97 protein-coding genes and 1 other RNA gene (2 of these 98 running past the window's edge) are annotated in these 114,168 nt (G+C 66.4%); 44 read left to right on the top strand and 54 right to left on the bottom strand.

The features are described 5' to 3' along the window. The 15 genes from murD to lepB form a co-directional block, all read right to left on the bottom strand. Positions 1 to 1,619, bottom strand: partial view of a UDP-N-acetylmuramoyl-L-alanine--D-glutamate ligase gene (gene murD / locus AC07VS_RS18565; RefSeq protein ID WP_494751679.1) — the 5' portion only. It extends 16 nt beyond the left edge of the window; only the first 1,619 of its 1,635 coding nucleotides appear in the window; its start codon is at positions 1,617 to 1,619; the stop codon falls past the left edge of the window. 3 nt (positions 1,620 to 1,622) lie between these two features. Beyond that, positions 1,623 to 2,801, bottom strand: coding sequence for a phospho-N-acetylmuramoyl-pentapeptide-transferase (gene mraY / locus AC07VS_RS18560; protein WP_492348197.1), 1,179 nt, complete (start codon positions 2,799 to 2,801; stop codon positions 1,623 to 1,625). Positions 2,802 to 2,831: 30 nt separating this feature from the next. Then, positions 2,832 to 4,250, bottom strand: a complete 1,419-nt coding sequence (locus AC07VS_RS18555) for a UDP-N-acetylmuramoyl-tripeptide--D-alanyl-D-alanine ligase (RefSeq protein WP_492348196.1) — start codon at positions 4,248 to 4,250, stop codon at positions 2,832 to 2,834. An 8-nt stretch (positions 4,251 to 4,258) separates the two neighbouring features. Then, entirely contained in the window at positions 4,259 to 5,782 is a 1,524-nt protein-coding gene (locus AC07VS_RS18550; RefSeq protein WP_494751678.1) for a UDP-N-acetylmuramoyl-L-alanyl-D-glutamate--2,6-diaminopimelate ligase, read from the bottom strand. After that, entirely contained in the window at positions 5,782 to 7,515 is a 1,734-nt protein-coding gene (locus tag AC07VS_RS18545; protein ID WP_492348194.1) for a peptidoglycan D,D-transpeptidase FtsI family protein, read from the bottom strand. The genes AC07VS_RS18550 and AC07VS_RS18545 overlap by 1 nt, the downstream gene beginning before the upstream one ends. Continuing rightward, positions 7,512 to 7,823: a cell division protein FtsL gene (ftsL, locus tag AC07VS_RS18540; RefSeq protein ID WP_492348193.1), complete on the bottom strand. Its 312-nt coding sequence runs from the start codon at positions 7,821 to 7,823 to the stop codon at positions 7,512 to 7,514. Before ftsL ends, AC07VS_RS18545 begins: the two co-directional genes overlap by 4 nt. A gap of 61 nt (positions 7,824 to 7,884) precedes the next feature. Beyond that, positions 7,885 to 8,811 (bottom strand): 16S rRNA (cytosine(1402)-N(4))-methyltransferase RsmH, encoded by a 927-nt coding sequence (gene rsmH / locus AC07VS_RS18535; RefSeq protein WP_492348192.1) that lies wholly within the window; start codon positions 8,809 to 8,811, stop codon positions 7,885 to 7,887. A gap of 9 nt (positions 8,812 to 8,820) precedes the next feature. Then, positions 8,821 to 9,249 carry a division/cell wall cluster transcriptional repressor MraZ gene (mraZ, locus tag AC07VS_RS18530; RefSeq protein ID WP_492348191.1) on the bottom strand — a complete coding sequence of 143 codons (429 nt, stop codon included), beginning with the start codon at positions 9,247 to 9,249 and terminating at the stop codon, positions 8,821 to 8,823. 305 nt (positions 9,250 to 9,554) lie between these two features. Next, entirely contained in the window at positions 9,555 to 10,889 is a 1,335-nt protein-coding gene (gene hslU, locus AC07VS_RS18525; protein ID WP_492348190.1) for an ATP-dependent protease ATPase subunit HslU, read from the bottom strand. Between the two features lie 56 nt (positions 10,890 to 10,945). After that, the gene (gene hslV / locus AC07VS_RS18520) at positions 10,946 to 11,494 is read right to left on the bottom strand and encodes an ATP-dependent protease subunit HslV (RefSeq protein ID WP_492348189.1); all 549 of its coding nucleotides are present in this window, start codon (positions 11,492 to 11,494) and stop codon (positions 10,946 to 10,948) included. A 101-nt stretch (positions 11,495 to 11,595) separates the two neighbouring features. Then, positions 11,596 to 13,452, bottom strand: a complete 1,857-nt coding sequence (locus AC07VS_RS18515) for an STAS domain-containing protein (RefSeq protein WP_494751677.1) — start codon at positions 13,450 to 13,452, stop codon at positions 11,596 to 11,598. A 36-nt stretch (positions 13,453 to 13,488) separates the two neighbouring features. Then, complete coding sequence (gene dksA, locus AC07VS_RS18510; protein WP_492348187.1) at positions 13,489 to 14,286, bottom strand: RNA polymerase-binding protein DksA; 798 nt, start codon at positions 14,284 to 14,286, stop codon at positions 13,489 to 13,491. Positions 14,287 to 14,537: 251 nt separating this feature from the next. Further along, positions 14,538 to 15,596, bottom strand: coding sequence for a CobW family GTP-binding protein (locus AC07VS_RS18505; RefSeq protein WP_492348186.1), 1,059 nt, complete (start codon positions 15,594 to 15,596; stop codon positions 14,538 to 14,540). A 162-nt stretch (positions 15,597 to 15,758) separates the two neighbouring features. Next, positions 15,759 to 16,961 (bottom strand): class I SAM-dependent rRNA methyltransferase, encoded by a 1,203-nt coding sequence (locus AC07VS_RS18500; RefSeq protein WP_494751676.1) that lies wholly within the window; start codon positions 16,959 to 16,961, stop codon positions 15,759 to 15,761. Between the two features lie 58 nt (positions 16,962 to 17,019). Continuing rightward, a complete protein-coding gene (gene lepB / locus AC07VS_RS18495) occupies positions 17,020 to 17,685 on the bottom strand; it encodes a signal peptidase I (protein ID WP_492348184.1) in 666 nt (221 codons plus the stop codon). A gap of 187 nt (positions 17,686 to 17,872) precedes the next feature. On the opposite strand from lepB, the gene AC07VS_RS18490 reads away from it, so the two are divergent. Genes AC07VS_RS18490 through AC07VS_RS18480 form a run of 3 tightly spaced genes read left to right on the top strand, consistent with a single transcriptional unit; the run spans position 17,873 to position 21,017 of the window. Further along, positions 17,873 to 18,892: an HlyD family secretion protein gene (locus tag AC07VS_RS18490; protein WP_494751675.1), complete on the top strand. Its 1,020-nt coding sequence runs from the start codon at positions 17,873 to 17,875 to the stop codon at positions 18,890 to 18,892. Further along, a complete protein-coding gene (locus AC07VS_RS18485) occupies positions 18,889 to 19,875 on the top strand; it encodes an ABC transporter ATP-binding protein (RefSeq protein ID WP_494751674.1) in 987 nt (328 codons plus the stop codon). Before AC07VS_RS18490 ends, AC07VS_RS18485 begins: the two co-directional genes overlap by 4 nt. Then, entirely contained in the window at positions 19,872 to 21,017 is a 1,146-nt protein-coding gene (locus AC07VS_RS18480; RefSeq protein WP_494751673.1) for an ABC transporter permease, read from the top strand. Before AC07VS_RS18485 ends, AC07VS_RS18480 begins: the two co-directional genes overlap by 4 nt. Before the next feature lie 30 nt (positions 21,018 to 21,047). Here the strand turns inward: AC07VS_RS18480 and bufB are convergent, their stop codons facing one another. From bufB to AC07VS_RS18450, 6 genes are all read right to left on the bottom strand, one after another. After that, positions 21,048 to 22,715 (bottom strand): MNIO family bufferin maturase, encoded by a 1,668-nt coding sequence (gene bufB, locus AC07VS_RS18475; protein ID WP_494751672.1) that lies wholly within the window; start codon positions 22,713 to 22,715, stop codon positions 21,048 to 21,050. Positions 22,716 to 22,792: 77 nt separating this feature from the next. Beyond that, positions 22,793 to 23,080, bottom strand: a complete 288-nt coding sequence (bufA2, locus tag AC07VS_RS18470; RefSeq protein WP_492348179.1) for a BufA2 family periplasmic bufferin-type metallophore — start codon at positions 23,078 to 23,080, stop codon at positions 22,793 to 22,795. A gap of 159 nt (positions 23,081 to 23,239) precedes the next feature. After that, entirely contained in the window at positions 23,240 to 24,178 is a 939-nt protein-coding gene (locus AC07VS_RS18465) for a tyrosine recombinase XerC (protein WP_494751671.1), read from the bottom strand. 62 nt (positions 24,179 to 24,240) lie between these two features. Beyond that, positions 24,241 to 24,939 carry a DUF484 family protein gene (locus AC07VS_RS18460; RefSeq protein ID WP_492348177.1) on the bottom strand — a complete coding sequence of 233 codons (699 nt, stop codon included), beginning with the start codon at positions 24,937 to 24,939 and terminating at the stop codon, positions 24,241 to 24,243. A 36-nt stretch (positions 24,940 to 24,975) separates the two neighbouring features. Next, positions 24,976 to 25,851 (bottom strand): diaminopimelate epimerase, encoded by an 876-nt coding sequence (gene dapF, locus AC07VS_RS18455; protein ID WP_492348176.1) that lies wholly within the window; start codon positions 25,849 to 25,851, stop codon positions 24,976 to 24,978. 57 nt (positions 25,852 to 25,908) lie between these two features. Further along, complete coding sequence (locus AC07VS_RS18450) at positions 25,909 to 26,916, bottom strand: Bug family tripartite tricarboxylate transporter substrate binding protein (protein WP_492348175.1); 1,008 nt, start codon at positions 26,914 to 26,916, stop codon at positions 25,909 to 25,911. Between the two features lie 202 nt (positions 26,917 to 27,118). Between AC07VS_RS18450 and AC07VS_RS18445 the strand changes: the two genes are divergently transcribed. Together AC07VS_RS18445 and AC07VS_RS18440 are read left to right on the top strand one after the other, a co-directional pair. Further along, entirely contained in the window at positions 27,119 to 28,792 is a 1,674-nt protein-coding gene (locus AC07VS_RS18445) for an MBL fold metallo-hydrolase (protein ID WP_494751670.1), read from the top strand. Positions 28,793 to 28,909: 117 nt separating this feature from the next. Continuing rightward, complete coding sequence (locus tag AC07VS_RS18440) at positions 28,910 to 29,638, top strand: S4 domain-containing protein (protein WP_494751669.1); 729 nt, start codon at positions 28,910 to 28,912, stop codon at positions 29,636 to 29,638. Between the two features lie 27 nt (positions 29,639 to 29,665). Here the strand turns inward: AC07VS_RS18440 and AC07VS_RS18435 are convergent, their stop codons facing one another. Both AC07VS_RS18435 and rnpB read right to left on the bottom strand, forming a co-directional pair. Then, on the bottom strand, positions 29,666 to 31,192 hold the full coding sequence (locus AC07VS_RS18435) for a catalase (RefSeq protein WP_494751668.1): 1,527 nt from the start codon (positions 31,190 to 31,192) through the stop codon (positions 29,666 to 29,668). A gap of 242 nt (positions 31,193 to 31,434) precedes the next feature. Further along, positions 31,435 to 31,895, bottom strand: an RNA gene (gene rnpB / locus AC07VS_RS18430) — RNase P RNA component class A. A 130-nt stretch (positions 31,896 to 32,025) separates the two neighbouring features. On the opposite strand from rnpB, the gene cysK reads away from it, so the two are divergent. Then, entirely contained in the window at positions 32,026 to 32,943 is a 918-nt protein-coding gene (gene cysK, locus AC07VS_RS18425) for a cysteine synthase A (protein ID WP_492348171.1), read from the top strand. Positions 32,944 to 33,077: 134 nt separating this feature from the next. Further along, complete coding sequence (locus AC07VS_RS18420; RefSeq protein WP_494751667.1) at positions 33,078 to 34,826, top strand: NAD(P)/FAD-dependent oxidoreductase; 1,749 nt, start codon at positions 33,078 to 33,080, stop codon at positions 34,824 to 34,826. Between the two features lie 9 nt (positions 34,827 to 34,835). Here the strand turns inward: AC07VS_RS18420 and AC07VS_RS18415 are convergent, their stop codons facing one another. Together AC07VS_RS18415 and AC07VS_RS18410 are read right to left on the bottom strand one after the other, a co-directional pair. Continuing rightward, a complete protein-coding gene (locus AC07VS_RS18415) occupies positions 34,836 to 36,431 on the bottom strand; it encodes a methyl-accepting chemotaxis protein (RefSeq protein WP_494751666.1) in 1,596 nt (531 codons plus the stop codon). A 93-nt stretch (positions 36,432 to 36,524) separates the two neighbouring features. Continuing rightward, positions 36,525 to 37,877, bottom strand: coding sequence for an amidohydrolase (locus AC07VS_RS18410; protein ID WP_492348168.1), 1,353 nt, complete (start codon positions 37,875 to 37,877; stop codon positions 36,525 to 36,527). A gap of 143 nt (positions 37,878 to 38,020) precedes the next feature. Here AC07VS_RS18410 and AC07VS_RS18405 point away from each other — a divergent pair, with 143 nt between their 5' ends. Beyond that, on the top strand, positions 38,021 to 39,172 hold the full coding sequence (locus AC07VS_RS18405; RefSeq protein WP_494751665.1) for a GlxA family transcriptional regulator: 1,152 nt from the start codon (positions 38,021 to 38,023) through the stop codon (positions 39,170 to 39,172). A 25-nt stretch (positions 39,173 to 39,197) separates the two neighbouring features. Here AC07VS_RS18405 and htpX read toward each other — a convergent pair whose 3' ends face one another. The 4 genes from htpX to rnk all read right to left on the bottom strand — a co-directional run bounded on the left by htpX (position 39,198) and on the right by rnk (position 42,589). Then, on the bottom strand, positions 39,198 to 40,067 hold the full coding sequence (gene htpX, locus AC07VS_RS18400) for a protease HtpX (RefSeq protein ID WP_031254624.1): 870 nt from the start codon (positions 40,065 to 40,067) through the stop codon (positions 39,198 to 39,200). Between the two features lie 203 nt (positions 40,068 to 40,270). Further along, a complete protein-coding gene (locus AC07VS_RS18395) occupies positions 40,271 to 41,071 on the bottom strand; it encodes a DUF3025 domain-containing protein (protein WP_492348166.1) in 801 nt (266 codons plus the stop codon). Further along, the gene (pyrC, locus tag AC07VS_RS18390; RefSeq protein WP_494751664.1) at positions 41,056 to 42,087 is read right to left on the bottom strand and encodes a dihydroorotase; all 1,032 of its coding nucleotides are present in this window, start codon (positions 42,085 to 42,087) and stop codon (positions 41,056 to 41,058) included. The genes AC07VS_RS18395 and pyrC overlap by 16 nt, the downstream gene beginning before the upstream one ends. A 61-nt stretch (positions 42,088 to 42,148) precedes the next feature. After that, the gene (gene rnk, locus AC07VS_RS18385; RefSeq protein WP_494751663.1) at positions 42,149 to 42,589 is read right to left on the bottom strand and encodes a nucleoside diphosphate kinase regulator; all 441 of its coding nucleotides are present in this window, start codon (positions 42,587 to 42,589) and stop codon (positions 42,149 to 42,151) included. A 466-nt stretch (positions 42,590 to 43,055) separates the two neighbouring features. Between rnk and AC07VS_RS18380 the strand changes: the two genes are divergently transcribed. The 3 genes from AC07VS_RS18380 (at position 43,056) to AC07VS_RS18370 (ending at position 46,023) form a co-directional block, all read left to right on the top strand. Beyond that, the gene (locus AC07VS_RS18380) at positions 43,056 to 43,610 is read left to right on the top strand and encodes a TRAP transporter small permease (RefSeq protein WP_494656732.1); all 555 of its coding nucleotides are present in this window, start codon (positions 43,056 to 43,058) and stop codon (positions 43,608 to 43,610) included. Continuing rightward, positions 43,607 to 44,905, top strand: coding sequence for a TRAP transporter large permease (locus AC07VS_RS18375; RefSeq protein ID WP_492348162.1), 1,299 nt, complete (start codon positions 43,607 to 43,609; stop codon positions 44,903 to 44,905). The genes AC07VS_RS18380 and AC07VS_RS18375 overlap by 4 nt, the downstream gene beginning before the upstream one ends. A 68-nt stretch (positions 44,906 to 44,973) precedes the next feature. Further along, positions 44,974 to 46,023: a DctP family TRAP transporter solute-binding subunit gene (locus AC07VS_RS18370; RefSeq protein ID WP_492348161.1), complete on the top strand. Its 1,050-nt coding sequence runs from the start codon at positions 44,974 to 44,976 to the stop codon at positions 46,021 to 46,023. 100 nt (positions 46,024 to 46,123) lie between these two features. Here AC07VS_RS18370 and AC07VS_RS18365 read toward each other — a convergent pair whose 3' ends face one another. The 7 genes from AC07VS_RS18365 to AC07VS_RS18335 all read right to left on the bottom strand — a co-directional run bounded on the left by AC07VS_RS18365 (position 46,124) and on the right by AC07VS_RS18335 (position 53,647). Then, entirely contained in the window at positions 46,124 to 46,861 is a 738-nt protein-coding gene (locus tag AC07VS_RS18365; protein ID WP_492348160.1) for an amino acid ABC transporter ATP-binding protein, read from the bottom strand. Between the two features lie 26 nt (positions 46,862 to 46,887). Beyond that, positions 46,888 to 47,553 carry an amino acid ABC transporter permease gene (locus tag AC07VS_RS18360; RefSeq protein WP_492348159.1) on the bottom strand — a complete coding sequence of 222 codons (666 nt, stop codon included), beginning with the start codon at positions 47,551 to 47,553 and terminating at the stop codon, positions 46,888 to 46,890. Continuing rightward, the gene (locus AC07VS_RS18355) at positions 47,553 to 48,278 is read right to left on the bottom strand and encodes an amino acid ABC transporter permease (RefSeq protein ID WP_492348158.1); all 726 of its coding nucleotides are present in this window, start codon (positions 48,276 to 48,278) and stop codon (positions 47,553 to 47,555) included. Before AC07VS_RS18355 ends, AC07VS_RS18360 begins: the two co-directional genes overlap by 1 nt. Positions 48,279 to 48,427: 149 nt before the next feature. Then, entirely contained in the window at positions 48,428 to 49,327 is a 900-nt protein-coding gene (locus AC07VS_RS18350) for a transporter substrate-binding domain-containing protein (protein ID WP_492348157.1), read from the bottom strand. Between the two features lie 505 nt (positions 49,328 to 49,832). Further along, a complete protein-coding gene (locus tag AC07VS_RS18345; RefSeq protein ID WP_492348156.1) occupies positions 49,833 to 50,795 on the bottom strand; it encodes a LysR substrate-binding domain-containing protein in 963 nt (320 codons plus the stop codon). Positions 50,796 to 50,830: 35 nt separating this feature from the next. Continuing rightward, positions 50,831 to 51,772 (bottom strand): 2-hydroxyacid dehydrogenase, encoded by a 942-nt coding sequence (locus AC07VS_RS18340; protein WP_494751662.1) that lies wholly within the window; start codon positions 51,770 to 51,772, stop codon positions 50,831 to 50,833. Between the two features lie 54 nt (positions 51,773 to 51,826). After that, on the bottom strand, positions 51,827 to 53,647 hold the full coding sequence (locus AC07VS_RS18335) for an ABCB family ABC transporter ATP-binding protein/permease (protein ID WP_494656886.1): 1,821 nt from the start codon (positions 53,645 to 53,647) through the stop codon (positions 51,827 to 51,829). A gap of 41 nt (positions 53,648 to 53,688) precedes the next feature. Here AC07VS_RS18335 and AC07VS_RS18330 point away from each other — a divergent pair, with 41 nt between their 5' ends. From AC07VS_RS18330 to AC07VS_RS18305, 6 genes are all read left to right on the top strand, one after another. Beyond that, positions 53,689 to 54,108: an acyl-CoA thioesterase gene (locus tag AC07VS_RS18330; protein WP_492348153.1), complete on the top strand. Its 420-nt coding sequence runs from the start codon at positions 53,689 to 53,691 to the stop codon at positions 54,106 to 54,108. A gap of 234 nt (positions 54,109 to 54,342) precedes the next feature. After that, positions 54,343 to 55,218: a branched-chain amino acid ABC transporter permease gene (locus AC07VS_RS18325; protein ID WP_492348152.1), complete on the top strand. Its 876-nt coding sequence runs from the start codon at positions 54,343 to 54,345 to the stop codon at positions 55,216 to 55,218. Between the two features lie 6 nt (positions 55,219 to 55,224). Next, the gene (locus AC07VS_RS18320) at positions 55,225 to 56,301 is read left to right on the top strand and encodes a branched-chain amino acid ABC transporter permease (RefSeq protein ID WP_492348151.1); all 1,077 of its coding nucleotides are present in this window, start codon (positions 55,225 to 55,227) and stop codon (positions 56,299 to 56,301) included. A gap of 246 nt (positions 56,302 to 56,547) precedes the next feature. Beyond that, complete coding sequence (locus AC07VS_RS18315) at positions 56,548 to 57,393, top strand: ABC transporter ATP-binding protein (RefSeq protein ID WP_494751661.1); 846 nt, start codon at positions 56,548 to 56,550, stop codon at positions 57,391 to 57,393. After that, positions 57,390 to 58,226, top strand: a complete 837-nt coding sequence (locus AC07VS_RS18310; RefSeq protein ID WP_492348149.1) for an ABC transporter ATP-binding protein — start codon at positions 57,390 to 57,392, stop codon at positions 58,224 to 58,226. Before AC07VS_RS18315 ends, AC07VS_RS18310 begins: the two co-directional genes overlap by 4 nt. Positions 58,227 to 58,229: 3 nt before the next feature. After that, positions 58,230 to 60,086, top strand: coding sequence for an AMP-dependent synthetase/ligase (locus tag AC07VS_RS18305; RefSeq protein WP_494751660.1), 1,857 nt, complete (start codon positions 58,230 to 58,232; stop codon positions 60,084 to 60,086). Between the two features lie 41 nt (positions 60,087 to 60,127). Here the strand turns inward: AC07VS_RS18305 and AC07VS_RS18300 are convergent, their stop codons facing one another. Beyond that, positions 60,128 to 61,621 (bottom strand): hypothetical protein, encoded by a 1,494-nt coding sequence (locus AC07VS_RS18300; protein WP_494751659.1) that lies wholly within the window; start codon positions 61,619 to 61,621, stop codon positions 60,128 to 60,130. A 375-nt stretch (positions 61,622 to 61,996) separates the two neighbouring features. Between AC07VS_RS18300 and AC07VS_RS18295 the strand changes: the two genes are divergently transcribed. Then, complete coding sequence (locus tag AC07VS_RS18295) at positions 61,997 to 63,682, top strand: hypothetical protein (RefSeq protein ID WP_494751658.1); 1,686 nt, start codon at positions 61,997 to 61,999, stop codon at positions 63,680 to 63,682. Positions 63,683 to 63,700: 18 nt separating this feature from the next. On the opposite strand, the gene AC07VS_RS18290 is transcribed toward AC07VS_RS18295, so the two are convergent. Further along, complete coding sequence (locus tag AC07VS_RS18290; protein ID WP_494751657.1) at positions 63,701 to 67,459, bottom strand: glycosyltransferase; 3,759 nt, start codon at positions 67,457 to 67,459, stop codon at positions 63,701 to 63,703. Positions 67,460 to 67,617: 158 nt separating this feature from the next. Continuing rightward, positions 67,618 to 69,984 (bottom strand): penicillin-binding protein 1A, encoded by a 2,367-nt coding sequence (locus AC07VS_RS18285; RefSeq protein WP_494751656.1) that lies wholly within the window; start codon positions 69,982 to 69,984, stop codon positions 67,618 to 67,620. Between the two features lie 128 nt (positions 69,985 to 70,112). Between AC07VS_RS18285 and AC07VS_RS18280 the strand changes: the two genes are divergently transcribed. Then, the gene (locus AC07VS_RS18280) at positions 70,113 to 71,276 is read left to right on the top strand and encodes an ABC transporter substrate-binding protein (protein ID WP_492348145.1); all 1,164 of its coding nucleotides are present in this window, start codon (positions 70,113 to 70,115) and stop codon (positions 71,274 to 71,276) included. Positions 71,277 to 71,342: 66 nt separating this feature from the next. On the opposite strand, the gene AC07VS_RS18275 is transcribed toward AC07VS_RS18280, so the two are convergent. Further along, entirely contained in the window at positions 71,343 to 71,942 is a 600-nt protein-coding gene (locus AC07VS_RS18275; protein ID WP_494751655.1) for a lipocalin family protein, read from the bottom strand. Positions 71,943 to 72,206: 264 nt separating this feature from the next. On the opposite strand from AC07VS_RS18275, the gene scpC reads away from it, so the two are divergent. From scpC to AC07VS_RS18200, 15 genes are all read left to right on the top strand, one after another. After that, entirely contained in the window at positions 72,207 to 73,721 is a 1,515-nt protein-coding gene (gene scpC, locus AC07VS_RS18270) for a succinyl-CoA:acetate CoA-transferase ScpC (RefSeq protein WP_492348143.1), read from the top strand. Between the two features lie 64 nt (positions 73,722 to 73,785). Continuing rightward, entirely contained in the window at positions 73,786 to 74,712 is a 927-nt protein-coding gene (locus AC07VS_RS18265; RefSeq protein WP_492348142.1) for a bestrophin family protein, read from the top strand. Between the two features lie 100 nt (positions 74,713 to 74,812). Then, on the top strand, positions 74,813 to 76,231 hold the full coding sequence (locus AC07VS_RS18260) for a phospholipase D-like domain-containing protein (RefSeq protein ID WP_492348141.1): 1,419 nt from the start codon (positions 74,813 to 74,815) through the stop codon (positions 76,229 to 76,231). A 100-nt stretch (positions 76,232 to 76,331) separates the two neighbouring features. After that, the gene (locus AC07VS_RS18255; protein ID WP_494751654.1) at positions 76,332 to 77,324 is read left to right on the top strand and encodes a tripartite tricarboxylate transporter substrate-binding protein; all 993 of its coding nucleotides are present in this window, start codon (positions 76,332 to 76,334) and stop codon (positions 77,322 to 77,324) included. Between the two features lie 129 nt (positions 77,325 to 77,453). Beyond that, entirely contained in the window at positions 77,454 to 77,978 is a 525-nt protein-coding gene (locus AC07VS_RS18250; protein ID WP_492348139.1) for a 3'-5' exonuclease, read from the top strand. A gap of 62 nt (positions 77,979 to 78,040) precedes the next feature. Next, entirely contained in the window at positions 78,041 to 78,769 is a 729-nt protein-coding gene (locus AC07VS_RS18245) for a TetR/AcrR family transcriptional regulator (RefSeq protein ID WP_494751653.1), read from the top strand. Beyond that, complete coding sequence (locus AC07VS_RS18240; protein ID WP_494751652.1) at positions 78,766 to 79,734, top strand: SDR family oxidoreductase; 969 nt, start codon at positions 78,766 to 78,768, stop codon at positions 79,732 to 79,734. The genes AC07VS_RS18245 and AC07VS_RS18240 overlap by 4 nt, the downstream gene beginning before the upstream one ends. Continuing rightward, positions 79,731 to 81,344 (top strand): acyl-CoA carboxylase subunit beta, encoded by a 1,614-nt coding sequence (locus AC07VS_RS18235; RefSeq protein WP_494751651.1) that lies wholly within the window; start codon positions 79,731 to 79,733, stop codon positions 81,342 to 81,344. The genes AC07VS_RS18240 and AC07VS_RS18235 overlap by 4 nt, the downstream gene beginning before the upstream one ends. A 69-nt stretch (positions 81,345 to 81,413) precedes the next feature. Then, complete coding sequence (locus AC07VS_RS18230) at positions 81,414 to 82,592, top strand: acyl-CoA dehydrogenase family protein (protein WP_492348135.1); 1,179 nt, start codon at positions 81,414 to 81,416, stop codon at positions 82,590 to 82,592. A 10-nt stretch (positions 82,593 to 82,602) separates the two neighbouring features. Then, on the top strand, positions 82,603 to 83,418 hold the full coding sequence (locus AC07VS_RS18225) for an enoyl-CoA hydratase/isomerase family protein (RefSeq protein ID WP_492348134.1): 816 nt from the start codon (positions 82,603 to 82,605) through the stop codon (positions 83,416 to 83,418). Continuing rightward, a complete protein-coding gene (locus tag AC07VS_RS18220; RefSeq protein WP_494751650.1) occupies positions 83,418 to 85,415 on the top strand; it encodes an acetyl/propionyl/methylcrotonyl-CoA carboxylase subunit alpha in 1,998 nt (665 codons plus the stop codon). Before AC07VS_RS18225 ends, AC07VS_RS18220 begins: the two co-directional genes overlap by 1 nt. Continuing rightward, a complete protein-coding gene (locus AC07VS_RS18215; protein ID WP_494751649.1) occupies positions 85,412 to 86,578 on the top strand; it encodes an acyl-CoA dehydrogenase family protein in 1,167 nt (388 codons plus the stop codon). The genes AC07VS_RS18220 and AC07VS_RS18215 overlap by 4 nt, the downstream gene beginning before the upstream one ends. After that, positions 86,575 to 87,060, top strand: a complete 486-nt coding sequence (locus AC07VS_RS18210; protein ID WP_494751648.1) for a thioesterase family protein — start codon at positions 86,575 to 86,577, stop codon at positions 87,058 to 87,060. The genes AC07VS_RS18215 and AC07VS_RS18210 overlap by 4 nt, the downstream gene beginning before the upstream one ends. A gap of 47 nt (positions 87,061 to 87,107) precedes the next feature. After that, positions 87,108 to 88,004 carry a beta-keto acid cleavage family enzyme gene (locus tag AC07VS_RS18205; RefSeq protein ID WP_494751647.1) on the top strand — a complete coding sequence of 299 codons (897 nt, stop codon included), beginning with the start codon at positions 87,108 to 87,110 and terminating at the stop codon, positions 88,002 to 88,004. Positions 88,005 to 88,136: 132 nt separating this feature from the next. Next, positions 88,137 to 89,087 (top strand): tetratricopeptide repeat protein, encoded by a 951-nt coding sequence (locus tag AC07VS_RS18200; protein ID WP_492348129.1) that lies wholly within the window; start codon positions 88,137 to 88,139, stop codon positions 89,085 to 89,087. Positions 89,088 to 90,041: 954 nt separating this feature from the next. Here the strand turns inward: AC07VS_RS18200 and AC07VS_RS18195 are convergent. From AC07VS_RS18195 to AC07VS_RS18150, 10 genes are all read right to left on the bottom strand, one after another. Continuing rightward, positions 90,042 to 90,809 carry an enoyl-CoA hydratase gene (locus AC07VS_RS18195; protein WP_494751646.1) on the bottom strand — a complete coding sequence of 256 codons (768 nt, stop codon included), beginning with the start codon at positions 90,807 to 90,809 and terminating at the stop codon, positions 90,042 to 90,044. A 60-nt stretch (positions 90,810 to 90,869) separates the two neighbouring features. Then, the gene (locus AC07VS_RS18190; RefSeq protein ID WP_492348998.1) at positions 90,870 to 91,727 is read right to left on the bottom strand and encodes an acyl-CoA thioesterase; all 858 of its coding nucleotides are present in this window, start codon (positions 91,725 to 91,727) and stop codon (positions 90,870 to 90,872) included. A gap of 20 nt (positions 91,728 to 91,747) precedes the next feature. Further along, positions 91,748 to 92,656, bottom strand: a complete 909-nt coding sequence (locus tag AC07VS_RS18185) for an alpha/beta hydrolase family protein (protein ID WP_492348997.1) — start codon at positions 92,654 to 92,656, stop codon at positions 91,748 to 91,750. A gap of 100 nt (positions 92,657 to 92,756) precedes the next feature. Then, positions 92,757 to 93,956, bottom strand: coding sequence for an acetyl-CoA C-acyltransferase (locus AC07VS_RS18180; RefSeq protein WP_492348996.1), 1,200 nt, complete (start codon positions 93,954 to 93,956; stop codon positions 92,757 to 92,759). 12 nt (positions 93,957 to 93,968) lie between these two features. Continuing rightward, positions 93,969 to 94,475 (bottom strand): DUF4442 domain-containing protein, encoded by a 507-nt coding sequence (locus AC07VS_RS18175; protein ID WP_492349009.1) that lies wholly within the window; start codon positions 94,473 to 94,475, stop codon positions 93,969 to 93,971. Between the two features lie 44 nt (positions 94,476 to 94,519). Further along, positions 94,520 to 96,919 carry a 3-hydroxyacyl-CoA dehydrogenase/enoyl-CoA hydratase family protein gene (locus AC07VS_RS18170; protein ID WP_492348995.1) on the bottom strand — a complete coding sequence of 800 codons (2,400 nt, stop codon included), beginning with the start codon at positions 96,917 to 96,919 and terminating at the stop codon, positions 94,520 to 94,522. A 45-nt stretch (positions 96,920 to 96,964) separates the two neighbouring features. Beyond that, on the bottom strand, positions 96,965 to 97,399 hold the full coding sequence (locus tag AC07VS_RS18165) for a DUF2147 domain-containing protein (RefSeq protein ID WP_492348994.1): 435 nt from the start codon (positions 97,397 to 97,399) through the stop codon (positions 96,965 to 96,967). A gap of 31 nt (positions 97,400 to 97,430) precedes the next feature. After that, on the bottom strand, positions 97,431 to 99,227 hold the full coding sequence (locus tag AC07VS_RS18160) for an acyl-CoA dehydrogenase C-terminal domain-containing protein (protein WP_492348993.1): 1,797 nt from the start codon (positions 99,225 to 99,227) through the stop codon (positions 97,431 to 97,433). A 4-nt stretch (positions 99,228 to 99,231) separates the two neighbouring features. Further along, positions 99,232 to 99,957 carry a TetR/AcrR family transcriptional regulator gene (locus tag AC07VS_RS18155; RefSeq protein WP_492348992.1) on the bottom strand — a complete coding sequence of 242 codons (726 nt, stop codon included), beginning with the start codon at positions 99,955 to 99,957 and terminating at the stop codon, positions 99,232 to 99,234. A gap of 512 nt (positions 99,958 to 100,469) precedes the next feature. Further along, complete coding sequence (locus AC07VS_RS18150) at positions 100,470 to 101,288, bottom strand: siderophore-interacting protein (RefSeq protein WP_494751645.1); 819 nt, start codon at positions 101,286 to 101,288, stop codon at positions 100,470 to 100,472. Between the two features lie 61 nt (positions 101,289 to 101,349). Here AC07VS_RS18150 and AC07VS_RS18145 point away from each other — a divergent pair, with 61 nt between their 5' ends. Further along, complete coding sequence (locus tag AC07VS_RS18145) at positions 101,350 to 101,829, top strand: MarR family winged helix-turn-helix transcriptional regulator (RefSeq protein WP_494658246.1); 480 nt, start codon at positions 101,350 to 101,352, stop codon at positions 101,827 to 101,829. Positions 101,830 to 101,873: 44 nt separating this feature from the next. Here AC07VS_RS18145 and AC07VS_RS18140 read toward each other — a convergent pair whose 3' ends face one another. Beyond that, entirely contained in the window at positions 101,874 to 102,692 is an 819-nt protein-coding gene (locus tag AC07VS_RS18140; protein WP_494751644.1) for an SDR family NAD(P)-dependent oxidoreductase, read from the bottom strand. Positions 102,693 to 102,821: 129 nt separating this feature from the next. On the opposite strand from AC07VS_RS18140, the gene AC07VS_RS18135 reads away from it, so the two are divergent. Then, on the top strand, positions 102,822 to 103,823 hold the full coding sequence (locus AC07VS_RS18135; RefSeq protein ID WP_494751643.1) for a LysR family transcriptional regulator: 1,002 nt from the start codon (positions 102,822 to 102,824) through the stop codon (positions 103,821 to 103,823). On the opposite strand, the gene AC07VS_RS18130 is transcribed toward AC07VS_RS18135, so the two are convergent. Then, a complete protein-coding gene (locus AC07VS_RS18130; RefSeq protein ID WP_494751642.1) occupies positions 103,712 to 104,470 on the bottom strand; it encodes a Crp/Fnr family transcriptional regulator in 759 nt (252 codons plus the stop codon). The two genes, AC07VS_RS18135 and AC07VS_RS18130, sit on opposite strands and share 112 nt — an antisense overlap. Before the next feature lie 145 nt (positions 104,471 to 104,615). Here AC07VS_RS18130 and AC07VS_RS18125 point away from each other — a divergent pair, with 145 nt between their 5' ends. Further along, a complete protein-coding gene (locus AC07VS_RS18125) occupies positions 104,616 to 105,140 on the top strand; it encodes an Mpo1 family 2-hydroxy fatty acid dioxygenase (protein WP_492348987.1) in 525 nt (174 codons plus the stop codon). A gap of 39 nt (positions 105,141 to 105,179) precedes the next feature. On the opposite strand, the gene gntR is transcribed toward AC07VS_RS18125, so the two are convergent. Then, the gene (gene gntR, locus AC07VS_RS18120; protein ID WP_492348986.1) at positions 105,180 to 106,205 is read right to left on the bottom strand and encodes an HTH-type transcriptional regulator GntR; all 1,026 of its coding nucleotides are present in this window, start codon (positions 106,203 to 106,205) and stop codon (positions 105,180 to 105,182) included. A gap of 168 nt (positions 106,206 to 106,373) precedes the next feature. Here gntR and AC07VS_RS18115 point away from each other — a divergent pair, with 168 nt between their 5' ends. The 6 genes from AC07VS_RS18115 to AC07VS_RS18090 all read left to right on the top strand — a co-directional run bounded on the left by AC07VS_RS18115 (position 106,374) and on the right by AC07VS_RS18090 (position 113,091). Beyond that, entirely contained in the window at positions 106,374 to 106,904 is a 531-nt protein-coding gene (locus tag AC07VS_RS18115; protein WP_492348985.1) for a gluconokinase, read from the top strand. Next, positions 106,901 to 107,410 (top strand): TRAP transporter small permease, encoded by a 510-nt coding sequence (locus AC07VS_RS18110; RefSeq protein WP_494658250.1) that lies wholly within the window; start codon positions 106,901 to 106,903, stop codon positions 107,408 to 107,410. The genes AC07VS_RS18115 and AC07VS_RS18110 overlap by 4 nt, the downstream gene beginning before the upstream one ends. 5 nt (positions 107,411 to 107,415) lie before the next feature. Next, positions 107,416 to 108,708, top strand: coding sequence for a TRAP transporter large permease (locus AC07VS_RS18105; protein ID WP_494751641.1), 1,293 nt, complete (start codon positions 107,416 to 107,418; stop codon positions 108,706 to 108,708). Between the two features lie 58 nt (positions 108,709 to 108,766). Then, positions 108,767 to 109,789: a TRAP transporter substrate-binding protein gene (locus AC07VS_RS18100; protein WP_494658252.1), complete on the top strand. Its 1,023-nt coding sequence runs from the start codon at positions 108,767 to 108,769 to the stop codon at positions 109,787 to 109,789. Positions 109,790 to 109,894: 105 nt separating this feature from the next. After that, positions 109,895 to 110,770: a phosphate/phosphite/phosphonate ABC transporter substrate-binding protein gene (locus AC07VS_RS18095; protein ID WP_494751640.1), complete on the top strand. Its 876-nt coding sequence runs from the start codon at positions 109,895 to 109,897 to the stop codon at positions 110,768 to 110,770. Between the two features lie 8 nt (positions 110,771 to 110,778). After that, positions 110,779 to 113,091, top strand: a complete 2,313-nt coding sequence (locus tag AC07VS_RS18090) for a PAS domain-containing sensor histidine kinase (protein ID WP_494751639.1) — start codon at positions 110,779 to 110,781, stop codon at positions 113,089 to 113,091. Between the two features lie 27 nt (positions 113,092 to 113,118). Here AC07VS_RS18090 and AC07VS_RS18085 read toward each other — a convergent pair whose 3' ends face one another. Further along, positions 113,119 to 113,697, bottom strand: a complete 579-nt coding sequence (locus tag AC07VS_RS18085; RefSeq protein WP_494751638.1) for a DUF7482 domain-containing protein — start codon at positions 113,695 to 113,697, stop codon at positions 113,119 to 113,121. A 97-nt stretch (positions 113,698 to 113,794) separates the two neighbouring features. On the opposite strand from AC07VS_RS18085, the gene AC07VS_RS18080 reads away from it, so the two are divergent. Continuing rightward, positions 113,795 to 114,168, top strand: partial view of a DUF2252 domain-containing protein gene (locus AC07VS_RS18080; RefSeq protein WP_494751637.1) — the 5' end (the start) only. The gene runs 862 nt beyond the window's last position; only the first 374 of its 1,236 coding nucleotides appear in the window; its start codon is at positions 113,795 to 113,797; its stop codon lies off the right edge, out of view.

The raw sequence follows: 114,168 nt of genomic DNA, 5'->3' as shown, positions 1-114,168 counted from the left end.
TCCAGGGTCTGGCCCGCCTCTTCGGCCAGCAGTTGAACCGTGTCGCAGAACACGCGGGCCCGGTGGGCGTAGTTGTCAAACATGTCGAGGCTGGCGCAGGCCGGCGACATCAGCACGGCATCGCCGGGCTGAGCCAGTTCGGCTGCGAGGCGCACGGCCTCGGGCAAGGTGGCGCAAGTGTCGCAACGCACGCCGCTGTCTTGCAGGGCAGCGCCGATCTGCGGGCCATCACGGCCGATCAACACCACCGCGCGGGCAAAGCGGCTGACAGGTTCGGCCAGAGGCGAGAAGTCTTGCCCCTTGCCGTCGCCCCCCAGGATGACCACCAGGCGCCGGTCGGCGCCCAGGCCCTGCAGGGCCGCCACGGTGGCGCCCACGTTGGTGCCCTTGCTGTCGTCAAAGTACTCGACCTCGCGCACCAGGGCCACCGACTCGACCCGGTGCGGCTCGCCCAGGTATTCGCGCAGGCCATAGAGCATCGGGGCCATCGCACACCCTGCCGCGCAGGCCAGGGCCAATGCGGCCAGCGCGTTGGTGGCGTTGTGGCGGCCACGGATGCGCAAGGCATCGGCGGGCATCAGGCGCTGGATGTGCAATTCTTCGGCTTCGTCCTTGCGGCGCTTGCGGGTCTCATCGGCCTCCAGGGCGCGCACCAGCCAGGCCATGCCATTGACCACCTCGATGCCGAAATCGCCCGGGCGCTGCGGCATGCCGGCGCCGAAGGTCACGTGGGCCCGGACCTGGGGCTTTTGCAACTTCACCCGCAGCGGGGCCGGCAACATGGCCATCACCATCGCGTCGTCGCGGTTGAGCACCATCAGCGAGCGCTCGCCGAACACCCGGGCCTTGGCCTGGGCATAGGCCTGCAGGCTGCCATGCCAGTCAAGGTGGTCTTGTGTGACGTTGAGCACGGTGGCGGCCGTCGGCTCGAAGCCTGAAATGCCGTCGAGTTGGAAGCTGGACAGCTCCAGCACCCACACCTGGGGCAAGGTGCCGGCCTCCAGGTGCTGCTGCAGCGTATCGAGCAGGGTGGGCCCGATGTTGCCAGCCACCGCGACGGTCTTGCCCGCCCGCTCGACCAGCTGGCCGGTCAGCGAGGTGACGGTGGTCTTGCCATTGGTGCCCGTGATGGCCAGCACGGCCGGAGCGTAGCCCTGGGCCGCACGGACCGGTGGCTCGGGCTCGGCGGCGGCCTCGGGCAGGGCTTCAGAAGCAGGCTCGGTGTCGGTGTCGGTGTCGGAAGGCACGTCGGCCGGGGCTTCGTCCACCTTGGCCAGTTGGGCCAGTGCGTGGTTGAACAGGCTCAGTTCGCCCCCCACCCACAGGCCCGCAGCACGCGCCGGATCACACACCACCGCCACCGCAGCAGGCGACAGGCCGGGCGAGCGGAACACGGCACGCACATCGCTGCCCTCGACCAGGGCGGCACTGAAGGGGCCACCGACAAAGCGGACCTGGGGCCATTCGGCCTGCAGCGCGGCCAGTTGCGGCGGCTGCTCACGGCTGTCGGCCACCGTCACCCGGGCGCCCTGGCGCGCGCACCAGCGCGCCATCGCCAGGCCGGAAGCCCCCAGGCCCAGGATGAGGACAGGCTGATCTTGCAGGGAGGACGGGCTCACGGCTTACCTCAGCTTCAGGGTGGTCAGGCCCAGCAGGCACAACAGCATGGTGATGATCCAGAAGCGGACCACGACCTGGGTCTCTTTCCAGCCGCTTTTCTCGAAATGGTGGTGCAGCGGCGCCATCTTGAGCAGGCGCCGACCCTCACCGTACTTGCGCTTGGTGTACTTGAACCAGCTCACCTGCAGCATCACCGACAAGGCCTCGACCACGAAGATGCCGCCCATGATGGCCAGCACCACTTCCTGGCGCACGATGATGGCGATGGTGCCCAGGGCACCGCCCAGGGCCAGGGCCCCGACGTCGCCCATGAAGACCTGGGCCGGGTGGGTGTTGAACCACAGAAAGGCCAGGCCGGCGCCGGCCATGGCCGAGCAGAAAATCAGCAATTCGCCCGAACCCGGGATGTGCGGGAACAGCAGGTACTTGCTGTAGACAGCGCTGCCGGTGACATAGGCAAACACGCCGAGCGACGAGCCCACCATCACCACCGGCATGATGGCCAGGCCATCCAGGCCATCGGTCAGGTTGACCGCGTTGCTCGATCCCACGATCACCAGGTAGGTCAGGATCACGAAGCCGAACACCCCCAGCGGGTAGCTGACCTCTTTGAAGAAGGGCAGCAGCAGACCGGCCTTGGGCGGCAGGTTGACGTCAAAGCCAGAACGCACCCAGGTGATGAACAGCTCGAACACGCGCAGGTTGGACACCTCGGAGATGCTGAACACCAGGTAAAGCGCCGCCAGCAGGCCGATCACGGATTGCCAGAAATACTTTTCACGCGAGCGCATGCCCTCGGGGTCTTTGTTGACCACCTTGCGCCAGTCGTCCACCCAGCCGATGGCGCCGAAGCCCAGGGTGACCAGCAGCACGATCCAGACGAAACGGTTGCTCAGGTCCGACCACAGCAGCGTGGAGATGGCGATCGACAGCAGGATCAGCACACCGCCCATGGTGGGGGTGCCGCTTTTGCTGAGGTGGCTTTCCATGGCGTAACCGCGGATCGGCTGGCCGATCTTGAGGGCGCGCAGGCGGCGGATCACGGCCGGGCCGGCCAGCAGGCCGATCAGCAAGGCCGTGGTGGCGCCCATGACGGCGCGAAAGGTCAGGTACTGGAACACCCGGAAAAATCCGAACTCGGGCGACAGCGTCTGCAACCATTGGGCAAGACTCAGCAGCATGGTTGCTTCTCCTCAAATACAAACACAGTCTCAGGGCAGCGGTGCATGGGACACCTCCTGAGCGGGGCGGGTGGCGGCTTCGATCGCCGCAATCACGCGCTCCATCTTCATGAAACGAGACCCCTTCACCAGCACCGAGGCACAGGTCGGCAAGGCCGCCAGCACCTCGTCGCGCAAGGCGTCGAAATCGGTGAAATGCCGGCCACCCGCATAGGCACGGGTGGTTTCGGCGGTCAGTTCGCCCAAGGTCAGCACCTGATCGATGCCGCGCTCACGGGCATAGGCGCCCACCTCGGCATGGAAGGCCGGGCCCTGCTCGCCCACCTCGCCGAAGTCGCCCAGCACCAGCAGGCGCGGCGCAGGCAGGCTGATCAGCACATCGATGGCCGCGCGCACCGAATCGGGGTTGGCGTTGTAGGTGTCGTCCACCACCGTCAGCGGGTGGGCGGAAGCGCCCTCACCCAACAAGGCCTGCCAGGCGCGCGAGCGCCCCTTCACCGGGGTGAAGGCGGCAATGCCTTGTTCGATGGCCGCCACCGGCACGCCGGCGCCCAGGGCACAGGCCACGGTGGCCAGCGAGTTGCGCACGTTGTGCAGGCCGGCCAGGGCCAGGGTGTAGTTGAGTTCGCCCGCCGGGCTGTGCACCTGCACGGCCCAGGCCGCGCCGGTCCAGCGGGCCGCGCGCAGCGTGACTTCGGCGGCCACGCCCTCGGTGGCCGAGAAGCGCAGCAGCCGGGCTGTCGGCCCGGCCAGATCGGCCCACAAGCCGGCATAGGGCTCGTCCGCCGGGAACACCGCCACGCCGCCGGGCATCAACTGGGTCAGCACCTGACCATTTTCGAGGGCCACGGCTTCGACCGTGCCCATGAACTCCTGGTGCTCGCGTTGGGCGTTGTTGACCAACGCCACGGTGGGCGCGGCCAGCGGGGCCAGGTAGGCGATCTCGCCGGGGTGGTTCATGCCCAGCTCGACCACGGCCGCCCGGTGTTCGGGGCGCAGGCGCAACAGGGTCAGCGGCACGCCGATGTCGTTGTTGAAATTGCCGGCCGTGGCCAGCGCGGCCTCGCCCCAATGGGCGCGCAGCACCGAAGCCAGCATCTGGGTGGTGGTGGTCTTGCCATTGCTGCCGGTGACCGCGATCAGCGGGCCCGTGAAGCGCCGGCGCCAGGCTGCGGCCAGGGTACCCAGGGCCAGTCGGCTGTCTGCCACTTCGACGCCGCTCAGGCCGGCCTCGCTCAGGCCGCGTTCAGCCAGGATCGCGCGGGCGCCGGCCGCGGCGGCCTGGGGCATGAAGTCGTGGGCGTCGAAACGCTCGCCGCGCAGGGCCACGAACAGATCGCCAGCCTGCAGGCTGCGGGTATCGGTGTGCACCCGCAGCAAAGGGGTGTCGGGCTGGCCCAGCAGGCGCGCGCCAGGCAAGGCGGCGGCCACTTCAGCCAGGGTGAGCATGCAGGTCGTCAAAGGCCTTCTCCGTTGTGGCGCAGGGCCTCTTCAATGATCTTCTGGTCGGAGAACGGCTGGCGCACGCCTTCGATCTCCTGGTAAGCCTCGTGGCCCTTGCCGGCCACCAGCACGACATCGGCTGGGGCGGCCTGGGCCAACACCTCGCGGATGGCGGCCGCCCGGTCCACCTGCACCTCCACGCAGTGGCGATGGCTCAGGCCCAGCAGGATCTGGCTGATGATGAGCTCTGGCTTTTCGAAGCGCGGGTTGTCGCTGGTCACCATGACCATGTCGGCCTCTTTCTCGGCCACCGCCGCCATCATCGGGCGCTTGATCGGGTCACGGTCACCCCCGCAACCAAACACGCACCAGAGGCGCCCACCGCGTTCGGTGGCTGCCGGGCGCAGGGCCTGCAAGGCTTTTTCGAGCGCATCGGGGGTGTGTGCGTAGTCGACCACCACCAGGGCTTGGCCATCGCCACCCCGGCAGTCCATGCGGCCAGGCACCGGCAGCAGGGTCTGGCAGACCGCCACGGCGGCGTCCAGCGGCACGCCCAGGGCCCGTTGGGCAGCGATGACGCCGAGCAGATTGCTGACGTTGTAGGCACCGATCAGCGCGGTGTGCAGGGTGTGCGTGTGCTCGCCCTCATGGATCTCGAAGCTGAGCCCGCGTGCGCCAAGGCGCAGGCCGCTGGCGCTCAGGCGGGCCGCCCCTTGCAGGGAAACGGTCCAGAGTTCGAGGTGGCCGGCCTTCAGGCGCTCAGCCAGGGCGGCGCCCTGGGGATCGTCCACGTTGACCACGGCGGCCCGCAATCCCGGCCAGTTGAACAACGCCGCTTTGGCCTGCCAGTAGGCCGCCATACTGCCGTGGTAGTCGAGGTGGTCCTGGGTGAAGTTGGTGAACAAGGCCACACTCACGCGGCAGCCATCGAGTCGGTGCTCGGCCAGGCCGATGGACGAGGCCTCGATCGCGCAGGCCTTCAAGCCCTGGCTCACGAAGCTGCGCAACTGACGCTGCAGCAACACCGGGTCAGGGGTGGTCATGCCGGTGCCGCTGATGTGTGCCAGCGGATCGGCCGCGCCGGGGACCGGCACCCGGCCGGTCCCCAGCGTGCCAACCATGGCGCAGGGTCGGGCCAGGCCGGCGGGCAGGTTGGACAGGGCCTGGGCCAGCCACCAGGCGGTGGAGGTCTTGCCGTTGGTGCCGGTGATGGCCAGCAAATCGAGTTGTTCGCTGGGGTGCTCAAACCACTGGGCGGCGAGGGGGCCGGTGGCCGCCTTGAGGCCTTCGAAACGAGCCACGGGCGCGTCAAGCGGCCAGTCGGCCAGGGCCTCCAGACCGCTGTCTTCAACCACGCAGGCCACCGCACCCTGGGCCAGGGCCGCACGCACATAACGGCGCCCGTCGGTGGCCGCACCGGGCCAGGCGATGAAGGCTGCCCCCGGGGCGAGTTGACGGCTGTCGGGCACGATATCGGTCGCGCCCTTGGCTCGCAGCCAGGCCACCAGCTCGGCAGGGCTTTGGAGAGGCTTCAGCATCAGAAGGACTCCTCGACTTCCTGCGCCACCACCTGGGGCTTGACCGACAGGTCGGGCTGCACGCCCATCATGCGCAAGGTCTGCTGGACCACCTCGCTGAACACCGGGGCGGCCACGGTGCCACCGTAGTATTGGCCGGCACTGGGCTCGTCGACCATCACACCCACGATGATGCGGGGCTTGTCGATGGGTGCCATGCCCGTGAACCACGAACGGTATTTGTTGCTGGCGTAACCCTTGCCGACCTGCTTGTGTGCCGTGCCCGACTTGCCCCCAACCGAGTAGCCCACGGTCTGGGCCTTCATGCCGGTGCCGCCCGGGCCGGCCGCCATCTGCAGCATCTTGCGCACGGCGGTGGCGGTCTGGGGCGAGAACACCTTGACGCCGCTGGCGCGGCTGTCGCTCTTGAGGATGGTGGCCGGAATGATCTCGCCGTCATGCGCAAACGCGGTGTAGGAACGCACCATCTGGAACAGCGAAGCCGACAGGCCGTAGCCGTAGGACATGGTGGCCTGTTCGATCGGGCGCCAGCTCTTGTAGGGACGCACCCGGCCCGACACGGCGCCGGGGAAGGAAATCTGAGGCTTCTGGCCGAAGCCGAGTGCCGAGTAGGTGTCCCACATCTCGTGCGGGCTCATGCGCTGGGCGATCTTGGTGGCGCCCACGTTGCTCGACTTCTGGATCACCCCCTCGACCGTGAGCACGCCGTAATTGTGGGTGTCGGTGATGGTCGAGCCGGTGATGGTGAGGCGGCCCGGGGTGGTGTCGATGATGGTCTGGGGCGTGATGCGACCTGCCTCCAGGGCCATGCCCACGGTGATGGGCTTCATGGTCGAGCCAGGCTCGAAGGTGTCGGTCAGGGCGCGGTTGCGCAGTTGCTCGCCGCTCAGGTTCTGGCGCTTGTCGGGTTGGTAGCTGGGGTAGTTGGCCAGGGCCAGCACTTCACCGGTGCTGGAGTCGATGACGACAACACTGCCTGCCCTGGCCTTGTTCGCGATCACGGCCTCGCGCAGGCGTTGGTAGGCAAAGAATTGCACCTTGCTGTCGATGCTGAGTTCGATGTCACGGCCATCCATCGGGGGGATCTGCTCGCCCACGTCTTCCACCACGCGGCCGAGGCGGTCCTTGATCACGCGGCGTGAACCGGGCTTGCCGCCCAGGTCTTTGTTGAAGGCCAGCTCGATGCCTTCCTGACCCTGGTCTTCGACATTGGTGAAGCCGACCACGTGGGCGGCGCTTTCGCCCTCGGGGTACTGGCGCTTGTATTCCTTGCGCTGGTAGATGCCCTTGATGCCGAGTTCGGCCACCTTGCGCGCCACGGGTTCATCGACCTGGCGCTTGATCCAGACAAAAGACTTGTCTTCGTTTTCGAGTTTCTTGTTGAGCTCGGCCAGAGGCATCTCGATCAGGCGGGCCAGTTCACGCAGCTTGACCGGGTCGCGGTCCACGTCTTCAGGAATGGCCCACAGGCTGGGCGCCGGCACGCTGGAGGCCAGGATCAGGCCATTGCGGTCCAGGATGCGACCACGGCTGGCCGGCAGTTCGAGCGTGCGCGCAAAGCGAACCTCGCCTTGACGTTGGAAGAAGGCGTTGGCCACCACCTGGATGTAGGCGGCGCGGGCCGCCAGACCCAGAAAACCGAGCGCCACCACGGCCACGATGAACTTGCTGCGCCAGACCGGGGTCTTGCTGGCCAGCAAGGGGCTGGAGGTATAGAGCACGCTGCGGCTCATGGCTTGCCCTTGGCAGCGTCGCCCTGGGCGTCGGCCTGGGGGCCGCCACTGTACTGGACGTATTGGGTGATTGACGGCGTGGCATTGCGCATCTGCAGCTGCGTGCGGGCCAGTCGCTCGATGCGCGAGGGCGTGGCCTGGGCACGCTTCTCGACTTGCAGGCGGTCGTTCTCGAGTTCGATCTTGCGCGCCTCGGCCTGGGCCCGGTCCAGCGCCATGAACAGGCGACGCGACTCATACTGGTTGTGCACCAGGTACAGCGCGCTGAGCACGATGGCCACCAGCAGGACCAGGTTGAGACGGGTCACGCGCGCAGCCCCCCACAGCCAAGGGCTGCAGCCAAGGTGACGACGGGCTGGCGCCAAGCGCTCATGCCACCTCCGTGCGTTGGGCCACCCGCATGATGGCGCTGCGTGCGCGCGGGTTGCGGGCCACTTCGGCCTCACCAGGCTTGATGCGGTCCAGCGCCTCGAACTTCATGGGCTGCGGCGCGGCAAAGGGGGCACGACGGTCGTACACCTCTTTGGAATGCTTGGCCACGAACTGCTTGACGATGCGGTCTTCCAGCGAGTGGAAGCTGATCACGGCCAGTCGTCCGCCGGGTGCCAGCACCGACAGCGAGGCCTCTAGCGCTTGTTGCAGCTCTTCAAGCTCGGCGTTGATGAAAATCCGAAGAGCCTGAAATGTGCGCGTTGCAGGGTTCTGGCCCGGCTCGCGGGTTTTGACCGTGCCAGCCACGAGCTCGGCCAGCTCGGCGGTGGTTGAAATTGGGCCCCGTTCCTGTCGGCGAGCCACAATCGCCTTTGCAATCGGAAAAGCAAACCGTTCTTCGCCGTAGTCACGTATCACCTCCGAAATCTGTTGAACTTCCGCCGTGGCCAGCCACTCGGCCACGCTCTCGCCGCGCGTGGTGTCCATGCGCATGTCCAGCGGGCCATCGAAGCGGAAACTGAATCCACGCTGCGGGTTGTCGATCTGGGGTGAGCTCACGCCCAGATCCATGAGGACACCCTGGACGCTGCCGGCCGGCAGCTCGCCCAGGTGGCAGAAACCCTCGTGCCTGATGGAAAAACGCGCATCGGAGATGCGCGCGGCTTCCTGGATGGCATCGGGGTCTTTGTCGAATGCGATCAGCCGGTCATGCGGTCGCAAGCGCGAAAGCAGAAGACGCGAGTGACCGCCGCGCCCGAACGTGGCGTCCACATAGGTGGCCGGGCTGTCGGGCGGGGGGTTGCCCAGCAAGGCGTCGACCGCCTCGTCGAGCAGGACCGTGGTGTGTTGAAAAGGGTTGTCCACCGAGGGGCCTCAAAAAGAAAAGTCCTTGAAGACCTCGGGCATGTCGCCCTGCATGGCCTTGGCTTCCTGCTCGTCGTAGGTCGCCTTGTCCCAGAGCTCGAAGTGATTGCCCATGCCCAGCAGCATGGTGTCTTTGGCGATGCCGGCAGCCTGACGCAGCTCAGGCGAAACCAGCACACGGCCGGTTCCATCCATCTCGACGTCCATGGCGTTGCCCAGAAAGATGCGCTTCCACCACTGGGCGGACATCGGCAACTCGGCCACACGCTCGCGGAATTTCTCCCATTCAGGGCGCGGAAAAATCATCAGGCAGCCATGAGGGTGCTTGGTGATGGTCAGTTGGCCAGCAGCGGTCGCGCTCAGGACGTCACGATGCCGGGTCGGCACAGAAAGCCGGCCCTTCGCATCCAGACTCAGAGACGAAGCCCCTTGAAACACGACAGCACACCCCAGGTTGATTTCCGGTGCAGAAGTGGCGAAAACAGCTTTTGAAGGCACTTTTCACCACTTAATTGCACTTTTTTCCACTGTAGCAGGAAATGCTCACGCCGCAAGAGGACTTGCCACAATTTTTTGTAATGAAATCAAGGACTTAGAGACCAAACCGAAAGTCACGCTCAGTCAAAAATCCTTCCAGGTGAAGCACTTAGCTCAGGCTCTGAAAGTGAACTGTGAAGCTCCAGTGAAGCGCAAACGCGCCCAGGCGGCCCTGGTTGGGCCGCCTGGGCAGGGGGCTCAGATTGTCAGAGGATGTAACGCGACAAATCCTCGTCCTGGCTCAATTCAGCCAGGCGCGCATCGACAAAATCGGCATCGATGCGCACGGTCTGGCCCTGCAGCCGGGCAGCGTCGAAGCTCACTTCGTCGAGCAGGCGCTCCATGACGGTGGACAGGCGGCGGGCGCCGATGTTTTCGGTGCGTTCATTGACCTGGAAGGCCGTGTGAGCCAGGCGGGTGATGCCTTCGGGGGTGAACTCCAGGGTGACGCCTTCGGTGGCCAGCAGGGCCTGGTACTGCTTGACCAGGGAGGCATGGGTCTGAACCAGGATGGCCTCGAAGTCTTCGACCGACAGCGACTGCAGCTCGACCCGGATCGGAAAACGCCCCTGCAATTCGGGGATCAGGTCGCTGGGCTTGCTCAGGTGGAAAGCGCCCGAGGCAATGAACAGGATGTGGTCGGTCTTGATGATGCCGTATTTGGTGGACACGGCCGTGCCCTCCACCAGCGGCAGCAGGTCGCGCTGAACGCCCTGGCGCGACACCTCGGCGCCACTGCCTTCGCTGCGCGAGGTGACCTTGTCGATTTCATCGATGAAGACGATGCCGCTTTGCTCGGCATGGCTGAGTGCCTGGGCCCGGATTTCCTCTTCGTTGACCAGCTTGGCCGCCTCTTCGTCAACCAACTGGCGCAGTGCATCGGCGATGCGCAGTTTGCGCGTCTTGCGCTTGCCCTGCCCCATCTGACTGAACATGCCGCGCAGTTGCTCGGTCATTTCCTCCATGCCGGCGGGGCCCATGATCTCCAGGGGCTGTTTGTTGTCGGCCAGATCGATCTCGATCTCGCGGTCGTCGAGTTGGCCTTCACGCAGCTTTTTGCGAAAGGCCTGGCGGGCGGCACCGTCCGGTGCGGGCTCGGTCGCTTCGCTGCCAAAGACTGGGCGGGCCGGCGGAATGAGGATGTCGAGGATGCGGTCTTCGGCCGCGTCTTCGGCCCGGGTACGCACCTGGCGCTTGGCCGTTTCGCGGGCCTGCTTGACCGCCACCTCGGCCAGGTCGCGGATGATGGAGTCGACATCCTTGCCCACATAACCCACCTCGGTGAACTTGGTGGCTTCGACCTTGATGAAGGGGGCATCGGCCAGGCGGGCCAGGCGGCGTGCGATCTCGGTCTTGCCCACGCCGGTGGGGCCGATCATGAGGATGTTCTTGGGGGTGATCTCGGGGCGCAGCTTGGCATCCACCTGCTGACGACGCCAGCGGTTGCGCAGTGCAATGGCAACCGCACGCTTGGCACTGGCCTGACCGACGATGTGATTGTCCAGCTCGGACACGATTTCCTGGGGGGTCATGGAAGACATGGGCAGATCCTGGGGAGCCTGCCAGCGCCTGGGGCTGGCCGGCTGAAACGGGCAAATCAGTCGAGGGTCTCGAGGGTGTGGTGCATGTTGGTGTAGATGCACAACTCGCCAGCAATCGCCAGCGACTTGCGCACCACCTGCTCGGGTGGCAGATCGGTGTTCTCGATCAGGGCCTTCGCAGCCGAGTGCGCATAAGAGCCCCCCGACCCGATGGCCACGATGCCCTGCTCGGGCTCCAGCACATCGCCATTGCCGGTGATGATGAGCGAGGCCTCCCGGTCAGCCACGGCCAGCATGGCCTCCAGGCGGCGCAGCACACGGTCGGTGCGCCACTCCTTGGTCAGTTCGATGGCCGAACGCACCAGATGGCCCTGGTGCTTTTCCAGCTTGGCCTCGAAGCGCTCGAACAAGGTGAAGGCGTCCGCGGTGGCGCCCGCAAATCCGGCCAGCACCCGGCCATGGTGCAGCTTGCGCACTTTGCGTGCCGTGCCTTTGACAACGATGTTGCCCAGGGTCACCTGGCCGTCGCCACCAATCGCCACCAGCACGCCGGAGGGGGTTTGCCGACGCACGCTGAGGATGGTCGTTCCGTGAAATTGTTCCATAGTGTCTTGAGATAAGGGCGCAGCGCCGATTTGCAACGGGTCATCAACCACTCATCGCGCCGCTGGTCAGCCCGAGCGCCCAGGGCGCCGGGACGGGGGGGTCAATCCTGCCGGGGAATCACCCTGGCATGCTCATTGATGCCGATCACATTGAAAAACACGGCCACAAGCCGGTTCAGGTGCAGGAACTGGACCTGGGTTCCCTCTGCCTGCCGGGCCGCGGCCCAATTGAGCACCGAGCCTGCCGCCAGAAAGTCGATGCGCACCAGACGGGCGCAATCGACCACCAGCACGCGGGGAATCTGGTAGCCCGGCAAGGGCACGGGCAAAGTCCCCTCGATGTCGGTGGTCACCTCACCCGACAGTGCCACCGAGATCGGCGAAGACACCCCCATGCTGGTGTCCATCTGAGACATTTCGCCCACCAGGGCGGTCGAGGCAAATTCGGTCTGGTAGCGCGAAGCCTGGGCGGGCATGACATCCGGCGACGGTGGCTGAACCAGCACGGCAGAACCGTCACCAGAAAGCACCAGACACTCGCAATACGGCGCCTGCCACGACGGTGGCGACAACTCGTAGGTCACGCAGTAATCCAGCGCCACCAGCTCGAACTCTTCGGCCCGGCCCAGCAATCGCAGCGACTCCATGCGCAGGCGCCACCAGGACTGAGGGGTGTCAGCGTGTCCAGAAGGGGTTTGTGTGCGCAGCAGATCGTCCAGCGCGGCCAGGCCTTGCCAGCGCAGGCGCACCCGCGAGCTGGCCCAGTCGGCCACCAGATCCGCCAGGGGCTCGACCGCCGAGGGCTCGATGCGGCTCAGGCGCGACCAATCCAGCAGCCAGGGCGATGCCGCCCGCTCCAGGGCCACCTTGAGGGCCCGCACAACGTCGGATGTCAGCACCGGTGGAGCGATCCACTGGTAGCCTGGCCCTTGATCAGCCACGTCAAAGCTGTGCAGCCGCTGCCCTGGCTCCTCGGACCATTGGCCCCACACAGGACCGGACTTGCCGAAGATGCCAGCGAAATCGATGGCCGCGCTGTCAAAGCGGTCTTGCTGGCCGGTGGAGCGGTACAGATCGAACAAGGCCATCCACAAGGGCTCGCGCCGGATCAGGCTGGGCTGGCGCAGCAGCTCCAGCACCGCCGATTCGGCCGCCTCGACATCGCCGTTGGCGTAGCGTATCGCGGCTTCTTCGAGCTCGGGCAGGTGCACAAAAACCTGCGAATCGGGCACGAAGGTCTGCGTAGCGCCAAAGTCGATGGGCGAGGAGGAGGACTGCGGCTGCACCGCCGTGGGTGCGAAGGCCGGGAAATGGGTGGCGGGCTGGGTGGCATCCCAGCGCGTGCCGGCAGGAACGGTGCTGGGCATCAGGCTGCCCGGCTGAGTGGTGAGGTTGCGCAACATCGACGGACTGACCGTCGAACTCGGCATGCTCAAGGGCATGGCATCGGAGGGCAGCACCGGCGGCTTGCCTGCAGCGGCAGCGGCCGCTGCAGGTGCGGCTTGCGCCGCCAACGGAGCGGCCGCGGAATCCATCCCCAGCGGGCGGGTGGGGGCAAACGCATTCGGCGACACCGCAGGCGTGCCGGGCGGTGGTTGCCCTTGCTTGGCGCGCCACCACTGCATCGACATCTGGGCCTCGATCTCGTCGATCTTCTTGAGGGTGCCGGCACGGTCTTCGATGCGCGAAGCCAGGCTGCTCTGGAAAAACGAAGGCCGGGCCGGGTCGACCGGGGGATTGAGGGCTTCACGCTTGCGCAGCTTGCGCAATTGATCAAACTCGCGGCGGCGCACAAAATCGTTGCGTCGCTTGCGCTCAATCATTTCCTTGAGCGCCTGCTTGTTGTATTGGCTGTCGCGATCTTCCTCCGGCTGGTTCAGATCGCCCCAATTGGTGGTGGGGCTTGTGACAAAGCGCACCACCTTGGACAAGAGGCCGGAAGGATCTTCTTTGGTCATGGAGACGCCAGCTGCAGAGCCAGGGCGAACGCAGGATCAGTCGCCGAACATCTTCTGCTTGAGCTCGCGGCGCTGTTGCGCCTCAAGCGACAGGGTGGCGGTAGGACGGGCCAGCAGGCGGCCCACGCCAATCGGCTCACCGGTTTCATCGCAGTAACCATAGTCGCCAGCGTCGATGCGGACAATCGACTGCTCGATCTTCTTGAGCAGCTTGCGTTCACGATCGCGGGTGCGCAACTCCAGCGCATGCTCTTCTTCGATGGTGGCGCGGTCAGCAGGATCGGGCACCACCACGGTGTCTTCGCGCAGATGCTCGGTGGTTTCACCGGCGTTGTTCAGCATGTCCTGCTTGAGGCGGGTCAGCTTGAGGCGGAAGAAAGCCGTCTGCTTTTCGTTCATGTACTCGGTGTCGGGCATGGCGAGCACTTCTTCGTCCGTCAGCTGTTCAACAGACTTGGTCTTCCAGTTGTTGGCCAGCTTGGGGTCTTTCTTGATCGCCGAAAGGGAGGGCGAAGCGTTCATTGTCGTAGGCATGGTGTTGAGAAAGCTGGCTTTGGCGGCGGTGGACGCCACGGCTGAAGCCGTGGCCATGGATGGTACGGTTAATTGGGTCAGTCTGGAAGATGGGCGCGCACTGCGTTGCGGAGACCCATCTTCGGCAGGGGCAGGAACTTCGTTCCCGGCACGCACGGCTGACGCTGGATCGGCCGGCTTGCGAGTCACCGTCTTGGCCGAATCCGGTGTTGCCGGAGAGGCCGCTGCCTTCATCACTGCGCTGGCCGTCTTGGCCACCACCGGTGCTGCCGCCTTGGTTTTGCTGGCGGGGGCTTTCAAAGACTGTCTCCTCGCAAGGCCGGCGCCATCGCCTCAAGCCAGCGTGCCGGCTTGAAAGAGCCGGTGCGCAGGACCGCTCTTTGACCGGGGCGCGATTGTATAGGGATGCGCCCGCGTGCCGTCAACCGTTGCAGAATCGAGACATTCATGACCCACCGCCCCCGCAAAAAGACGCAAGTCTAGGGCTTTTGCCTGCTCAGGCAAGCCCATTTGCTGCATTTTTGATACGGAATGACGATCGAGTCACTCGATCAGACCAGACACTGCTCCAGCCCCTGCAAAAAGATGTCGCGCGGCAGGTCGATGCCGATGAACACCATCTTGCTGACGCGGGCTTCGTCGGGTCCCCACTGGGGGCCCAGGTCGCTGCCCATCAGCTGGTGCACGCCCTGGAAAATCACCTTGCGCTCGGTGCCCTGCATGTTGAGCACACCCTTGTAACGCAGCATGCGCGGGCCATAGATGTTGACGATCGCGCCCAGGAAGTCCTCCAGCTTGGCCGGGTCGAAAGGACGCTCGGCCTTGTAGGCAAAACTTTTCACATCGTCATCATGGTGGTGGTGATGACCGTGTCCGCCGTGCTGGTGCGAGGGGTGGTTGCAGGCCTCGCCCGGCGCATGGTCATGGTGATCATGGTGGTGATCGTGATCGTCTTCCTTCAGGAAATCCGGATCAATGTCGAGCTTGGCGTTCAGGTTGAAGCCACGCAGGTCGAACACCTCGCTGAGCGCCACCTCACCAAAATGCACGGCTTTCTGAGCGGCGCGCGGGTTCATGTGGGACAGGCGATGCTTCAGGGCCTCAACCTCTTCGGGCGCCACCAGATCGGTCTTGCTGATGAAGATCTGGTCGGCAAAGCCCACCTGACGACGGGCTTCCTGGCGATCGTTGAGTTGCTGGGCCGCGTGCTTGGCGTCCACCAGGGTCAGGATGGAGTCGAGCAGGTAGGTTTCAGCGATCTCTTCGTCCATGAAGAAAGTCTGGGCCACCGGGCCCGGGTCGGCCAGGCCGGTGGTCTCGATGACGATGCGCTCGAAATCGAGCATGCCTTTGCGGCGCTTGGCCGCCAGCAGTTGCAGGGTCTCGCGCAGGTCTTCACGGATGGTGCAGCAGATGCAGCCATTGCTCATCTGGATGATCTGCTCTTCGGTGTTGCTGACCAGGATGTCGTTGTCGATGTTCTCTTCACCAAACTCGTTCTCGATCACGGCGATCTTCTGGCCATGGGCCTCGGTGAGCACGCGCTTGAGCAAGGTGGTTTTACCGGAACCCAGAAAACCGGTGAGGATGGTGACGGGAATGAGGGCCATGACAAGACTTTCAGCAAATGAGAGACGGCAGAAGTGGGGCGGCAGCAGCGGCGGGCGGGGTGCCTTGGGGTGGACGCGGCGGGCGCATGCAACACCCGGGCCAAACCCCTGATCTGAGGAGTTTAGCCCCGGTTTTCAAGCCCTGCCGGGCAAGGGCTTGGCTCAGCGCCGCACCACCACCAGGCCCTTGAGGTACTCGCCCTCGGGGAAGGCAATCGTCATCGGGTGGTCCGGGGCACCGCCCAGGCGTTCGGTGATGTAGCCGTCCACCCCGGCATCGCTGCCGGCCGAGGCCACGATCTTGTGGAACAGATCGGCACTGATGCCACCCGAGCACGAGTAGGTGAACAGCACGCCCCCGGGCGCCAGCAGCTTGAACGCCAGCCGGTTGATGTCCTTGTAGGCGCGAGCAGCCCGGTCGGCATGGGCCGCGGTCGGAGCAAACTTGGGCGGATCCAGGATGATCGCGTCAAAGGTGCGCCCCTCGGCCCCGAAACGGCGCAGCGAAGCATTGACATCGGCATCGAGAAATTCGGCACGCTCGGCCGCAAAGCCGTTCAAGGCCACGTGGGCCCGGGCCCGCTCCAGGGCCGGCGCCGAAGAATCGATCGAGGTGACATGGGCCGCGCCGCCGGCCAACGCCGCCACGGTGAAGCCACCGGTGTAGCAGTAGCAGTTCAGCACGCTGCCGAACTGACGCTGGCGGGTGACTTCGGCAAAGCGTTGGCGGCTGTCGCGCTGGTCCAGGTAGAAGCCGGTCTTGTGGCCCTCGGCCACATCCAGCGTCAATTGCCAGTCGTGCTCACGCAGCGTGATGCCGGTGGGGGCTGGCTGGCCATCGGCCAAGGTGCCGCCGCGCAGCCAGCCGGTGGCCTCGGGCAGGCCCTCCAGCGCACGCGAACTGGCATCCGAGCGCTCATACAGCTTGCTCAGGCCGGTTTCGCGCAACAGGGCGTCGGCCAACACGTCTTTCCAGCGCTCCATGCCGGCGGTGCCGAACTGGGCCACCAGGGTGTCGTCGTAGCGGTCCACCACCAGGCCCGGCAAGCCATCCGATTCGCCATGCACCAGGCGGATGCCGTTGCTCTGCACATCGAACCAGGCGCGCGCCGCGATGGAGCGCTTCACCGCTGCGCCCATGAAGGCCGCATCGACGCGCTGGGCCTCGTCAAAACTCCAGACCCGCGCCTTGATCTTCGAGGCCGGGCTGAAGGCGGCCCAGGCCAGAAAGCGCCCGTCGGCGGCCTCGACGCGCACGGTCTCTCCGGCATCGCCACCGCCCTTGGCAATGGCCGAGTCAAAAATCCAGGGGTGGCGGCGCAGCAGCGAGCGCTCCTTGCCTTCGCGCAGTCGAATCGTTTTCATGGGGCGGAATTGTCCTTCCTTTTACCGCCCAACCTAAAAAGACGACCTTTCACCCACCTCAAAGGCGTTGCCCAAAGCGCTCGAAGCGCGGCATCCAATGCCCCAGGATGTCGGCCGACACCAGCACGCCCCGGGCCTGGCCGATCAGCAAGGCCCTCGGCACGAAGCCGATGTAGCGCGAATCGGCACTGTTGTCGCGGTTGTCACCCAGCATCAGGTACTGCCCCTGGGGCACGGTGACCGGGCCGAAGCTGGAGCGGGCCGACACCCCCTGCAGCCATTGCACGCGGCGCTGGTGTCCCTGGATGGACTCGGTCAGCCGGGTGGCTGGCCGCTGCATTCCGTCTTGCAAGGGCTCCTTCAAAACCTCGGCCTGCTCGTAGCGGGCCTGTTCGCCGTTGATCCACAGCACTTCATCGCGCATCTCGACCACGTCGCCGGGCAGGGCCACCAGGCGCTTGATGAGTCGGGTGCCGTCCTGCGGCGACGAAAAGGTGACCACGTCGCCGCGCCGCGGCTCGCCCAGGTGGGCCAGCACGACATCGGTCAGGGGCAGCTTGAGGTCATAGGCCAGCCGGTTGACCAACACCACATCGCCCTCCAGCAGGCTGGGGCGCATGGAACCCGAAGGGATGGGGTTCCAGTCGGCCACGGCCGTGCGGAACAGGCCAAAGCCGATCAGCAGCAACAGAAAGGAACGGTTGGAACGGAGCCAGTACCACATGGCGTTTTTGCCTTTCACAGCAGACCGTCCCCAGGAAGAGACCGCTCGTCTGCCCAGCCGCAGTATGGGGCCCGCGCGGCCGGCCCGCATGCCTGCCGCGGCGCGCTTAAGTTTGGGCTAAGCCAGCGCCCCAGCAGCCCTTGACATGAATCAAGTCAACACAGGGGGCAGGCGACCAGAATGCCCCATGCCCTCCCTCGCCCGCCCCCTCCAACTGACCGCCTGGCGCCGCCCCTCGCCACCGGCACTGGCTCTTCCACTGAGCTTGCTGCTGCTCCTCAGCGCCTGTCAGCCCGCGACCGAACCGGCCTGGTCGGGCTATGTCGAGGGCGACTATGTGTACCTCTCGGCCCCCGTGGCGGGCACCCTGCGCACGCTCCCGGTGCAAAAAGGCCAGACGGTGTCGGCTCAGGCCCTGTTGTTCAGCCTGGACGACCAGCCCGCCCAGGCCGCACGAGCCGAAGCCGATGCTCGGCTGGACACGGCACGCCACCAGGCCGACGACAGTGCCAAGGGCCGGCGACTCGACGAAATCGCCGTCACCGAGGCCCAACTGTCGCAGGCCCGCGCCCAGGCCGACCGGGCCCAGACCGAATGGCGACGCAACCAGCAGTTGGTGGACCAGTCCTTTGTCTCTCGCTCTCGCCTGGACGACGCGGCCACGGCCGCCCGGCAGGCCCAGGACCGGGTGGAGGAACTGCAGGCCGCCCTGCGGGTGGCCCGGTTGCCCGCGCGCAGCGACGCGCAGGCGGCGGCCCAGGCCAGCAGCCGCGCCGCGGCACAGGCCCGGGAGCAGGCCCTGTGGCGCGAGCAGCAGACACGCCAGTACGCCCCGGCCGCCGGCCTGGTGGCCGACACCTTTTTCCGGGTGGGCGAGTACGTGAACGCGGGCCAACCCGTGGTGGCCCTGCTGCCGCCCGAACGGCGCAAGGCCCGCTTCTACGTGCCCGAAGACCAGCGCGGCGCGCTCAGCCCGGGGCAGGTGGTGAGCCTGAGCTGCGATGGTTGCGGCTCCCCCATACCCGCCCGCATCACCGCCCTCTCGCCCCAGGCCGAATACACCCCACCGGTGATCTACTCCAACAGCCAGCGCGCCCGCCTGGTGTTCCTGGTCGAGGCCCTGCCCTCACCTGCCGATGCGCTGCGCCTGCCACCGGGCCAGCCCCTGGATGTTCGCTTGGACGTGCGCGCCGGGGCCAGGCCATGAACCCGGCTCAGGACGGGCCGAGCCCACCAGGCTGGGCCATCGATGTGCGTGGCCTGACCAAGCGCTACAACGGTCGCGAGGTGGTGCGCCAAGTCGATCTTCAGGTGGCACCCGGTCGCATCTGCGGCTTTCTGGGGCCGAACGGCAGCGGCAAGACCACCACCATCCGCATGCTGTGCGGTCTGCTGACACCCGACGCCGGCGAAGGCCGGTGCCTGGGCCTGGACATCCGGCTCCAGGCCGCGGCCATCAAGCGGCAGGTCGGCTACATGACGCAGAAGTTCGGGCTGTACGAGGATCTGTCGATCCGCGAGAACCTGGATTTCGTGGCCCGCCTGTTCGAACTGGACCGGCGTCGCTACAGAGTCGATCAGGCCCTGGAACGCCTGGGCCTGGCCAGCCGGCAGACCCAATTGGCAGGCGCCCTCTCCGGGGGCTGGAAACAGCGCCTGGCGCTGGCAGCCTGCCTGCTGCACGAACCCCGCCTGCTGTTGCTGGACGAACCCACGGCCGGCGTCGACCCCAAGGCGCGACGCGAGTTCTGGGACGAGATCCACCGCCTGGCCGCCGAGGGCATCACCGTGCTGGTGTCCACCCACTACATGGACGAAGCCGAACGCTGCCACGAACTGGTCTACATCGCCTACGGTGAAGTGCTGGCACGCGGTACGGCCGAGCGGATCGTGGCCGAGTCCGGCCTGTGCGTCTGGTCGGTCCAGGGCCTGGGCGCGGGCACCGACCTGACCGCCTTGGTGGCCCCCTTGAAGGTCGCCCCCGGCGTGCTCAGTGTCGCGGCCTTTGGCCAGTCGGTGCACGTGGCCGGACGCGACCCGGCCCGCCTTCAAACCGCCATCGAGCCCTGGCGGCAACGTGCCGACCTGCATTGGGAGCCTGCCGCACCGGACTTGGAGGATGTGTTCATCAGCCTGATCGGACAGGCAGCCGACAACTTCGGCCCAGGCACCCCACGGGAGTCCGCATGAGCCTGAGCCTCCACCGCTTCAGCCTGGCCCGCATGCTGGCCATCTTCATCAAGGAATGCCAGCAAATGCTGCGCGACCGGCCCACCTTTGCCATGGCCGTGGGCGTACCCATCCTGCAACTGGTGCTGTTCGGCTACGCCATCAACACCGACCCCAAGGGCCTGCCCACCGCCCTGGTGAGCACCGATGCCAGCCCCATCGCCCGCAGCCTGGTGGCCGCGATGCAGAACACCGGCTACTTCAACATCACCCGCCAGCCGGCCAGCGAGGCCGAGGGCGATCGCCTGATCGAAGATGGCGAGGTGCAGTTCCTGATCGTGATCCCGCCTGATTTCTCGCGCCGGCTGGTGCGCGGCGAACACCCGGCGCTGCTGGTCAGCGTGGACGCCACCGACCCCAGTGCGGCCAGCAACGCGATGGCGGCACTGGGCCAGTTGACCCCCACGGCCCTGCAGCATGACCTGGTCGGGCCGCTGCAGGCCCTGCGCCCGGGGCTGGCCCCCTTCGAGCTGCGCATCCACCGGCGCTACAACCCCGAGGGCCTGTCGCGCTACAACATCGTGCCGGGCCTGATCGGCACCATCCTGACCATGACCATGGTGATGCTGACCGGCTTGGCCATGACCCGCGAGCGCGAGCGTGGCACGATGGAAAACCTGCTGGCCACCCCGGTGCGCCCCCTGGAGGTGATGGTGGGCAAGATCCTGCCCTACGTGGTGCTGGGCTACGTGCAGCTGGGCGTGATCCTGGCAGCCGCCTGGGCCTTGTTCGAAGTGCCCATGGTGGGCAGTCTGGGCTTGCTGATGGGCATGATCGGCCTGTTCATGCTGGCCAACCTGGCGGTGGGCTTCACCTTTTCGACCTTGGCGCGCAACCAGTTGCAGGCCCTGCAGGCCACCTTCTTTTTCTTTCTGCCCTCGATGCTGCTGTCGGGCTTCATGTTCCCGTTCCGCGGCATGCCAGTGTGGGCCCAGCGCGTCGGCGAGGTGCTGCCGCTGACGCACTTTCTGCGCATCGTGCGCGGCATCCTGCTCAAGGGAAACGGGCTGGCCCAGCTCTGGCCCGATGTGTGGCCGCTGCTGGCGTTTCTCGGTGTGGCAGGCGCGCTGGCGTTGTGGCGATACCGCCAGACCCTGGACTGATGCGCCGGGCCGCGGCGGTTTCAGCCAAGCTCAATGTCCGTCCAGCCACCCTTCAGCCCACCAGCGTTGCAACCAGCCGGCCAGCACGGCCGGTTCAGGCAGCACAGGCCCGCCATTGAAGCGCTCGATCACCAAAGCCAAGTGGCCGCCGGGCTCCTGCAAGGCCCGCAAGAAGATCGCCTCGCCCACGTCAAGCGTGCGGAAGTGGGGCTGATGGCCCTGGCGCCACACACCCAGGCAGCGACTCTGCGGCAGGGACTCGGGCGCAGGCACCGCATCGTCAGCCTCCAATGCCTGCCACAAGGCCACCACATTGGTGCTCACTTCGCGCAAGACCAGGCCCGGGTGGCAAGCCGGGCTGCGCTGCAACCAGCGCCCTTCAGTGTCCGCCTGGACGGCCTCGGCGCTCAAAGCCGGCCTGTCGGGCCCGTCAAAGCAAGCGCGCAGATCCCAGTCCAGCCGCGCCAGCTCATACAGCTCAAGGTTGCGCGGGTAGCGGGCCCGCAGAAAATCAGCCAGGCCAGCACCATATCGGCCCAGCCCTTCGCCCGCAGGCGGGTGGGTGACCGCAAACAAACGAGCCTCGGCCTCGAAGGTGTCGCCCCCCATGTAGCGCAGCAAGCGCGGGTGGGCATCGGCCAGCACCTCGGCCAGGCGGGCGCGGTAGGCGTTGCGGTAGATGGCCAGGCCGCGCTCGCCACTCAAGCCCTGTGTGCCGGCCAACGGGGCCGTGTCGAGCAAGGCCAGCGCCTGTTCGGCAGGCACCTGGTCGAGCAGGCAGGCGCTGAGGCTGTGTTGCAGTTCAATCAGCGGGGTGGCGGCAACAGCCGGCCAACGCAAGGCGGCTGACGAGCCAGCAGGGGCGGCCCCCGCCAGTGGCCCGCGGGCGATGTCGCGGGCCTGCCCCAACTCGGCCAGCAGCACCGACAAGGGGGGAATGTGGTCATCGCGTTCGATCATGGTGGCCACGGCACCGAAGCGCTGGCAGGCACTCGCGTAAAGCGCCCAGACCTCGGGTGCCACGGGGTGGTCATGGGTGTCGATGATGTGGGTGCCATCGCGCGAATGACCAGCCAGGTGGATTTGCCGCACCCGGGCCGCCGGCAAGGCGTGCAGATAGTCTTGCGGGTCAAAGCCATGGTTCACGCTGCTGACGTAGAGGTTGTTCACGTCCAGCAGCAGATCGCAGTCGGCCGCTTCGACCACGTGCGTCAAAAACTCCCATTCGGCACTCGCCGAATCGCGAAAGCGCAAGTAGCTCGACACGTTCTCCAGCACCAGACGACGCTGCAGCACGTCCTGCGCCTGGCGGATGTGGGCGATCACCCGTCGCGCCGCCTCTTCGGTGTAGGGCAGCGGGTACAGGTCGTGCAGACAGCGCCCCGGTGTGCCGGTCCAGCACAGGTGATCGGACACCCACATCGGCTGCACGCGGTCGGCCAGGGCCTTGACGCGGGCCAGGTACGCCAGATCAAGGCCCTGGGCTGACCCGATGGACATGGCCACGCCGTGCATGGCCATCGGGTAGTCACGGCGGAAGCGATCCAGCATGGCCAGCGGCTTGCCACCTTCGACCAGAAAATTGTCGGTGATGATTTCAAGCCAATCCAGGGGCTGCGGACCCGCCAGAAAATCACCGTAGTGGGGCGTGCGCAAGCCCAGGCCGAAACCGGGCGACTCAGAGGAGGTAGGGCTCATACCAGCGGGCGGCAACCGTGAAAACAGTGAACAAAGGGCACGCTGCCGTGCCCCTGAAAGATCGGCAGATCAGGCCATCAAAGATCGCTGATGGTGCCGCCCTTGCTCAGGCACTGACCGGCGCCGAGGGCCTTGAAGCCATGGCCCTTGCACTCGTTTTGCCCTTTGCAGGCGTGTTCAGCCGTCTTGCAATCGCTCATGCCTTTGCAATCGTTGACGTTGTAGCAATGCACGGTGTCCTTGGCGCCCACCGACTTGCCCATGCCACCCATGGGGGTGTCGGCAGCCATGGCGGCCGAAGCGAAGGCCAGCGCCGATGCGGCCAGGGCGAAAGAAGCGGCAGACTTGAGAGTGGTAGCGTTCATGAGGTGACTCCTGATTCAATGAAAGTGAATGAATGGCTGAAAGACACGGGCGGGGCCTGCGTCCTACCGGAACAGCGCTGAAGCTGCCTCCGATGCACGTCAGTCGGTCTCGGCACTCACTTCTTACAAGAGCAACTCAAAAAAACTGAAATATCAGGCTCATGAAGGCCCGGGCTTCTTGCGGGCCCTGGGATGGGCCGCGTCGTAGGCCTTGGCCAGGTGCTGAAAATCGAGCCGGGTATAGACCTGGGTGGTGCTGATGTTGGCGTGCCCCAGCAGCTCCTGCACGGCGCGCAGGTCGCCGCTGGACTGCAGCACATGGCTGGCAAACGAGTGGCGCAGCATGTGGGGGTGCACGGCGGCCGGCAGACCGGCCTGCAGGCTGCGACGGCGCAGCCGCTGCCACACCGACTGCGGAGTCAGCCGGGTGCCATGGCGCCCCATGAACAGGGCCGGCTGGGTGCTGGCCGCGCCCGCCAGCTCGCCGCCGCGCAGCGTCAGCCAGCGTTGCAGGGCCGCCAGGGCCGCCCGGCCCAGCGGCACGCTGCGTCGCTTGCTGCCTTTGCCCATCACATGCACCTCGGCCTCGTGCAGGTCAACCCAGCCTCGCCCTTGCTGGTGCGCCTCGGCGCTGGCCTGCAGGTCCAGCCCCACCAGCTCGCTCACACGCAGGCCACAGCCGTACAGCAGCTCGACCATGGCGGCGTCACGCGCCTCCAGCCAGGGGTCGTCGTCGGGGTTGTCGTGCTCGGCCAGTTGCACCGCCGCGTCCACCCCCAGGGCCTTGGGCAAGGGTTGGGGCGACCTGGGGGCGCGCACGTCGGCCACGGGGTTGCTGGCGATCAGGCCCTCGCGCCCAAGCCAGGCATAAAAGCCTCGCCACGAGGACAGCACCAGCGCAATGCTGCGACCGCCCAGGCCGGCGCCGTGCAACTGGGCGGCCCAGCGGCGCACCTGGGCCGGGGGCACGGCCGGCAGGGCCAGGCCGGCCGTGTCGGCCAGGCTTTGCAGGCGCGTCAGGTGTTCGGTGTAAAGGGCCAGGGTGCGCGCCGCCAGGCGCTTTTCGTAGCGCGCATGGTCCAGGTAGCGCTGAATCAAGGGCTGACTCAGTGACTGGCCCTGGGGCTGGAAAGCGCGATCCCCGGCGTCCACAGGCCCGCTCAGTCGCGCAGGCGCGTCAGGGCCGCGCTGGCCAGCTCGGCCATGCGTTCCAGGAAGTCGGTGCCCATGCCGCTGTGGAAGCGCTGCGGGTCGGGCGAGGCCAGCACCAGCATGCCAAAGGCCGGCGAGGCACTGCCGATGGCGCCCACGCGCAGCGGCAGCAGAGCCAGCGAAACCACGGCGGCCGGATCGGCCAGCCACTGCACCGCTTCAAAGCCTGGGTTGGCGCCGCAGAAGGGCGCCGTCAGTGACGAGGCAAAGGTCTTGGCGTCATCGCTCACGCCCAGGGCAAAGGACTGCTCTGCGTGCGCGGCCGACACGCCCCAGACCTTGATGGCCACCTGGGGCACCTGAAACTGGCCGCGCACATCGGCCGCGATGCGCTCGGGCAGCTCCAGCGGGCTTTCGGTGCGCAACAGGCCCAGGGCCCAGCGCTGCAGCTTGTCGGCAATGATGGCGTTCTCGTTGCTGTGCCGGATCATGTCCATGATGCGGCCTTCGAGCGTCTTGATCTTGTCGCGCAGCATCTCAGCCTGGCGCTCCTGCAGGCTCACGGCGCGGTTGCCATGCGGGCTGGTCATCTGCACGCTGGCCAGCACCTCGGCGTGGCGCTCGAAGAAATCAGGCGAATTGGCCAGGTAGTTGGCAATGTCGTCTTCGGTGATCGGGTTCATGCCAGGGGTTTGGATTGCGGTCATGGGGAGGGCGGGCTCAAGAAGACGGTCAGAAGGAAATCAGAGGTTGTCGGGCACATCGATCTGGCCCTCGAACACGGTCACGGCAGGGCCGGTCATGCGCACGGGCTGGCCCAGGCCGGCCCATTCGATGGTGAGTTGCCCGCCGCGGGTCTGCACGTCGACACGGGCGTCAAGCAGGCCCAGGCGAATGCCTGCCACCACCGCTGCGCAGGCCCCGGTGCCGCAGGCCAGGGTTTCGCCCGTGCCGCGCTCGAACACGCGCAGGCGCACCTGGCTGCGCGACACCACCTGCAGAAAGCCCACGTTGACCCGGCGCGGAAAGCGCGGATGGCTTTCCACCAGGGGCCCCACGCTGGCCACCGGGGCGGTGTCCACGTCGTCCACCAGGGTCACGGCGTGGGGGTTGCCCATGGAGACCACGGCCGCCGCCACCGCATCGAGCGCGGGTTGGCCGGCCAGGGCCAACGGCCACAGCTGCCAAGAACCGTGCGGCCGGGCCTGCAGATCGGTGGCATCAAAGGGGATGTCGGCCAGCTCGAACACCGGCGCCCCCATGTCGACGGTGACACGGCCATCGGGATTGAGCACCGGCTCGATGATGCCGGCGCGGGTGTGCACGCGGATCGCATCCTTGGTGGTCAGGCCCTTGTCGCGCACGTAGCGGGCAAAGCAGCGCGAGCCGTTGCCGCACTGCTCCACCTCGCCGCCGTCGGCGTTGTGGATGATGTATTCGAAATCGATGCCGGGTGCGGGGCCGGGGCGCACAGTCAGGATCTGGTCGGCGCCCACGCCGAAGTGGCGGTCGGCCAGGTAGCGGTAGTGCGCCGGGCTCAGGGGCAGGCGGGCGGCGGTCTCGTCGAGCACGACGAAATCATTGCCGGCGCCCTGCATCTTGGTGAAGCGGATCTGCATGCCCCGATTATCGGGGCTTCCGGCGCCGCGGCGAAAGCCGGGGCGCCGGGCCTGGGCTCACTCCAGGGTGATGTTGGCGGCTTTCACCACCTCGGCCCACTTGTGCCGATTGGCCTTGACGGTGGCCTTGAACTGTTCTGGGTTCTCCAGGCGCACGCTGTTGCCCGCGCTTTCGAGCTTGGCCTTGACCTCTGGGTTCTCCAACACCGCCTGCACCGCACTGTTGAGGCGCTGCACGATGCGGGCATCGGTCCCCTTGGGGGCAAAAAGGCCAAACCAGATCGAGCTGTCAAAGCCCTTGGTGCCCGGCAGCCCGCTTTCGGCGATGGTGGGCACCTCGGACACCGCACCCACGCGCTTGGCCGTGGTCACCCCCAGCAGGCGCACCTTGCCAGCCTTGTACTGGTTCAACACCGTCTGCACCTGGTTCATGATGCAGCAGGTCTCGCCCCGCAGCACGGCCGTCATGGCCTCGGGGCCGCCCTTGTAGGGCACGTGGATCATGTCCAGCCCGACCCGGGCATTGAACTCGGCAAAGGCCATGTGGGTGCCGGTGCCATTGCCGGTCGAGGCAAAGTTGTACTTGCCGGGGTTGGCCTTGACCAGGTCGACGAACTCCTTGAGCGTCTTCACGTTGATCACGTCGGGGTTGATGGTGAGCACGTTGGACACATCGAGCACCGGGGCCACCGGCACGAAGTCGCTCTCGACGTCGAAGGACAGCTTCTTGTACAGCGCGGCATTGCTGCCATGGGTGGCCGCGGTGCCGAACACCAGGGTGTAGCCATCCGGCTTGGCCCGCGCCACGAACTCGCTGGCAATGTTGCCTGCCGCACCGGGCTTGTAGTCGATCACCACCGGCTGGCCCAGCTGCTTGCCCAGGGGCTCCTGGATGTGGCGCGCCACCACGTCGACGCCCGAACCGGCCGGAAAGGTCATGACCACGGTCAACGCGTGCTGCGGCCAATCGCCCTGGGCCAGCACCGGCCCGGCCACGCCGATCAGGCCGGCAGCCAGCCAGTTGAAGCCATGGCGCCACAGCGCGCGGCGAAGGGGTTTTGTCATCAAGGCTCTCCCGAAAAATCGACAAGGGGTGAAACGGAATCGAAAGGAATCGCAGCATTGTGACCAGATGCACATGCCTGGAACGTCTTTGCTTATGCCCTGCCGCGTCGCGAGCAAACACCGTGCCGACCTGATGGTCCTGGGGGAAACCCCAGTCCTGAAGGTGTCAACGCCTCCGACACCGCTGCCGATAATGGCCCGCATGACCCGTTCAAGCCAGCTTTTGCACCCTTCACGCGAACCCGCCCCCCTGCGCCCCGCCGCCACCGTGCTGCTGCTGCGCGATGCCACCAGCCCCCAGGGGCAGCCCGGCATCGAGGTGCTGATGACCCGGCGTTCGATGAGCGCCAGCTTTGCCCCGGGCGCCTATGTGTTCCCAGGGGGGGGCATCGATGCGCTGGACGCGGCCTCTCACGCCCAGGCGCGCCGCCGCCCGGGCCAGAGCGACCTGAACCTGACGCGGGCCATCGCGGCCATCCGCGAGAGCTTCGAGGAGTTGGGCGTGCTGCTGGCCTGGCAGGCCGACGGCCGGCTTGCCGATGCCAGCACCATCGCCCAACTGGACCGCAGCCAAGCCTTTGCCGCCCAATGTCAGGCCCTGGGCCTGCGGATGGCGGCCGACCAGGTGTTTGTGCTGGCGCACTGGATCACCGACCGCGACCTGCCCAGGCGCTTTGACGTGCCCTTTCTGGTGGCCCGCATGCCGGCCGACCAGACGCCCGTGGCCGACGAGGCCGAACAGTTCGAACCGGTGTGGGTCAGCCCGGCCGAGGCGTTGGCCCGCCATGCGGCCGGCCAGTTCTTCATCATCTTCCCGACCATCCGCACCCTGGAGCGGCTGCAGGCCTACACCACGGTCGACGCCGTGCTGGCGGATTGCGCCAGCGAGCAGCCGCTGTGGACCAGTTGCCCACGCGCTGGCCTGCTCAATGGGCACGAAGCCCGCTACATGGAGCACGAACAGCCCTACGGCGAACTGGCCCTGGTCTGCCCCGACGGCCAGATCGTGCACGAACTGGCCTGGCAGACCGATCGCCCGGTGGCCCTGCTGAAGAACGTGCAACGCCTGACCGCCCCCAACCCGGGCGTGATGACCGGCCCGGGCACCAACAGTTACCTGGTGGGCGACCCCGACACCGGTTACATCGCGATCGACCCTGGCCCGGCCGATACCGAGCACCTGGAAAAGCTGTGGCGCGCTGCCGGCGGTGACATCCGCCACATCGTTTGCACCCATTCACACCCCGACCACTCACCCGGCGCCGCCCCGCTGCAAGCCCTGTGCCGGCGCCATGGGCGCCCGGTGCCCGATATCCTGGGCCTGGCCTCGGCCCCCACCGCCCGCGCGGCCAGCGAATTCAGCCCCGAACGAGCCCTGGCCCATGGCGAACGCCTGCTGCTGCAAGCCCCTGGCGAGGCCGCGCCCCGCCACACCCTGGAGGTGCTGCACACCCCCGGGCACGCGGCCAATCACCTGTGCCTGCTGTTGCTGGAGGACGGCCTGCTGTTCTCGGGCGACCACATCCTCAATGGCAGCACCACGGTGGTCGATCCTCCTGACGGCAACATGGCCGACTACATCAACTCGCTGGATCTGCTGGACCAAGCCTGCGAACGCGCGGGCGTGGACTTCATCCTGCCGGCCCATGGCTATGTGCTGGACCAGGCGCGGGCCGCCATCGCCCAGCTCAAGGCGCACCGCCTGCAACGCGAGGCCAAGGTGCTGGCCGCCATGCGCGAACGCCCCGAGGGCACCCCTGAACAATGGGTGGAACTGGCCTACGCCGACGTGCCTACCCGCCTGTGGCCGGTGGCCAAACGCTCACTGCTGGCCCATGTGGAGCGCCTGCGCAGCCTGGATGCGACATTGGGCTGAGGCCCGGAATTGCGACTTTTTTGCAGCCCATTGGAAGAAAGTCGCGACTTTCTTCCAACAATCAAGTCAGCATGGGCGCGTAAACTCGGCGCCCCGCCCCAGCCCAGCCCCACCCCCATGACCGACCCCATCCGACTCTCCAAACACGTGGCCGACCAGGCCGCCTGCTCACGCCGCGAAGCCGAATTGCTGATCGAGGGAGGTTGGGTGAAGGTCAACGGGCAGATCGTGGAAGAGCCCCAGCACCGGGTCACGCCCGGTGCCGACGAGGTGCTGGTCGACCCGCAGGCCCGTCCCGAGACCGTGCCGCCCGCCACCCTGCTGTGGTACCGGCCCGACCCGGAGACCCCTTGCGATGCGCTGGCCTTGCAGGCAAGCGCCCCGATCAGCCGGTTTCCGGTGCGGGTGCTGAAGCGGCATTTCAACCAGCAGCAGGCCATTGCCGGCCTGGGGGGGCTGGCCACCGGCCTGGTGGTGTTCACGCAGGATGGCCGCATGCGGCGACGCCTGCTGGAAGACGAAGCCGAGATCGAGCAGGAATTCATGCTGGAATTGCCGGGCCAGTTGACCAACGAGGCCATCGACCAGTTGGCCGCCCGCCTGCAACAGGCCCGGCTCTGGCCCCAGGTGCCTGTGGTGGGCAAGCTGAGCCTGAACGCGCGCGGGCCGCAAGGCACCCGGCTGCGTTTTGCCCTGAAGGCCAGCAGTGCCCAAGGGGTGCTGGATTTGTGTGCCAGGGCCGGCCTGCGGCCGCTGGCGCTGCGCCGTACCCGACTGGGCCGGGTGGGTCTGGCCGGGCTGGAGCCCGGCCAGTGGCGCTTCATGGGCCCGCACGAGAAGTTCTGAGCCGGCCCCTCGTTCGCGCCAGTCGCTTTACTCGCTGAGGCGGGCCGCCCGGCGCTGGATCATGGCCGGATCGACCGACAAAGCCTGGGCAATGGCCCGGCCGTAGTCGGCATCGGCCTTGTAGAAGAAAGCCAGCACCGTGTCGCGGGTTTCTGCACTCTTCACCTGCCCCAGATCGCCAGCCAGGTTGGACACCAGGTTCTTGCGCTCGGCCGGGCTCAGGCTGCGGTAAAACTCGCCGGCCTGGCGGAAGTTCAGGGTCTTGCCGATGGCCGCCTGCTGCGTGCTGCCGGCCAGGGGCAAGGCGCTGGACTTGAATTGCGGGTCTTCCTTCACCGCCACCTGACGGCTGGGTTCGTAGTTGACCGAGCCACTGCGCTGGCCACCGTTCATGGCACCGTCCTGGTTGTTCGAGACCACCTCGGCGCGCGGGCGGTTCACCGGCAGTTGCAGCGCATTCACGCCCACGCGGTGCATCTGGGTGTCGGCGTACGAGAACACGCGGCCCTGCAGCAAACGGTCTTCCGAAGCCTCAATGCCCGGCACCAGATTGGACGGCGCGAACGCGGCCTGCTCGGTCTCCTGGAACACATTGGCCGGATTGCGGTTCAGCGTCATGGTGCCCAGCTTGCGCTCCGGCACACCGGTCCAGATCTTGGTCGGATCCAGCGGATTGAACTCAAAGCTGTTGAGTTGCTCAGGGCGCAGCACCTGCACGTACAGGTCCCACTGCGGGTATCGGCCGCTTTCGATCACCTGCATCAGGGCCCGCGTGGCGTGGTTGAAATCCTGGGCCTGCAGGGCACTGGCCTCGCCGGCAGTCAGGTTGTGCTGCCCCTGCACCGATGCCCAATGGAACTTGACATACACATATTGGCCCTGTGCATTGACCATTTTATAGGCATGCACGCTGTTGCCATCCATCAAATGGTAGCCCTTGGGGGTTCCATAATCAGAATATAGCCGCGTCAGCATGTGGGTAGCCTCGGGCACATGCGAGAAGAAATCAAAGAACCGATTCGGATCCTGCAGATTGGTGTCGGGGGCCGGCTTCAGTGAATGCACCATGTCCGGGAATTTGATGGCATCGCGAATGAAGAACACCGGCAGGTTATTGCCCACCAGATCCCAGTTACCTTCAGGGGTATAGAACTTGGTGGCAAATCCGCGTGGATCACGCAGGGTTTCGGGCGAATGCTGACCATGCACCACCGTCGAGAAGCGCACGAACACCGGCGTTTCCTGGCCGGGCATGAACACCTTGGCGCGGGTCAGTTCAGAGGCATCTGCCGTAGCCTTGAACACCCCGTAGGCACCAGCACCGCGCGCATGCACCACGCGCTCTGGCACCCGCTCACGGTCAAAGCGCTGCAGCTTCTGAATCAGGTGGACGTCTTGCAGCAAAGTAGGCCCTGCAGCGCCAGCCGTTTGGGAGTTTTGATTATCCCCCACTGGCGCGCCATTATCACGTGTCAAAACATCCGCCGAAACCGAGCCCGCCACCAAAGCAGAAACAATTACAGCACTTACAGATCGAAGCACAAAAAATCTCATGAAATCAAAATCCAATCAAATGAAGGGAAAATGATTTTAAAAGCTGGATATTCAACACCAAATCATGAGACAGACATCACCGAGATAATCAAAATCAATCCAGCCATCCGGCCACAGACCTTCGCCACGGACAGCGCACAAAGATGGCAAAAGCAGAATCCAAAAAGAAGAAAACCGGCGAAACCAAGGTCTCGCCGGTGGCATTCGGAATCATCTCGCAAGGTGGAAATGAATGAAATAAAGTGTGAAGTCAGCCGATAAGCCGGATTCTGTGCACCGTGCTTGCGCACGGTGTGACCGCCATTACTCTTGGCCGGGGGTCACCCACCCGGCTCGATGCTACCTACCCGCCAACTCTGCGGAACCACATCAACGTTGGCCTACTTGGTATTGCTGCGCGTAGAGATTGCCCGTTTCACCCTGATCGGTTCCCGATCAGGGTGGCTGGGGGGATCACGCTTGCGCGTGACCGGGTCGGTTGACACCGACCCCACTGTGGCTTGCGCCACAGCCCCCAGAACACCTTGGTCTGGAGTGGCCGAACAGACTCGTCTCTGTTGCTCTGATCCTCACCTCGCGGTGGAGAGCCGTTAGCTCCTACGCTGTCCTGTGCAGTCCGGACGTTCCTCCAGTGCGGTGTTTCCACACGGCGACTTGCGTCGCCGCCCTTTCGGCTAGCACCAGCGGCGGTCTGGCTGACTTCACGGGCGCCATTATGACGGCAAGACATGAGCTTAGACCGACAAGTCGACATCAAGCACGGCAGAATGCGCAGGTGACGGGCCGGCTTCGGCCCCTATCCGCCAACTCATCCCAACCACCGTGGAGACCGCATGAAAGCCGACAACATCCTCCAGACCATTGGCAACACACCCCATGTGCGCATCAACCGCCTGTTCGGCCCTTCGGCTCAGGTGTGGATCAAGTCCGAACGCGGCAATCCTGGGGGCTCGATCAAGGACCGCATTGCGCTGGCGATGGTCGAAGACGCCGAGAATTCGGGCCGCCTGCAGCCCGGGGGCACCATCATCGAACCCACCTCGGGCAACACCGGCGTGGGCCTGGCCATGGTGGCCGCCGTCAAGGGCTACAAGCTGATCCTGGTGATGCCCGACAGCATGTCGATCGAGCGCCGCCGCCTGATGCTGGCCTACGGTGCCAGCTTCGACCTGACCCCGCGCGAAAAAGGCATGAAGGGCGCCATTGCCCGGGCCGAAGAACTGGCCGCCCAGACCCCGGGGGCCTGGATTCCGCAGCAGTTCGAGAACGCGGCCAACATCGCGGTGCACGTGCGCACGACTGCGCAGGAGATCCTGGCCGATTTCCCGGATGGCCTGGACGTGCTGATCACCGGCGTGGGCACCGGCGGCCATATCACGGGCACGGCGCAGGTGCTGAAGGCGAAGTTTCCCCAGCTCAAGGTGTATGCGGTCGAACCCACAGCCTCACCCGTGATCTCGGGGGGCGCACCGGCCCCGCACCCGATCCAGGGCATTGGCGCAGGCTTCATTCCCAAGAACCTCGACACCAGCTTGCTGGACGGTGTGATCCTGGTCGAAGCCGAGGCGGCCCGCGAATACGCTCGCCGCTCGGCGCGTGAAGAAGGCATTCTGGTGGGGATCTCCTCAGGCGCCACGCTGGCCGCCATCGCCCAGAAACTGCCCGAACTGCCGGCCGGCGCCAAGGTGCTGGGCTTCAACTACGACACGGGTGAACGCTATCTGTCGGTGGACGGTTTCCTGCCCTCGTGAGTCCCCACGATCGAATCCTGAACCAGGAGCGCCGTGGCCTTGAGGCCCGGCGCTTTTTGGCGGCCGGCGGGACGGCCCCTTAAAATCCGGGCCCCGCATTGCCTTTTGCTTGATCAACACAAGCCGGCCCGACCATGATCCGAATTTCCGAACTCAAGCTGCCCCTGTCCACCCTGCCCGAGGACAGCAGCACCCAGCCCGAGCAGGCGCTGCGCGACCAGGCGGCCCAGATCCTGGGCATTGCCCCCAGCGACATTGCCACGCTGCACGTGCACAAGCGCAGCTTCGACGCGCGCAAGCCCGAACTGCTGACGGTGTACATCGTCGACCTGAACCTGCAGGACCCCGGCGCCGAGGCCGCCCTGCTGGCCCGCCATGCCCAGCACCCACACATCCTGCCCACGCCCGACATGGTCTGGCATCCGCCAGGCCACGCGCCTGAGGGTTTCCCCAGCCAGGCCAACGAGCGCCCGGTGGTGGTGGGCTTTGGGCCGTGCGGCATTTTTGCGGCCCTGGTGCTGGCCCAAATGGGTTTCAAGCCCATCGTGCTGGAGCGCGGCAAGACGGTGCGTGAACGCACCAAGGACACCTGGGGCCTGTGGCGCAAGAAGGTGCTCAACCCCGAGTCGAACGTGCAGTTCGGCGAAGGCGGTGCCGGCACGTTCTCGGATGGCAAGCTGTACAGCCAGATCAAGGACCCGCGCCACCTGGGCCGCAAGGTGATGGAAGAATTCGTGCAGGCCGGCGCGCCCGAAGAGATCCTGTACGTGGCGCGCCCCCACATCGGCACCTTCAAGCTGGTGAAGGTGGTCGAGACCTTGCGCGAGCAGATCGTTGCCCTGGGTGGCGAGATCCGATTTGAACAACGTGTGGTCGATGTGACGGTGGACGAAGGGCCTCAGGGCCGCCGCCTGCAGGCCCTCAAGGTGCTGGACGTGGCCAGCGGCCAGACCTACGAGCTGCCCACCCGGCACGCGGTGCTGGCCCTGGGTCACAGCTCGCGCGACACCTTTGCCATGTTGCACCAGCGTGGCGTCTACATGGAGGCCAAGCCCTTCTCGATCGGCTTCCGGGTCGAGCACCCGCAAAGTCTGATCGACCGGGCCCGTTGGGGTCGCCACGCCGGCCACCCGCTGCTGGGCGCGGCCGACTACAAACTGGTGCACCACGCCAGCAATGGGCGGGCGGTTTACAGCTTCTGCATGTGCCCGGGCGGCACCGTGGTGGCGGCGACCTCCGAGCCGGGGCGCGTGGTCACCAACGGCATGAGCCAGTACTCGCGCAATGAGCGCAACGCCAACGCCGGCATCGTGGTCGGGATCGACCCGGTCGATTACCCCAGCGATGCCGCGGCCTTTGAATGGGCGCTGGGCGATCAACAACGCTGGCAGGCGCCTGCCGACGGCAGCGTGCACCCTCTGGCCGGCGTGGTGTTGCAGCGGCAACTGGAATCGCGCGCCTATGAGCTGGGCGGCAGCAATTACGAAGCCCCCGGACAGCTGGTGGGCGACCTGGTGGCGGGGCGCTCGTCCACGGCACTGGGTTCGGTGGAGCCCTCGTACAAGCCCGGCGTGAAGATGGGCGACCTGTCGCTGGCCCTGCCTGAATACGCCATCACGGCCATGCGCGAGGCTTTTCCGGCTTTTGGTCGCAAGATCAAGGGCTTTGACCTGCACGACGCGGTGCTGACCGGCGTCGAGACGCGCACCTCATCGCCGCTCAAGATGACACGCGACGAGCATTACCAGAGCCTGAACACGCGCGGCCTGTTCCCTGCCGGTGAAGGCGCCAGCTACGCCGGTGGCATCCTGTCGGCCGGGGTGGACGGCATCAAGGTGGGCGAGGCGGTGGCCAAAAGCCTGCTGGGCGTGCCCCCACGCTGAAGCGACACCTCAGCCCAGCCGAAGCTGAGCCGTCGCCCCGGCCGAGGCCGGCAGGCGGAAGGTTTCCACCAGTTCTGCGAGTTGCTGGGCCTGGCTGCGCAAACCCTGCGCGGCCGCAGCCGACTCCTCGACCAAGGCGGCATTCTGCTGCGTGATCTGATCCAGGCGCACCACCGCTTCGTTGACTTGGCCCAGCCCGGTGCTTTGCTCACGGGCCGAGTGGCTCAGTTCGGCCACGATGGTGCCCACCCGGGCCACCGAATCGACGATGTCGCCCATGGTCGTGCCGGCCTGCTGCACCAGTTGCGCCCCCGTGCCCACCTCATTCACGCTGCTGGCGATCAGGTCGCGGATCTCCTTGGCGGCAGTGGCGGCACGCTGGGCCAGCACACGCACCTCGCCGGCCACCACGGCAAAGCCCCGCCCTTGCTCGCCGGCCCGCGCCGCCTCGACGGCCGCGTTGAGAGCCAGGATATTGGTCTGAAAGGCAATGCCATCGATCACGCTGGTGATGTCGGCGATGCGGCGCGACGAGCCCGATATCGCATCCATGGTGGCCACCACGCGCTGCACCACCTCCCGGCCCTGAACAGCCACCTGGCTGGCAGACGCCGCCAGGCCTTCGGCCTGCTGGGCCGAGGCGGCACTGTGCTGCACGGTGCTGAGCAACTCCTCCATGCTGGCCGCCACCTCTTCAAGGTTGGAGGCAGTCTGCTCGGTGCGGGCCGAGAAATCGTTGTTGCCCGCCGCAATCTCCTGGCTGGCATTGGCCACCTGGGCACTGGCGCTGCGCATGCCGGCCACCAGCTCGACCAGACGCGCCTGCATGTGGCCCAGGCGGGCCAGCAGGGCCAGCACCTCGTCGCGCTGGCCGGCCTGCTCGGCCGGCACGGGCTGGGTCAGGTCGCCCTGGGCGATGTGCGCCGCCAAGCCCGAGGCCTGGTCCACCGGGCGCAGGATCGAGCGGGCCAGCCACAGGGCGCTGACCACGCTCAGCAGCAAGCCCACCACCGAGCCCGTCACCAGCAAGCTGATGCCCTGGCGCTGGCTGCTGAGCGCTGCGGCCCGGGCCTCGGCCACGCGCTGGCGCTGGTGTTCGGCCAATTGATCGACAGCGGCGGCGTAGCGATCGGCCGCCGGGCGCAGCAACCCGCGAATCGAATCCTCTGAAACAGCCTCCCCCGCGGCCTTCTGCTTGACGAGTTTGTCGCGGGCCTCGCGAAAAGCGTTGCCGGCCTGGTCAATGGCGGTGAACAGATCGCGCGAGGCGGCATCGGTGGCCAGCGCATCGAGGCGCTTGCGCACCTCGGCTGAGCGCGCCGAGGTGGCCTTGCGGTCGGCATCGATGCGGGCGGCAAAGGCGGGGTTGTCAATCAACAACAGGGTCTCGGCCCGGCTGGAGCTGATGACCACGATGGCGTGCAACTCGCGCGCCAGCAAGGCGCGCTCGGAAGAGTCCCCACCCAGGTCATCGGCAATGCCTTGCAGCTGGACCAGGCGCCACACCCCGATGGCCGCCGCCAGTGACATCACCAGGCACACCACACCAAAAGCCAGGGCCAGGCGGGGGGCCAGGCGAATCCGGGACGAAGCCAGCAATGCCATACCGATGCTCCAGGGTAAATCACCAACGGAGCACCAGAATAGTTCAGCGGTATATCGATGCCAAGCGGAATTTCCGCGCAGCATCAGCCCGCCTCAACTCCGGTTGAGGAAATCCAGTGCCAGGACGCTCAGTGAGCGCACGCCCATGGGCAGCGCCTCTTCGTTGAAGTCGAAGCGCGGCGAATGGTTGGACGGCGCCGTGGCGGCCTGCTGGCCCTTGGGGGTGGCGCCCAGGAAAAAGAAGAAGCCGGGCACCACTTTCTGGAATTCAGAGAAGTCTTCCGAGCCGCTGATCTTGGGCACAACGACCGCCTGACCATTCATGGCCTGCTTCAGGGCGGGTACCGACGCCTGGGTGAGCGCAGGCGAGTTCACCGTGACCGGGTAGGCCACCGGGCCAAAGCGCACCTCGGCCTTGGCTCCGCTGCTCTCGGCGATCAACTGGGCCGTGGTGCGGATGCGCTTTTGAGCATCACTGCGCATGGCCTCGTCAAAGGTGCGCAGGGTGCCCTGCATCTCAACCTTGTCGGGGATGATGTTGAAGCGAGTGCCGCCATGGATGGCGCCGATCGTGAGCACAGCCGGTTCTTCTGTGATGTTGAGCTGGCGACTCACCACGGTCTGCAGCCCCAGCACCACCTGGCTGGCGGCGACGATGGGGTCGACCCCGGCCCAGGGTGCCGAGCCATGCGCCCCCCGGCCCAGCACATTGATGTAGATGTCGTCGGCACTGGCCATCAATGGGCCACTGCGGTAGCCGGCCACACCGAAAGGAATATTGGCGGTGAGGTGCAGCCCATAGATCGCCTGCACATCCTTGAGCACACCCTGTTCGATCATGGCCTTGGCGCCAAAACTGGGTGACACGCCCTTGGCATCCGGCTCGCTCGGAGCGCCTTCTTCGGCGGGCTGGAAGATGAAACGCACCGAGCCGTGGATCTGGTCTTTCATGCCCGCCAGGGCCTGGGCCACGCCCATCAGGATGGCGGTGTGCCCATCGTGCCCGCAGGCGTGCATCACCGGCACCTCCTTGCCCAGGTACTGGGCCTTGACCTTGGAGGCGAATGGCAGGCCCGTGCCTTCGGGCACGGGCAGCGCGTCCATGTCGGCACGCAAGGCCACCAGCTTGCCCGGGTGGGCGCCCTGCAGGGTGGCCACCACACCCGTACCACCGACGCCCGTCTGCACGCTCAACCCCAGACCGCGCAGGTGCTCAGCCACCAGGGCTGCAGTGCGCTGCTCCTGTCCCGACAGCTCAGGGTGGGCATGGATGTCGCGCCGCCAGCTCACCAGTTGAGGCGACACCTTGGCGATCTGTGCATCGAGCGCCTGCAGCGTGGGGGCATCCACCCCCTGGGCCTGCGCGGCCGAGGCCAGGACCAGCAGGGCACTGGAGACAGCCGCCAGAGCGGCACGATGGGACGAGGACGGTGAACGCAGTTTCATGGGGGTTTCGCCTTGGACTGTTGGAAAACATCCATGCTAGGGCGGCTTGTGTCACACAGAGGGCGCTGGAATCGCCATTGCTACAGCCAAAATAGCCACCGGCCAAGCTGCTAACGCAGCGCCCACCGGCCCTTCGCCAAACCATGCCGCCCACCCTCACCCGCCCGCCTGCACCGACCACCGCCCTGTCGCCTCGCCAAGGCCTGCATGTGGACATCCCGCTGCTGCCCCAGGTCACGCTGGGCAGCGCCCTGACGTTGATCGATCTGCTGCGCACGGCGCGCATGCTGGCCCAGCTTCGCCTGGGGGTGCTGGCGCCCCCCATCAGTTGGCGCCTGCTCACGGCCGAAGGCGGCGCCTGGCCGCCAGCGGCCTCGCAGGCCACAACACACCCGGTGCCCGTCACCCTGGCCTCTCGCTTTGAAGACTACCTGGGCAGCGCCCCACCCACCGGACAAGGCGTGGTTCAACACGCCGTGTTCCTGCCCCCCATGCTCGCGGCCGACATCCCCAGCGTGCGCGCTCTGGTGCAGGACCAAGGCGTTCTGGTGACGGCACTGCGCCAGGCCTTGGATGCCGGTGGCCTGCTGGCCTGTCAAGGCAACAGTGCCTGGCTGGCCGCCGCCACCGGGCGGGCTGGGGGCCGCGCGCTCGTGTTGCCCTGGTTCTACGCATCAGCGTTTCGGGACGACCATCCGGAGGTGCGGCTGGTAGCCGATCAGGCCTGCGTGGTCGAGGCGCCCTGGTTCAGCGCGGCCGGGGCTGAGCAGTTGGGTGGGCTGGCCTGCGCCCTGCTGGAACACAGCACCGGGCCCGGTCTGGCCCAGCTGTGCCGCCAGGCCTTCGAGTTCGACCCCGAACGCAGCCGGGCCGCGGCCCAGGCCAGCGCCCAGATTCGCAAGACCCGCGACAGCACCCTGGCGCGGGCCATTGCGTGGCTGGAACAGCACCTGGAGGCGCCCTACGACCTGGCCACCGTGGCCGCCGCAGCGGCGGTGAGCCCACGCACCCTGCTGCGGCATTTCCGCCAGGAACTGGGCCGCAGCCCGCTGGACCAGCTGCACCGGATGCGCTGCGCCCGGGCCCGGGTGATGCTGGAGATCACCCTGGAGAGCGTGCCCACCATCGCGTTGGCCTGCGGCTACAGCGACCCCCATGCCTTCCGACGGGTGTTTGCCCGCCACAGCGGGTGCACGCCTTCGGCCTACCGCGAAGCCCATGCACTGCGGGCCCCGAGAGCCCGTTGGCGGCTGGACCCGGCGCAATGGGACAAGGCCAGCGCCCAGGCCCTGTGATGAGCCGGCAGATGATCCAGAAGGATCAACTGGCCTGCAGGCGCGCAATGCGCTCTTCGATCGGCGGGTGGGTGGAAAACAGCTTGCCCAGGCTACCGGTGATGCCCATGGCGGCCACGCTCTTGGGCAGCTCGCCGGGCACCATGCCACCCAGGCGCGCCAGCGCATGCACCATGGGCTGCTTGCGACCCATCAACTGGGCTGCGCCGGCATCGGCACGGAACTCGCGCTGGCGCGAGAACCAGGCCACGATCATCGAGGCCAGGAAGCCCAGCAGGATGTCGAGCACGATCGTGGTGATCATGTAGCCGATGCCCGGGCCCGATCGTTCGTCGTCGCCCTTGCGCAAAAAGCTGTCGACGGCGTAGCCGATGACGCGCGACAGGAACACCACAAAGGTGTTCATCACGCCCTGGATCAGGGTCATGGTGACCATGTCGCCATTGGCCACGTGGGCAATCTCGTGGCCGATCACGGCCTCGACCTCTTCACGCGTCATGCCTTGCAACAACCCGGTGGACACGGCCACCAGCGCCGAATTCTTGAAGGCACCGGTGGCAAAGGCGTTCGCCTCGCCTTCGTAGATGCCCACCTCGGGCATGGCGATACCGGCCTTGTCGGCAAAGCGGCGCACGGTGTCGACGATCCAGGCCTCGTCAGGCGACTGGGGCTGGTTGATCACGCGCACACCCGACGTCCATTTGGCCATGGGCTTGCTGATCAGCAGCGAGATGAAGGCGCCGCCAAAGCCCATGATCAGGGCAAAGCCCAGCAGCGCACCCAGGTTGAGGCCATTGGCCGTGAGGTAGCGGTTCACGCCCAGCAGGCTGGCCACGATGCCCAGCACCACGACCACGGCCACGTTGGTGAGCACCAGCAAAAGAATACGTTTCATCAAAGCTCCATCTAGGGTTGTCGGTCAGGTCTTGAGGTGGGGGCGACTCGATGGCCGCCAACCCCCAGGCCCATGCGCAATGTGCTTTGTTATCGAATGCTTTTGCAGGCCTGCGCAGGCCTTGTTCCGAAGGGGGATCTTAGTGGGAAAAGTTCCGGACAGCCGGGAAGGGCCGCATCCGGCCGGGGGCACCGTCGCCCGGGTCAGGCCGCGGCGACGGGCAGGCGCCGCTCGACCGTCGGGCGCAAGGGCCTGAAAACCTGGCTGTCGAGGTAGAAGTCGGGGCTTTGGTTTGCCGCCCACCAGCCCGGCACGCCCAGCACCGGCAAGGGCACAAAGGGCTTGGTGGCCAGCTTGGCAGGTGTCAGATCGGTCGCCAGCCAGGCGTCCAGGGCGGCAGCCTGTCCGTCACAGTCGCCCGGCACGTGCCAGACATGGGCCGTGACGGCCTTGTAGGGTCGCACCAGTTGCTCCAACAGGGCGTGGCCGAACAACAACAGGCGGGCCTGCCCCCAGAGGGGTCGCAAGGGGCCGAACAGATCGACCCAGCGGCGCTCCTGCAGGGCCTGCCACAGGGGATCGGGGGCCTGCAAGAGCGCGCCGTTCTCATCCAGCAACGTCAGGGCGTCTCGCACCGGCCCGCGCAGGGAGCGGCTGTCGGCCGGGCCCCGGGTCGGTTGGACCAGCTCACGGACATGCAGGTCGTTGAGCCGCTGTTTGGCCTGGGGCCAATGCAACCAGCCCAGGCCGTTGAAAAAGTCGTGAAGGTTGTCGCGGGTCGGCACCAGGCCTTGATCGTGGATGCCCTGCTCATAGGCGGCGGCACCGGCGGCCTGGGTCTGCGGCTGGAAGCGGCACGCCAGCCCGGCCGCCAGGGCGGCCTGGTTGAGCGCACCGGCCACCGAAGCCCCGGCCAGCACTGAGGCGGCCAGCGGCTCGCCCACAGCGCGCCAGGGGGCCAGCCAGGGGGCGGCCCAGTCGATGTCGATCAGACCAGGCGCCAAGGCAGGGCTTCGCCAGCGCGCAGCGGTTTGAGTTCGGCCTGGCCGAAAGTGAAGCTTTCGGGCGGGATCCAGCTTTCGCGCTTCAAGGTGATGTGGCCGGTGTTGCGCGGCAGGCCGTAAAAGTCGGCCCCATTGAAGCTGGCGAAGGCCTCCAGCTGATCCAGCCGGCCCACGCGGTCAAAAGCCTCGGCGTACAGCTCGATGGCGGCGTGCGCCGTGTAGCAGCCGGCACAGCCTGTGGCGTGCTCCTTCAGGTGGGCCGGATGCGGTGCGCTGTCGGTGCCCAGGAAGAAGCGGGGGTTGCCACCGGTGGCCACGTCCACCAGGGCCTGGCGGTGGGTTTCACGCTTGAGCACGGGCAGGCAGTAGTAGTGCGGGCGGATGCCGCCCGTGAAGATGGCGTTGCGGTTGTACAGCAGGTGGTGGGCGGTGATGGTGGCGCCGGTGAAACGGTCCGCCTCCTGCACATACTGAGCGGCTTCGCGGGTGGTGATGTGCTCGAACACGATCTTGAGCTCGGGGAAGTCGCGGCGCAGCGGGATCAGCTGGGTCTCGATGAACACGGCTTCGCGGTCGAACAGGTCAATGTCGGACGAGGTGACCTCGCCATGCACCAGCAACAGCAGACCCTCGCGCTGCATGGCCTCCAGCGTGGGGTAGATCTTGCGCAGGTCGGTCACGCCCGCGTCGCTGTTGGTGGTCGCCCCGGCGGGGTAGAGCTTGCAGGCCACGACACCGGCGGCCTTGGCACGCACGATCTCCTCGGGCGGCAGATTGTCGGTGAGGTACAGCGTCATCAGCGGCTCGAAGTTCAAGCCGGCCGGCACGGCGGCGCGGATGCGGTCACGGTAGGCCAGCGCCTGCTCGGCCGTGGTCACCGGGGGCTTGAGGTTGGGCATGATGATGGCGCGCCCGAACTGGGCGGCCGTGTGTGGCACCACGGTGTTCAGCGCGTCGCCATCGCGCACATGAAGGTGCCAGTCGTCGGGGCGGGTGATCTTGAGGAGGTCGGTCATGGGCGGGGATTTTCGCACTCCTGGGCCAGGGGCGCCCCGCACCAGAGCCCTGCCTGGGCTCTTAGACCGTGAAATGCCCGGCCGCCTCGGGCTGGTATTCGATCGACACGATGACCCAGCAGGCCTCGCGCCCATCGGGGGTCTGCCACTGCACCTGCTGGCCCACCGGCCAGCCCAGCAGGGCCAGCCCCACGGGCGACAGCACTGACAACTGCCCTTTTTCAGGCCGGGCCTCGGCGGGGTAGGCCAGCGTGATGTGGCGCAGCGGCCCCCCGTCGACAGGTTTCACCGTGACACGCGACTGCATGGTCACGACACCGCGCGGGATGTCGCGCGATGGCACGACGTCTGACTCGTCAAGCACGGTGGCCAGGGCGCTGGCCAGGGGTTCAGGCAGGGGTTGGCGCTCACGCAGGCGACGCAGGCGCACCTCGTCGAGTTCGGTCAACACGCGGTGTTCGGCCGCTGGCGAGGGTTGGGGGGCAAAAGGTTTGGAATCCATGGTCAGTTCGCTCAGGCAAGAATTCAGACAGAGAGTCACCGGCGTGGACCGGCCGGCTCGGTGGCTGGCGGCTGGGCTTCAAGGCCAGGCCGCACTGAGGGCCCGGCGATTCAGCCAAAACGAACGAACGAATCACCGGGCTCGGGGGTCTGCGGCGAGGACGCCGCGGCGCAAGGGGTGAAGTCGGATTGGATTCATGAACAAGCATCTTAGAAGCGGAAGGCCGCTCCAGTGTTTCAACCTGTAAATGGCGTGGAATGAACCCGGGGTCACCGGGGTGCCAACGGGCACAAGACGCTACAAATGGTAAGACGATAATACCGATGCGCGCCTGGTGGATTCACCGCTACCATGGCCCGCGGTCGTCGCCGAGGCTGTTATCCGGGCCCTGCAGCGAACCGGCCCTCTGCTGTGCGCCATCCGCGTGCCGCGTTCCTGCGTTCTTTTGCCAACCCTGTTGCCCAACATGTCCTCTTCTCCAGCCAAGCCGCCCGTGCTTGACCCCGCCAACCTGCCTGAACCAGAAGCCGACGAACCCACGCGCGTGCCCCTGGCCATCGAAGACTGGCTGACCGTGCTGATCATGGCGGCCCTGGCCCTGATCACCTTTGCCAATGTGCTGGTGCGCTATTTCACCAACTCCTCGTTTGCCTGGACCGAGGAGTTCTCGGTTTTCCTGATGATTGTGTTGGCCCTGGTGGCCGGCTCGGCTGCGGTGGCGCGCGACCGCCACATCCGCATCGAGTATTTCTCGGACAGCGGCTCGATGGCGCGCCGGCGCGGCCTGGCCTGCTTTGGAGCCCTGATGGTGGCCCTGCTGTTCGGCGCGATCGCCGTGTTGAGCGTGCGCGTGGTGTGGGACGACTACCGCTTCGGCGAAACCTCACCCGGCATCGGGGTGCCGCAATGGTGGTATTCGATCTGGATGCCGATCATCTCGGCGGCCATCAGCCTGCGGGCCTTCGGCCTGTTCCTGCGCCGCCTGCGCGGTGCCGTGGCCGAGGTGGAGGCCCAACCATGATTGCCACCCTGTTGTTCATCGCCTTCCTGGCCATGATGCTGGCCGGCGTGCCCATCGGGGCCTCGCTGGGCCTGGCCGGTACGGCCGCCATCGCTGCCGCCAACCTAGACGCCCAATGGTTTGGCCTGCTGGCCGTGCCGCAGAACTTCTATGCCGGCCTGGGCAAGTACCCGCTGCTGGCGATCCCCATGTTTGTGCTGGTGGGCTCGATCTTCGACCGCTCGGGCGTGGCCCTGCGGCTGGTCAATTTCGCCGTGGCCATCGTGGGGCGCGGCCCCGGCATGCTGCCCCTGGTGGCGATTGCCGTGGCCATGTTCCTGGGTGGCATCTCGGGCTCGGGCCCGGCCAATGCCGCCGCCGTGGGCGGCGTGATGATCGCGGCCATGTCGCGCGCCGGCTACCCTGCCAGCTTCTCGGCCAGCGTGGTGGGTGCCGCGGCGGCCACCGACATCCTGATCCCGCCCTCCGTTGCTTTCATCGTGTATTCGGTGCTGGTGCCCGGGGCCTCGGTGCCGGCCCTGTTCGCCGCCGGCATGGTGCCCGGTGTGCTGGCCGGCCTGGCGCTGATCGTGCCCGCCGTGTGGATGGCACGCAAACACAAGATGGGCGCCCTCGAATCGAGCCTGCCCCGCCCCGCTTTCTGGAAGAGCCTGCGCGAAGCGGTGTGGGGTCTGGCGGCCCCGGTGCTGATCCTGGGCGGCATGCGCGCCGGCTGGTTCACGCCGACCGAGGCCGCCGTGGTGGCCGTGTTCTACGGCTTGTTCGTGGGCATGTTCATCCACCGCACGATCCGCTTCCGCGACCTGTTCGTGATCCTGCGCGAGTCGGGCGAGCTGTCGGCGGTGATCCTGATCGTGGTGTCGCTGGCCGGCATCTTTGCCTACTCGCTGTCCACCCTGGGCATCATCGACCCCGTGACCCGGGCCATCGTGAACTCGGGCCTGGGCGAATATGGCGTGCTGGCGCTGCTGATTCTGCTGCTGATCACGGTGGGCATGTTCCTGGACGGGGTGTCGATCTTCCTGATCTTCGTGCCCCTGCTCCTGCCCATCGTGCAGTACTACAAATGGGACCCGGTGTGGTTTGGCGTCATCCTGACGCTGAAGGTGGCACTGGGTCAGTTCACCCCGCCGCTGGCGGTCAACCTGATGGTGTCCTGCCGCATTGCCAAGGTGCGCATGGAAGAGACCGTGCAATGGGTGGGCTGGATGCTGTTCTCGATGTTCCTCATCATGGTGCTGGTGATTGCCTTCCCCGAGCTGGCCCTGTGGCTGCCGAGGCAGATGGGCTATTGAGAGCCGCCCACCCGCTCGTTCATACCGACTCAGATCTGTCCCATTCGATTCGACCCAAGGAGACCTTCATGACGAAAAACACTTTCCAGACTTTCAAGCGCACTTTGCTGGCGCTGGCCGTGGGCAGCGTGGCCCTGGCGGCGCTGCCGGGCACGGCCTCGGCGCAGAACTACAAGTCCGAGTACCGGATGTCCCTGGTGCTGGGCCCGGCCTTCCCCTGGGGCAAGGGCGGCGAGATCTGGGCCAACAAGGTGCGTGAGCGCACCCAGGGTCGCATCAACATCAAGCTGTACCCGGGTGTGTCGCTGATCCAGGGCGATCAGACACGTGAATTCAGCGCCCTGCGCCAGGGCGTGATCGACATGGCCGTGGGCTCGACCATCAACTGGTCGCCCCAGGTCAAGCAGCTCAACCTGTTTTCGCTGCCCTTCCTGATGCCCGACTACGCTGCCGTGGACTCGCTGACCCAGGGCGATGTCGGCAAGAACCTGTTCAAGGTGCTGGATCAGGCTGGCGTGATGCCCCTGGCCTGGGGCGAGAACGGCTACCGCGAGATCTCGACCTCCAAGCTGCCGATCAAGAAGCCCGAAGACCTCAAGGGCCTGAAGATCCGCGTGGTGGGCTCGCCCCTGTTCCTGGACACCTTCAGCGCCCTGGGCGCCAACCCCACCCAGATGAGCTGGGCCGATGCCCAGCCCGCACTCGCCAGCGGTGCAGTGGATGGTCAGGAAAACCCGATCTCGATCTTCACGGCCGCGAAGCTGCACACCGTGGGCCAGAAGTACGTGACGATGTGGGGCTACATTTGCGACCCGCTGGTGTTCGTGGTCAACAAGGACATCTGGAACTCCTGGACCCCGGCTGACCGTGAGATCGTTCGCCAGGCCGCGCTGGATGCCGGCAAAGAAGAAACCGCCCTGGCCCGCAAGGGCCTGGTCGAGGCCGACAAGCCGCTGCTCAAGGAAATCGCGGGCCACGGCGTGAACGTGGTGCAACTCAGCGCGGCCGAGCGCGAGGCTTTTGTGAAGGCCACCCGCCCGGTGTACGACAAATGGAAGAACACCGTCGGCGCCGATCTGGTGACCCAGGCCGAGAAGGCCATCGCGGCGCGGAAGTGATCTCAGGCCTGCGGCCTGCAAGGCCGCGGGCCCATACAAAAAGCCCCGCCCGGAATCCCGGCGGGGCTTTCTTTTTGGAGCGCTCGCAGCGCAGCCGGCCTCAGTGCTGCAGGATCTTGTTGAGGAAGTCCTTGGTGCGGGGCTGGCGTTCGTCGGGCTTGTTGAAGAAGTCGTCCTTGGAGCAGTCCTCAAGGATCTTGCCACCCACGTCCATGAAGATCACGCGGTTGCTGACCTTGCGCGCAAAGCCCATTTCGTGCGTGACCACCATCATGGTCATGCCTTCCTTGGCCAGGCCCACCATCACATCGAGCACCTCACCGACCATCTCAGGGTCGAGCGCCGAGGTGGGTTCGTCAAACAGCATCACGATCGGGTCCATCGACAGCGCGCGCGCAATCGCCACACGCTGCTGCTGGCCGCCCGAGAGCTGACCGGGGAACTTGTCCTTGTGGGCGATCAGGCCCACGCGCTCCAGGTACTTCAGGCCCTGCTTCTTGGCCTCGTCAGGGCTGCGGCCCAGCACCTTGACCTGGGCGATGGTCAGGTTCTCGGTCACCGACAGGTGCGGGAACAGCTCGAAATGCTGGAACACCATGCCCACCTTGCTGCGCAGCTTGGGCAAGTCGGTCTTGGGGTCATGCACCGCCGTGCCATTGACGTAGATCTCGCCCTTCTGGAAGGGTTCGAGCGCGTTGATGGTCTTGATCAAGGTGGACTTGCCCGAGCCCGAGGGCCCGCACACCACCACCACTTCGCCTTTGTTGATGCTGGTGGAGCAGTCGTTCAGCACCTGAAAGCTGCCATACCACTTGGAAACGTTCTTGAGTTCAATCATGGAAATTTCTCACTCTCAATGCCGCGTCAGCGGATGATGGCAATCTTCTTGTGCAGGTGCTTGACCAGCGTGGACAGGGCAAAGCAGATCACGAAATAGACCACGGCGGCGAGCACGTAGGCCTCGATCGGACGGCCGTAGTTCTTGCCCGCGGTCTCGAAGCCCTTGAGCATGTCGTAGGCGCCGATGGCATACACCAGCGAGGTGTCCTGGAACAGGATGATGGTCTGGGTCAGCAGCACCGGCAGCATGTTGCGGAAGGCCTGCGGCAGGATCACCAGCTTCATGTTCTGGCCATAGGTCATGCCCAGAGCCTGCCCGGCGAAGACCTGGCCGCGCGGGATCGACTGGATGCCGGCGCGCATGATCTCGCTGAAGTAGGCTGCCTCGAAGGCGATGAAGGTGATGGTGGCCGACACCTCGGCCCCGATGGGGCGCCCGATGGCAAACGGCGCCAGCAGGAACACCCACAGGATCACCATGACCAGCGGAATGCTGCGCATGCCGTTGACATAGATGGTGGCCGGTACATCCAGCACCTTCTTGCCTGACAGGCGCATCAGCGCCAGCACCGTGCCAAAGATCACGCCGCCAATGGTGGACACCACGGTCAGCAGGATGCTGAAGTAGAAGCCCTTGGCGACGAACTTGCTGATGAGGTCCCAACTGTAGAACGAGAGATCGAAATTCATCAGTGTCCCCCTCCGGTGCCGCCCTGGACAATGAAGCCGGGGACTCGCGAACGCTTTTCGATGAAGGCCATGAGCCGGTTGATCACAAAGGCCGAGATCACGTACAGGCCGGTCACGGCGATGTAGACCTCGATGCCGCGCGAGGTCTCTTCCTGCGCCTGCATGGCGAACATGGTCAGCTCAGACACCGAGACGGCAAAGGCCACCGACGAGTTCTTGAAGATGTTCATGGTCTCGCTGGTGAGCGGCGGGATGATGATGCGAAACGCCATCGGCAAGATCACATAGCGGTAGTACTGCGGCGTGGTGAAGCCCAAGGCCATGCCGGCATAGCGCTGACCGCGCGGCAGGGCCTGGATGCCGGCACGCACCTGCTCGGCGATCCGCGCCGAGGTGAAGATGCCCAGGGCCAGCACCACCAGGATGAAGCTCGGCACCTCTTTGAGGGCCGGCACAAATGCAGGGATCACGTGGTACCAGAGGAAGATCTGGACCAGCAGCGGAATATTGCGAAACAGCTCAACCCAGGCATTGCCGAGTCGGGTGAGCCAGGGGCTGTCCGGCAGGGTGCGGATGGTGCCGATCACCGACCCCAGGATCAGGGCCACTGCCAGGGCCAGCAAAGCCACAGACACGGTCCAGCCCCAGGCCGACAGCATCCATTGCCAGTAGGTCGGGTAAGCCCCGCCGGGGTCTTGCAGGAAGACTTCCCATTGCCAGTTCATGGCCATACAGGCTTCTCCAGTTTGAAAATTGAAAACAGGGAACCGGCCAGGCCCACATCGGCCATGGCAGCCACCAGGCTGCCAGGCAGAGGCCCAGCCGGGGCGGGCGTCAGCTCACCCAGGGGGCAGGCGGACGCCGCAAAACGCCATCACTTCTTGGCGTAGTCTTCGGCGGGCTTGTCGTTGGGGTTGGCCCAGGCGGCCTTGGTGGCCTCGCTGGCCGGCAGGCCCACGCGGGTGTTCTTCGGCGGGATGGGTTGCACGAACCACTTGTCGTACAGCTTGGCCAGCTCACCCGACTTGGCCAGATCCTTGATGGTGTCGTCGCCGATCTTCTTGAAGGCCGGGTCGTCCTTGCGCACCATGATGCCGATGGGCTCGACGTTCAGCACTTCGCCCACGATCTTGTAGTCGGCCGGGCTCTTGGAGGTGGCGATGTTGCCCGCCAGGATCTGCGCATCCATCACGAAGGCATCGGCGCGGCCCGATTCGAGCAGCAGGAAGCTGTCGGCGTGGTCCTTGCCGAAGACTTCCTTGAAGTCGACGCCGGTGGCGCGCTCATGCTTGCGCAGCAATTGCACGGAAGTGGTGCCTGTGGTGGTCGCCACGTTCTTGCCATTGAGCTGGGCGATGCCGGTGATGCCCGAAGCCGCCTTGACCGCGATGCGCACTTCTTCGACGTAGGCGGTGTCCAGGAACGACACGTCCTTCTGGCGGGCCACGTTGTTGGTGGTCGAGCCGCACTCGATGTCCACGGTGCCGTTCTGCACCAGCGGGATGCGGTTTTGCGAAGTGACCGAGACGTACTTCACTTCGAGCTTCTTGCCCACGGCCTTTTCGACGTTGCCGACGATGCGCTGGCACAGCTCGACGTGGTAGCCCACGTACTTGCCATCGCCCAGCGTGTAGGACAGTGCACCCGAGGAATCGCGCACACCCATGGTGATGGCGCCCGACGCCTTGACCTTGGCCAACGTGTCATTGGCTTGGGCCAGGACGCTGCCCGTCGCCAGGGCGGCGACTGCAAAAGCGAGCAAATGTTTCTTCATGGAATCTCCTAGGAATGGGAACGATGAGATTAAGGGAAGGGTAAATTTTAGGGAACCAGCACCCAGGGAATACCCGGCGTCCCAGCATGCAAAAAATGCACTGAAGGAATCATTTCCTGGCCACTCCGGGTTGCGCTACCCATCCCGCCATGCAAGCCCGCCAACTCAATGACAGGACTGGGCATGGGGATGATCCAGGCAAGCAGCCTTTGTGCCAGGGCAGACGCCCAATGCGAGGGATCAGGACAAATCAGGGGAAAAGTAGACCATTCAGGCCATCGCAGCGCGGGCCGCACCGGTATCCAGATGAATGGTTTGCATGAAAGAAGAAGTGGCTTGTCTCGGCACCGTGACGCATGGTGATGGTCCTGTTGTTCTAAGAACCTGTCACGCCTGTGTCTTGGACAGGCGGCAGGTTGGTGGGCCCAGACTGTAGAGAAGCGCCAGACCCAAGGCCAATGCCGGATTAAATGGCCCTCATGCAAAAAAAGCATGAGGCGCCCGATCATCTTGCGGCCGATTCATCTGGACGCACCGTGTTGGCCACCAGATAGCGCCAAAGGGCTTCGGCACGGTCCTTGGGCGCCTCGCGTCCGGCCGCCTGGGCGGAGGGCCGTTCGCGGTAGGCACGCAACTCCATGGTGATCTGCAGCGGCGGGGCGTCGGGCGGCAAGGCACTGACCAGGCGCCGCGCCCGCAGGTCCTTGCGCACCGCGCTGTAGGGCAGAAACGCCACGCCATGACCTTCCAGCGCCATGGCCTTGAGGCCTTCGGCCATGTCGGTCTCGTACACGCGGTCCAGGTGGATGGCGGTGCCCGACTGTTTGAGCATCAGCTCGACCATGCGCCCCAGGTAGGCGTCGGGGGCATACCCCAGGTAGGGCAAGAGCTGGCCAGGGCGGCCCGGCAGCAGGTACATGGGGCGGCCATCGGCATCGGGCTTCACGTAGGGGGCCAACACCTCCTCGCCCAGGCTCACCATGTCGTAGCGATCGGGATCGATCTGAAAGGGCTGCGAGGGATGGTAGTAGGCGATCAGCAGATCGCAACTGCCCTCGACCAGCCGCAGCACCGCGTCGTGCACGTTGAGGGCAATCAGGCGGCTCTTGAGTGGCCCGAATTTCTCACGCAGGGTGGTCACCCAGGTCGGGAAGAAGGTGAAGGCCAACGTGTGCGGCACCGCAAACTCGACCACGTCCTTGCCCGCGCTGGTGTGGCCGCGCAGCATGGCGCGGGTGGTCTGCAGCGACTGCAGCATCTCCAGCGACTGCGCATACAGCGTTTCGCCGGCCGGTGTCAGGCGCGTGGGATAGGAGCTGCGATCCACCAGATCTGCCCCGGCCCAGGCCTCCAGCGCCTGGATGCGGCGCGAGAACGCCGGCTGGGTCACGTGCCGCAATTGGGCCGACCGGCTGAAACTGCGGGTCTCGGCCAGGCTGACAAAGTCTTCAAGCCATTTGGTTTCCATGGGGGGCGATTATGAGCCGCCCCAGAGCACCGTGATCAGACCGGCGCCACCACGCCTTGCCCGGAATAATGCCCCTTGACGTTGGCCAGGAATTGGTTCACCGAGCGCTGCACGGCTTCGGGCGACCAGCCGGCCACATGGGGCGTGAGCACCACATTGGGCAGGTCGATCAGTTCGGCCGGGGGCTGGGGCTCGCTTTCGTACACATCCAGGCCGGCCGCGCCCAGGCGGCCCTCCCGCAGGGCCTGCGCCAGCGCAGCGGTGTCGACCACACTGCCGCGCGCGATGTTGACCAGCACGCCGCGGGGGCCCAGCGCGTCCAGCACAGGCCCGTTCACCAGGTGCCGGGTGGCAGGGCCGCCCGGGGTGGCCACCACCAGGAAGTCGGCCCAGTCGGCCAAGGCCTGCAACTGGTCGAAGTAACGGTAGCTCACACCCTCGCGCGGGCTGCGGTTGTGGTAGCCCACCTCGATGTCAAAACCCTCGGCCCGGCGTGCGATCTTGCGCCCGATGGTGCCCAGGCCCAGCAGGCCCAGGCGACGCCCCGACACATTGGGCGGCAGGGGGATGGCCTCGCGCCAGACCCCTTGGCGGGTCAGCGCATCCAGGCGCGGGATGCCGCGCACGGCGGCCAGCAGCAGGCCCAGGGCGTGGTCGGCCACGCAGTCGTCATTGGTGCCGGCGCCATTGGCCACCACCACCCCACGCTGACGCGCATGGGCGACGTCGACCATCTCGTAGCCCGCGCCGAGGGCACAGATCAGTTGCAACTGCGGCATGCGGTCCATCTCGGCGGCGGTCAGACCGACCGCGCCCACGGTCAGCACCACCTGCACCTGCGCACCGTGCTCAGCCACGGCGGCGGCGCGCTCGGCCGGGCTGGGGGCGTAGATCACCTGCAGCAGCTCGCCCATCTGGGTTCGGTGCTCTTCAGACAAGAAGTGAAGGGCCAACAACAAGGGCTTGGTCGGATTCATGGCAGGAACTCACAAAACAAAGGAATGAAAACTCAAATCGGCGCCGGGTGCGGATCACTCACCGCTTTGCTGCAGCGCCCACATGCGGGCGTAGCGGCCCTGCTGGGCCAGCAAATCTGCATGGGCTCCGCGCTCGATGATGCGGCCGCCCTCCATCACCAGGATCTCGTGCGCATCGACCACCGTGGAGAGCCGGTGTGCGATCACCAGCGAGGTCTTGTTGCGGGCCACCGAGCTCAACTCGGCCTGGATGGCGCGCTCATTGGCCGAATCCAGGGCCGAGGTGGCCTCGTCAAAGATCAGGATGGGCGGGTTTTTCAACAGCGTGCGCGCAATCGCCACCCGCTGCTTCTCGCCGCCCGAAAGCTTCAGGCCACGCTCGCCCACCAGGGTCTGGTAGCCCGCTGGCGATGCGGCAATGAAGTCGTGGATGCGGGCCGCGCGGGCGGCCGCCTCCACCTCGGCCTGGCTGCTGCCGGGGCGGCCATAGGCGATGTTGTAGGCCACGGTGTCGTTGAACAGCACGGTGTCCTGCGGCACGATGCCGATGGCCTGACGCACGCTGGCCTGGGTCACGGCGCGGACATCGAGCCCACCAATCGTGATGCGGCCCTGCTGCACGTCATAAAAGCGATACAGCAGCCGCGCCAGAGTCGACTTGCCCGAGCCCGAAGGGCCCACCACCGCCACGGTCTTGCCAGCCGGCACGACAAAGCTCACGCCCTGGAGGATGGGGCGCCCGCCCTGGGGGTCGTAGGCGAAGTGAACGTTCTCAAAACGCAGCTCGGGCGCCTCGCCAGGCTGCAGCGGCGTGGCGCCCGGCGCATCAGCCACCTCGCGCTCGCGCTCCATCAGGGTGAACATCTTGTCGAGATCGGTCAGGCTCTGTTTGATCTCACGGTAGATCACGCCCAGAAAATTCAAGGGCACATAGAGCTGGATCATGAAGGCGTTGACCATCACCAGGTCGCCCAGCGTCATGCGGCCATCGACCACGCCCTGGGTGGCCCGCCACAGCATGGCCACGAGGCCGACCGCAATGATCAGCTGCTGCCCGGTGTTGAGCATGGACAGCGTGGTCTGAGCCTTCAGCCGGGCACGGCGCAGGCGCTCCAGGCTTTCGTCGTAGCGCCGGGCCTCGAAGGTCTCGTTGTTGAAGTACTTGACGGTCTCGTAATTGAGCAGCGAATCCACGGCCCGGGTGTGGGCCGCCGAATCGAACTCGTTGGCCTGGCGCCGGTACTGGGTGCGCCACTCGGTGACCTTGACCGTGAACACAATGTAGAAGGCCAGCGCAGCCAGGGTGATCCAGGCAAACCAGACGTCAAACTTGACGGCCAGGATGGACAGCACCAGGGTCACCTCGATCAGCGTGGGCACGATGCTGTAGAGCGAGTACGAGATCAGCGACTCGATGCCGCGCACGCCGCGCTCGATGTCGCGCGTCATGCCGCCGGTCTGGCGCTCCAGGTGAAAACGAAGGCTCAGCGCATGCAGGTGTTCGAAGGTCTGCAGCGCGATGCTGCGCGCCGCCCCTTGGGTGGCCTTGGCAAACACCAGCTCGCGCAGCTCGGTGAACAGCGAGGTCGAAAGCCGCAAGCCCCCGTAGGCCAGCAGCAAGGCGGCCGGCACCACCAGCACAGCCTGCGGATCGCCCGGCTTGAACGACATCGCGTCCACCAGCGACTTGAGCAGCACCGGCACACCCACATTGGCCAGCTTCGCCCCCACCATGAAGCCCAGTGCGGCCAGCACACGCCATTTGTACTGCCACAGGTAGGGGAAAAGCCGTGCCAGCGTCTGCCAGTCGCGGGAGGGTGAACGGTCACCTTGAGGGATGGACGCAGGGGGTGAGGATTCGCCAGAGCGGCGCATAGGGGACAATTCCAAGCTTGTGAAACCAAGAGATTGTGCCCATGTCCGACCAACCCAGTGCCCAGCGGGCCTTTGAAGAACCCCTGCCGCAAGACAAGGAGCTGGTGCTCAAGGTCATTCCGATGCCAGCCGACTGCAATGCCAACGGCGACATCTTCGGCGGCTGGGTCATGGCCCAGGTCGACCTGGCCGGCTCGGTGCTGCCGGCGCGCTACGCCCAGGGCCGCATGGCCACCGTGGCGGTGAATGAGTTCATCTTCAAGCAACCCGTTCGGGTGGGCGACATCCTGTCGTTCTACGCCTCGATGGAGCGCATCGGCCGCACCTCGATGACGGTGCGGGTCGAAGTGTTTGCCGAGCGCTTCCGGTCACAGGGCCAGTACATCAAGGTGACCCATGCCACGCTGACCTATGTGGCCATCGATGAGCAGGGCCGCCCGCGCGAGATTCCGCGCAGTTGAAGCCGCCTCCTCTACCTCAGGCGCGCTCACTGCGATAGCGCCTTTTCCCCGATAGGCAGAGCCCGGCTGCGGGCCTCAACATGCGCCTGCAGGCCGACGCTGGCAAATGCATGGCACATGCATGGCACATGCATGGCACATGCTCAGGGTTAGCCCCGAGTGTGTGGCCTCGGCCCGCACCGCTACATTATTTATGCCAAGCAATCGCTTGGCATAAATCATTGGGGAGCCGATGTGCAATTCGTGCAACTGCTGATCAGCGGGGTCTCTCAGGGCTGCATCTACGGCCTGATCGCGCTGGGCTTTGTGCTCATCTACAAGGCCACTGAAACCGTGAGCTTTGCCCAGGGTGAGTTGATGATGCTGGGCGCCTTCTGCGGCCTGGGCCTGATGACGGTGCTGGGCTTCCCCTTCTGGCTCGCAGTGCCGGCCACCCTGGTGGCGATGGGCCTGTTCGGCATCGTGCTGGAGCGCGCCGTGGTGCGCCCCATCCTGGGGCAGCCCGCGTTTTCAGTGGTGATGCTCACCATCGGGATCGGCTACGTGCTGCGCGGCCTGGTCACGATGATCCCGAACATCGGCACAGAAACCCACACCCTGCCCGTGCCCTACAAGGACCTGAGCCTGAGCCTGGGCGGACTGGTGCTGAACGCCGAGCAGGCCGTGGTGATCGCCGCCACCGCCGTGCTGTGCACCGGCTTGTTTGCCATGTTCCGCTACAGCAAGCTGGGCATCGCCATGCAGGCGGCCTCGCAGAACCAGCTGGCGGCCTACTACATGGGCATTCCGGTGAAACGACTCAATGGCCTGGTATGGGGGCTGGCCGCGGCCGTGGCCTCGGTGGCAGGCCTGCTGCTGGCACCCATCACCTTCGTGCACGCCAACATGGGGTTCATCGGCCTGAAAGCCTTCCCGGCGGCCGTGGTCGGGGGTTTCGGCAGCCTGCCCGGGGCGATTGTCGGCGGGCTGGTGATCGGCATCGTCGAATCACTGTCGGGCTTCTACCTGCCCGAAGGCTTCAAGGACATCGCGGCCTACATCGTGGTGTTGCTGATGCTGATGTTGAAGCCCAACGGCCTATTCGGCGACAAGCTGCGTAAGAAAGTCTGACCCACCATGCGCTTTCTGTTCAAGACCGATTACGACCAGGACATCCGCCTGGCCAAACATGGCGGCCACCGCTTCTGGTACGGGCTCTTGCTGCTGGCCTTGCTGGCGGCGCCCTGGCTGGTGCCCGAGTACTGGCTGGCCCAACTCACCTTTGTGCTGATCTACGGCATCGTGGGCCTGGGACTGATGCTGCTGGCAGGCTTCACGGGCCTGTTCTCCATGGGGCATGCCGCTTTCCTGGGGGTGGGGGCGTATACGCAGGCCGCACTGTGCGGCCTGGGCTGGCCGTTTCCGCTGGCCCTGGCCTGCGCCGCCGCACTGTCGGCCGCCGCGGGCCTGCTGGTGGGCCTGCCGGCCTTGCGGGTCAAGGGCATCTACCTGGGCATGGCCACGCTGTCCTTCGGCTTCATCGTCGAGGAGGTGTTCGCCCGCTGGGAGAGCGTGACCGGGGGCAATGCCGGCAAGCATGTGCAGGCCCCCGACTTCTTCGGCTGGAAGGCCGACAGCGCCGAATCGTTCTACTTTGTCTGCCTGGTGATCGCCGTGGCCAGCACACTGGGCATCCTGAACCTGCTGCGCTCACCCACCGGACGGGCCTTCGTGGCCATCCGCGATTCGGAAATTTCAGCCCAGAGCATGGGCATCCACCTGGCCCGCTACAAAAGCCTGTCGTTTGCACTGTCGGCCGCCCTGGCAGGCATGGGCGGGGCGCTGTATGCGCACAAACTGCAATTCATCTCGCCCGACCAGTTCGACATCCTGCAGTCGATCGACCTGCTGCTGATGATCGTGATCGGCGGCCTGGGTTCGGTGCATGGTGCGTTTCTGGGGGCCCTGTTCCTGATCTCGATGCCACAGGTGATCGCCCTGTCCAAAGATTCGCTGCCGGATGCCATCGCCCAGGCCCCCGGCCTGCAAGGCCTGGTCTACGGTGTGGTGCTGATCGCCTTCGTGCTGTTCGAGCCCCTGGGCCTGTATGGGCGCTGGCTCAAGGTGCGCACCTGGCTGCAGATGTTCCCGTTCTATCGCAAGGGCATGTTCAAGCGCCAGAAGTCCTTCCAGAAGTCCGACCGTTTGAAATGATCCCCCCTGAGTCGCTTCGCGCCTACGTGCGGCCGCGAGACGCGGACGCTCTTCGCACTGTCCGGACCTGCGCAGGCAGGCCCGGAGCCGCAGTGCTCAGCCCCCAAGGGGGACGACACCCGTGGCCTGGCAAAGCCAGCTCCACGGTGTCTGCTGGCGTGGCCTGCTCCGCGGCCTTTCGATCGATAAGGGCTTGCCGTGTTCACGCACCGTGTTTCACTGAATCAAAAAGTTGAGGTTTGCCCTATGGACCCATCCATCCTTCTATCGGCCCGAGATCTCAGCGTGCGTTTCGGCGGTGTGCTGGCGGTCAACAAGGTCAGCTTCGAGGTGCGCCAGGGCGAGGTCTTCACCCTGATCGGGCCCAATGGCGCGGGCAAGACCACGGTGTTCAACCTGATCAGCCGCATCTACACCCCCACCAGCGGCGAGATCGACTACGCCGGCCCCGAGGGCCCGTTGCGCCTGACCGATCGCCCACCACACCAGATCGCCCGACTGGGCATTGCGCGCACCTTCCAGAACATTGAGTTGTTCGAGCACGCCACCGTGTTGCACAACTTGCTGATCGGGCGGCACACCCACCGCGACAGCGGACTGTGGAGCGATCTGTTTTTCACCCGCCGCACCCGCGAGGCCGAACTGCGGGCCCGGCGAAAGGCCGAAGAGGTGATCGACCTGCTGGACTTGCAACACCACCGCGATGCCCTGGTGGCCGGCCTGCCCTACGGGGTGCGCAAGGTGGTCGAGCTGGCACGCGCCCTGTGCACCGAGCCACGCCTGCTGCTGCTCGATGAGCCGTCGTCCGGCCTCAACGTCGAAGAAACCGAAGACATGGCCTACTGGATCCAGGACATCCAGAAAGAGCTGGGCATCACGGTGCTGATGGTTGAACACGACATGACCCTGGTCTCACGCGTGTCCGACCGGGTGCTGGCCATGAACCAGGGCGAGGTGCTGGCCCTGGGCAGCCCGCGCGACGTGCAGACCCACCCGGGCGTGGTCGAGGCCTACCTGGGCACCATCGATGACGTGAGCAACTTGCGCCGGCCCACCGGTACCGGGGCCCGGTTTGAAAGGAAAGCCGCATGAGCGCCACCCTGGCCCAGCCAGACACCGCCCGCTCCGCCCTGCCCAGCCCGACCGCAGACGCGGCACCGGCGCTGCTGCAACTGCTCAATGTGGAAAGCGCCTACGGCCCGATCAAGGCCATCCGGGGCGTCAGCCTGCAGGTGCGCGAAGGCGAGATCGCCACCGTGCTGGGCTCCAATGGCGCGGGCAAGAGCACCATTCTGAAAACCATCTCCGGCATCATCGACCCGCGCAAGGGCTCGATCAGCTTCCGCGGCCAGGACATCACGGCCCGCGACCCCTCGGCCATCGTGCGCCTGGGCCTGTCCCATGTGCCCGAAGGACGCGAGGTGTTCCCGCTGCTTTCGGTGCGCGACAACCTGCTGATGGGCGCCTACACCCGGCACGACCGCGATGCGGTGGCGCGCGACATCGAGGCAGTGTATGGCTACTTTCCCATCCTGCGCGAGCGAGCCACCCAGGAGGCGGGGCTGCTCTCGGGCGGCCAGCAGCAGATGCTGGCCATCTCGCGCGCCCTCATGGCCCAGCCCTCGCTGATCCTGCTCGATGAACCCAGCCTGGGCCTGAGCCCCAAGCTGACCAAGGAGATCTTCGAGATCGTGGTGCGCATCAACCGCGAACGCGGCACCACCATCTTGCTGGTCGAGCAGAACGCCAACATGGCGCTGAACGCCGCCGACCATGGCTATGTGCTGGAAAGCGGGCGCATCGTGATGGAAGACAGCTGCGAACGCCTGCGCGAGAAGGACGATATCAAGGAGTTCTACCTCGGCCTCAAAGACGAAGGCGTGCGCGGCGAGCGACGCTGGAAAAAGAAAAAGAACTGGAGGTAAGCCATGACCGGACTCTGGAAACCCGACCGCCTGCAAGCCAGCACCGACATCGTGGTGCCGGGCGACACCATCCCGGCCCTGTTCTGGAACGCGGTCGAGCGCCGTGGCCCGCAGGTGTGGATGCGACAGAAAGAGCTGGGCATCTGGCGCAGCTGGACCTGGGCCCAGACGGCCGAGGCGGTGCGCGAGATCGCAGGCGGGCTGATGAGCCTGGGCTTCGCCCCCGGCGACACCGCCTCCATCCTGTCCAACACGGTGATCGAATGGGTGCTGGCCGATCTCGCCGTGCTCAGCGCGGGCGGCGTGGCCAATGGCATCTACCCCACGGACGCCGCCCCCCAGGTGCACTACCTGTGCGAAGACTCGCGCACCACCGTGCTGTTCGTGGAAGACGACGAACAGCTCGACAAGGCACTGGAGGTGCGCGAGCGTTTGCCCCTGTTGCGCCAGATCGTGGTTTTTGACATGAAGGGCCTGCGCGAACTGGCAGACCCCGGCGTGATCAGCCTGGACGCGCTGCGCGAGCGCGGCCGCGCCCACCTGCAGCAGCACGCGGGCGAGCTGGAGCGCCGCGTTCAGGCCTGCCGCCCCGAGGACCTGGCCATCCTGGTCTACACCTCGGGCACCACCGGCAAGCCCAAAGGGGCCATGCACACCCACGCCGGCCTGGTCTACACCGTGCGTGGCTACAACACCCTGATCGCGCGTGACGAGCACGACGAGGCGATGTGCTTTCTGCCCCTGTGCCACATCGCAGAGCGCCTGGGCGGCGAGTACTTTTCGCTGTACACCGGCACCCGGCTCAACTTTGTCGAAAACCCCGAGACCGTGCCCGAAAACGTGCGCGAAATCGCGCCGACCGTGTTCACCGCCGTACCCCGGGTATGGGAGAAGTTCTATTCAGGCGTGATGATCGCGTTGAAGGAATCCAGCGCCTTGCAGCAGGCCGTGTATGCCTGGGCCATCGACGTCGGCACGCGCATCGCCGACCGGGTGCTGGCCGGCCAGCCCGTGAGCACGGCCCTCAAAGCCCAGTTCACACTGGCGCGCTGGCTGGCGCTGGACAACGTGCGCAAGCTGATCGGTATCCATCGCGCGCGTTTCCTGGTGACCGGGGCCGCCCCCATCTCACCTGAACTGGTCAAGTGGTACCTGGCCCTCGGCGTCCCCATGCTGGAGGTCTGGGGCATGACCGAGACCTGTGGCGCCGCCACGGGCGTGCCGGCCACGCGCATCAAACCTGGCTCGATCGGCCCGGCTGCCGGCTACAACGAAGTGCGGCTGGACCCCGCCACCGGCGAAATCCTGGTGCGGGGCCCCAACGTCTTCAAGGGCTACCTGAACCTGCCCGAAAAGACCGCCGAGACCATCACCCCCGACGGCTGGCTGCACACCGGCGACGTGGGTCAGGTTGATGCCGACGGCTACTACCGCATCACCGACCGCATGAAGGACATCATCATCACCGCCGGTGGCAAGAACATCACCCCGAGCGAACTCGAGAATGAACTCAAGTTCTCGCCCTACATCACCGACGCGGTGGTGATCGGCGACCGCCGCCCCTACCTGACCGTGATCATCATGATCGACCAGGAGAACGTCGAGAAGTACGCCCAGGACCACGACGTGCCCTTCAGCAACTACGCCAGCCTGACCCGAGCCGCCGAAGTGCAGCAGCTGATCCAGGGCGTGATCGACCAGGTGAACACCCGCTTCGCCCGCGTCGAACAGATCAAGAAGTTCTTCCTGCTCGACACCCAGCTCAGCGCCGAGGACGAAGAGCTGACCCCCACCATGAAGCTCAAGCGCCAACTGGTGCAGAAGAAGTACGCCGAGCGGATTGAGGCGATGTACCGTTGAAAGCCGAGGTCGGTTCAGTGCGCAGGATTCAGATTCAACCGTCAGACTGCGCGCAAGGCCTGGTTCAACGATTGCATGGCTTGCAAATGAGGACCAGGTTGCCCCAACTCATCTCGCACACCTAGACGTTGGACAAAGCCATATAAATACAGGCTCTTGACTTGAAGTGCCTGCTTGCCAGCGTGGCTCAAAATGAAGGTGCAGGCCTGCCAGTCCAACGCAGAATTCGGAAGATCAAAACGCCAGCGACCACCACCCAATGATCTAGCCTCCCCCGCGTATGACCCGAGGCATAGCCTCAGACGGCTTGCATCAGCCTCGCTGCCCACCTCAACATCACACTTGAAGTCGCCGTAATGGTCCTGTGGGGCCTGTGCCCTCAAGCAGGGTCTCAGGGCTTGCGTCAGTTCTGTGCCCGGCTTCAGCCACGCTGTCTTCGTCCAGGTGTCGAATCGTGCACTGCCTCCCCATGCCAAGCTGCCTTGTTGAAAGCTGGAGTTGACCAGCCAGTTCTCTCGATAGTCTCGATAGGCCCAGAGCCAGCACCCCGCCGATTGCTCACGCAACAAGGATGCGCTTTCCAAGATGAAGGGATTCACCTGATCAGCACGCAGGCGCGCATTTTGGCTGGCAAACAACAAGGTTTCGTCTGTGAAGTTGAATTGATCAATCACGGGACGACGGGCCCCACCGAATCGCTGCATCAAACGACTCAAACCCTGCAGTGCTGCGGTGGCGTCAAGTTGCTCGCCCTGGTTGACCATGCCATGGAATGGGCCCCAATACAGGTAGCGTGGGCCATGCCAATCATCGAACAGATCGAAATGTAGCCACTCAGTCTGACCATTCGGAGTGGGCACGGGATAGGCGTCGATTCGCACCTCCACACCCAAATCCGGGAATGCAGACAGGCAAGCCGCCATCACGCGGTGACGCAGCAGGTGATCAAAAAACTTCACCCACAACTGCATGCCAGGGCTGCGGTGCGTCGGCACGATCCAGACCTGGCCGTTAGCGGGCAACTCCAACTGCCGTGCCAACGATGCAAGGCCCTGCTGATCGACCCAGTCAGAAAAGCCCGAGCGCATGGCCAATTCATGGCGTTGTGATTCCGGCCAGTGGGGAGGCGTTTCAAAACAAGGCCAGAAGTCTTCCCAGGTGACAAAGCCCCCGCCCCAGGCCTTGTGCCGATTCACCCAACGCGCCAAACAATCAGCCTGTGCTTTCATCCGCGCCACAGACCTGGCTGGGCACATCAAAAAAGCCAGTTGTCGCTCATGATGAGACACTTCTGGCGTGACATCCGAGCTGTATGCATAGAACAGACGCCCGTGCACACGCAGGCCTGCCCGGCCAGCCTCTGAAAGCAGGCGGTCCAGGCGCCGGGCATGCCAAGGGTCCAACTCAGGACTGGCAGCATCCGGAAACAGGGCGTGCCAGGGCAGCAAGACACACACGGTGTCAAATCCATCGCGGCGGATGGCCTGGAAATCTGCCCGTAGATCTTCTGGCCTGAAGGCATCCAGAAAACTCACGGGGTCATGGCTGCCGAAATAATGCACACCCCGGCTGAAGGAACCGGAATCTTTGGCCTTGGAACGGCCCCCCAGCATCCTGCGGAGATGCCCTGACACCCAGGCTAGACGGTGGGGCCTCGAATCGGAGAGCGTGTGATCAATCAAAAGAACTCAATGGTAAGAAAAGGAGTCAAGACAAAGCAGGCTTGGGGAACGAAAATGCTGACTTAGATCGGTCTGGCAGCAGCGGCCTGCACAAGCTGTAAATGACAAAATTGTGACATACCCCGTCGACGGCACACGACGCCAGGGCTCCGAGAAAGTGCCACTCGGCCGGGCGAGCGCCAATATCCGAGAGCACCGATTCCATGGCTGACCAGCACTTGAAGCAACTTGAAACTCGACCCAACCAACCGTCCTAACTTGAAAGCAACACTCCAAGCACTGAAGCACCTCCTGTGGCCTGCGTTGGGCGTGCCTGGACCGGGCCTGCAGACCACGGACGGTCTTTCACCCGCGACGCCCCCGACCCGGGGAGTTCACTACTTTGGCGCCCATGATCCAATCTCTTTCCTGGACGCCTTTCGGCCCGAGGATCTGCGAACGGAGTTTCAAGGCATCCGCGACGATGGCTTCGACACCGTTTGCCTGCTCCTGCCCTGGCATGCACTGTTCGAACATCCTGACCAGTTCGAATTGCACCCCTGGTACCTTGGACGGCTGCTGACACTGATGGACCACGCAGGGCATGCAGGCCTGAAAGTCAAAGGACGGCTGTTCTATGGTCACAGCCCGGTGGCTACCCTGGAGGCCATCCGGCATGATCGCCAATACGCCTTGCTGCACCAGCCAGAGCAAGGCGTGACACGCCTAGGCGAACAGGCCCAGGCGCTGGCCAAGGCGGTCCTGGGCCATCCGGCCTGGAGCGGTGCCCTGCTGACCTGGGAAGACTTCTGGCCTTGCTTTCAGGGCCCCCCCAGTTGGGACGACGACGCCCGGATGCGTGTGGGGCGTGATTCTGGATTTTCCGATTGGATCCACCGACAGCAGTACAACCAACTGGCCAGTGAACTGAACCTGCCCTGCGATGGCGGCGTTTGGGGTGTGCCCCCGCACCACAGCCCCGGTATGCGGCTGTGGATCGCGTTCTTCGACCACGTGTTGCGCGAGCGCGTACTCGGTGCCTGCGCACCACACTTCCCTGAACTGGGAATCGAAGTGCGCGTTGATGCCTACCCCGTTCCTGGCCCCTCGGGGACGACAGAGTGGGTCCACTTCGACCTGTTCGATGACTGGCCAGGTCCCCGTTATCTTTATTGGGGCCCCTTCTATGGCATGGCCAATCAGGGCGAGCGCATCAGTGCCCAGACCGCGCAGGATGGGCTGCGCCATCTGTTACGGCGATTCAAAGGCCCGCAGAGGCCCATCATCGACCAGTTCAACTTCACTGACGAAACCCTGGATTTCGCGGATCACAACGCCCGCATCCGTGACGATGAGATGCCCTCTTTCATTTCCGGCAGCGCCGACCTGATCCGACAGGAAACGTGCGGCTACTGGCTGTGGGCTTATCGGGACTACCGGGAGAATTGGCTCGTGAATCCCAGCTTCCAGCGCCAAGGTGCGGCCTGGGCTCTTGATTCCCTTGACGACGTCACATTCACCACCGGCCCCGCGATGGCTGTGCTGCGCCCAGGCGCCCGTCTCAGCCAGACCTTCCAACCCGAAATGAGGGCCCAGGCTGTTCAAGGTGCCTACCGAGATTTCACATGCGACGTGGTGCTGGACGACCCCAACCAAGCCAGCGCACTGCAGGCCCTGTTCGATGATCAACCGTTGACCGGCACAAGGCTTGCCTCAGCAGAACTGCGCTTCACGGTCCCTGGACAACTGGTGAACTGGCGACAGGCCCGAATCACCTTGATCAACCATGGCCCACAGCCCATCGCACTTCGTTGCGTCTACTTCCACGGCTTCGTACAACGCTTGCGGGTCCGTGATGAATTCGGTGCACCCGGGCCCTACTTGCAGGCGGTGAGGACATTGAACCAAGCCTTGGCCTCCCCTCCTGCAGTCTGAACCTGGGATAACCCAGGTTCAATGGGGCGTGCGCGGCGCCACCAGCCCGGCCAAAGTCTTGGCGGCATTGGCCCTTGAGAAATGACGCTGGATGTTGGCCCGCCCATTGGCCGCCAGGCTGTTCCACAGGGCCTCGTCCCCGTACAGGCGGACGATCTCATCGGCGTAGGCTTGAGGGTCGTCAGCCACCAGCAGGTCCACCCCCGGGCGCAGGCCCATGCCTTCGGAGGCCACGCCGGTGGCCACCACGGGCAGGCCATGGGCCATGGCCTGGTTGACCTTGCCCTTGACGCCCGCACCGTAACGCAGCGGCGCCACCGAGATGCGGGCCTGGGCGATCAGCGGATTCACGTCTTCCACATAGCCCACGATGTTCACGCCCGGGCCCGTCAGGGCTTGGATGCGCGCGGGCATGTGGCTGCCCACCACGGTGAAAATCAGCTCGGGCAGGCGGGCATGCACCCGGGGCCAGACCTCGGCCAGGAACCACTCCACCGCGTCGATGTTGGGTGGGTGCCGGAAGCCACCGATGAAGAGCAGGCCCTCGCGCTCGGCATAGCTCGGCCCGGCGGGCTCGACCTCATGGATGTTCGACAGGATGCGCACATCCGCGCCCGGCACCTCCTGGCCCAGCACACCGAGTTCGACCGGGCTCACCACCAGGGTGACGTCGCAGGCCCGGATCACGCCCAACTCCTGTTCACGGGTCTTGAGCGCCGTGCCCATCAGGGCCGAGGAGTTCTCCAACTCGGCCAGGCGCTGCTCGCGCAGGTAGTGCAGGTCGACCGTGTCGAACACGATGCGGGCCTGCGGTGCCCATTCGCGAATGCGCGCCATGTAGGGCGCCGCGATGTAGTGACGGCAGAACAGAATGGTGTCGTACAGCTTGCCGCGCTGCTCCAGCAACTGGGTCACCGAGTTGATGTAGGGCGCAAACCAGACTTCGACTCCGGCCCGCTGCAGTTGGGCCACGTAAGGCTGGCGACATTCGAGGTTGTCGGCCACAAAGCTGACCTTGCAACCCTGCTCGACCAGCAGCTCCAGCATGGCCAGCATGCGCACCGACCCCGAATCCTGATCGGGGGTGATCATGCAGGCCTCGACCACCAGCACCCGGGCCCGGGCCTCGCGGTCCACCTCGCGCTGGGGTTCCACACCGTTGAGGCGGTGGTGCTTGAGCACACCCTCCCAACGCTTGAAGAACACCTCTTTGTTGATCACCTGGTGCCGCTTCACCCCCTGGGTCTCATCGGTGCCTGAACTGATGCCCTCGTAATGCACGATGGTGCACTGAGGCTGGTAGTACACGCGCTGGCCTGCGGCCCGCACACGGAAAGCCAGGTCGGTGTCTTCGTAATAGGCCGGTGTGTAGGCCCGGTCGAAGCCGCCCAGCGCCACCCAGTCGTTGCGCATGATGGCCAGGCAGGCGCCAGAGCAATAGTCGGCCTCGCGCAGGTAGTTGTAGGGGGGGCGCTCGGGGTCGTCGCCGCGGCCCCAGTTCCAGGCCGAACCGTCCTGCCAAAGAATGCCGCCGGCCTCTTGCAAAGTGCCATTGGGATAGACCAGGCGCGCGCCCACCAGGCCGGCGTCCGAGCGGGTGTCAAACACCCACTGGAGCGCGGCCAGCCAGCCCGGCGTGACCTGGGTGTCGTTGTTCAGCATGACCAGCATGTCGCCGCGGGCCAGGTCGGCACCATGGTGGCAACTGCCGATGAAGCCCAGGTTCTGCGGGTTGCGCACCAGGCGAACGCCTTGCAGGTCGGGCAGCGCCTGGGCAGCCGGGTTGGGCGAGGCGTCATCCACGACGATGATTTCGACATCCGACAGGTCGGTGTGCTCGCCCAGGCTCTTCAGGCAGTTGAAGGTGTAGAGGTGCTGCTCGTAGACCGGGATCACGATCGAGTAGCGGGGCACCTTGTCTGCCGGGCAAGTGGCCAGGCTCAGCGGCACGATCTCGGCCTGCGCTGGCGCCGGGCGCTGGGGCGCCTGGTAGGCCGGGGCATTGAGCTTGTCATTGATGCGCCGCACCAGGGCCGCCGGCCCCTCGGTGCGCAGGATGCGCAGCAGCATGGGCAGGCGCTCGACGGCGCGCCGGCCTTGACGACGGGCAGTACCCGCCCGCGAACGCAAGGCTTTGAACACCCGACTCGCGAAGCGCAGTGGCCGAGTGGCGCGCCAGGAGGTGCTTTGCTCCAATTCCGCAATGCGGGCCTGGCTGCGCATCAGATCCTGACCAAGCGACTCGAATAAGCGCTCGACTCGGCGGGCTTCTTCCTGCTGAGCACACAGTTGTCGATGGGCGTCCTGCGCCTGCTGCTGAGCCTGCTGTTGATATCGAGCGAACTCATCGCGGACAAATCCCAGCTCATTGCGCAGGGCACCCAGATCGTCCAGATAACTGCTGAATACCTCTTGCCATGGCCTGCCAGCCGCTTCACTCGCACGGGCCAGCAAGGCCTGCTGCTCGACCACCTCGGCGAGCCGCTGTTGCAGCACTTCGCGCGCCTGGCGATGCCCACAGCGCACCCCGTAGTCATACAAGGCCTGCAAGGGCAGGTCCACACCGGCAGGCACCGTGGCCCGCAATGGCGACAGGTCAGGCAGCGGATGCTGCGGCACCCCGGGCATCACGCCCGCCAGTGGCTGCATCAGCTTGTCGGCATAGGCCTGGCGCAGGCGGGCCTGGGCCGGCAGGTCAAGCCAGGGCTCGGCCTCGCCCGGGGCCGGCTGGTGCGTTCGCACGGCTTGCAGCAAGGCCTGGTTCCAGGCCTCGGCGGAACTGTCGGCCGGTAGCAGGTGAGCGCCGGGGTGTTGCGCCAGGCGCTCGATCAAGGCGCCGCGCGCACTGGCCACGATGGGTAGGCCGGAGGCCAGGGCCACATCCAGGGTATAGGAGTAGGTCTCGGGGCAAGGCCCTGGAAACCAAAGCACATCGGCACGTTCCAGTGCCAATCGGTGCGGCAGGTCCGCATCGTCGTAGGGGCCATGCAGCTGGATCGGCAACACCGGGGTCTCGTCGATGGGGGCTTCGGGGGTGCCCAGCAAAGTGAACTCGAGCGGTAGCATCTGCTGGCGAGCCGCCTCAGCGCAATGGCGCAGCACGTCCAGCCCTTTGAAACGCGTCAAGCCACCGATCAACAGCACCCGGGCGCTGCGCACCGGGGCAGCCAGCCATTCAGCACGGGGCGGGTGGGCGAGCACGGTGAGGCGCAGATCGGGGAAATGACTCTGCACCCGCTCGGCCACAAAGTTCGAGGGGGCCAACACCCGGTCGGCGTCGGCCAGCAGGCGGTGCATCAGGGCGCGCCAAGTGGCCACCGGCAGGCCCCAGGCATGAGGGCGCGCCTTCTGACAGCGCTGGCAACCGGCCAGATCTGGCTCGCCACAATACCCCCCCTCGGCCGTGGACAGGTTGTACAGGGGGCAATAGGTCAGGTAGTCGTGCAAGGTGACGTCGTAAGGCAGGGCCAGCAGCCCCGGCAAGTCAAGCACTTCGGCCTCGAAGCCGTCGACATGGTGGATGTGCAGCCGGCTGTAGCCCTGCCCACCCAGCACCGCGGCCAGCCGGGGCCAGGACGCCGCGCTCAAGACCTCTTCACCGCCTTCGGCACGCTCCAGGCGCACCAGGCCGGCACCGGCCGGTCGAAGCACATCGACCCGGGCGCGCCCTGCCAGCAGCGCGCGCAGATCGGCCACATGGCGCTCCACCCCGCCGCCCAGGGCATGGGTGATCCAGAGAAAGCGGTGCTGCGCTTGGGGCGCCAGGCTGGGCGCCATTTGTTTTTCTGTCGTCGACAAGACTGAGAACCCTTCAACATCAGTGACGTCGGCACCACCCGCCCAGGCTCCGGGCTTCAGAGTCTTCCCAGCGTTGGCACCGTCGGCCAGGGCGAACCGGGCCGCGAGATTGTAAAACGGTGGTGTGCAGGCCCCGCTCAGCGGGCCGCGGTGGCCGGCACTTCCACGGGCACCACGGGCCCGGGGCCGACCACAGGCACCAGCGGCACTGGCGGGCTGAGCGCCAGGGCCGGGCTGACGATCTGATCCTCCAGCCCCAGCGAGCGGATGAAACCGCCCTCGGCCCATTCGCTGTAACGCCAGTCGCCATTGACCCGCACCACGCCCTCGGGGGCTTGCAGCTCCTGCACCGGCACGTTCTTGAGCGCGGTGCTCATGAAGTCGATCCAGGCCGGCAAGGCCAACGCCGACCCCGAAGACCGGCTGCCCAGGCTGCGCGGGCTGTCGTAGCCCACCCAGGCCACGGCGGCGATGCGCGGCTGGAAGCCAGCGAACCAGGCATCCACCACATCGTTGGTGGTCCCCGTCTTGCCATACAGATCGGGGCGCTTGAGCGCCGCCTGGGCGCGGGCCCCGGTGCCCACCCGGGCCACGTCCTGCAGCAGACTGGCAATCATGAAGGTGTTGCGCTGCGGCACCACGCGGTCGGCCTCGGTGAGTGTGATCTCGGGCGCCTCGAACACCGCCTTGCCTGTCGCATCGCTGATGCGGCGGATGAACTGGGGCTTGACCTTCAGGCCGCCATTGGCGATCACGGCGTAGGCACCGGCCAGTTGCATCGGGTTGGTTGAACCCGAGCCCAGGGCCTGGGTCAGGTTGTCGGGCTGGCGCTCGGGGTCAAAGCCGAAGCGGCTGGTCCAGTCGCGTGCGGCCTGGGGGCCCAGCAGTTGCAGCAGGCGGATCGAGACCAGGTTCTTGGAGCGGATCAGCGCCTGGCGCACCGTGATGGGGCCGTCGGTGCTGCCATCGTCGTTCTCGGGGGACCAATCCCCCACATGGCTCAGCGGTGCGTCATTGACCAGGGTTTCGGGCTGCACGCCACGCTCCATGGCACCGGCGTAAATGAAAGGCTTGTAGCTGGAGCCCGGTTGGCGCCAGCCCTGGGTCACGTGGTTGAACTGGTTGCGGTGAAAGTCAAAGCCTCCCACCAGGGCCCGCACATCACCATTGGCCGGATCCAGCGCCACCAGCCCCCCCTCGGCCTCGGGCCACTGGGTCAGTACCCAGCCCTTGCCCTGCTGCAGCACCCGCAGCACGGCGCCGCGGCGCACACGCAACTTGTTGCTGGCATTGGGTGCCAGGCCAGGCTGGATCTGACGCAGGGCGGCGCCCTCCAGGTGCAACACCTCACCCGAGGCCAGCACCACGGTGGCCGCCTTCGGCGCCGCCTGGGTCACGATGGCCACGCGCAGTTCATCGTCGTCGTCGTAGTCAGACAGGCTCTGGGCCACGGCCGGGTCGGTGTCGGACAGCCCGGTCGCCAAGGTCTCTTCACCCTCGGGGCCACGCCAGGACTGGCGCAGTTCGCGCTCGATCAAGGTGCGGCGCAGGGCCTTGTAGGCGGCCTCCTGCTCATCGGCACGCAGCGTGGTTTCAACCTTCAGGCCGGTGGTGTAACTGAGCTCGCCAAACTGGGCATACACCTGCTGGCGCGCCATCTCGGCCACGTACTCGGCGTGCACATCCACCTCGTTGAGCTTGCGGATGACCAGCTTCTGAGCCTTGGCCTGTTCGTACTGTGCATCATTGATCACCCCCTGGGAATGCATGCGCGACAGCGCCACCAGTTGCCGCGCCCGGGCCCGCTCGGGATTGCGGATCGGGTTCACAAAATAGGGGTTCTGCGGCAGGCCGGCCAGCATGGCGCATTCGGCCGGCGTCAGCGCGGCCAGCGTCTTGCCAAAGTAGGTCTGTGCGGCCGCCTCGAATCCGTAGGCGCGTGAGCCCAGGTAGATCTGGTTCATGTACAGCTCCAGCACCTGGTCCTTGCTGAGCTGGGATTCGATCTTCAGCGACAGCAAGGCTTCCTTGAACTTGCGCCCCAGGCTGCGTGATCGGTTCAGAAAAAAGGTGCGCGCCACCTGCTGGGTGATGGTGGAGGCCCCCTGCAGCCGCCCGCCGGTGACGATGGAGGTCAGCGCCCGAGCGATGCCGATGGGGTCGATGCCGTGGTGCTGGTAAAAGCGCGAATCCTCCACCGCCAGCAGGCTGTCGCGCATCAGCTGGGGAATCTGGTCGATGCGCTGATACACCCGGCGCTCGCTGCCGAAGCCGCCGATCTCCACCCCGTCGGCGGTGTACACGCGCAGCGGCTGCTTGGGCTGGTAGTTGGACAGGGCGCTGGTGTCCGGCAGGTTCGGGTACATCAGCACGCCGACCACCACGGTCAGCACCGACAACAGGACCAGCGCCAGCGCCCCCCAGGCCAGCACCCGGCGCCAATGCACTCGCAAGGCGCTGCCCAGGCGGACCGGTCGGAGGGAGTCAGGGAATGAAAACCGCATGCGTGGAGAGCTCAGACAAAACGCCCATTATCGACAAGCGCCCCACACCCCCATCCGTCCTAGGGAAAGTGCCGGTGGCGCAGGCAGGGGCGAGCCGTATAACGGAAGCACCCAAAAAGGAGACCCGCATGAAGAGACGTTTCGCCCCGGCCTTCGCCGTGCTCACCCTCAGCGCCACCGCCGCCCTGGCCCAAAGCCAGGGGGTGAGCAAGGACACCATCGTGCTTGGATCGATTCAAGACCTGTCCGGTCCGCTGGCGGGTTTCGGCAAGCAAGACCGCCTGGGCATGATGCTGCGGGTGGACGAAATCAACGAGCAAGGCGGCGTGAACGGCCGCAAGATCAAGCTGCTGGTCGAAGACTCGGGCTACGACCCCAAGAAGGCGGTGCTGGCGGCCCAGAAACTCGTCAACCAGGACAAGATCTTTGCCATGGTGGCGCACATCGGCACGGCCCAGAACCTGGCGGCCATGCCGGTGCAGTTTGACAAGAACGTGATCAACTTCTTTCCGGTCACCGCCGCGCGAGAGATGTACGAGCCCTTCCATCGGCTCAAGTACTCATTCGCCGCCACTTATTACGACCAGATCCGGCTGGCCGCACCGCAGTTGATCAAGGAAAAGCAGGCCAAGAAGGTGTGTGCCTTGTACCAGGACGACGAGTTCGGCCTGGAGGTGCTGCGCGGGGGTGAGGCGGCCCTCAAGGCCATGGGCACCGACTTCGCAGAAAAAACCTCGTACAAGCGTGGCGCCACCGATTTTTCGTCGCAGGTGGCCAAGCTCAAGGCCGCCAACTGCGACTTCGTGGTGCTGGGCACCATCATCCGCGAGACCATCGGCGCCATTGGCGAATCGCGCAAGATCGGCTTCAACCCCACCTTCCTGGGCTCAAGCGCCGCCTACACCGACCTGATCCACAAACTGGGCGGCAAACCCATGGATGGGCTGTACGCCACCATGACGGTGCAGCACCCTTACCTGGACGAAGCCGCGCAGCCGATCCGTTTCTGGGCCAACAAATACAAGACCAAGTTCAACGAAGACCCCACCGTGTTCTCGGTCTATGGCTACAACGCGATCGACGCGTTCATCCGTGCGGCCCAGAAAGCCGGCCCCAACCTGAGCACCGACAGCTTCATCAAGGCCATGGACACCATGGTCATCCCGCCCGACATCTTCGGCAGCCCTGAGGCCAGTTTTGGCCCGCAAAAACGCCTGGGCAACACCCTCAGCCGGCTCTCGCAGATCCAGGACGGGCGCTGGAAGGTGGTTTCGGACTACGTGAAGCCTTGAGCTAAGCCGGGGCGCTCTGCGCCTGTTCAAAGCCTCTCTCGGGTCGCGCAGACATTGAACAGGCTCTCAGGGCGCAGCGCCCTGCGGGGAGCGCTCCAGGCGCCCCACCTCCAGGCCCTGTGCCGCCAGGCGCTTGAGCAAGGCTTCATAGACGGGCGCCGATACGCTGGGGGTGCGCGACAACACCCACAGGTATTCTCGGCGCGGTTCACTCACGGCCGCCAACTGGTAAGCCTCGTCGAGGTCGATCACCCAGTAATCCCCCCACACCGCCGGAATGAAGGACAACCAGGCCGGCGCAAAACGCACCTGCAAGCGGGGCGAGTCGGCCAGGCCGATCTGGCGGGCCTGCCCCATGGCCTTGTCGACACGGCCGTCGGCCAGGCGACATTGGTTGACCACGCGCACCGTCCCATCAGGGTTGCTCTGGTAGTCGGCACGGGTGTCGGCCACACATTGTTTCTGGAACCGGTTCGGAAACTTGGCCACCTCGTACCAGGTGCCCAGATAGCGCGGCAGATCCAGCCGTTCGATCGACTGCAGCGCGGCGGGCTCCGCCGCGTGGGCACCGGTTGCCAACACGCTCGCCCAGCCCGCGCTGACCAGGAGCCAGGGGGTCAGGCGACGACGCCAAGTCAATCGGAACGGCTTCAAAGACTGTGACATGGAAACCTTTTTTGTTGATGCATCACCACTGAAAAATCAAGTTGAGACTGCGCTGTCCGACGACAAAATAATCTTAAGAGTCATTATTTTCATCAAAATCTAATCCTTTGTTCTCTTAATTCGTTTTTTCGACAAAGCACATTTGTTCAAATGTTGTTCAGGAAATAGCAAGGGTTTCTACCAATTTGTAAGTTTCTGCCTGCTAGACTCCCGCGCTTCTGGCGCAATCCCAGACGCCAGCAAACCGACTGGAGACCTGACCGCATGAGCCCGACTGATCGCATCCGCAGCCCCGAACTTCTGTCCAAGGTGATGAGCGCCGAAGAAGCCGCCGCCCTGATTCCCCTGGGCGCCAACGTGGGCATGAGCGGGTTCACCGGCGCTGGTTACCCCAAGGCCGTGCCCCAGGCACTGGCGGAACGCCTGGCGGCCTGCCATGCGGCAGGCCACACCGAGGCCCGCATCGGCCTGTGGACCGGCGCCTCCACCGCGCCTGAACTGGACGGCGCGCTGGCCAAGGTCAATGGCATCGAAAAACGCCTGCCCTACCAGTCGGACCCCACCCTGCGCAAGCTGATCAACAACGGCCAGGTGCGTTACATCGACATGCACCTGTCCCACGTGGCCCAGATGGCCTGGTTCGGCTTCCTGGGCCACCTGGATGTGGCCGTGGTCGAGGTGGCGGGCATTCTGCCCGACGGCCGCCTGATCCCCTCCTCTTCGGTGGGCAACAACAAGACCTGGCTGGACCAGGCCGACAAGATCATCCTTGAGGTCAACGAACTGCAAAGCGCCGGACTGGAAGGCATGCACGACGTCTATTACGGCACCCAGTTGCCCCCCAACCGCAAGCCCATTCCGCTGACCCACCCCAGTGACCGCATTGGCGAACCCTATCTGCGCTGCGACCCATCCAAGGTGATCGCCGTCGTGCGCACCCGCCAATCCGACCGCAACTCGGTGTTTGCAGCGCCCGATGCGGTCTCGGAACAGATTGCCGCGCACATCATCGACTTTCTGAAGCACGAGGTGAAGCAAGGCCGCCTGCCGGACAACCTGTTGCCGCTGCAGTCGGGCGTGGGCAACATCGCCAACGCCGTGCTGGCCGGGCTCAACAAGGGCCCGTTCGAGAACATGACCGCCTACACCGAGGTGCTGCAGGATGGCATGCTCGACATGGTGCGCTCAGGCAAGCTGAGCTTTGCCTCGGCCACCGCCCTGTCGCTGAGCCCCCAGGCCACCGAAGACTTCAACCAGAACATCGATTTCTACCGCGAACGCATCGTGCTGCGCCCGCAAGAGATCAGCAACCACCCCGAGCTGGTGCGGCGCATGGGCGTGATCGCCATGAACGCGATGATCGAGGCCGACCTGTACGGCAACGTCAACTCCACCCACATCATGGGCTCGAGCATCATGAACGGCATCGGCGGCTCGGGCGACTTTGCCCGCAACGCCTACCTGTCCTTTTTCGTCACGCCCTCGGTGGCCAAGGACGGTGCCATCTCGTGCATCGTGCCCATGGTGTCGCACGTGGACCACACCGAGCACGACGTCGAGATCATCGTCACCGAACAGGGCCTGGCTGACCTGCGTGGCCTGGCGCCCACGGAACGAGCCAAACTGATCGTCGAACGCTGTGCCCACCCCAGCTTCAGGCCCCAGCTGCAGGACTACCTGGACCGCGCAGCCAAGAGTTCGTCCGGCCTGCACACACCGCACCTGCTCAACGAGGCCCTGAGCTGGCACAGCCGCTTCCTCGAAACAGGCAAAATGTGACGATGACACAGCCCTGGGTGCCGCACATCATCCAGCCGGGCCACCAGCCCGGCAGGTGGCCCGCATGATCGTCCGCGACCGGCCCAACGGCCTCAAGCTCTTCTTGCTGATGCGCGGCTCGATCATGCCGCGCATCTTCCGCGTGCTGGCCTTCAACATCCTGCTGGCCACGGTGGTCACCGTGACCCACGGGGCCCTGTTCCACACCAAGGTCACGCTCACAGCGATTCCGTTTTCACTGATCGGCCTGCCGTTGGCCATCTTTCTGGGCTTTCGCAACACGGCCGCCTACGACCGTTACTGGGAAGCCCGCAAGCTGTGGGGCGAGCTGGTGCTGCGCAGCCGCAACCTGGCGCGTCAGTGCCTGCACCTGATCGACGCGCCGCCCGCCGGGCAGCCCGACCTGAGACGCATCATGGTGCTGCGCGCCGCAGCCTTCTGCCATGCCTTGCGCCTGCTGCTGCGCAACGGGGGCGACCCGCGCGAACTGCAAGCCCTGGTCACCGCCGAAGAGTGGACGGCCGTGGCGCCCAGCAGCAACAAGCCGCAGGCCCTGATGATGCGCATGGGCGCCGACTTGGCCGCCTGCCGCCGCGCCGGCCTGCTGGGGCCCAACGAACTGGTGCACATCGATGCCACCCTGTCGGCCATGACCTCGGCTGCAGCCTCGTGCGAACGCATCAAGAACACTCCCGTGCCCTTTTCTTACACCCTGCTGCTGCACCGCACGGCCTATGCCTACTGCTTTCTGCTGCCCTTCGGCCTGGTGGACACCCTGGGCTTCATGACCCCGGTGGTGGTAGCCATCGTGGCCTACACCTTCTTCGGCCTGGACGCCCTGGGCGACGAGATCGAAGAGCCCTTCGGCCTGCTGGCCAACGACCTGCCGCTGGACGCCCTGTGCCGCCACATCGAGATCCACCTGCGCGAGGCCTTGGGCGAGTCCGATCTGCCGCCCCCACTGCAACCGGTCGACTACTGCCTGTTGTAGAAAATCCCGCAAGGCGGCCCGCCAAACGCAAGCAGTTGTGATAACACGGCGCCCCGCCGCAGGCCGCGCCTAGAATGCGCCGCAACCCTGGGCCCCTTTCATGCTCTTCGTTCTCACCCCCTTCGACTGGCTGACCCTGCACGGCTTGGTCACGGTGGTGTCGGTGCTGATCTATGTGGTCACCTCGCATGTGATGCGCCAGCGCCGCCACCCCACGGCCGCCATCGCCTGGGTGTTCTTCATCCTGCTGATGCCCTACGTGGCCTTGCCGGCCTACCTGACCTTTGGCTCCCGCAAGCGCCAGCGCCCCACGCCGGCGCCCAAGAACCCAACGGCAGGCGATGCCCCGCCGAGCAGCGACACCCCGGCGCACTGGGCCTGCGACACCCTGCTCGCCCTGGGCCAGGCCGGCCCTGCGGGCTACCACAGCCTCCAGGTGCACGCCGACGGGCACGAGGCCCGGCAAGCCTTGTTGCAGGTCATCGAAGGCGCCCGCCACAGCCTGGACATCGCCACCTTCATCCTCAAGGACGACGCCCTGGGCAGCCCCCTGATTGATGCCCTGTGCGCCAAGGCGGTGGCGGGTGTACGCGTGCGCCTGCTGCTCGACGGCCTGGGCAGCCTGATGGCCGGACGCCCTCGACTCAGCCGCTTCACCCGGGCCGGCGGGCAACTGGTCTTGTTCGTTCCGCCGCTGCACTCGCCCCTCAAGGGCCGCATCAATCTGCGCAACCACCGCAAGCTGGTGGTGGCCGATGCCGGCGGGCCACAGGCCCGCCTGTGGTGCGGCGGTCGCAATCTGGCGGCCGAGTATTTCGAGGGAGAGGCCCATCAGCCACCCTGGCGCGACCTGAGCTTTGACCTGCAAGGCCCGCTGGTGGCGCTGGCCCATTGGCAGTTCGAACACGACTGGGCCTTTGCCAGCGGTCGCCGCGCGCCGCCCAGTCCAAGCCACCCTCGGGGGGACAACCCCAGTGCGCCCACCGGTCAGGCCCAGTGGGTGGCCTCGGGCCCCGACCAGGCCGACGACACGGTCTACGCCATGTTGCTCACGGCGGCCTACCGGGCCAGCCGCCGGCTGTGCCTGGTCACCCCCTACTTCGTGCCCGACCCGGCCCTGCTCAATGCCCTGTGCCTGGCGGCACGTCGGGGGGTCCAGGTCGAACTGCTGCTGCCGGCTCGATCCAACCACCGACTGTCGGACCTGGCCCGGGCCCGGGCGCTGCGGGCCCTGGTGCAGGCCGGCGGTCAGGTCTGGCTGTTACCGGGCATGTTGCATGCCAAGCTGGCCGTGGTCGACGACCAACTGGCACTGGCCGGCTCGGCCAACCTGGACAGCCGCAGCCTGTTCCTCAACTACGAGCTGATGGTCGCCTTTCAGTCCGCCCACGACGTGCAGCGCTTTGCCGCCTGGTTCGAACGCGAACGCCAGGGGGCTCGGCCCTACCGGGCCCAGCCACCGGGCCTGGTGCGCGACCTGCTGGAGGGCATGCTGCTGTGGATGGGCTTCGAGCTCTAGTGCAAGGCTTGAGCGGGTGCTGCAGGGACTGGTTATCCCGGCCCGGAAGACGGGTGACATGCGCTTACATTCTTGGCTGCACTGAAATCCTGGAGCCTTTATGCACAAGCCCCGTCCAGACCTAGACCGCCGTCAGACCCTGCAAGCGCTGAGCCTGCTGGGTGCCGCCAGCCTGATCGGCCCCGCCCGCGCCGAAGCGCCGCTCGAAGGCGGCCCCCTCAAGATCGTCGTGCCCTACCCGGCTGGCGGTACGTCCGACCGTGCCGCCCGGCTGCTGGGCGACGCCCTGGCCCCGCGCCTGGGCATGCCCGTGATCGTCGAGAACCACGTCGGTGCCGGTGGCCGCCTGGCAGCCCAACAGCTGTGGCGCGACAGCTCGGGCCAGAATCAGCTATTGCTGGCCAACCCCGCCACCATGCTGGTGGCCCCGCTGGTGTTCAAGGACGTGGGCTACGACCCCGACAAGGACTACCGCCCGGTGGCCCAGATCACCCGTTATTCCTTCGGCCTGGCCGTGGGCACGGGCGTGCCAGTGCGCGAGTTCGCCCACTTGCGCGCCTGGATGACGGCCAACCAGGACAAGGTGGCGGCCGGCGTGCCAGCCACCGGCAGCCTGCCCCATTTCTTTGCCCTGATGCTGGGCGAACAACTCGGCCTGAGCCTGCCCATCGTCGGCTACCGCGGCTCGGCCCCTTTGCTCAACGACCTGATGGGCGGCCATGTGCCTGTGGCCGTAGACACGCTGGACGCGCTGGAGCCCCTGCACAAGACCGGCAAGCTGCGCATCCTGGCCGTGTCGAGCGACGAACGGGCGGCCTCCCTGCCTAACGTGCCCACCTTCCGCGATGTGGGGCTCAAGCTGTCGGCACTGGGCTGGAATGTGCTCTACGCGCCGGCCAACCTGCCAGCCGCACGGGCCCAGCGCATCGGCGCGGCCGTCACCGCCGCCATGGCCCAGAAAGAGCTGCAGGCCCGCTTTGCCGCGGCCGACATGGAGCCCGTCAGCAGCAGCGCCGAGCAGACGCGTCGCATGCTCACGGCCTATGCCGCCCAGTGGGCGCCGGTGGTGCGCAAATCAGGCTTCCAACCCTGACCAGCAGCCCCACCCACGCCCCGCCCTGCGCGACCACCTCATGCCCCCAGCCGGCAGGCCTCAAAGTTGCTAACCCCCGAGCAGGGCCGCTGTGGCGGCCCGTCACACCAACAAAGGGAGGAGCGCGGCATGCACGCAGACGCCACGCTGGAGGAGGCCACCCTGGCCCCCGCAGTGATCGATATCGAAGCTTCCGGATTCGGACGCGGCAGCTACCCGATCGAGGTTGGCTTTGTGCTGCCCGATGGCGAGGCCTGGTGCAGCCTGGTCCGCCCCGAGCCGGACTGGCTGCACTGGGACCCTGCCGCCGAGCAGGTACATCACATCACGCAGGAGGCCTTGCAGCGCCATGGCCGATCGTGCCGCGACCTGGCCGAACTGCTCAACCGGCGCCTGCGCGGCCTGACGGTCTACACCGATGGCTGGGCCCACGATTACAGCTGGCTGGGCCGCCTCTATGAAGCGGCCGACCTGCTGCCCAGCTTTCGGCTGGACAACCTTTTCGTGCTGCTGGACGAGGCCCGCCTGGCCCATTGGGACACCACGCGCCTTCAAGTGGCCCAACGCCTGCAGCTGCAGCGCCACCGGGCCAGCGCCGATGCCCGCGTGCTGCAAGAGACCGTGCGGCAACTGAGCCAACAGCCCCGCCTTTGATCCATTTATTTTCACAAAGCAACTGCTTGCTATAAATAAAAGGTTTTGTTATCGTGCCGTGCATGGAAGCCCCTGCACGCCGACGCGCCCCCTCGAAAGCCCCCCCCAAAGCCACCGCACCGGTGCCCGCCGCCCCGCTGGTTGACACCCCTGCGGCCGAGGTCGCCGAAGCCCGGCGGCCGCGCGGCCGCCCGCGCAAGACCGTGGACGAGCTGGACGACGGCAACCGCCGTCGCGCCCTCATCGAGGGCGCAGCACGCCTGTTCCGCAGCCAGGGCTTCGATGCCACCAGCACCCGCGACATCGCGGCAGCGGCCGGCATGCACAGCGGCTCGCCCTTCTACCATTTCGAAAGCAAAAGCGCCTTGCTGCATGCCGTGATGGACGAGGGCATGGTGCTGGCCCTGCACAGCCAGAAGAACGCCCTGGCCCTGCTGCCGCCCAGCGCCCCGCCGCGCGAACGCCTGCGCGTGCTGGTGCGCCACCACTTCGAGATCCTGCTGGGGCCCCACAGCGACTTCATTCCAGTGATGCTGTACGAGTGGCGCTCGCTGAGCCCGGCTCAGCGCAAGAGCATCGCCCGCGTCAAGGACGACTACGAAAACCTCTGGATGCCCGTGCTGCAGGCCCTGGCCAACCAGGGGGCGCTGCAGGCCGAGCCGGCCGTGGCGCGCCTCTTCATCTTCGGGGCCCTCAACTGGTCGGTGCAGTGGTTCGACCCGCAACGCGGCATGAGCCTGGACCAGCTCACCGATCAGGCCCTGGCCCTGTTCACCCGGGAGACGCCATGAACACCCCCACCCCACCCCCCGGCCCGCACTACCGTTCGGCCTTCGCGCCCGGACTGTTTCAGGACCAGGTGATCCTGGTGACCGGCGGCGGCTCGGGCATCGGGCGCTGCACCGCCCACGAACTGGCCCGCCTGGGCGCCCAGGTCGTGCTGCTGGGGCGCCAAGCCGCCAAACTGGCCACCGTGCAGGCCGAGATCGAGGCCGACGGGGGCCAGGCCAGCACCGAGCTGTGCGATATCCGCCAAGAGGACGCGGTGGTGGCCATGGTGCAGCGGGTGCTGAGCCGCCACGGACGCCTGGACGGCCTGGTCAACAACGCCGGCGGCCAGTACATGACCCCGCTGGCGGCCATCTCGGCCAAAGGCTGGGAGGCGGTGGTCAACACCAACCTCACCGGTGGCTTCCTGGTGGCGCGCGAGTGTTACCGCCAGCACATGGCCGCTCATGGGGGGGCCATCGTCAACATCGTGGCCGACATCTGGGGCTCGATGCCGGGCATGGGCCACAGTGGCGCCGCGCGCGCCGGCATGGTCAGCCTGACCGAGACCGCCGCGCTCGAATGGGCCGCCGACGGCGTGCGCGTGAACGCCGTGGCCCCGGGCTACATCGCCTCCAGCGGCATGGACCACTACCCGCCCGAGGCCGCCGAGCACCTGCGCGCCATGCGCCAGACCGTGCCCCTGGGCCGCTTCGGCAACGAGGCCGAGGTCTCGGCCGCCATCGTCTTTTTGCTCAGCCCGGCCGCCAGCTTCATCAGCGGCAGCACGCTGCGGGTCGACGGTGCCCGGCCCCAGACCCGCCTGGGCTGGCCCATGGCCGTGCCCACGCCGGCCCAGCGCGACCGCGCCGCCGTGCACCCCTTTGATGGCTTTCACCGGGCCCAGGTGCCGCGCGTGTTCGCAGCGCCCCCACCCTCAACCGCCCCCGCCACCGCCCCCTCCACCCAGCAGGAGCCACAGCCATGAGCCGGTACGAAACCCGCTGGAACTCCCAGGCCCCAGCCGCCCAGCAACGCCGGGAGGCCGTGCTGGCCCGGTTGGCCGCGCTGCGTGCGCTGGAAGACCGGGCGGCGGCCGCCTCGGCCCGCTCGCGCCCGGTGTTCGAAAAACGCGGCCAGTTGCTGCCACGCGAGCGCGTGGCCCTGCTGCTCGACCCGGGCAGCGCCTGGCTGCCGCTGGCCTCGTTGGCAGGCTACCTGCACGACGTGAAAGACCCGGCCCGTTCGGTACCCGGCGGCGGCATGATCGCCGGCATCGGCCAGGTGTCCGGCGTGCGCTGCATGGTGGCGGCGAGCGACTCCGGCATCGAGGCCGGCGCCATCCAGCCCATGGGCCTGGAAAAAATCCTGCGCGTGCAGGAGATCGCCCTGCAGAACCGGTTGCCCTTTGTGCACCTGGTGGAAAGCGCCGGCGCCAACCTGATGCGCTACCGCGTGGAAGGCTTTGTGCACGGCGGCAGCCTGTTTCGCAACCTGGCGCGCCTGTCGGCGGCCGGCATCCCGGTGATCACTGTGCAGCACGGCTCGGGCACTGCTGGCGGGGCCTACATGCCCGGCCTCAGTGACGTGGTGATCATGGTGCGCGCCCGCTCACGGGCCTTTCTGGCCGGGCCGCCCCTGCTCAAGGCCGCCACCGGCGAGATCGCCACCGAAGAAGAGCTCGGGGGGGCTGAGATGCACTGCAGCACCTCGGGCCTGGGCGAGTACCTGGCCGAGGACGACCGCCACGCGCTGGCCCTGGCGCGCGAGGTGCTGGCCGGGATAGCCTGGGCCCCCGCCCCCGTCGACCCCAGCGCCCCGCCGCCGCTGTACCCGGCCGACGACCTGCTGAGCCTGATCTCGGATGACCTGCGCCAGCCCGTGGACATGCGCGAGGTGATGGCCCGCCTGGCCGATGGCTCCGACCTGCTCGAATTCAAACCCCTGTACGGCGCCGCCACGGTGTGCGCCCAGGCCCGCATCGAGGGCAGGCCACTGGGCTTCATCAGCAACAACGGGCCCATCGACGTGGCCGGTGCCAACAAGGCCACGCACTTCATCCAGTGGATGTGCCAGCTGGGCCACCCCATCGTCTACCTGCAGAACACCACGGGCTACATGGTGGGCAAGGACAGCGAGCAAGGCGGCATGATCAAGCACGGCAGCAAGATGATCCAGGCCGTGACCAACGCCACAGTGCCTCAGATCACGCTGCAATGCGGCGCCAGCTTTGGCGCCGGCAATTACGGCATGTGCGGGCGCGGCTATGCACCCCGCTTTCTGTTCACCTGGCCGCAGGCCCGCACCGCGGTGATGGGTGGCGAGCAGGCGGCCCGCACCATGCAGATCGTGACCGAGGCGGCCCTGGCGCGCAAAGGCCAGACCCCCGACCCGCAGCAGGCCCAGACCCAGTTCGAGCAGATCGTGGCCATGTTCGAGGCCCAGGCCGATGTGTTCCACACCAGCGCCCTGCTGCTGGACGACGGCGTGATCGACCCGCGAGACAGCCGCGCCGTGCTGGCCCAATGCCTGGCCCTGTGCGCCGAGGCCGAAGCCCGCCCCGTGCGGCCGATGCAGTTCGGGGTGGCCCGCATGTAAGCCCATCCCCCCACGGCCACCCCAGGCCCGCCGCGCCCCTCTCATGAACGACAAAAACGGAGACACCCCATGCAATTCACCCATGAGCACCGCGAAATCCAGAAGACGCTCAAGCGCTTCATCGACACCGAGATCAACCCCCATGTGGACGAATGGGAAGAAGCCGAGATCTTCCCGGCCCACGAGGTGTTCAAGAAGATGGGCCAGCTCGGTCTGCTGGGCCTGACCAAGCCCGAGGCCTATGGCGGCGCCGGCCTGGACTACAGCTACGGCCTGGCCATGACCGAGACCCTGGGCCACATCGACTGCGGCGGCGTGCCCATGGCCATCGGCGTGCAGACCGACATGTGCACCCCCGCGCTGGCGCGCTTCGGCAGCGACGCCCTGCGACGCGAATTCCTGGCCCCGGCCATCGCAGGCGATGTGGTGGGCTGCATCGGCGTGTCCGAGCCCGGCGCCGGCAGCGACGTGGCCGGCATCAAGAGCGTGGCGCGCAAGGATGGCGACGACTACCTCATCAGCGGCCAGAAGATGTGGATCACCAACAGCCTGCAGGCCGACTGGATGTGCATGCTGGTCAACACCGGCGAAGGCCCGATGCACAAAAACAAGAGCCTGATCATGGTGCCCATGCGCGAAGGCCGCAACGGCCGCCTCACCCGCGGCATCGAGGTGGCGCGCAAGATCAAGAAGATCGGCATGAACAGCAGTGACACCGGCCTGATCTACTTCGACGAGGTGCGGGTGCCACAACGCAACCTGATCGGCGTGGAGGGCCAGGGCTTCATCTACCAGATGCAGCAGTTCCAGGAAGAGCGCCTGTGGGCGGCCGCCAGTTGCCTGCAATCGCTGGAGAACTGCCTGCAAGCCACCATCGAATGGGCCCAGGAGCGCAAGATGTTCGGCGCCACCCTGGCCGACCAGCAATGGGTGCAGTTCAAGCTGGCCGAGATGAAGACCGAGCTGGAGTGCCTGCGCGCCCTCACCTACCGCGCCTGCGAGCTGTACGTGCAAGGCCAGGACGTGACCGAGCTGGCCAGCATGGCCAAGCTCAAGGCGGGCCGGCTGAACCGCAGCATCCCCGATGGCTGCCTGCAGTTCTGGGGCGGCATGGGCTTCACCTGGGAAAACAAGGTGTCGCGGCTGTACCGCGACGGCCGACTCGGTTCGATCGGGGGCGGCGCCGACGAGGTGATGCTGGGCATCCTGGCCAAGGTCATGGGCATCGCCAAGCGTGCACGCAGTTGAGGCACCCGCCATGTCCCACTTGCTGATCGACCGCCAGCCGCTGGGCCCGGGCTGGGTGGAACACTGGGTGCTGAACGACCCGGCCAGCCGCAACGCGCTGACGGCCGAACTGGTGCAAGCCCTGTTGCAAGCGTGCGCCCGGGCCGCGCAAGACACCCCCCTTCGCGCCGTGGTGCTGCGCGGCGCCGGTGGCAGCTTCTGCGCTGGCGGCAGCCTGGGCGGCTTTGCCAGCAGCCTGGGCCAGGCTCTGGCCCCCGGCCAGCCCGACCCGCTGGTGCCCATGAACCGCGAGTTCGGGCAGTTGCTGGAGGCGCTGTGCGCCCTGCCCCAGACCCTGCTGGCCGCCGTGGACGGCCCCGCCATGGGCGGCGGCCTGGGCCTGGTGTGCTGCGCCGACTGGGTGCTGGCCACACCGGGCGCCGTGCTGGCCGCCCCCGAGGTGACCTTGGGCATCGTGCCGGCCCAGATCGCCCCCTTTGTGCTGCGCCGGCTGGGCGACGCCCGGGCCCGCCGTTGGCTGCTCGGCGGCGAGCGCCACTCGGCCGCCCAGGCCCTGGCCGACGGCCTGGTGACCGAGGTGGTGACTGACCTGGAAGCCGGCCTGGCGGCCCGCCTGCTGGCCCTGAGTGCCGCCGCCCCGGGCGCGGTGGCTGCCACCAAGGCCTTGCTGCAAGCCGGTCAGCCGCCCTTGCCCGCCTGGCTGGACCAGGCCGCCCAGGCCTTCGCCAGTGCCTTGCGCGGCCCCGAGGCGGCCGCCGGCCTGCAGGCCTTTGCCCGCAAGCAACCCGCGCCCTGGCGCGCCCCAGATGGAAGTACGAGGGCCTGATGTTCAAACGACTGCTGATCGCCAACCGGGGCGAGATCGCCCGCCGGATCATCCGCACCGCCCGGGCCCTGGGCCTGGAGACGGTGGCCGTGTTCTCCGAACCCGACGCCCAGGCCTTGCACGTGCGTGAGGCCGACCAGGCCTTTGCCCTGGGGGGCGCCAGCTCGGCCGACAGCTACCTTCGGGTAGAACGGCTTTTGGAGGCCGCCCGCGCCACCGGTGCCGACGCGCTGCACCCGGGCTATGGCTTTCTGAGCGAGAACGCCGACTTTGCCCAGGCCGTGCGCGATGCGGGTCTGCACTGGATCGGCCCGCCCCCCGAAGCCATCCGGGCACTGGGCAGCAAGGCCGGTGCCAAGGCCCTGGCCCAGGCCCATGGCGTGCCCTGTCTGCCTGGGTATGCCGGTGAAGACCAGCGCCCCGAGCGCTTTGCCGCCGAGGCCGAACACATCGGCTACCCCCTCATGGTGAAGGCCGTGGCCGGCGGCGGCGGACGCGGCATGCGCCTGGTGAGCGCCCCGGCGCAACTGGCCGCCGCACTGGCCAGCGCCCACAGCGAGGCCCTGGCCGGCTTCGGCGATGGTGGCCTGCTGATCGAACGGGCGCTGCTGCGGCCCCGCCACGTCGAAGTGCAGGTGTTTGCCGACCGCCACGGCCACGCCGTGCACCTGGGCGAACGCGACTGCTCGGTGCAACGGCGCCACCAGAAGATCATCGAAGAAGCCCCCAGCCCCGCCGTGGGCCCCGGCTTGCGCCAGCGCATGGGCGCGTGCGCCGTGGCGCTGGCCCGGGCGGCTGGCTACGTGGGCGCCGGCACGGTGGAGTTCTTGCTCGACGGTGACGACTTCTACCTCATGGAGATGAACACCCGGCTGCAGGTCGAACACCCGGTGACCGAGGCCCTGACCGGGCTGGACCTGGTCGAGTGGCAGTTGCGTGTGGCCCGGGGTGAGCCCCTGCCACTGCAACAGGCGCAGATCCGCTTCGAGGGCCATGCCATCGAGGTGCGCCTGTGCGCCGAAGACGAGCACTTCCGCCCCCACACCGGCCGCGTACTGGGCTTTGTCGAACCGCCGGGCGTGCTGCATTTCCAGAACCCCGACGCCCGGGGCGGGCTGCGCTTCGACCATGCGCTTGAAGTGGGCACCGAGGTCAGCCCCCACTACGACGCGATGCTGGGCAAACTGATCGCCCATGCGCCCACCCGGGATCAGGCCATCGCCCGCCTGCGCCAGGGCCTGTCCGCCACCGTGCTGCTGGGGCTGCCCAGCAACCGGGCCTTTCTGGCTGCCTGCCTGGACCACCCGGTGTTCCGCGCCGGTCAGGCGCTGATCCCCTTCCTGGCTGAGCACGGTGATGAGTTGCGCGCCCAGTTGAGTACCCAGGAGGCCGCGCACCTGAACGGGGCCTGGCCACTGCTGCTGTGGGGGCGGCAAGGGCTGCACAGCCCACTGGCCTGCGCGCTGGAACGCCCCTTGCGCGTGCGCCATCGCGAACGGCTGCACGACTGGCAGGTACGCGAAACCGGCGCCGGCCAGGCCCAGGCCCGGCAGGGCGAGGCCACCCCGCTGCAAATCGGCTTGCAGAAGCGGCCCGGTGGCGGCTGGCTGCTGAGCCTGCAAGGCCGCCACCTGAGCGTGCAGGGCGTGGCCCTCGATGCCCGGCGCTGGCATGTGCAGGTGGCCGGCGCAGACCTGTGGCTGGACGATGCCTCGTTCGAGCCCCCCGGGCGGGGGCCCGGCGGAGCCCAGGCCCTGGCGTTGCGCGCGCCCTTCAATGGCCGGGTGATCCGCATCGCGGCCGAAGTGGGCCAGGTGCTGGCCGCAGGCGACGCGCTGGTGGTGATCGAGTCTATGAAGCTGGAGCACAACCTGGCCGCGGCCGGCCCGGCCCGGGTGGCCGAGTTGCTGGTGAGCCCAGGCCAGCAGGTGGGGCCCGGCCAGTGCCTGCTTCGCCTGGAACCGCTCCACACCCCAGCCCAGGAGGCCCAGCCATGAGTGAACGCGCCGACGACACCCTGCAGGCCGACCGGACTGCGCTGAGCGATCTGGTGGCCCGCTTTGCCCGCCATGAAATTGCCCCGCACGTGGGCGACTGGGACGCGGCAGGCGAGTTCCCGCGCAGCCTGTACCAGCGCGCTGGCGAGTTGGGCCTGCTGGGCCTGGGCTACCCTGAGGCCTATGGCGGCACCCCGGCCCCTTACGCGCTGCGCCTGTCGCTGTGGCAGGCGCTGTGCCGCCACGGCGGCAGCGGCGGCGTGCTGGCCAGCCTGCTGTCGCACAACATCGGCCTGCCCCCCATCCTGAACCACGGCAGCGAGGCCCTGCGCGAGCAGGTGATCCCGCCGGTGCTGCGCGGCGAGCAGATCGCGGCGCTGGCCATCACCGAGCCCGGCGGCGGCTCGGATGTGGCCGCCCTGCGCACCACGGCGCGGCGCGAGGGCGACCACTATGTGATCGATGGCGAGAAGACCTTCATCACCTCGGGCCTGCGGGCCGACTGGATCACGCTGGCGGTGCGCACCGGCGAGCCCGGCAGCAAGGGTGCTGGGGGCCTCTCGATGATCGTGGTGCCCGGCGCCAGCGCCGGCCTGACGCGCCAGCCCCTGCAGAAGATGGGCTGGCTGTGCTCCGACACGGCGCAACTGCACTTCGACGGCGTGCGCGTGCCCGCCAGCCACCTGCTGGGCGACGAAGGGGCCGGCTTTCGCATCATCATGGGCAACTTCAATGCCGAGCGCTTCGGCATGTCGGCCGCGGCACTGGGCTTCAGCCAGGCCTGCTACGACGAGGCCCTGGCCTGGGCGCGCCAGCGCAAGACTTTTGGCGCCGCCCTGGTCGAACGCCAGGTGATCCGGCACAAGCTGGTCGACATGCAGATGCGCATCCACTCGTCCGCGGCCTGGCTGGAGCAGGTGGCGGCCCGCGCCGACGCAGGTGACACGGGCCCCGACTGGGTGGCCCAGGTCTGCCTGCTGAAGAACCACAGCACCCAGACCATGCAGTTCTGTGCCGACCAGGCGGTGCAGATCCTCGGCGGCATGGGCTTCATGCGCGGCACGGTCAGCGAACGGATCTACCGCGAGGTCAAGGTGATGATGATCGGGGGCGGCGCCGAGGAAATCATGAAAGACCTGGCCGCACGACAATGGGGCTTATGAGCAAACACCCAGCCCCCCTGCCCCAGGCCTTCGAGCCCGAGTTTGAAACCGGCCTGAAGAAGATCTTCGAGGAGATGATCGTCTTCAACACCGTGCTCGGCCTGAAGATCACCTCGCTCAAGCCCGACAACGTGACCGCGCGCATCGACATGAAGCACGAGCTGATCGGCCACTTCAGCTACAACCGGCTGCACGGCGGCGTGATCGCGTCGGGCCTGGACGCCCTGGCCGGCCTGGCCGTGATGGCGGCCATCGGCGCACGCCACATGGACGAGCCGCCTCTGGAAAGGCTCAAGCGCTTTTCCAAGCTGGGCACCATCGACCTGCGCATCGACTACCTGCGCCCGGCCATTGGCGAATTCTTCACCCTGCATGCCGAGGTGCTGCGCCTGGGCTCACGGGTGGCTTCGACCCGCATGGAGTTCCGCGGCCCCGACGGCACCTTGATGTCGACCGGCACGGCCGCCTACATCGTTTCATAACCCGACGGCATGGCCTCGCCGTGCCGGCGTCACCTCAGGAGACTTCCATGACCCCCAGCGACAAGGCCATCATCACCTGCTCCATCACCGGCGTGCTGACCGACCCCGGCCAGCACCATGTGCCCGTGACCCCCGCCGAACTCGCGGCCGAGGCGCGCCGCGCCTACGACGCCGGGGCCTCGGTGGTGCATGTGCACTTTCGCCAGCAAAGCCCGGGCAAAGGGCACCTGCCCAGCTGGGATCCGGCCGTGGCGCTGGCCTGCACCGAAGCCATGCGCGAGGCCTGCCCAGGCCTGATCATCAACCAGACCACCGGCGTGGTCGGCCCCGACTACCAGGGCCCGCTGGACTGCCTGCGCGCCACCCGCCCCGAGATGGCGGCCTGCAATGCCGGCTCGCTCAATTACCTGAAGGTGCGCAGCAACGGCCAGTGGGCCTGGCCGCCGATGATGTTCGACAACCCCCCGGCCAAGGTGCAGGATTTTCTGGACGTGATGCGCGAAACCGGCACCCTGCCCGAGTTCGAGTGCTTTGACGTGGGCATCGTGCGCTGCGTCAAGATGTATGTGCAGACCGGCATGTACAGTGGCCTGCCCGAGTACAACTTTGTCATGGGCGTGGAGTCGGGCATGCCCGCCGACCCCGATCTGCTGCCCATCCTGCTCAAGCTCAAGTTGCCCGGCGCCCAGTGGCAGAGCACCGTGATCGGCCGCGCCGAGATCTGGCCGGTGCACCGCCGTACCGCCGAGCTGGGTGGCCACCTGCGCAGCGGGCTGGAAGACACCTTTTACCTGCCCACCGGCGAGAAGGTGCAGTCCAACGGCCCGCTGATCGAGCAACTGGCCCGCTACGCCCGCGACGCCGGGCGCGAGGTGGCCACGCCAGCCGAAGCCCGCCAGATGCTGGGCCTGAGCGCCACGGCGCCGCTCGCTGTATCAAATTGATTCAACCTTGAAGGGCTTTTCGAGGCCTTGTTTGTCAGCCAGGTGGCACCATATGGCGTTTTGAAGCCGGCAGCCCAATTTTGGGCAACACGCACAGAACGCGCTGCCAGCCGCTTGAAGGAGCTCTTGAACATGATGCTGACTGCCCTTGAACCCTCTGCCGCGAGCCGCACCGGCGCCCACGGGCGGCGCCTGCTGGCCGGCTTGGCGCTGGCCCTGGCGGCGTCCTTCGCCTGGGCCTTGCCCACCCCCAAGGACATCGAACAGGCCGTGAACGCCGGCGAGTACCGGCAGGCCGAAACCCTGCTGCGCGAGGTGATCAAGGAAAAGCCTCAAAGCGCCAAGGCCCAGTACGAACTCGGTGAGGTGCTGGCCCGCGAAGGCCGCAACATCGAGGCCCGCGCTGCCCTGCAAGAGGCCCAGCGCCTGGACCCCTCGCTGAAGTTCGCCTCCAGCCCGCAGCGCTTCAACGACCTGCTCGCCAAGATCCCCAAGACCGATTCGCTGTCGTCAAACGCCCCTGGCGCCTCGCTGGGCAGCCCGGCCGCCAAGCCGGCCCCGACCCACAACACCCCGGCCGTGGTGAGCCAGAGTGCGCCGGCCCCGGCCAACCCGGGTTCCTCGTTTCCCTGGGGCTACATCCTGATCGCGGGCGGTGTGCTGTTCGTGGTCTGGAAGCTGGCCACCCGCGTGCTGCCCTCGCCCAGCCCGGCCCCGGGCATGGCGGCTGACACCGCCTTCGGTCGCGGCCCCGTGGCCCAACCCGGCTACGGCCAGGCAGGCTACGGCCAACCCGGCTACGGTGCCCCGCCCAGCAGCGGCCCCGGCATCGGTGGCGTGGTGCTTGGCGGCCTGGCCGGCGCCGCGGCCGGTTACGGGCTGGCCAAGGTGCTGGAGCACGGCAACGAGGACCGCGGCAACCGCGACTCGGGCGGTGGCGGTGGTGGCAGCAACCTGGGCAGTGGCGGCGGCTACAGCCCGATCGACAACCCGCCAGACTATGGCTCGTTTGATGCCGGCAGTGGCGGCAGCGACTCGTGGGACAGTGGGGGTGGGTCGTCGTCGGACGACAACAACTGGTGATGCAGGGGCATCGCCGACGCTGGCTGGCGATGTGGTTTGCATCGCCGGTCGCGGGTTGAAAGAGCCGGGCTTGCCCGGCTTTTTGTTTTTGAAGCCAGCTTTTGGGTTTGTTGCGGGAATGGCTGATTTGCCTTGTCCACCTGTTGTGGGTTCTTTGTTGCCGCTTCGCTCTGGTCGTTCTGTTTCTTCTTTGAGGGCGGAGGCCGGGATTGCGCCCCGGCGGGCGCCTCACTTTCTTTGTCTCGCCAAAGAAAGTAAGCAAAGAAAGGCGACCCGACGTGCCCGCCCTGCTGCGCAGGGTCCGCTGCGCTGCTCAACTTGGGCGGGGTCTCGCTAAACTCGCTGCGCTCAAACAGACGCGAGCCCTTTTTCCGCCCAAGTCTGCGCTGCTCGCCGTGCCCAACGGGAGGTGGGGGTCGGGAACCGACGGCTGCTGCTGCGCAGCGGCGCCGTGTTGTTTCACTCGGAGGGCGCGGCTGCGGAGCAGCGCGGGGACGCACAGACGCTCTGCCCGACACAACCAACACCGACTCACCGGCGCCGCTGGATGCACAGAAACCAATGAATTCGGCGTGACGTTTGCAAGCTCGCCCGCACCCGATCCCGCTTGCCCCGTGGGGCAGGGCCGAGCAGCGCAGCGACAGGGGGATCAGGCCCCGCGTCTGTTTGAGCGAAGCGAGTTTAGCGGGGCCCCCCCTGGCGCGAGCAGCGCAGGGAACCACGAAGTGGCCCTGACTTCGGGTCGCCTTTGGTATTCGCGTAACTTCGCTTCGCGAAGTGAGCGAACCCCCGCTTCGCGACCTTTGCTTACTTTCTTTGGCGAAGCAAAGAAAGTGAGGCGGCCGTCGGGCCGCAACCCCGGCCTCCGACCTGAAACAAATGACAGAAGGAACAGAGCGAAGCGGCGGGCACAGAGCCTGCAGTGTTCGGGCAACGCCCCAAAAAATGCCCCCCTCAAACCTGGCTGAAATCCGGCCGCCGTTTCTCCAGAAACGCCGTGAACGCCTCCTTGGCCGCCGGCTCACCGAGCATGCGCCCAAAGCTGGCGCCCTCTTCAGACATGCGCTGGGCCACCAGGGCCGACTGCCCGCCCTTCATGAGGCGCTTGGTCTCGACCAGCGAACTCAGGGGCTTGGCGGCCAGCTTGCGGGCCACGGTCTGGGCCACGCCATTGCATTCGGTGGGGGGCACCACGCGGTTCACCAGGCCCACCTCGAGGGCCGCTTCGGCCATGAAAGGCTCGCCCAGCAACAGGGCCTCGGCAGCGCGGTGGTAGCCCAGCATCTGCGGCACCAGCAGGCTTGATGCGGCCTCGGGGCACAGGCCCAGGTTCACGAAAGGCATCGAGAAGGCGGCGTTGTCGCCGGCATAGACCAGATCGCAATGGAACAGCATCGTGGTGCCGATGCCCACGGCCGGGCCGCAGACCGCGGCCACCAAGGGCTTGGGAAAGGCGGCCAGGTTGTGCAGAAAGCGGAACACCGGCGAGTTCATGCCGGCTGGCGGCTTGTTCAGGAAATCGCCGATGTCATTGCCGGCGCTGAAGATCGCGATATCGCCCTGGAACACCACCACGCGCACGGCGCTGTCGGCCTCGGCCGCCGCCAGGGCGTCGGCCATGGCGGCGTACATGTCGGCGGTGATCGAGTTCTTCTTGTCGACGCGGTTCAGGGTGATGGTGCACACACCGGCTTCGGTGTGGATCAGGATGTCTTGGCTCATGAGAATGGGCTCCTTGGGGGTGGGCGGAAAGGCAGGCGAAAGCGGGGCTTGTGGCTCCGCCTATTCCTTGAAATAGACGATCTGGTGGGTGCTGACCAGCAGGCGGCCGGCCTGGTTCCATAGCTGGGCGGTCTGGTCGAAGAAGCCGTTGCGGAACTCCTGGGCCCGGGCCTGGCCCAGCACGTGGCCGCTGCCGGTGGCGGCCAGTTCGGCCTGGCCTACATGGAAATACGTGGTGATGGAGACCGTGCCGGCCGGCACGCGCGAGGCGCGGCGCAACCAGACCCGCGGGAAGAAGATGTCGGACAGGGCAGCCAGGGCCGGGAAGTCAAGCGGCCGCGGCGGGTCATCGCGCATCCACAGCTGCGACAGGCTGTTGTCGCCACGCCCGTCCCAGGTGTGCGGGATCACGCCCACCACGGGGCGCATCTCGTAGCGTTCGATCCAGGCCACACCCTTGGGCGGGTGCATGCGCTGCAGCGATTCAGGGGCAGGCACCTCGGGCATGGGCGTGTCGGACACGCTCCAGGTTTCGCGCCGTGCTGCGGTCACCGCGGTGGCCGTGGTGGTCACCACGGGCTGGCCCTCGGCATCGCGCTGCACGATGGAGATCGTCCAGTGCTGGGTGGACCGGTTGGTGCGCACTGGCTGGGCCTGCACCTCGAACTCGCCCTCCGTCAGGGCGCCGGCGTAGTTCACGGTCAGCGACAGCGGCTCGCCCAGCAAGGCCGGGTGCTGCAACACGGCCTGCAGGCAGGTGGCGGCGGTGGTGCCACCAAACGGCCCCACCATGTTCCAGTAGGCCGGGCTGGTGTGGCCCTGGCTGCGCTGCAGCGGGCTGGTGGCGCCGGGTTCGGTCGGGGACTGCGACTGAAGATCCAGTTGCAGCGCGGCATCAAGCGGGTGAAGGGTGCTCATGGGGCAGAAGTGTGCGGCAATCAGAAGGTTCCGACAGTCGAATGCGTGACGGGGGGCTGGCCCTGGCGCAGCAGGGCCAGCGCGTTCAGGCTGGCAATGGTACGCGGCCACAACGTGGCCCGGAACGACTCGCGGAACCAGCCGAAATGCCCGATGCGGCGCGCCAGGGCATCGACCGGGCGCACCACCTCGATGCGCCGGGGCGCATTGGCATAGAAGTCGATCAGGCTTTGCGTGCCGCGCAGGGTCATCATCTCGTCGTCCTGCACCGACAGGGCCAGCACCGGGTAGCGCACCCGGGCGTAGCTCTGCTCGGCCGTCGGGCCCTCGGCCCCCAGGCTGTAGCGCGGGTTCAGGCACCAGCGCCGCCACTGCAGGATCACGCCCGCCGGCAGGTCGCCCACCTTGCCCAGGCGGCGGCCCGGAAAGTAGCCGAACAGGCGCGTGGCCAAGGGCACCAGCACCCACCAGAAATACGGCACGCTGCGCCGCAACTTGGGCGCGTTGTCGCGCCAGTAGCCACTGCCCGAGGCCAGGCTCAACAAGCCATCCACCTGCTCGGGGTGCTGGAACAGACCGGGCAGCTGGGCACCCAGGCTGTGGCCCACCAGGATCAAGGGGGTGCCCGGGCAGGCGGCGCGGGCCTGGGCCACCACAGCCTCGTAGTCGCGCACCCAGTCACGCAGGTCGGCCTGAAAGCCGCGCAGCGAACCGCGCCAGGCTGGCCCCCGCGAATCACCCACGCCGCGGTAGTCGAAGGTGGTGACGCGGTAGCCCTGCTCGGCCAGCCAGCGCGCAAAAGGCTCGTAGTAAGCCTGGCGCACGCCCATGGCGGCCCCCAGGACCAGGTTGGCCAAAGGGGGGGTGGCGGGCGCATAGGTGCGCATGGCCAGCGAGGCCGAATCGACGGTCAGAACCGAGGTCTGCATCACAGCATGTCTCCTGTTGAAAGCAGGCCAGTCTGCGCTGGCTCAGCTCCTGTCGGCGGGCAGCCCGTACGGTGGCGGCCACACCGGGGTGAACGAACGCTCAGCAGCGTTCGAAAATACCGGCCGCGCCCTGCCCCATGCCCACGCACATGGTGACCATGCCGTACTTGAGCTGGTGGCGTTGCAGCGCGTGCACCACGGTGGCCGAGCGGATGGCGCCCGTGGCCCCCAACGGGTGGCCCAACGCGATCGCGCCGCCCATGCGGTTGACCTTGGCCGGGTCCAGGCCCAGGGTGTTCATCACTGCCAGCGACTGGGCCGCAAAGGCTTCGTTGAGCTCGAACCAGTCGATGTCGTCCTGCTTCAGGCCGGCGTAGCGCAGGGCCGCTGGGATCGCCTCGATCGGGCCGATGCCCATGATGTGGGGCGGCACGCCCTTGCTGGCAAAGCTCACGAAGCGCGCCAGCGGCTTGAGGCCGAAGCGTTTGACGGCCGATTCGCTGGCCAGGATCAGCGCACCTGCGCCGTCCGAGGTCTGCGAGCTGTTGCCGGCAGTGACCGAGCCGCGGGCCGCGAACACGGTCTTGAGCTTGCCCAGGCCTTCCAGGGTGGTGTCCGGGCGGGCGCCCTCGTCAAGGCTGACGATGCGGGTCTTCTGGCTGACCTCGCCGGTGGCCAGGTCGGGGCGGCGCTCGGTCACCTCGATGGGCGTGATCTCGGCCGTGAACTCGCCGGCCTGCTGCGCCTTGAGGGCCTTCAGGTGCGACTGCAGGGCGAATTCGTCCTGCGCCTCACGGCTGACCTTCCATTGCTGAGCCACTTTCTCGGCGGTCAGGCCCATGCCGTAGGCAATGCCCACGTCGCCGTCGCGCTCGAAGATGCTGGGCGACAGCGAGGGCGAGTTGCCCATCATGGGCACCATGCTCATGCTTTCGACGCCGGCCGCGATCATCACCTCGGCCTCACCCACGCGGATGCGGTCGGCCGCCATCTGCACCGCCGACAGGCCGGAGGCACAGAAGCGGTTCACGGTGATGCCGCCCACGCTGGTGGGCAGGCCCGCCAGCACGGCTGCGACGCGGGCCACGTTCAGGCCCTGCTGGGCCTCGGGGATGGCGCAGCCGCAGATGATGTCTTCGATGCTGGCCGGATCCAGATCAGGCACCTGGGCCAGAGCAGCCTTCAAGGTGGTGGCCAGCAGGTCATCGGGCCGGGTGTTGCGGAAGAAGCCGCGGTGCGAACGCCCGATGGGGGTGCGCGTGGCGGCAACGATGTAGGCGTCCTGGATGGGGTGGGCCATGGTGAAACTCCTTCAGTTCTTTTTCGGGCGGCTGGCGGGAACCCAGGCCCAGACAAATTCGCATTGCACCGGCGCAGCGCCGGTGTCGTCGGTGACCGTGACGGACACGCTCAGCTCGCCCTGCTCGTTGGCCTGCATATAGGCCGCCTGCTCGGGGGTCAGAACGGCCACAGCCTTGAGTCCGCCCTTGGCCCGCTGCACCACGTGCATGGCGGCACGCTGCAACACCGGGGTGCAGTCATCGCGCACGTTCATGCCAATGACCAGGCCGGTCGCGCTTTCCGCCAGCAGGTGGATGGCCGAGGTGTGCACGTCACCGCTCTGGTTGTGCAGGCGTGGGGCCGTGGCCAGGCGCACCTCGGCACGCTCGGTGCTGAGGCCCGCAAAGCGCACACCGACCGTGCCGGTGAAGGGCACGGCGCGGCGCAGGATGATGCTCTGCACCCAGCCCCGCATGAAGCCGGGGGCCTCGTCCAGGCGCATCAGAGAGCGCTGCAGCTTGTTGGGGGGGCGGTCCATGGCGGTCAAGGCTTGGGGGCTCAAAGGCACGCTCGTCGGGCCGCTCAATTGCGCACCGGCTTGCCGGTGGACAACATGCCCATGATGCGTTCCTGCGTCTTGGGATGCACGATCAGCGAGCAGAAGGCCTTGCGCTCCAGCGCCATCAGGTAGTCCTCGCTGACCAGCGTGCCCGCATCCACATCACCGCCGCAGACCACGTTGGCGATCAGGCTGCCGATGTGAAAGTCGTGCTGGCTGATGAAGCCACCATCGCGCATGTTGACCAGCTGTCCCTTGATGGTGGCCAGCCCGCTGCGCCCGGCCACCGGGAACAGGCGCTTGATCGGGGCGCGCCAGCCGCCATTGAACAGGGCCTTGGCCTCATTCAGGGCCACGAACAGCAGCTCATCCTTGTTGGGCACGATGAGGTCGCTGTCCAGCAGGTAGCCCAGCTTGCGCGATTCGAGCGCACTGGTGCCCACCTTGGCCATGGCGGCGGCGGTGAAGCCTTCGGTCAGGAAGGGCAGCAGATCCTTGCCGGTGGAGGCCGCCGCGTTCTCGGCGGCGCGGCGCGCGATGTAGGTCAGGCCGCCGGCGCCCGGCACCAGACCCACGCCCACTTCGACCAGGCCGATGTAGCTTTCCATGGCCACCACGCGGCGAGCCGAGTGCACGGCCAGCTCGCAGCCACCGCCCAGGGCCAGACCGCGCACGGCCGACACCACCGGCACGCCGGCATAGCGCAGGCGCAGCATCAGTTGCTGCAGCTCGTGCTCGGCGCCTTCGATGGCATCCACCCCGGCAATCATGAAGGCCGGCAGCATGGACTGCAGGTCGGCACCGGCGCTGAAAGGCTCGTCGCCCGACCAGATCACCAGGCCCTTGTACTGCTGCTCGGCCAGCTCGATGCCCTGCTGCAGGCCCTCGACCACGCCCGGGCCGATCGCGTGCATCTTGCTCTTGATGCTGGCGATCAGCACCTCGTCATCCAGCGTCCACAGGCGGATGGCTTCGTCTTCATGCAGGGTCTTGCCTGCGGTCTCGAATCGGACCGAGCCGTCGCCCAGCAGCGCCTCCGGGAAATGCTGACGCTGGTACACCGGCAACTGGCGGCGCGGCTCGAAGGCATGGGTGCTCGGGTTGTACGAGCCCTGGGGCGTGTGAACGCCGCCGGCCTCGGCCACCGGGCCCTTGAACACCCACTCGGGCAGCGGCGCATTGCACAGCGTCTTGCCAGCGGCGATGTCTTCATTGATCCACTGCGCCACCTGCAGCCAACCGGCCTCTTGCCACAGCTCAAAGGGGCCCTGCTTCATGCCGAAGCCCCAGCGCATGGCCTGGTCCACGTCGCGGGCGTTGTCGGCGATGCTGGCCAGGTGCACGGCGGCGTAATGGAAGCTGTTGCGCAGGATGGCCCACAGGAACTGACCTTGCGGGCCTTCGGCGTTGCGCAGCAGCGCCAGTCGCTGCGCCGCGGGCTTCTTGAGCATGCGGCCGTACACCTCGTCGGCCTTCTGGCCACCGGGCACATAGTCTTCACTTTCCAGCTCGAAGCGCAGCACCTCGCGGCCCACCTTCTTGTAGAAGCCCGCCTTGGTCTTCTGGCCCAGGTGGCCGAGCTCAAGCAGCTTCTTGAGCACCGCCGGGGTGCCAAAGCTGCCGTAGAAGGGGTCGGTCTCGAGGGTGAGGTTGTCCTGCAGCGTCTTGATGACGTGGGCCATGGTGTCCAGGCCCACCACGTCGGCGGTGCGGAAGGTGCCTGAACTGGCCCGGCCCAGCTTCTTGCCGGTCAGGTCATCGACCACGTCGTAGCTCAGGCCGAAGTTCTCGACTTCCTTCATGGTGGCCAGCATGCCGGCGATGCCGACGCGGTTGGCGATGAAGTTGGGGGTGTCCTTGGCACGTACCACGCCCTTGCCCAGGCCGCTGGTGACGAAGCTCTCGAGCTGGTCGAGGATCACCGGCTGAGTGGTGGGGGTGGCGATCAGCTCCACCAGGTACATGTAACGCGGTGGGTTGAAGAAGTGGATGCCGCAAAAGCGCGGCTTGATGGCTTCGGGCAAGGCCTCGCTGAGCTGGGTGATCGACAGTCCCGAGGTGTTGGACGCCACGATGGCGTGCGGGGCCACGAAGGGCGCGATCTTCTTGTAGAGGTCAAGCTTCCAGTCCATGCGCTCGGCGATGGCCTCGATGATGAGGTCGCAGTCGCGCAGCTGTTCCAGATGCTCTTCGTAGTTGGCCTGGCCGATCAGGGCCGCGTCGTCGGCCACGCCCAGGGGCGCGGGCTTGAGCTTTTTCAGGCCATCGATGGCGCGCGTGACGATGCCGTTCTTGGGGCCTTCCTTGGCCGGCAGATCGAACAGCACCACGGGCACCTTGACGTTGACGAGGTGGGCGGCAATCTGCGCGCCCATCACGCCTGCGCCGAGCACGGCGACTTTTTTCACTTGGAATCGGTTCATTTGATTTCCTGTTCGCACGGGGCACCTGAAGGGGCGCCCCGGACCTTATTCAATGCGTTGCCAGACCTGGGTGCGGTAGAAGGGGCCGATGTAGCCCCGCACCTGCAACTGCTTGCCGCCCTCCAGCGGCACCAGGCGCACGGTGTATTCCTTGCCGTTTTCGGGGTCGAGGATCTTGCCGCCTTCCCACTCGGGCTTGCCCTCGGCCTGGCGCACCCCGCGGATGATCTCCATGCCGAGCTTGGGCTTGCCCTTGCGATCGTCGCTGCACTGGGTGCACAGCGGCTCGGCCGAGCGGGTGATGGCCTTCTCGATGCGGCCACTGAGCACACCCGCGGCATCGGCCGCGATGCGGATCTCGGCCTTGGCCTCGCCCGAGGCATCATCCACGCTGCGCCACAGGCCCACCGGGGTGGTCTGCGCCAGCACGGGCCAGGCCAGCGCCATCAGCGCCGTGGCCAGAACGTTCTTGATCTTCATCGCGGTCTCCTGCTGGGGCGGCGGTTCAGGCTCAGGCGAACACGGCCTCGGTGTCCATCAACACCTTGGAGCCGGCACGGGCGGTGCGCATCAGCGAAGCGGTTTCAGGGAACAGCTTGGCAAAGTAGAAGCGCGCGGTCTGCAGCTTGGCCTGGTAGAACGGGTCGGTGTTGCCGGCCGCGATCTCCTTGAGTGCCACGGAGGCCATGCGGGCAAAGAAGTAGGCAAACACCAGGTGGCCGGCCACGCGCAGGTAGTCGACCGCGGCGGCGCCCACTTCGTCGGGGTTCTGGAAGCCCTTGAAGCCGATCTCGGTGGTGAACTTGGTCATCTGGTCGCCCAGGTAGGCCAGCGGGTTGATGAACTCGGCCATCTTCTCGTTGACGCCTTCGGCCTCGACCAGTTGGGCCACCAGCTTGCCGAACTTCTTCAGCGAGGCCCCGTTGTTGCCCAGGATCTTGCGGCCCAGCAGGTCCAGCGACTGGATGGTGTTGGTGCCTTCATAGATCATGTTGATGCGGGCATCGCGCACGTACTGCTCCATGCCCCATTCCTTGATGTAGCCGTGGCCGCCAAACACCTGCTGGCAGGCGGTGGTGGAGGTCCAGGCGTTGTCGGTGATGAAGGCCTTGACGATGGGGGTCAGCAGCGCAACCAGCTCGGCCGAATCCTTGCGCACCTTTTCGTCGGGGTGGTTCAGTTCCTTGTCGAGCAGCACGGCACAGAAGCAGGCCATGGCGCGGCCACCTTCGGCATAGGCGCGGGCCGTCAGCAGCATCTTGCGCACATCGGGGTGCACGATGATCGGATCGGCCGGCTTGTCCTTGGCCTTGGTGCCGGTCAGCGAGCGCATCTGGATGCGGTCCTTGGCGTAGGCCAGGGCATTCTGGTAGGCCACTTCGGTCAGGCCCAGCGACTGGTTGCCCACGCCCAGGCGGGCGGCGTTCATCATCACGAACATGGCGGCCAGGCCCTTGTTGGGCTGGCCCACCATCGTGCCCACCGCACCATCGATGACGATCTGTGCCGTGGCATTGCCATGGATGCCCATCTTGTGCTCCAGGCCACCGCAGTAGATCGGGTTGCGCTCGCCCACGCTGCCATCGGCATTCACCTTGAACTTGGGCACCACGAACAGGCTGATGCCCTTGCTGCCCTGCGGCGCATCCGGCAGGCGGGCCAGCACCAGGTGCACGATGTTGGAGGTCATGTCGTGCTCACCGGCGCTGATGAAGATCTTGTTTCCAGTGATCTTGTAGGTGCCGTCGGCCTGGGGTTCGGCCTTGGTGCGCAGCAGACCCAGGTCGGTGCCGCAATGCGGCTCGGTCAGGCACATGGTGCCGGTCCACTCACCGCTGGTGAGCTTGGGCAGGTACAGGCGCTTCTGTTCGTCGGTGCCGTGGGCATGCAGGGCCTCGTAGGCGCCGTGGCTCAGGCCCGGGTACATGGTCCAGGCCTGGTTGGCCGAGTTCATCATCTCGTAGAAGCACTGGTTGACCACGAAGGGCAGGCCCTGGCCGCCGTAGTCGGGGTCGCACGACAGTGCGGCCCAGCCGCCTTCGACGAACTTTTCGTAGGCCGCCTTGAAGCCGGTGGGGGTCTTGACTTCATGGGTGCTCTTGTCCAGCACGCAACCCTCGGTGTCGCCGCTGATGTTCAGCGGGAAGGTGACCTCGGCCGCGAACTTGCCGCCTTCTTCGAGCACGGCGTTGATGGTGTCGGCATCGATGTCGGCGTGCTTGGGCAGGGCCTTGAATTCATCGCTGACCTTGAGCACTTCATGCAACACGAATTGCATGTCACGCAGAGGGGGGGTGTAAGCAGGCATGGGATCACTCCTTGGTGCGGATCGGGGTTTTGGAAGAAAGGGTTTTGGCCGGTGCGAGGTCGGTGGCGCCGCACCGGGCCAGGATGTTGTCGAAGCCCTGGGTGGCCTTCTGGATCGAGCCCGGGTGCTTCAGAAAGCGGGCCTCGTAGTGCAGTGCGAGGATCAGTCCGTGGATCTCGAACAGCATCTGGTCCTCGTCCACATCGGGGCCGAGCTGGCCGTCGTGCTTGGCGAGGGTGATGGCACGCTTCATCGCGGCGTGCCAGGTCATGACGGAGCTGGCCAGCGCATCGCGCACCGGGCCAGGGCGGTCGTCAAACTCGACGGCGCCGCTGATGTACAGGCAGCCCGAGTCGATTTCGACCGAGGTGCGCTTCATCCAGTTGGCAAACATGGCGCGCAGGCGAGGCAGGCCGCGCGGTGCCGACAGCGCAGGGAAGAACACCTCTTCCTCGAAACGCACGTGGTATTCGCGGATGACGGAAATCTGCAGCTCTTCGCGCGAGCCGAAGTGGGCAAACACGCCCGACTTGCTCATCTGGGTGACCTCCGCCAGGGCACCGATCGACAGGCCTTCCAGGCCGATCTGGGTGGCCAGGCCCAGGGCCGCCTCGACGATGACAGCCTTGGTCTGCAGCCCCTTTTGCAGCGCGCGGCCACGGCGGGCAGGCGCTGCCGCCGCCGGGCGTGCAGTGCCTGGCGAGATGGCTGACGAACGAATGGTGGACATGGATGGGCGGCTCACAAAATAAAACGAACGGTCGTGCTATTTTGCAGTAATTTTTGTGACAGCCCTTTGAATACCCCAAAGAATTTGAAGGAAATTGCCGACCGATCACCAGGGTTTACCCTTGGTTTCGACTCGGATCGGCTCAGAAACGGCAGTTTTGCCAGTGCCCACCGCCGTGCCAGCAGGCCAACCTGGGCCTCAACCCAGGTTTTCGTGATGCCCGGGTCGGCCCTAGAACGTGTTCAATGTCTCGCACGGGCCGCGTTGGAGCGCAATCGGGATGAGTGGGTGGCCCGGATGCGCCGCATGGGCTCGTGCCCATGCAAGCAACTGGGGCGCCACACATCCGAGTTCGTGCCCGATTTCGCTCCAACCCCTCGGGCAGTGGCCTTTTCGGGCGGTCTGCGGCGTTGCGGCGCTTGTCGATAGCCGGGCTATCGACGGCGCACCGCGCCTTGCATCCCATCCCGAAAAGACCGCTGCGCGACCCGTGGGAGACGTTGAACACGTTCTTAGCGCCAGTAGGCCGAGACACGCATCAGGGCGGCGGGCTGGCCCAGGCCCAGCCAGTGGGCGCGCAACTCGGCCATGGTCAGGGCCTCGCCAGCGGCCCAGGCAAAGACGGTGCCCTCGGGCCAGGCCATCTCCCGAACGGCCTGCAGCAGGCGCTGGCCGGGGGCGGACTCTCCACGCACCAGCCAGCGCAGATGGACCTGGGCCGCGCTGGCCAGCACCCGTTGCTCTTCGGCGGCAGCCACCTCAACCAGGACCGTGGCCCGGGCGCCGGCCGGCAGCTCGGCCAGTCGGCGCACGATGGCCGGCAGCGCACTTTCATCACCCGCCAGCACATAGGCATCGTGCCCGCCAGGCAACACCGTCGATCCCCGCGGGCCGCCCAGCCCCACTTCATCACCCGGCCGGGCCTGGGCGGCCCAGGTGGCGGCGGGGCCTTCACCATGCAGGGCAAATTCCAGGTCCAGCTCCAGGGCCTGGGCATCGAAGTGCAGCGGCGTGTAGTCACGCATGACGGGGCGATCGGCCTCGTTCAGGTCGGCTGGCCAGCTGACCCGCCCATCCTGCAGCGTGGGCAGCACCAGCGGCCGGCCCGGGGCGGGCGGCAACATCAGCTTGAGGTGGTCGTCGAAGCTGGCCGACACAAAGCCGCGCAGCGCCTCACCGCCGAGGGTCACGCTGACCACACCCGGGGTGGGTCGCCCGACACGCAGCACCTGCACGTGGCGCACCGGGTTGGCGTGGCGCACGCGCTGGGGCAGCAGATGGGCTGGCGCCTCGGTTGAGGAAGAGGAAGAGAGAGAAAGTTCAGAAGTCATGGCAGAGACAGCGGTTTATTTGGTTGATATGATCAACCAATAATCCAACATCAAGTTGATAATGTCAACCAAATCAGAAAAAACCACGACAACAGCAGGCGATCTGCACGACGAGGTGCTGGAAAGCCTTCAGGCGCTGGTGTTCAGCCTCAAGGGCCAGCTGCGTCACAGCCTGGGCGAGCAGCCCCTGGCGCTGGCGCCCATGGAGTTGCGGGCCTTGCAGTTCTTTGTGCGCCACCCGGAGGCCAGCCAGCGTGATCTGGTGCAGCACAGCGGGCGCGACAAGGCGCAGATCGCGCGGCTGATCAAGTCGCTGCTGGACAGCGGCCACCTGCAGGCCTGCCCCGATCCGGAGGATCGCCGCAGCCAACGCCTGAGCCCCACGCCCAGTGGCCTGGCATTGCACAAGCAATTGCACCAGGCCCGCCGCCAGGCCTTGGCCCGCAGCCTGACCGGGCTGGACGCGGGGGAGCTGGGCCAGTTGCTGGGCCTGCTCAAGCGCCTGCGCAGCAACCTGTCGGAACCCCATCCCCCCGCCTGAGCCGACCCACCGACGCCAGCGTCAGCAGCGACACTGGGACGGTCTCAGATGAACATGCCGCCCGAGGCCTCGATGCGCTGGGCGTTCACCCAAGCGCTGGCCGGCGACAGCAAGGCCGCCACGACCCGGCCAATGTCCTCAGGCAGGCCAACCCGGCCCAGGGCGGTCTGGCTGGCCACAAAGCGGTTCAGTTCGGGGTTGTCGCGCACGGCGCCGCCGCCAAAGTCCGTTTCGATCGCCCCGGGCGCCAGGGTGTTGACGGCGATCCCGCGGGGCCCAAGCTCCTTGGCGAGGTAGCGGGTGAGCACCTCGATGCCACCTTTCATGCTGGCGTAGGCCGCATAGCCGGGCAAGGCAAAACGGGTCAATCCACTGGACAGATTGAGAATCCGCCCGCCATCTCGCAGCAGCGGCAACAGCGCCTGGGTCAGGAAGAACACCCCCTTCAGGTGCAGGTTGAACAACAGGTCGAATTGCTCTTCGGTGGTGTCGGCCACGCTGGCGTGCACGCCCACCCCGGCGTTGTTCACCAGGGCGTCGATGCGGCTCACCTGCCAGCGCTCGGCCAGGGCCTCACGCACGGTGTCGGCGAAGACGGCGAAGCGGGCCGCCATGCCCTGCCCCTGGCCCAGTTCCAGCTCGATGGCCAGGGCACGCCGCCCCAGGGCCTCGATCTGCCGTACCACGCTCTGGGCCTCGGCCTGCTGGCTGCGGTAGGTGAAGACCACGTCCATGCCCTGAGCGGCGAGGGCCAGCGCCATGCTGCGGCCCAGCCCCCGGCTGCCGCCGGTGATCAAGACGACGGGGGCGGCGGAGCCCTCAGCGTTGCTGGGCGTGGGCTGGGGTGAATTGGTCAAGGTCATGGTGGGTCCTGGTAGGTGCGCCAGTGGCTGGCGCGGTGAGGGGATGCCCGCCAGTCTATTGATCGATATAAAACCAATAAATAACGATATTCATACTTCACTGTTCGATTTCAAATAACAATCAACACCATGAATCCGATCGATGCCCTGCACACCTTCGCCCGGGTGGCCGAATTGGCCAGCTTCACCCAGGCCGCGGCCCAGTTGGGCCTGCCCAAGGCCAGCGTGTCGCTGGCGGTGCAGCAGCTGGAAGCCCAACTGGGCACCCGGCTGTTGCTGCGCACCACCCGCCGCGTGCAACTGACCCCTGACGGGCAGGTCTTCTACGAACGTTGCAAGGACGTGCTGGCCGATCTGGACGAATTGCAGGGCCTGTTCCGGCAACACCCCACTCAACTGAGCGGTCGCCTGCGCGTGGACATGCCGGTGGGCACAGCACGCCAATTGGTCTTGCCCACGCTGCCCGACTTTTTGCGCGCCCACCCTGGCGTGCACCTGGAGCTGAGTTGCACCGACCGACGGGTGGACCTGGTGCGCGAGGGCTTCGACTGTGTGCTTCGGGTGGGTCCGCTGGACGACTCCGGCCTGATCGCGCGCCCGCTGGGCCTGCTGTCACAGAGCAACTGCGCCAGCCCGGCCTACCTGGCCGCAGCCGGCACACCGGGCGGCCTGGACGACCTGCGCCACCACCAGCTGGTGCATTACCAGCCGCAGTTGGGGGGGCGCCAGACCGGCTGGGAATGGGTGGACGAAAAAGGCCAGACCCGCACCCTGGCCATGCCCGGTTCGCTGAGCGTGAACAGCACCGAGGCCTACCAGGGCGCCTGCCTGGCAGGGCTGGGCCTGATCCAGGCCCCCACCGCCGGGTTGCGCAGCCTGCTGGAGCAAGGCTTGCTGGTCGAGGTGTTGCCGGCTTTCCGCGCCCCCCCGCTGCCGGTGTCGCTGCTGTACCCACACCGGCGCCAATTGGCGCGCCGGGTGCAGGTGTTCATGGATTGGCTGGCCGAGGTGCTGAGGCCTTACCTGGACGATGCGTCAGGCGACGCTGGTCCCACGGCGCCCTCGGATCCCTCGGATCCCTCGGAGATGGCACGCAAGGCCTCCAGGTCCAGCAGCTCGATGGTGCCGTAACGCAGGTGCAGCCAGCCGCGCTGCTCCAGGCCATGCAAGGCCTTGTTGATGGTCTGGCGGCTCACCCCCAGCATCAGGGCCAGTTGCTCCTGCGGCAGGCGGATCAGCCGGCGTGGCGCGCCGGTGCGCCCGCCATAGCCCTGGGCCACCAGCCACAGGCGTTTGGCCAGACGCAGGTCCAGCGGCAACTGGGCAATATCTTCCAGGGCCGAGAACATCAATCGCAGCTTGCTGCTGGCCAGCCGGGCCACACTGCGCCAGTGCTCGGGATGCTGCGCCAGCCAGTCCAGCAGCTCATCACGGGGCACCAGCAGCACCGTGGTGTCGCCATCGGCCACCACATCGTGGCTGCGCGGCTGACCGTCGATCAGCGAGATCTCGCCCAGCCACTGGTAGGGCTCAATGAAGGCCAGCAGGGTTTCCTGCCCGCTGTCCTGCAGGCCACCCACGCGCAAAGCCCCTGCGGTGACACAGCACAGCGCCCCTTCCACGGCCCCGCGGTGGAACAGGCGCTCGCCATCGCTCAGCACCCAGAGCCGGCCCAGGGTCAGCAAAGCAGACTGGAACTCGGGCTCGCACTGGGCATACCAAAGCTCGCTGCACAAGGCGGCAGCCAGGGTCTGGGCAGAAGTGGTCGACGGTTTCATCGGAAAACTGGGCCTCCGGATTCGGTGGCGTGGCGGTCTGGAATGTATTGATTTTGACAGTCCTTCGCCCCACAGCGGCCTAGCATGCGACGCAGACCCGTGCGCCCCCCCGGCGACGCGGGCCCCAGAACCAGGAGACACCCCCATGAGAAACACCCAAGACCTGCTGACGCAATACGCCCGCTACCACCGAGACCCGCGCAACATCGCCACCCATTTCGTGGGCGTGCCCATGATTGTTCTGGCCGTGGGGGTGTTGCTGGCGCGGGCCTCGATCGACCTGGCCGGCTGGACGATCTCGGCCGCCTGGCTGGCCTGGGCGGCCAGCACCGCGTGGTACTTGAGCCGCGGTCACCTGGGCGCCGGCGTCACCGTGAGCGCGGCCATCGCCGGCCTGATGGTGCTGGCCCACCCGCTGGCCGCTGGCACCACCGTCACCTGGCTGGCCTGGGGGCTGGGCCTGTTCGGCGTGGGCTGGGTGATCCAGTTCGTGGGCCACTACTACGAGGGCCGCAAGCCCGCCTTCGTGGACGATCTGGTGGGCCTGCTGGTGGGGCCTTTGTTCGTGAGCACCGAGCTGCTGTTTGCGCTGGGCCTGTGCCGGCCGCTGCGCCAGGCCATTGAGGCCGAGGCCGGCCCGGTGCAGTTGCGCACACCCCAATCGGCCTGAGGAGCCGGCCCCACCTGGGCAGCCGGCATGACACCGGCCTCAGGTGCTCATGCGCACCACCAGCCGGTAATCCAGCACCACGCAGGGCTGCTCGACCGGCTCGCCGCGCATCAGCTTGAGCAGCATGCCGGCGGCCTCGTCACCGATGGTGGCCAGGGGCGTGTGCACGGTGGTCAGCGTGGGCAGCATCAGGTCGCTGCCGGTGAGGTCGTTGAAGCCGGCAATGGCCACCCGCGCCGGCACCGGCAGCTGCAGCCGGTTGGCCGCCAGCAAGGCGCCCTGAGCCAGGTCGTCGTTGCAGAAGAACACCGCATCCACCGCGGGTGACTGGCCCATGATCTGCTGAAACAGCCGCCCCCCGAGCGCCATCGACGAGGGCGCCGGGTTCATCCACTCGAGCGCGGGGTCGTACAGGCCAGCGGCCTCCAGCGCCTGGCGCCAACCCTGCTGGCGCTGCAGCGTGCGGGGGTCCAGTTGGGCAGCGGCAAAGGCGATGCGCCGGTAGCCCCGGTCCAGCAGGTGCCGGGTCATCGTGATGGCCGCCTCGGTCTGGGAAAAGCCCACGCTGTGGATGCCCTCGACCCGGCTGTTCTCCATCATGTGCACCACCGGCACACCGCTTTGCGTGATCAGGCGGCGCGTGGCCTCGGTGCGGTCGAAACCAGTCACCAGCAGGCCGGCCGGACGGTGCATCAGTTGCTCGCGCAGCAACTGCTCCTCTTCGCTCGGGTCGTAATGGGTGATGCCGATCAGGGTCTGGTAGCCCGCCGCGCGCAAGCGGGCCTGCGCGGCTTCGAGCAAGCCCACAAAGAGCTCGTTGGACAGCATCGGAATCAACACCGCCACATGGGTGCTGCGCTTGGAGGCCAGCGCGCGAGCCGCGGGATCAGGCACGTAGCCCAGCTTCTGGGCGGCCGCCTGCACGCGCTCAACCAGCACCGGGTCCACCGCCCGCTCGCCCCGCAAGGCCCGCGACACGGTGATGGGGCTGACCCCGGCGGCCAGGGCCACATCGGCCAGGGTGACGCGGCCCGTGGACCGTTGACGGACAGGAGAGCGGGGCATGATCCTAGGGTTTGTACTTAATTGAAAAAAAGCCGATCTGGGTAGGATAGCGCTATCCAACCCATGCACCCCTCAAGGGTGTTTGGGTCATCATACATAAACTTTGCAGGACGGGCCGGCGCTCAGTGCGGGCCCTTTTTTGCAACTCAACGGGATAGCGCTATCCATATGAAACCATCCATTGTTGTCATGGGCGTTGCGGGCTGCGGCAAGTCCAGCCTGGGCGCGGCCCTGGCAGCGGCCGAGCACCTGCCCCTGATCGAAGGTGACGACCACCACAGCCCCGCCAGCCGCGACAAGATGAGCCAGGGCATCGCCCTGACCGATGCCGACCGCCAGGGCTGGCTGCAGACCCTGGGCCGCCTGCTGGCCCAGCACCCCGACGGCGTGGTGCTGACCTGCTCCGCCCTCAAGAAGGCCTACCGCGACCAGTTGCGCGCAGCCTGCCCCGGTCTGCTTTTCGCCTTTCTGGACATCGGGCGCGAACAGTCCCTGCAGCGGGTGTCGGCGCGGGCCAGCCATTTCTTTTCCAGCTCGCTGGTGGACAGCCAGTTCGCCACCCTCGAAAGCCCGGTGGGCGAAGCCGGCGTGCTGCGCCTGGACGCCCTGCAGGCTTTGCCCTCATTGCAGCACCAGGCCTCGGCGTGGCTGAATGATGTGGCGACCCAGACCGCCCTCAACCCCAAGGATTGCGCATGACCCAGACCTCGGATCCCGCCGGCCTCAGCCGCTTCCAGCGCCTGTCGCACCACCTGATGGCCGCCTGCCTGGGCGTGATGGCCATCGCCGTGTTCATCAACGTCGTGCTGCGCTATGGCTTCGGCAGCGGTGTGGCCGCCAGCGAAGAGCTTTCTCGCCTGTTGTTCGTCTGGATGGTGTTCATCGGGGCCGCCGCCGCCTACCCAGGCGGCGAGCACATGGCCTTCACCAGCCTGGCCGGCCTGCTGACCTCGAAGCCCCGCGCGTTTGCAGCGCTCACGGCCTTGATCCGGCTGCTCACCGTGTGCGCCAGCGCCATGCTGGCCTGGGGCGCCTGGCAGCAGGTGGTGGTGGGCCTGGACAGCCATTCGGTGGTGCTGGGCTATTCGTCTGCGCTGCTGCCGCTGCCAGCCTTTCTTTGCTCGCTGGCCATCGGTCTGATGGCCTTGGTCGAGCTGATCCGTCGTACCCCGCTGGACCTTGGTCACGGCGCAGAAGTGGAGTGATTGCCATGAGCCCTGAAGCGCTCGCTTTCGTATTTTTCTCGGTCGGCATGCTGGTGCTCATGGGCAGCGGCATGAACATGGCCCTGGCCCTGGTACTGACCGGCGCCGGCATGGCCTGGGTGCTCGATTTCTGGGACACCCAGTTGCTGGCCCAGAACCTGGTCGCCGGCGTGGACAGCTTTCCGCTGCTGGCCGTGCCCTTCTTCATCCTGGCCGGCGAGTTGATGAACTCCGGCGGCATCAGCCGCCGCATCATCGACATGGCCCAGGCCTGGGTGGGCCACATCCGCGGCGGCCTGGGCTATGTGGCCATCGGTGCCGCCGTGCTGATGGCCAGCATGAGCGGCTCGGCCCTGGCCGACACGGCCGCCCTGGCCACCATCCTGTTGCCCATGATGCGCCAGCAGGGCTACCCCATGAACACCTCGGCCGGGCTGATCGCCTCGGGCGGCATCATCGCCCCGATCATTCCGCCGTCCATGCCCTTCGTGATCTACGGCGTCACCACCAACACCTCGATCTCGGCCCTGTTCGTGTCCGGCATCGTGCCCGGCCTGCTGATGGGGATAGGCCTGATCTTCGCCTGGCGCCATGTGCTGCGCGGCATCGAGTTGCCGCAGGGTCAGGCCCTGCCGATGGCACAGCGGCTGCGCATCACCGCCCGCGCCTTCTGGGCCCTGCTGATGCCCATCATCATCATCGGCGGCATGAAATCGGGTGTTTTCACACCGACCGAAGCCGCCGTGGTGGCCGCCTTCTACGCCCTGGTGGTGGCACTGTTCGTGCACCGGGAAATGAAACTGCGTGAGATCCACGGCGTGCTGCTGCGCGCCGCCAAGACCACGGCCATCGTGATGTTCCTGTGCGCCGGCGCCCAGGTGGCCAGCTACATGATCACCCTGGCCGACCTGCCCAGCGTGCTCACCCAATGGCTGGGCCCGCTGGTCCAGAGCCCGCGCCTGCTGATGGCCGTCATGATGGTCGTGCTGGTGCTGATCGGCACTGCGCTGGACTTGACGCCAACGATCCTGATCTTTGCCCCGGTGATGCTGCCGATCGCGGTCAAGGCCGGCATCGACCCTGTTTACTTCGGCCTGATGTTCGTGCTCAACGGCGCGATCGGCCTGATCACTCCGCCCGTGGGCACGGTGCTCAACGTGGTGGCCGGCGTGGGGCGCATTTCGATGCACAGCGTGATCAAAGGGGTCAACCCCTTCTTGCTGACCTACGTGGCCCTGCTCACCTTGATGGTGATCTTCCCGCAGATCGTGACCGCCCCCGTGGCCTGGCTGCGCTGAGCCAGTCCTCCCACATTCTCTAGAACCTCTCACACACCGCTTTACTCAGGAGACCACCATGAAAACTGTCCGTCGCACCCTGCTCGCCGCCCTGGCCGCCGCCAGCCTCGCCAGCACCTCCTTCAGCGCACTGGCGCAGGACTTCAAGCCCCGCATGATCCGCTTCGGCTACGGCCTCAATGAGCAAAGCAACCAGGGCCGCGCGGCCAAGGTGTTTGCCGAGGCGGTCGAAAAGGCCTCAGGGGGCAAGATGAAGGTCCGCGCCATCGGCGCCGCCGCCCTGGGCCCGGACACGCAGATGCAGCAGGCCTTGATCGGCGGTGCGCAGGAAATGATGGTGGGTTCGACCGCCACCCTGGTCGGCATCACCGCCGAAATGGCCCTGTGGGACACCCCCTTCCTGTTCAACAACGTGCGCGAAGCCGATGCCGTGCTGGACGGCCCGATCGGCCAGAAGGTGCTGGACAAGTTGCAGGAAAAGGGGCTGGTGGGCCTGGCCTACTGGGAGAACGGCTTCCGCAACCTGACCAACAGCAAGCGCCCCGTGGCGCGCCTGGAAGACCTGAGCGGCATCAAGCTGCGCGTGATGCAAAACAATGTCTACCTCGACAGCTTCAAGATGCTCGGCGCGAATGCCGTGCCGCTGCCGTTCTCGGAACTGTTCAGCGCCATGGAAACCAACACCGTCGATGGCCAGGAGAACCCCTTCAACACCATCCTGTCGAGCAAGTTCTACGAGGTGCAGAAGTTCCTCAGCGTGACCAACCACGTCTACAGCCCCTGGGTGCTGCTGGTGAGCAAGAAATGGTGGGACGGGTTGTCGGCCGCCGAGAAGAAGGTGCTGCAGGATGCCGCGCGCCTCAGCCGCGACTTCGAGCGCAAGGACACCCGCGAAGAAGCCACCCGCGCGCTGGCCGACCTGAAGGCCAAGGGCATGCAGATCAACGAACTGCCGCCGGCCGAGTCCTCGCGCATGCGTGACAAGCTGACCAAGGTCAACGCGGCCATCGCCACCCAGGTCGGCATGGATCTGTGGCGTGACACCCAGGCCGAACTGGCCAAGCTGCGCGGGCAAAAGTAATCCACACGCTCAGCGGGCGGGGCTCATGGCCCGGCCGGATATGCCAGTAACATTGGGATACATCAACGGTTCGCGACCCCTGGCGCGACTTGCTGGAGCATCCCGATGGCCTATCCTCGAATTACCCGCCGCCGACTGAGCCTCGCAACCGGGCTGGCCCTGATGGGCGCCGGGGCGGGCGCCAGCGCCCAGGCCCAGACGCCCGAAGCGGGCACCTACCGTTTCTCGCCCGTCAACCAGTACGGCATCAACCTGACCGCCGCCTACTGGAACCCCATCATCGCCTACGTGTCCGAGAAAAGCGGCATCAAGCTGCAGCTCAAGATCGGGCGCACCTCGGCTGACACCACCGCCTACGTGCTGGCCCAGGAGGTCGAGTTCATCTTCTCCAACCACATGTTCAGCCCCGAGCGAGAAAAACTGGGCTGGAAGGTGTTCGGGCGCCGGCTCACCCCACCGCTGCACGCCCAGATCGTGGTGCTGCAGGATTCCCCCATCACCGACCTGGCCCAGTTGCAGGGCAAGGACATGGCTTTTCCAGGCCCCGAAGCCCTGGTGGCCTACAAGTTCCCGGCGGCCCAGTTGGCCGGCCGCAAGATCGAGGCCAAGCTGCTGTTCGGCGGCAACATGGACGCGGCCTTCGCCCAACTCGTGAGCGGCAAGGTGGCGGCCGTCGGTACCAACTCGCAACTGGCCGAGGGCTATGCACGCCGTGAAGGCCGCAAGCTGCGCGTGCTGTGGTCATCGCCGCCGCTGTACGACCTGGCCCTGATGTCGGCCGCCAATGTGCCCGACAAGGTACAGAAGGCAGTGGCACAGGCCTTCCTGGGCATGCACCAGGACCCGCGTGGGCGCGAGATCCTGCAAAAGGCCTCCGAGCAGGTGGGCCTGTCGGCCGAGGCCTATTTCACGCCCTCGGACGGCAGCGAATACGGCGCCTACCGCGACTTTTACCGCACTGCACCGCCCACGCTGCGCTGAGTCCGATCTTGCTGCACCAACTGCTCCAACGCCTGACGCCCGGCTCACTGGTCGGGCGCGTCTTCACCCTCTACACGGTCACGCTGCTGGGCTTCGTGGTGGCCGGCCTGGGCCTGTTCTTCCGCTATCAGATCAGCGAGGTGCTGGAAGACGAGCAACTGCGGGGCGAGGCCCTGGGCTCGATCATTGCGCCAGTGATTGCCGACAGCGCCGTCATCGGCGACTACGACACCATCCGCCAGGTGCTGCGCCGCACCGTCGCCCACTCGGTGCTGGCCACGGCCAGTTACATTGACCGCAGCGGCGGTCGCATCGAGGAGCCCACCCCACCGCCCCTGAGCCTTGAGCCGCCGGCCTGGCTGGTGGGCCTGGTGATCGCCCGGCTGTACGACGTGAACCTGCCCATCAGCGTGGGCGGCACCGACTACGGCGTGCTGCGACTGAATTTCGATGCTCGCGACATCGCCGGGCGCATGTGGAGCCAGATCCGGCTGGCCCTGCTGCTGGGCGGTCTGGCCGTGGTGGGTGGGCTGCTGCTGATCCGCTTTCCGCTGGTGCGCTGGCTCGGCAAGCTCAACCGGGTGCAGGACTATGAACGGGCCATGAACAGCGGCGCCCTGCCGATGGACATGTTGCGAGGCGGCGAACAGGCCCCGAGCGAATTCCGCCAGACCTTCGAAGTGCTGGGCCGGGCCGCGGCCAGCCTGCAATCCCAGCGGCATCAGGCCGAAGTGACCCTGGGCTCGATCGCCGATGCCGTGTTCACGCTGGATGCCGAGGGGCTGATCACCTTGGCCAACCCCGCAGCCTGCCAGTTGCTGGGCAGCCCGCTCGACCGCGTGCTGGGCCAGCCGGCGTCCACGCTGATGCCCCAGGTGGTACCGCGGGCCAGCCGACTCGAACCTTGGCGGGGCCGCCGCCGCAGCCTGCGCAACCGGCAGGATCAGGAACTGGTGATCGACACCACCCTGTCGACCATCGTGGCCCCTGATGGCAGCACCCAGGGCTACGTGCTGGCCTGCCGTGACATGAGCGAGCAGCACGCGCTCGACCTGCGCCTGCGCAGCGAGCTCAAGTCGCGCGCCAGCGCCCTGGTGTCGCTGCGCCAGGTGCTGGAGGAACTCACCCAGGAGGAACAGGCCCTGGCTCGCAGCGCCAGCAGCGACGACATCGAAGCCATCTCGGCCATGATCTCCACCCTGGTGCAACGCCTGCAGGTACGCGGCGAACAGTTGCGCGCCATCTTCGAACTCAGCCCCGACGGCTTCGTGTCCTTCGACGCGGAACGGCGCGCCAGCTACGTCAGCCCGGCCTTCTGCCGCCTGACCGGTCTGACGGTTGAACAACTGGTGGGGCAACCCGAAACCGTGGTGGAGTTCCTGCTGCAGCGCCAGGCCAACCCCGAGGCGCGCTGGCACAGCTTCGAATCGCTGCGCCGGCAGTTGCGCGAGCCCGACGCGGTCGCTGACGACTCACGCAGCGTGATCGAGCTGCTGCGCCCGGCCAAGCGCGTGCTGCAACTGGGCCTGCGCGAGAGCCGCTCGGGCCTGATCTCCCAGGTGCTGCTGTTGCGCGACGTGACGCATGAAACCGAAGTCGACCAGATGAAGAGCGAGTTCCTGTCGACCGCCGCCCACGAGCTGCGCACCCCCATGACCAGCATTTACGGTTTTGCCGAGTTGCTGCAGTTCCCGCAGATCAAGCCCGAGCAGCGTGACGACCTGATCAAGACCATCCACCGCCAGTCCGAGCTGATGATTTCCATCATCAATGAGTTGCTGGACCTGGCCCGCATCGAGGCCCGTCGTGGCAAGGACTTCAAGATCGAAAGCCTGGACCTGGCCCACCTGACACTGCAACTGATCCACGACTTCAACCCGCCCCAGCACCGCCCCACGCCCGAATTCGACGCCGGCCCCGAACCCGTGCTGGTGCAGGTGGACCGCAAGAAGATGGCACAAGCCATCGGCAACGTGCTGTCCAATGCCTACAAATACTCCCCCCAGGGCGGGGAGGTGAGCGTGCGCCTGGTCTGCACCGAGCACGAGGGGGCGCCGGTGGTAGGGCTGGAGGTGCGCGACCACGGGATCGGCATGACCCCCGAGCAGCTCAAGCGGGTCTGCGAGCGCTTCTACCGCGCCGACAGCTCGGGCACCATCCCGGGCACGGGCCTGGGCATGAGCGTGGTCAAAGAGATCATGGAGCTGCAAGGTGGCCGCCTGCAGATCGACAGCGAGTACGGCGTGGGCAGCGTGATCACGCTGTGGCTGCCACGCGTTGTGGCGGCCACCGAACACAGCGGCTGGGTCAACCTGGCCTGAGGCGAGCCGCACCGCAGCGGCAAGGCCTCAACGCGGGTCGACCGACACGCCGGGCAGGGCGCCCTGCCCCGGGATCGCCACGATCGGGCAGTTCAGCACCACGCGGGTCAGGGTCACCGTCAACAGCCCCTGCTCGGCAGCGGCCAGCACCGCCTCTTCAGAGCGCAGCTCCCGGGCTTGATCGGCCTGCCGCCAGCGCACCTCGGCCAATTGCCACAGCGGGCTGTACGAGCGACTGCCGTTGTCCGCCCCCACCGGCCCGGGGGCTGAGGCAAACACACTGGGCTGACCGGCATTCACAAAACCATAGACCCGTGCCGTGGCCCCGGTTCGACCGCCCGCGCGGCCCGCAGGATCCTGCAAGGCCTGCGCCAGCAGCGGGGCAAAGTTGGCGCCCTTGGCACGCGCCACCTGCGGGTCTGAGACGTCGGTGCTCACATACAGCACGGCCTGATCTTCGAACCAGGCCTGCTGCAGCGGCAAATGAGCCTGCGGCGCAGTGGGTGCACTGGGCGCAGAGGAGCAGCCCGCCAGGCTGGCCCAGACCAGGCCGGCGACCAAACCGTGACACACGGGGCGGGCCCACGAAACCGGCACCAAAGGCATGACAGAGCTCCTGATCCACAAAGACTGAACAGCCCGCAGTATGCCGCCACGCGGCTGGCCTCTTAAACTGGCCGCATCGTCCCCACCCCGATCCACCATGAAGCCGTTCGCCACATTCACCCCGCCCGCCCCGCAGGACATCGCCGCCGCCCTGGCCGCCTACAACCAGGGGCGAGACCCGGAACGCCTGGCCCTCAAGTACGCCAAGATGCGGCAAAGCCCCTTCATCTTCCTGCGCGGGGCCTGCCACCTGTTCTACAACGCCCTGCCCCAGGTCGAGGCCCTGACGCGGGCGCCACTGGCCTGGGCCTGTGGCGATCTGCATTTCGAGAACTTCGGCAGCTACAAGGGCGACAACCGGCTGGTGTATTTCGACATCAATGATTTCGATGAGGCCGCCCTGGCCCCCTGCACCTGGGACCTGCTGCGCCTGCTGACCAGCCTGCAGTGTGGTGCGGCCGACCTCAAGGC

The organism is Curvibacter sp. GW821-FHT01G03 (genome assembly GCF_059422285.1).
Note: the sequence above shows the minus strand (reverse complement) of the source record. Positions and strands in the feature narration are given on the sequence as shown.

Excerpts from the sequence above, each read along its gene's own strand:
- AC07VS_RS18355 (WP_492348158.1), bottom strand. The coding sequence starts at position 48,278 with ATGAACTGGCAATGGGAAGTCTTCCTGCAAGACCCCGGCGGGGCTTAC.
- AC07VS_RS18140 (WP_494751644.1), bottom strand. The coding sequence starts at position 102,692 with ATGACCTTGACCAATTCACCCCAGCCCACGCCCAGCAACGCTGAGGGC.
- AC07VS_RS18370 (WP_492348161.1), top strand. The coding sequence starts at position 44,974 with ATGACGAAAAACACTTTCCAGACTTTCAAGCGCACTTTGCTGGCGCTG.
- AC07VS_RS18490 (WP_494751675.1), top strand. The coding sequence starts at position 17,873 with ATGCCCTCCCTCGCCCGCCCCCTCCAACTGACCGCCTGGCGCCGCCCC.
- AC07VS_RS18415 (WP_494751666.1), bottom strand. The coding sequence starts at position 36,431 with ATGGCATTGCTGGCTTCGTCCCGGATTCGCCTGGCCCCCCGCCTGGCC.
- AC07VS_RS18440 (WP_494751669.1), top strand. The coding sequence starts at position 28,910 with ATGACCGACCCCATCCGACTCTCCAAACACGTGGCCGACCAGGCCGCC.
- AC07VS_RS18135 (WP_494751643.1), top strand. The coding sequence starts at position 102,822 with ATGAATCCGATCGATGCCCTGCACACCTTCGCCCGGGTGGCCGAATTG.
- AC07VS_RS18315 (WP_494751661.1), top strand. The coding sequence starts at position 56,548 with ATGGACCCATCCATCCTTCTATCGGCCCGAGATCTCAGCGTGCGTTTC.
- AC07VS_RS18240 (WP_494751652.1), top strand. The coding sequence starts at position 78,766 with ATGAACACCCCCACCCCACCCCCCGGCCCGCACTACCGTTCGGCCTTC.
- AC07VS_RS18285 (WP_494751656.1), bottom strand. The coding sequence starts at position 69,984 with ATGCGGTTTTCATTCCCTGACTCCCTCCGACCGGTCCGCCTGGGCAGC.
- cysK (WP_492348171.1), top strand. The coding sequence starts at position 32,026 with ATGAAAGCCGACAACATCCTCCAGACCATTGGCAACACACCCCATGTG.
- AC07VS_RS18265 (WP_492348142.1), top strand. The coding sequence starts at position 73,786 with ATGATCGTCCGCGACCGGCCCAACGGCCTCAAGCTCTTCTTGCTGATG.
- AC07VS_RS18250 (WP_492348139.1), top strand. The coding sequence starts at position 77,454 with ATGCACGCAGACGCCACGCTGGAGGAGGCCACCCTGGCCCCCGCAGTG.
- mraY (WP_492348197.1), bottom strand. The coding sequence starts at position 2,801 with ATGCTGCTGAGTCTTGCCCAATGGTTGCAGACGCTGTCGCCCGAGTTC.
- AC07VS_RS18175 (WP_492349009.1), bottom strand. The coding sequence starts at position 94,475 with ATGGACCGCCCCCCCAACAAGCTGCAGCGCTCTCTGATGCGCCTGGAC.
- lepB (WP_492348184.1), bottom strand. The coding sequence starts at position 17,685 with ATGTGGTACTGGCTCCGTTCCAACCGTTCCTTTCTGTTGCTGCTGATC.
- rnk (WP_494751663.1), bottom strand. The coding sequence starts at position 42,589 with ATGGATTCCAAACCTTTTGCCCCCCAACCCTCGCCAGCGGCCGAACAC.
- AC07VS_RS18185 (WP_492348997.1), bottom strand. The coding sequence starts at position 92,656 with ATGCAGACCTCGGTTCTGACCGTCGATTCGGCCTCGCTGGCCATGCGC.
- AC07VS_RS18405 (WP_494751665.1), top strand. The coding sequence starts at position 38,021 with ATGCCGCCCACCCTCACCCGCCCGCCTGCACCGACCACCGCCCTGTCG.
- gntR (WP_492348986.1), bottom strand. The coding sequence starts at position 106,205 with ATGCCCCGCTCTCCTGTCCGTCAACGGTCCACGGGCCGCGTCACCCTG.
- AC07VS_RS18450 (WP_492348175.1), bottom strand. The coding sequence starts at position 26,916 with ATGACAAAACCCCTTCGCCGCGCGCTGTGGCGCCATGGCTTCAACTGG.
- AC07VS_RS18435 (WP_494751668.1), bottom strand. The coding sequence starts at position 31,192 with ATGAGATTTTTTGTGCTTCGATCTGTAAGTGCTGTAATTGTTTCTGCT.
- AC07VS_RS18330 (WP_492348153.1), top strand. The coding sequence starts at position 53,689 with ATGTCCGACCAACCCAGTGCCCAGCGGGCCTTTGAAGAACCCCTGCCG.
- bufB (WP_494751672.1), bottom strand. The coding sequence starts at position 22,715 with ATGAGCCCTACCTCCTCTGAGTCGCCCGGTTTCGGCCTGGGCTTGCGC.
- AC07VS_RS18225 (WP_492348134.1), top strand. The coding sequence starts at position 82,603 with ATGTCCCACTTGCTGATCGACCGCCAGCCGCTGGGCCCGGGCTGGGTG.
- AC07VS_RS18460 (WP_492348177.1), bottom strand. The coding sequence starts at position 24,939 with ATGACCGCAATCCAAACCCCTGGCATGAACCCGATCACCGAAGACGAC.
- AC07VS_RS18210 (WP_494751648.1), top strand. The coding sequence starts at position 86,575 with ATGAGCAAACACCCAGCCCCCCTGCCCCAGGCCTTCGAGCCCGAGTTT.
- AC07VS_RS18235 (WP_494751651.1), top strand. The coding sequence starts at position 79,731 with ATGAGCCGGTACGAAACCCGCTGGAACTCCCAGGCCCCAGCCGCCCAG.
- AC07VS_RS18170 (WP_492348995.1), bottom strand. The coding sequence starts at position 96,919 with ATGAACCGATTCCAAGTGAAAAAAGTCGCCGTGCTCGGCGCAGGCGTG.
- AC07VS_RS18085 (WP_494751638.1), bottom strand. The coding sequence starts at position 113,697 with ATGCCTTTGGTGCCGGTTTCGTGGGCCCGCCCCGTGTGTCACGGTTTG.
- bufA2 (WP_492348179.1), bottom strand. The coding sequence starts at position 23,080 with ATGAACGCTACCACTCTCAAGTCTGCCGCTTCTTTCGCCCTGGCCGCA.
- AC07VS_RS18365 (WP_492348160.1), bottom strand. The coding sequence starts at position 46,861 with ATGATTGAACTCAAGAACGTTTCCAAGTGGTATGGCAGCTTTCAGGTG.
- AC07VS_RS18145 (WP_494658246.1), top strand. The coding sequence starts at position 101,350 with ATGTCAACCAAATCAGAAAAAACCACGACAACAGCAGGCGATCTGCAC.
- AC07VS_RS18515 (WP_494751677.1), bottom strand. The coding sequence starts at position 13,452 with ATGACCAAAGAAGATCCTTCCGGCCTCTTGTCCAAGGTGGTGCGCTTT.
- AC07VS_RS18205 (WP_494751647.1), top strand. The coding sequence starts at position 87,108 with ATGACCCCCAGCGACAAGGCCATCATCACCTGCTCCATCACCGGCGTG.
- AC07VS_RS18260 (WP_492348141.1), top strand. The coding sequence starts at position 74,813 with ATGCTCTTCGTTCTCACCCCCTTCGACTGGCTGACCCTGCACGGCTTG.
- dapF (WP_492348176.1), bottom strand. The coding sequence starts at position 25,851 with ATGCAGATCCGCTTCACCAAGATGCAGGGCGCCGGCAATGATTTCGTC.
- AC07VS_RS18215 (WP_494751649.1), top strand. The coding sequence starts at position 85,412 with ATGAGTGAACGCGCCGACGACACCCTGCAGGCCGACCGGACTGCGCTG.
- AC07VS_RS18180 (WP_492348996.1), bottom strand. The coding sequence starts at position 93,956 with ATGGCCCACCCCATCCAGGACGCCTACATCGTTGCCGCCACGCGCACC.
- AC07VS_RS18190 (WP_492348998.1), bottom strand. The coding sequence starts at position 91,727 with ATGAGCACCCTTCACCCGCTTGATGCCGCGCTGCAACTGGATCTTCAG.
- AC07VS_RS18195 (WP_494751646.1), bottom strand. The coding sequence starts at position 90,809 with ATGAGCCAAGACATCCTGATCCACACCGAAGCCGGTGTGTGCACCATC.
- AC07VS_RS18550 (WP_494751678.1), bottom strand. The coding sequence starts at position 5,782 with ATGCTGAAGCCTCTCCAAAGCCCTGCCGAGCTGGTGGCCTGGCTGCGA.
- hslV (WP_492348189.1), bottom strand. The coding sequence starts at position 11,494 with ATGGAACAATTTCACGGAACGACCATCCTCAGCGTGCGTCGGCAAACC.
- AC07VS_RS18545 (WP_492348194.1), bottom strand. The coding sequence starts at position 7,515 with ATGAGCCGCAGCGTGCTCTATACCTCCAGCCCCTTGCTGGCCAGCAAG.
- AC07VS_RS18280 (WP_492348145.1), top strand. The coding sequence starts at position 70,113 with ATGAAGAGACGTTTCGCCCCGGCCTTCGCCGTGCTCACCCTCAGCGCC.
- AC07VS_RS18220 (WP_494751650.1), top strand. The coding sequence starts at position 83,418 with ATGTTCAAACGACTGCTGATCGCCAACCGGGGCGAGATCGCCCGCCGG.
- AC07VS_RS18445 (WP_494751670.1), top strand. The coding sequence starts at position 27,119 with ATGACCCGTTCAAGCCAGCTTTTGCACCCTTCACGCGAACCCGCCCCC.
- AC07VS_RS18290 (WP_494751657.1), bottom strand. The coding sequence starts at position 67,459 with ATGGCGCCCAGCCTGGCGCCCCAAGCGCAGCACCGCTTTCTCTGGATC.
- AC07VS_RS18165 (WP_492348994.1), bottom strand. The coding sequence starts at position 97,399 with ATGAAGATCAAGAACGTTCTGGCCACGGCGCTGATGGCGCTGGCCTGG.
- AC07VS_RS18115 (WP_492348985.1), top strand. The coding sequence starts at position 106,374 with ATGAAACCATCCATTGTTGTCATGGGCGTTGCGGGCTGCGGCAAGTCC.
- AC07VS_RS18200 (WP_492348129.1), top strand. The coding sequence starts at position 88,137 with ATGATGCTGACTGCCCTTGAACCCTCTGCCGCGAGCCGCACCGGCGCC.
- AC07VS_RS18305 (WP_494751660.1), top strand. The coding sequence starts at position 58,230 with ATGACCGGACTCTGGAAACCCGACCGCCTGCAAGCCAGCACCGACATC.
- pyrC (WP_494751664.1), bottom strand. The coding sequence starts at position 42,087 with ATGACCGACCTCCTCAAGATCACCCGCCCCGACGACTGGCACCTTCAT.
- AC07VS_RS18410 (WP_492348168.1), bottom strand. The coding sequence starts at position 37,877 with ATGAAACTGCGTTCACCGTCCTCGTCCCATCGTGCCGCTCTGGCGGCT.
- hslU (WP_492348190.1), bottom strand. The coding sequence starts at position 10,889 with ATGTCTTCCATGACCCCCCAGGAAATCGTGTCCGAGCTGGACAATCAC.
- AC07VS_RS18350 (WP_492348157.1), bottom strand. The coding sequence starts at position 49,327 with ATGAAGAAACATTTGCTCGCTTTTGCAGTCGCCGCCCTGGCGACGGGC.
- AC07VS_RS18500 (WP_494751676.1), bottom strand. The coding sequence starts at position 16,961 with ATGAAAACGATTCGACTGCGCGAAGGCAAGGAGCGCTCGCTGCTGCGC.
- AC07VS_RS18480 (WP_494751673.1), top strand. The coding sequence starts at position 19,872 with ATGAGCCTGAGCCTCCACCGCTTCAGCCTGGCCCGCATGCTGGCCATC.
- AC07VS_RS18255 (WP_494751654.1), top strand. The coding sequence starts at position 76,332 with ATGCACAAGCCCCGTCCAGACCTAGACCGCCGTCAGACCCTGCAAGCG.
- AC07VS_RS18130 (WP_494751642.1), bottom strand. The coding sequence starts at position 104,470 with ATGAAACCGTCGACCACTTCTGCCCAGACCCTGGCTGCCGCCTTGTGC.
- AC07VS_RS18230 (WP_492348135.1), top strand. The coding sequence starts at position 81,414 with ATGCAATTCACCCATGAGCACCGCGAAATCCAGAAGACGCTCAAGCGC.
- AC07VS_RS18245 (WP_494751653.1), top strand. The coding sequence starts at position 78,041 with ATGGAAGCCCCTGCACGCCGACGCGCCCCCTCGAAAGCCCCCCCCAAA.
- AC07VS_RS18485 (WP_494751674.1), top strand. The coding sequence starts at position 18,889 with ATGAACCCGGCTCAGGACGGGCCGAGCCCACCAGGCTGGGCCATCGAT.
- AC07VS_RS18555 (WP_492348196.1), bottom strand. The coding sequence starts at position 4,250 with ATGCTCACCCTGGCTGAAGTGGCCGCCGCCTTGCCTGGCGCGCGCCTG.
- AC07VS_RS18360 (WP_492348159.1), bottom strand. The coding sequence starts at position 47,553 with ATGAATTTCGATCTCTCGTTCTACAGTTGGGACCTCATCAGCAAGTTC.
- AC07VS_RS18375 (WP_492348162.1), top strand. The coding sequence starts at position 43,607 with ATGATTGCCACCCTGTTGTTCATCGCCTTCCTGGCCATGATGCTGGCC.
- AC07VS_RS18110 (WP_494658250.1), top strand. The coding sequence starts at position 106,901 with ATGACCCAGACCTCGGATCCCGCCGGCCTCAGCCGCTTCCAGCGCCTG.
- AC07VS_RS18420 (WP_494751667.1), top strand. The coding sequence starts at position 33,078 with ATGATCCGAATTTCCGAACTCAAGCTGCCCCTGTCCACCCTGCCCGAG.
- AC07VS_RS18340 (WP_494751662.1), bottom strand. The coding sequence starts at position 51,772 with ATGAATCCGACCAAGCCCTTGTTGTTGGCCCTTCACTTCTTGTCTGAA.
- AC07VS_RS18125 (WP_492348987.1), top strand. The coding sequence starts at position 104,616 with ATGAGAAACACCCAAGACCTGCTGACGCAATACGCCCGCTACCACCGA.
- AC07VS_RS18150 (WP_494751645.1), bottom strand. The coding sequence starts at position 101,288 with ATGACTTCTGAACTTTCTCTCTCTTCCTCTTCCTCAACCGAGGCGCCA.
- AC07VS_RS18320 (WP_492348151.1), top strand. The coding sequence starts at position 55,225 with ATGCGCTTTCTGTTCAAGACCGATTACGACCAGGACATCCGCCTGGCC.
- AC07VS_RS18345 (WP_492348156.1), bottom strand. The coding sequence starts at position 50,795 with ATGGAAACCAAATGGCTTGAAGACTTTGTCAGCCTGGCCGAGACCCGC.
- AC07VS_RS18095 (WP_494751640.1), top strand. The coding sequence starts at position 109,895 with ATGGCCTATCCTCGAATTACCCGCCGCCGACTGAGCCTCGCAACCGGG.
- AC07VS_RS18160 (WP_492348993.1), bottom strand. The coding sequence starts at position 99,227 with ATGCCTGCTTACACCCCCCCTCTGCGTGACATGCAATTCGTGTTGCAT.
- AC07VS_RS18505 (WP_492348186.1), bottom strand. The coding sequence starts at position 15,596 with ATGGCCCTCATTCCCGTCACCATCCTCACCGGTTTTCTGGGTTCCGGT.
- AC07VS_RS18155 (WP_492348992.1), bottom strand. The coding sequence starts at position 99,957 with ATGTCCACCATTCGTTCGTCAGCCATCTCGCCAGGCACTGCACGCCCG.
- AC07VS_RS18100 (WP_494658252.1), top strand. The coding sequence starts at position 108,767 with ATGAAAACTGTCCGTCGCACCCTGCTCGCCGCCCTGGCCGCCGCCAGC.
- AC07VS_RS18310 (WP_492348149.1), top strand. The coding sequence starts at position 57,390 with ATGAGCGCCACCCTGGCCCAGCCAGACACCGCCCGCTCCGCCCTGCCC.
- AC07VS_RS18335 (WP_494656886.1), bottom strand. The coding sequence starts at position 53,647 with ATGCGCCGCTCTGGCGAATCCTCACCCCCTGCGTCCATCCCTCAAGGT.
- AC07VS_RS18275 (WP_494751655.1), bottom strand. The coding sequence starts at position 71,942 with ATGTCACAGTCTTTGAAGCCGTTCCGATTGACTTGGCGTCGTCGCCTG.
- scpC (WP_492348143.1), top strand. The coding sequence starts at position 72,207 with ATGAGCCCGACTGATCGCATCCGCAGCCCCGAACTTCTGTCCAAGGTG.
- AC07VS_RS18105 (WP_494751641.1), top strand. The coding sequence starts at position 107,416 with ATGAGCCCTGAAGCGCTCGCTTTCGTATTTTTCTCGGTCGGCATGCTG.
- htpX (WP_031254624.1), bottom strand. The coding sequence starts at position 40,067 with ATGAAACGTATTCTTTTGCTGGTGCTCACCAACGTGGCCGTGGTCGTG.
- AC07VS_RS18380 (WP_494656732.1), top strand. The coding sequence starts at position 43,056 with ATGTCCTCTTCTCCAGCCAAGCCGCCCGTGCTTGACCCCGCCAACCTG.